At 58.4% G+C, this 108065-nt stretch carries 92 protein-coding genes; 27 read left to right on the top strand and 65 right to left on the bottom strand.

Features of this window, described 5'->3' with window-relative positions:
- The 3 genes from IC235_RS22230 to IC235_RS16765 form a co-directional block, all read left to right on the top strand.
- The coding region (locus IC235_RS22230) for a hypothetical protein (RefSeq protein ID WP_223847373.1) at positions 1–186 on the top strand (186 nt) is incomplete at its 5' end.
- Positions 161–1456 (top strand): rod shape-determining protein RodA, encoded by a 1296-nt coding sequence (rodA, locus tag IC235_RS16760; protein WP_191006351.1) that lies wholly within the window; start codon positions 161–163, stop codon positions 1454–1456. The genes IC235_RS22230 and rodA, both read left to right, overlap by 26 nt.
- A 638-nt stretch (positions 1457–2094) precedes the next feature.
- Entirely contained in the window at positions 2095–2808 is a 714-nt protein-coding gene (locus IC235_RS16765; RefSeq protein ID WP_191006352.1) for a hypothetical protein, read from the top strand.
- Here IC235_RS16765 and IC235_RS16770 read toward each other — a convergent pair.
- A complete protein-coding gene (locus IC235_RS16770) occupies positions 2777–3841 on the bottom strand; it encodes a hypothetical protein (protein ID WP_191006353.1) in 1065 nt (354 codons plus the stop codon). The genes IC235_RS16765 and IC235_RS16770 overlap by 32 nt on opposite strands.
- Entirely contained in the window at positions 3834–5033 is a 1200-nt protein-coding gene (locus IC235_RS16775) for a hypothetical protein (RefSeq protein ID WP_191006354.1), read from the bottom strand. Before IC235_RS16775 ends, IC235_RS16770 begins: the two co-directional genes overlap by 8 nt.
- 38 nt (positions 5034–5071) lie before the next feature.
- Here IC235_RS16775 and IC235_RS16780 point away from each other — a divergent pair, with 38 nt between their 5' ends.
- The 4 genes from IC235_RS16780 to recO all read left to right on the top strand — a co-directional run bounded on the left by IC235_RS16780 (position 5072) and on the right by recO (position 9528).
- Positions 5072–5392 carry a 2Fe-2S iron-sulfur cluster-binding protein gene (locus IC235_RS16780; protein ID WP_191006355.1) on the top strand — a complete coding sequence of 107 codons (321 nt, stop codon included), beginning with the start codon at positions 5072–5074 and terminating at the stop codon, positions 5390–5392.
- 154 nt (positions 5393–5546) lie between these two features.
- Positions 5547–6173 (top strand): thymidine kinase, encoded by a 627-nt coding sequence (locus tag IC235_RS16785; protein WP_191006356.1) that lies wholly within the window; start codon positions 5547–5549, stop codon positions 6171–6173.
- Positions 6174–6239: 66 nt separating this feature from the next.
- On the top strand, positions 6240–8618 hold the full coding sequence (gene porZ, locus IC235_RS16790; RefSeq protein WP_191006357.1) for a type IX secretion system anionic LPS delivery protein PorZ: 2379 nt from the start codon (positions 6240–6242) through the stop codon (positions 8616–8618).
- 187 nt (positions 8619–8805) lie between these two features.
- A complete protein-coding gene (gene recO, locus IC235_RS16795; protein WP_191006358.1) occupies positions 8806–9528 on the top strand; it encodes a DNA repair protein RecO in 723 nt (240 codons plus the stop codon).
- A gap of 38 nt (positions 9529–9566) precedes the next feature.
- On the opposite strand, the gene IC235_RS16800 is transcribed toward recO, so the two are convergent.
- The 4 genes from IC235_RS16800 to IC235_RS16815 form a co-directional block, all read right to left on the bottom strand.
- The gene (locus IC235_RS16800; RefSeq protein ID WP_191006359.1) at positions 9567–10520 is read right to left on the bottom strand and encodes an FKBP-type peptidyl-prolyl cis-trans isomerase; all 954 of its coding nucleotides are present in this window, start codon (positions 10518–10520) and stop codon (positions 9567–9569) included.
- Between the two features lie 239 nt (positions 10521–10759).
- Positions 10760–11356: an FKBP-type peptidyl-prolyl cis-trans isomerase gene (locus IC235_RS16805; RefSeq protein ID WP_191006360.1), complete on the bottom strand. Its 597-nt coding sequence runs from the start codon at positions 11354–11356 to the stop codon at positions 10760–10762.
- Positions 11357–11446: 90 nt separating this feature from the next.
- The gene (locus tag IC235_RS16810; protein WP_191006361.1) at positions 11447–12496 is read right to left on the bottom strand and encodes an FKBP-type peptidyl-prolyl cis-trans isomerase; all 1050 of its coding nucleotides are present in this window, start codon (positions 12494–12496) and stop codon (positions 11447–11449) included.
- A 38-nt stretch (positions 12497–12534) separates the two neighbouring features.
- Positions 12535–13581 (bottom strand): DHH family phosphoesterase, encoded by a 1047-nt coding sequence (locus IC235_RS16815; protein ID WP_191006362.1) that lies wholly within the window; start codon positions 13579–13581, stop codon positions 12535–12537.
- A 536-nt stretch (positions 13582–14117) separates the two neighbouring features.
- Here IC235_RS16815 and IC235_RS16820 point away from each other — a divergent pair.
- The gene (locus IC235_RS16820) at positions 14118–14528 is read left to right on the top strand and encodes a nucleoside-diphosphate kinase (protein ID WP_191006363.1); all 411 of its coding nucleotides are present in this window, start codon (positions 14118–14120) and stop codon (positions 14526–14528) included.
- Between the two features lie 428 nt (positions 14529–14956).
- Here IC235_RS16820 and IC235_RS16825 read toward each other — a convergent pair whose 3' ends face one another.
- From IC235_RS16825 to IC235_RS16845, 5 genes are all read right to left on the bottom strand, one after another.
- Entirely contained in the window at positions 14957–16240 is a 1284-nt protein-coding gene (locus IC235_RS16825) for a nucleoside permease (RefSeq protein ID WP_191006364.1), read from the bottom strand.
- A 254-nt stretch (positions 16241–16494) separates the two neighbouring features.
- Complete coding sequence (locus IC235_RS16830; RefSeq protein ID WP_191006365.1) at positions 16495–17109, bottom strand: superoxide dismutase; 615 nt, start codon at positions 17107–17109, stop codon at positions 16495–16497.
- 105 nt (positions 17110–17214) lie between these two features.
- Complete coding sequence (locus IC235_RS16835) at positions 17215–17646, bottom strand: nucleoside deaminase (RefSeq protein ID WP_223847374.1); 432 nt, start codon at positions 17644–17646, stop codon at positions 17215–17217.
- A gap of 450 nt (positions 17647–18096) precedes the next feature.
- Entirely contained in the window at positions 18097–18645 is a 549-nt protein-coding gene (locus IC235_RS16840) for a hypothetical protein (RefSeq protein ID WP_191006366.1), read from the bottom strand.
- A gap of 72 nt (positions 18646–18717) precedes the next feature.
- Positions 18718–19158: a T9SS type A sorting domain-containing protein gene (locus IC235_RS16845; protein ID WP_191006367.1), complete on the bottom strand. Its 441-nt coding sequence runs from the start codon at positions 19156–19158 to the stop codon at positions 18718–18720.
- 256 nt (positions 19159–19414) lie between these two features.
- Between IC235_RS16845 and aspS the strand changes: the two genes are divergently transcribed.
- On the top strand, positions 19415–21175 hold the full coding sequence (gene aspS, locus IC235_RS16850; RefSeq protein ID WP_191006368.1) for an aspartate--tRNA ligase: 1761 nt from the start codon (positions 19415–19417) through the stop codon (positions 21173–21175).
- Between the two features lie 941 nt (positions 21176–22116).
- On the opposite strand, the gene IC235_RS16855 is transcribed toward aspS, so the two are convergent.
- The 11 genes from IC235_RS16855 to IC235_RS16905 all read right to left on the bottom strand — a co-directional run bounded on the left by IC235_RS16855 (position 22117) and on the right by IC235_RS16905 (position 31018).
- The gene (locus tag IC235_RS16855; RefSeq protein ID WP_191006369.1) at positions 22117–22626 is read right to left on the bottom strand and encodes an NADH-quinone oxidoreductase subunit J family protein; all 510 of its coding nucleotides are present in this window, start codon (positions 22624–22626) and stop codon (positions 22117–22119) included.
- Between the two features lie 82 nt (positions 22627–22708).
- Entirely contained in the window at positions 22709–23290 is a 582-nt protein-coding gene (locus IC235_RS16860) for a NuoI/complex I 23 kDa subunit family protein (protein ID WP_191006370.1), read from the bottom strand.
- Positions 23291–23295: 5 nt separating this feature from the next.
- Positions 23296–24390, bottom strand: coding sequence for an NADH-quinone oxidoreductase subunit NuoH (gene nuoH / locus IC235_RS16865; RefSeq protein WP_191006371.1), 1095 nt, complete (start codon positions 24388–24390; stop codon positions 23296–23298).
- 69 nt (positions 24391–24459) lie between these two features.
- Positions 24460–25476 (bottom strand): 2Fe-2S iron-sulfur cluster-binding protein, encoded by a 1017-nt coding sequence (locus IC235_RS16870; protein WP_191006372.1) that lies wholly within the window; start codon positions 25474–25476, stop codon positions 24460–24462.
- A 159-nt stretch (positions 25477–25635) separates the two neighbouring features.
- Entirely contained in the window at positions 25636–26976 is a 1341-nt protein-coding gene (nuoF, locus tag IC235_RS16875; protein WP_191006373.1) for an NADH-quinone oxidoreductase subunit NuoF, read from the bottom strand.
- 26 nt (positions 26977–27002) lie between these two features.
- Entirely contained in the window at positions 27003–27338 is a 336-nt protein-coding gene (locus IC235_RS16880; RefSeq protein ID WP_191006374.1) for a hypothetical protein, read from the bottom strand.
- Between the two features lie 4 nt (positions 27339–27342).
- Positions 27343–27915 carry an NADH-quinone oxidoreductase subunit NuoE family protein gene (locus IC235_RS16885; protein ID WP_191006375.1) on the bottom strand — a complete coding sequence of 191 codons (573 nt, stop codon included), beginning with the start codon at positions 27913–27915 and terminating at the stop codon, positions 27343–27345.
- Positions 27916–27936: 21 nt separating this feature from the next.
- Positions 27937–29124, bottom strand: a complete 1188-nt coding sequence (gene nuoD / locus IC235_RS16890) for an NADH dehydrogenase (quinone) subunit D (RefSeq protein ID WP_223847378.1) — start codon at positions 29122–29124, stop codon at positions 27937–27939.
- Between the two features lie 194 nt (positions 29125–29318).
- On the bottom strand, positions 29319–29879 hold the full coding sequence (locus IC235_RS16895; RefSeq protein WP_191006377.1) for an NADH-quinone oxidoreductase subunit C: 561 nt from the start codon (positions 29877–29879) through the stop codon (positions 29319–29321).
- Positions 29880–29995: 116 nt separating this feature from the next.
- Positions 29996–30550 (bottom strand): NADH-quinone oxidoreductase subunit B, encoded by a 555-nt coding sequence (locus tag IC235_RS16900; RefSeq protein WP_046244221.1) that lies wholly within the window; start codon positions 30548–30550, stop codon positions 29996–29998.
- 75 nt (positions 30551–30625) lie between these two features.
- Positions 30626–31018 (bottom strand): NADH-quinone oxidoreductase subunit A, encoded by a 393-nt coding sequence (locus IC235_RS16905; protein ID WP_191006378.1) that lies wholly within the window; start codon positions 31016–31018, stop codon positions 30626–30628.
- A gap of 129 nt (positions 31019–31147) precedes the next feature.
- Between IC235_RS16905 and IC235_RS16910 the strand changes: the two genes are divergently transcribed.
- Positions 31148–31759 carry a Uma2 family endonuclease gene (locus tag IC235_RS16910; protein WP_191006379.1) on the top strand — a complete coding sequence of 204 codons (612 nt, stop codon included), beginning with the start codon at positions 31148–31150 and terminating at the stop codon, positions 31757–31759.
- Between the two features lie 234 nt (positions 31760–31993).
- Here IC235_RS16910 and pruA read toward each other — a convergent pair whose 3' ends face one another.
- From pruA to IC235_RS17060, 30 genes are all read right to left on the bottom strand, one after another.
- A complete protein-coding gene (gene pruA, locus IC235_RS16915; protein ID WP_191006380.1) occupies positions 31994–33661 on the bottom strand; it encodes an L-glutamate gamma-semialdehyde dehydrogenase in 1668 nt (555 codons plus the stop codon).
- A 257-nt stretch (positions 33662–33918) separates the two neighbouring features.
- The gene (locus IC235_RS16920; protein ID WP_191006381.1) at positions 33919–34311 is read right to left on the bottom strand and encodes a hypothetical protein; all 393 of its coding nucleotides are present in this window, start codon (positions 34309–34311) and stop codon (positions 33919–33921) included.
- A gap of 47 nt (positions 34312–34358) precedes the next feature.
- Positions 34359–34913 (bottom strand): nucleoside/nucleotide kinase family protein, encoded by a 555-nt coding sequence (locus IC235_RS16925; protein ID WP_191006382.1) that lies wholly within the window; start codon positions 34911–34913, stop codon positions 34359–34361.
- 129 nt (positions 34914–35042) lie between these two features.
- Positions 35043–35738 (bottom strand): YjjG family noncanonical pyrimidine nucleotidase, encoded by a 696-nt coding sequence (locus tag IC235_RS16930; protein ID WP_191006383.1) that lies wholly within the window; start codon positions 35736–35738, stop codon positions 35043–35045.
- Positions 35739–35850: 112 nt separating this feature from the next.
- A complete protein-coding gene (locus IC235_RS16935) occupies positions 35851–36789 on the bottom strand; it encodes a geranylgeranylglycerol-phosphate geranylgeranyltransferase (protein ID WP_191006384.1) in 939 nt (312 codons plus the stop codon).
- A gap of 133 nt (positions 36790–36922) precedes the next feature.
- Positions 36923–37117, bottom strand: a complete 195-nt coding sequence (locus IC235_RS16940; RefSeq protein WP_191006385.1) for a cold-shock protein — start codon at positions 37115–37117, stop codon at positions 36923–36925.
- Between the two features lie 144 nt (positions 37118–37261).
- Positions 37262–37498, bottom strand: a complete 237-nt coding sequence (gene iscX / locus IC235_RS16945; protein ID WP_317173601.1) for a Fe-S cluster assembly protein IscX — start codon at positions 37496–37498, stop codon at positions 37262–37264.
- 146 nt (positions 37499–37644) lie between these two features.
- Positions 37645–37980, bottom strand: a complete 336-nt coding sequence (locus tag IC235_RS16950) for a 2Fe-2S iron-sulfur cluster-binding protein (protein WP_223847375.1) — start codon at positions 37978–37980, stop codon at positions 37645–37647.
- 70 nt (positions 37981–38050) lie between these two features.
- Positions 38051–38851 carry a Rossmann-like and DUF2520 domain-containing protein gene (locus tag IC235_RS16955; protein ID WP_191006387.1) on the bottom strand — a complete coding sequence of 267 codons (801 nt, stop codon included), beginning with the start codon at positions 38849–38851 and terminating at the stop codon, positions 38051–38053.
- Between the two features lie 103 nt (positions 38852–38954).
- Complete coding sequence (ccsA, locus tag IC235_RS16960; protein ID WP_191006388.1) at positions 38955–41561, bottom strand: cytochrome c biogenesis protein CcsA; 2607 nt, start codon at positions 41559–41561, stop codon at positions 38955–38957.
- Between the two features lie 383 nt (positions 41562–41944).
- Entirely contained in the window at positions 41945–42373 is a 429-nt protein-coding gene (locus IC235_RS16965; RefSeq protein WP_191006389.1) for a cytochrome c maturation protein CcmE domain-containing protein, read from the bottom strand.
- A 92-nt stretch (positions 42374–42465) separates the two neighbouring features.
- Positions 42466–42708 (bottom strand): CcmD family protein, encoded by a 243-nt coding sequence (locus IC235_RS16970; RefSeq protein ID WP_191006390.1) that lies wholly within the window; start codon positions 42706–42708, stop codon positions 42466–42468.
- Positions 42698–43363 carry a cytochrome c biogenesis protein CcsA gene (ccsA, locus tag IC235_RS16975; protein WP_191006391.1) on the bottom strand — a complete coding sequence of 222 codons (666 nt, stop codon included), beginning with the start codon at positions 43361–43363 and terminating at the stop codon, positions 42698–42700. The genes IC235_RS16970 and ccsA (IC235_RS16975) overlap by 11 nt, the downstream gene beginning before the upstream one ends.
- A gap of 106 nt (positions 43364–43469) precedes the next feature.
- Entirely contained in the window at positions 43470–44138 is a 669-nt protein-coding gene (locus IC235_RS16980; RefSeq protein ID WP_223847379.1) for a heme exporter protein CcmB, read from the bottom strand.
- Between the two features lie 87 nt (positions 44139–44225).
- Positions 44226–44363 carry a hypothetical protein gene (locus tag IC235_RS16985; RefSeq protein ID WP_191006393.1) on the bottom strand — a complete coding sequence of 46 codons (138 nt, stop codon included), beginning with the start codon at positions 44361–44363 and terminating at the stop codon, positions 44226–44228.
- Positions 44364–44768: 405 nt separating this feature from the next.
- Positions 44769–45512 carry a hypothetical protein gene (locus tag IC235_RS16990; protein WP_191006394.1) on the bottom strand — a complete coding sequence of 248 codons (744 nt, stop codon included), beginning with the start codon at positions 45510–45512 and terminating at the stop codon, positions 44769–44771.
- Between the two features lie 265 nt (positions 45513–45777).
- On the bottom strand, positions 45778–46179 hold the full coding sequence (locus IC235_RS16995) for a hypothetical protein (protein ID WP_191006395.1): 402 nt from the start codon (positions 46177–46179) through the stop codon (positions 45778–45780).
- On the bottom strand, positions 46169–46462 hold the full coding sequence (locus tag IC235_RS17000; protein ID WP_191006396.1) for a hypothetical protein: 294 nt from the start codon (positions 46460–46462) through the stop codon (positions 46169–46171). The genes IC235_RS16995 and IC235_RS17000 overlap by 11 nt, the downstream gene beginning before the upstream one ends.
- Before the next feature lie 199 nt (positions 46463–46661).
- Positions 46662–47588 carry a hypothetical protein gene (locus IC235_RS17005; protein ID WP_191006397.1) on the bottom strand — a complete coding sequence of 309 codons (927 nt, stop codon included), beginning with the start codon at positions 47586–47588 and terminating at the stop codon, positions 46662–46664.
- 168 nt (positions 47589–47756) lie between these two features.
- Entirely contained in the window at positions 47757–48200 is a 444-nt protein-coding gene (locus tag IC235_RS17010; RefSeq protein WP_191006398.1) for a hypothetical protein, read from the bottom strand.
- A gap of 63 nt (positions 48201–48263) precedes the next feature.
- Entirely contained in the window at positions 48264–48833 is a 570-nt protein-coding gene (locus IC235_RS17015; protein WP_191006399.1) for an immunity 53 family protein, read from the bottom strand.
- 203 nt (positions 48834–49036) lie between these two features.
- Entirely contained in the window at positions 49037–49420 is a 384-nt protein-coding gene (locus tag IC235_RS17020; RefSeq protein ID WP_191006400.1) for a hypothetical protein, read from the bottom strand.
- Positions 49420–50829 (bottom strand): hypothetical protein, encoded by a 1410-nt coding sequence (locus IC235_RS17025; RefSeq protein ID WP_191006401.1) that lies wholly within the window; start codon positions 50827–50829, stop codon positions 49420–49422. Before IC235_RS17025 ends, IC235_RS17020 begins: the two co-directional genes overlap by 1 nt.
- Positions 50830–50840: 11 nt before the next feature.
- Entirely contained in the window at positions 50841–51191 is a 351-nt protein-coding gene (locus IC235_RS17030) for an immunity protein Imm33 domain-containing protein (protein WP_191006402.1), read from the bottom strand.
- Positions 51181–52566 carry a hypothetical protein gene (locus IC235_RS17035; RefSeq protein ID WP_191006403.1) on the bottom strand — a complete coding sequence of 462 codons (1386 nt, stop codon included), beginning with the start codon at positions 52564–52566 and terminating at the stop codon, positions 51181–51183. Before IC235_RS17035 ends, IC235_RS17030 begins: the two co-directional genes overlap by 11 nt.
- Positions 52567–52829: 263 nt before the next feature.
- Positions 52830–53324, bottom strand: a complete 495-nt coding sequence (locus tag IC235_RS17040) for a hypothetical protein (protein WP_191006404.1) — start codon at positions 53322–53324, stop codon at positions 52830–52832.
- A 46-nt stretch (positions 53325–53370) separates the two neighbouring features.
- Entirely contained in the window at positions 53371–58224 is a 4854-nt protein-coding gene (locus IC235_RS17045; protein WP_191006405.1) for a DUF6443 domain-containing protein, read from the bottom strand.
- Between the two features lie 60 nt (positions 58225–58284).
- Positions 58285–58971 carry a hypothetical protein gene (locus IC235_RS17050; RefSeq protein ID WP_191006406.1) on the bottom strand — a complete coding sequence of 229 codons (687 nt, stop codon included), beginning with the start codon at positions 58969–58971 and terminating at the stop codon, positions 58285–58287.
- 763 nt (positions 58972–59734) lie between these two features.
- Positions 59735–62977, bottom strand: coding sequence for a PD40 domain-containing protein (locus IC235_RS17055; RefSeq protein WP_191006407.1), 3243 nt, complete (start codon positions 62975–62977; stop codon positions 59735–59737).
- 218 nt (positions 62978–63195) lie between these two features.
- Entirely contained in the window at positions 63196–64272 is a 1077-nt protein-coding gene (locus IC235_RS17060; protein WP_191006408.1) for an NAD(P)/FAD-dependent oxidoreductase, read from the bottom strand.
- Between the two features lie 277 nt (positions 64273–64549).
- Between IC235_RS17060 and IC235_RS17065 the strand changes: the two genes are divergently transcribed.
- The 5 genes from IC235_RS17065 to IC235_RS17085 all read left to right on the top strand — a co-directional run bounded on the left by IC235_RS17065 (position 64550) and on the right by IC235_RS17085 (position 72874).
- Positions 64550–65194: an MBL fold metallo-hydrolase gene (locus IC235_RS17065; protein ID WP_191006409.1), complete on the top strand. Its 645-nt coding sequence runs from the start codon at positions 64550–64552 to the stop codon at positions 65192–65194.
- A 97-nt stretch (positions 65195–65291) separates the two neighbouring features.
- Positions 65292–66008: a CDP-alcohol phosphatidyltransferase family protein gene (locus IC235_RS17070; RefSeq protein ID WP_191006410.1), complete on the top strand. Its 717-nt coding sequence runs from the start codon at positions 65292–65294 to the stop codon at positions 66006–66008.
- 162 nt (positions 66009–66170) lie between these two features.
- The gene (porU, locus tag IC235_RS17075; protein WP_191006411.1) at positions 66171–70178 is read left to right on the top strand and encodes a type IX secretion system sortase PorU; all 4008 of its coding nucleotides are present in this window, start codon (positions 66171–66173) and stop codon (positions 70176–70178) included.
- Between the two features lie 49 nt (positions 70179–70227).
- Positions 70228–71451 carry a type IX secretion system outer membrane channel protein PorV gene (gene porV / locus IC235_RS17080; protein WP_191006412.1) on the top strand — a complete coding sequence of 408 codons (1224 nt, stop codon included), beginning with the start codon at positions 70228–70230 and terminating at the stop codon, positions 71449–71451.
- Between the two features lie 130 nt (positions 71452–71581).
- Positions 71582–72874, top strand: coding sequence for a M16 family metallopeptidase (locus IC235_RS17085; RefSeq protein WP_191006413.1), 1293 nt, complete (start codon positions 71582–71584; stop codon positions 72872–72874).
- A gap of 110 nt (positions 72875–72984) precedes the next feature.
- On the opposite strand, the gene IC235_RS17090 is transcribed toward IC235_RS17085, so the two are convergent.
- Both IC235_RS17090 and IC235_RS17095 read right to left on the bottom strand, forming a co-directional pair.
- On the bottom strand, positions 72985–74364 hold the full coding sequence (locus IC235_RS17090) for an NAD(P)/FAD-dependent oxidoreductase (protein WP_191006414.1): 1380 nt from the start codon (positions 74362–74364) through the stop codon (positions 72985–72987).
- Positions 74365–74783: 419 nt separating this feature from the next.
- Complete coding sequence (locus IC235_RS17095) at positions 74784–75473, bottom strand: carboxypeptidase-like regulatory domain-containing protein (protein ID WP_191006415.1); 690 nt, start codon at positions 75471–75473, stop codon at positions 74784–74786.
- A 96-nt stretch (positions 75474–75569) separates the two neighbouring features.
- On the opposite strand from IC235_RS17095, the gene IC235_RS17100 reads away from it, so the two are divergent.
- From IC235_RS17100 to IC235_RS17150, 11 genes are all read left to right on the top strand, one after another.
- Positions 75570–75959: an ArsR/SmtB family transcription factor gene (locus tag IC235_RS17100; protein WP_191006416.1), complete on the top strand. Its 390-nt coding sequence runs from the start codon at positions 75570–75572 to the stop codon at positions 75957–75959.
- Between the two features lie 73 nt (positions 75960–76032).
- Positions 76033–76353 (top strand): (2Fe-2S) ferredoxin domain-containing protein, encoded by a 321-nt coding sequence (locus IC235_RS17105; RefSeq protein WP_191006417.1) that lies wholly within the window; start codon positions 76033–76035, stop codon positions 76351–76353.
- A gap of 115 nt (positions 76354–76468) precedes the next feature.
- Positions 76469–77707: a BamA/TamA family outer membrane protein gene (locus tag IC235_RS17110; protein WP_191006418.1), complete on the top strand. Its 1239-nt coding sequence runs from the start codon at positions 76469–76471 to the stop codon at positions 77705–77707.
- Positions 77708–77842: 135 nt separating this feature from the next.
- Positions 77843–79024 carry a helix-turn-helix domain-containing protein gene (locus IC235_RS17115; RefSeq protein ID WP_223847376.1) on the top strand — a complete coding sequence of 394 codons (1182 nt, stop codon included), beginning with the start codon at positions 77843–77845 and terminating at the stop codon, positions 79022–79024.
- Positions 79025–79187: 163 nt separating this feature from the next.
- On the top strand, positions 79188–80348 hold the full coding sequence (locus tag IC235_RS17120) for a serine hydrolase domain-containing protein (RefSeq protein ID WP_191006420.1): 1161 nt from the start codon (positions 79188–79190) through the stop codon (positions 80346–80348).
- Between the two features lie 525 nt (positions 80349–80873).
- On the top strand, positions 80874–82409 hold the full coding sequence (gene purH / locus IC235_RS17125) for a bifunctional phosphoribosylaminoimidazolecarboxamide formyltransferase/IMP cyclohydrolase (protein ID WP_191006421.1): 1536 nt from the start codon (positions 80874–80876) through the stop codon (positions 82407–82409).
- A 258-nt stretch (positions 82410–82667) separates the two neighbouring features.
- Positions 82668–83693: a rod shape-determining protein gene (locus IC235_RS17130; protein ID WP_191006422.1), complete on the top strand. Its 1026-nt coding sequence runs from the start codon at positions 82668–82670 to the stop codon at positions 83691–83693.
- A 99-nt stretch (positions 83694–83792) separates the two neighbouring features.
- Positions 83793–84734, top strand: a complete 942-nt coding sequence (gene mreC / locus IC235_RS17135) for a rod shape-determining protein MreC (protein ID WP_191006423.1) — start codon at positions 83793–83795, stop codon at positions 84732–84734.
- 20 nt (positions 84735–84754) lie between these two features.
- On the top strand, positions 84755–85258 hold the full coding sequence (locus IC235_RS17140; protein WP_317173602.1) for a hypothetical protein: 504 nt from the start codon (positions 84755–84757) through the stop codon (positions 85256–85258).
- A 133-nt stretch (positions 85259–85391) separates the two neighbouring features.
- Positions 85392–87227 carry a penicillin-binding protein 2 gene (gene mrdA / locus IC235_RS17145; RefSeq protein WP_191006424.1) on the top strand — a complete coding sequence of 612 codons (1836 nt, stop codon included), beginning with the start codon at positions 85392–85394 and terminating at the stop codon, positions 87225–87227.
- Between the two features lie 117 nt (positions 87228–87344).
- Complete coding sequence (locus IC235_RS17150; RefSeq protein WP_191006425.1) at positions 87345–88061, top strand: 3-ketoacyl-ACP reductase; 717 nt, start codon at positions 87345–87347, stop codon at positions 88059–88061.
- Between the two features lie 206 nt (positions 88062–88267).
- On the opposite strand, the gene IC235_RS17155 is transcribed toward IC235_RS17150, so the two are convergent.
- The 11 genes from IC235_RS17155 to IC235_RS17205 all read right to left on the bottom strand — a co-directional run bounded on the left by IC235_RS17155 (position 88268) and on the right by IC235_RS17205 (position 107614).
- On the bottom strand, positions 88268–88930 hold the full coding sequence (locus tag IC235_RS17155) for a M15 family metallopeptidase (RefSeq protein WP_191006426.1): 663 nt from the start codon (positions 88928–88930) through the stop codon (positions 88268–88270).
- Positions 88931–88988: 58 nt separating this feature from the next.
- Positions 88989–90395 (bottom strand): NADH-quinone oxidoreductase subunit N, encoded by a 1407-nt coding sequence (locus IC235_RS17160; RefSeq protein ID WP_191006427.1) that lies wholly within the window; start codon positions 90393–90395, stop codon positions 88989–88991.
- Positions 90396–90575: 180 nt separating this feature from the next.
- Complete coding sequence (locus IC235_RS17165; RefSeq protein WP_191006428.1) at positions 90576–92042, bottom strand: complex I subunit 4 family protein; 1467 nt, start codon at positions 92040–92042, stop codon at positions 90576–90578.
- A gap of 459 nt (positions 92043–92501) precedes the next feature.
- Complete coding sequence (locus IC235_RS17170) at positions 92502–94088, bottom strand: DUF1501 domain-containing protein (protein WP_191006429.1); 1587 nt, start codon at positions 94086–94088, stop codon at positions 92502–92504.
- A 100-nt stretch (positions 94089–94188) separates the two neighbouring features.
- Positions 94189–95916 (bottom strand): DUF1800 domain-containing protein, encoded by a 1728-nt coding sequence (locus IC235_RS17175; RefSeq protein WP_191006430.1) that lies wholly within the window; start codon positions 95914–95916, stop codon positions 94189–94191.
- A gap of 359 nt (positions 95917–96275) precedes the next feature.
- Entirely contained in the window at positions 96276–97859 is a 1584-nt protein-coding gene (locus tag IC235_RS17180; RefSeq protein WP_191006431.1) for a DUF1501 domain-containing protein, read from the bottom strand.
- Positions 97860–97948: 89 nt separating this feature from the next.
- A complete protein-coding gene (locus IC235_RS17185; RefSeq protein WP_191006432.1) occupies positions 97949–99676 on the bottom strand; it encodes a DUF1800 domain-containing protein in 1728 nt (575 codons plus the stop codon).
- 512 nt (positions 99677–100188) lie between these two features.
- Complete coding sequence (locus IC235_RS17190; RefSeq protein WP_191006433.1) at positions 100189–101775, bottom strand: DUF1501 domain-containing protein; 1587 nt, start codon at positions 101773–101775, stop codon at positions 100189–100191.
- Between the two features lie 160 nt (positions 101776–101935).
- Positions 101936–103663, bottom strand: a complete 1728-nt coding sequence (locus tag IC235_RS17195) for a DUF1800 domain-containing protein (RefSeq protein WP_191006434.1) — start codon at positions 103661–103663, stop codon at positions 101936–101938.
- Positions 103664–104212: 549 nt separating this feature from the next.
- A complete protein-coding gene (locus IC235_RS17200) occupies positions 104213–105799 on the bottom strand; it encodes a DUF1501 domain-containing protein (protein ID WP_191006435.1) in 1587 nt (528 codons plus the stop codon).
- An 87-nt stretch (positions 105800–105886) separates the two neighbouring features.
- Positions 105887–107614 (bottom strand): DUF1800 domain-containing protein, encoded by a 1728-nt coding sequence (locus tag IC235_RS17205; protein WP_191006436.1) that lies wholly within the window; start codon positions 107612–107614, stop codon positions 105887–105889.
- A 291-nt stretch (positions 107615–107905) separates the two neighbouring features.
- Between IC235_RS17205 and IC235_RS17210 the strand changes: the two genes are divergently transcribed.
- Positions 107906–108065: transposase (locus IC235_RS17210; protein WP_223847382.1), on the top strand; the 160-nt coding region annotated here is incomplete at its 3' end.

The following is a 108065-nucleotide window of genomic DNA, read 5'->3' on the forward strand; positions in this document are numbered from 1 at the left end:
GGGAGAGTCGGTCGCCGCCAACCTTTTGTCAATGCCAACCGCCTGCCGCTTTCACCAGCGGCAGGCGGTTGGCGTTTCTACCTATTCCACGTTAGCCTAGGCGCGAAAGCAGAGCGGCTGACCAGTTGTATTTTTGTTGCCTATCTTATTGTAGTTCTTCGTGCAAGTTTCACCAGCGCGTTATAGCCGAAGCATTGACTGGCTGACTGTCTTGCTCTACGTAGTGCTTGTCGGGCTGGGATGGGTCTGTGTATATGCCTCAAGCTATTCACCCGACGCCCCGGCAAATCCTCTAAGTACGCTGAGCTTTGATAAGCTTATGGCTTTCAACTGGTTCAAACAGTTGCTGTGGATTGCTACGGCTATCGTATTGATAGTGATATTATTGGTGGTCGACTATAAGGCCTATGATACTTTTGCCTACGCGATGTACGCCGGGATGATCGTGTTGCTGCTGGTGACAATGGTGGTGGCCAGACCTATCGCGGGTTCCCGCTCTTGGTTGGAGCTTGGGCCCGTGCGTTTGCAGCCGGCGGAGTTCGCGAAGTTCACCACTGCATTAGCCGCTTCCCGATTTATGGCGAGTATCAATCTGAGATATCAGAATTGGCGTGACCAATTAGTACTGGCCGGTATCACGCTGCTGCCCCCGCTGCTAATAATTGCATCGAATGAGTCTGGGCAGGCATTGGTATTCGGGGCCTTGCTGCTGGCTTATTTCCGGGAGGGAATGTCGCCTCTGATACTGTTGCTATTAGCAGTCGCCGGGGTAATATTGATCCTGGCTCTACTCGTGCCAAAGCTATGGCTATTTACCGCATTTACGGTAATGCTGCTCCTGGTTCTGGGATTGAATAAACGCGTACTGCGCCACCATTTGGTATTAGCGGTAAGCGTATGGCTGACGGTGACGTTGATGGTAGTTGGGGTGGACTTCTTTTACAATAAGGTGCTACAGCCGCATCAGCGACAGCGGATTGAAATACTGATTAACCCATCGGCAGATCCTTTGGGTAAAGGATGGAATGTAACCCAAAGCAAGATTGCGATTGGCTCGGGCGGGTTGGTTGGAAAGGGCTTTTTGCAGGGCACTCAAACGAAGTTCGACTTTGTGCCCGAGCAGAGCACCGACTTTATCTTCTGCACCGTAGGCGAGGAGTTCGGGTGGATAGGAAGCTTGGTGGTTATTGCCTTGTACCTAACCCTGCTCTGGCGGATCGTTTACGTAGCTGAGCGCCAGAAATCCGTGTTTGGACGGACGTATGGGTACTGCGTTGCGAGTGTGCTATTCTTTCACATTACCGTAAACATGGGCATGACGATAGGGCTAGCCCCCGTAGTGGGTATTCCCTTGCCATTTTTTAGCTATGGAGGGTCGTCGTTATGGTCATTCACCGTACTGCTGTTTAGTTTGCTGGCCTTAGATGCTTACCGCAAGCAAGATCTGGTGCGCTGATGGCAAGGGGGCAGGTGCCGAATTGGGTGTGGGCAGTATTGGTGAGCGTGCACGCGCTGGCGCTAGGGTGGGCTTTGAGCACGGGCAGGTGGGATTTCCCAGATTCGGGACGGTACTTGCAGGCTGCTAGCAATCTAAAGCTTCACGGCGAGCTTTATGCTCGGCCCTGGCCAGCAGCTCCACCCCGGGGCCAAGCCATTCAGGAGTTTACCATCCGGCCAGTAGGCTATCCTACCGTGGTGCTGGGGTTGGGCGGAACAAGGCTGGGCCCGGCATTACTACTGTTTTTTCAGAATCTGTTGAGTCTGCTCAATATAGGAGTTGTGCTGCAGTGGTGGGCCCGGCGGGGTAAGCCCACCGGGAAAGAATGGGCCTGGGCAACCGTTGCGGTTTTGTCTTTTCCTGCCCAGCTCATCTATGCCAACGCAGTAATGAGTGAAGTCTTCCTGCAAACGGTAGTGCTAATGCTGACGGGCTCGGCGCTGCTTTTTGTAAGGCGCTATCAGGCTCGATATTTTGCGGGGGTAGCGGGAGCTGCAATAATGGCGTTCTTGCTTAAGCCGGTTTTCGCCCCTTTCGTGCTAGTGCCAGCCAGCGTAGGAATGGTACTGGGATGGAAGCGAAGGCAGCCCCAACTATTGCTGCTCGGAATTATTCCGCTGGTGATGGTGGGCTTGTACATGGGCTGGAATTGGCGGCGCACGGGATACCTGCACTTTTCCAGTATTGCCGAGATCAACCTGTTGCATTACAACGCAGCCGGTGTCGTGCGCCAAGTCAGCGGGCCAGCCGCGGAAGAGAAATGGGTGGCCGCGGTGCTGCGGGAAGCTAATGCCCAGGGCAACTTCGCCGCTCGGCAGCAGGTGATTCAAGCTCGGGCCGGAGCCTTGCTGTGGGCGCACCCCTGGCTCTACGTGCGGCAGCATGTGCAGGGCATGATTGCGTTGTTTCTGGACCCCGGCCGATTCGATCTGAGCCAGTTCCTGGGCCTGGCATCGCCTGCTGGTGGGGGCTTCCTGGCCCAAACCCGATCGGGAGGATTACTACGGGCGTTAGGGAGCTTACCGTTAGGACTGATGGCAGTCCTAACGGTGTTGTTGTTAGCTAATGCGCTGCGTTTGGGGTTAGCGGTGCGAGGGTTCTTGCTCCTGGGCCAGGGTTCGTCCGTGCCGCGCTACGGGCGCTGGATAGCGGGCGGCCTGCTGCTTTATGTGGCACTGCTGACGGGCCCGCTCGGAGCAGCCCGGTTTTTGGTACCCGTGTGGCCCTTGCTACTGGGCTTGGCTTTGGCAGGGTTGCCGCGTCGAGACGTGTTAAACGTCAGATGCGAAGAAGACGGCGCCAATGGGTGAAGACTAGCGCCAGAGCAGCACAAAAGGCCGGAGCAGCCAGGTAGCCCATGCGCCCTAAGTCTCCAGAAAGCAGCATGTGGATAGCTACGACGACAACCAGGATAACTTCGGCCCAGCCGAGAGAAGTATAGAATGCGGAAGTACGCGTGTTCCGCCTGCTTTCCAGCCAAAAGCCGATGGGAACCACTAGGGTAAAAAGACCGAAGATGCTCAGTAATTCGCCTAGTCCTTTCGGTGAAGCCGCCCGGCGCAGCGAGTAGCCGATGTTCTCAAAATGCTGCAAAGCATTATAAACTGATTGGCTGGCGGGTGCTCCTAGACGACTATCAACAAGATAGTGCACCGCGAGTAAGATGGCCGTACCACCGGCTAGCGCCAGGAGTTGCTTCGGCCAAGCGAGCGTTTTACGGCCAAACCAGAAGAGCCAAGGCACCAAAATGAAGAACGATTCTTTGGCGAGCGAACCAAGCACTAGCACCACGAGCAAGGCCCAGGCGCCACCGGGGCCACGCCGAACCGCATAGTAGGCTAAGCCAAAAAGTAGCAGATACAAGCTATCGATGAGCGGCAGGCCGGCGGCGTACTCGGCCCAACGGCTTGTGAGCAGCGCCAGCATGGCCAGGACTGCCCCTTCGGGCGAGGCCCCAGTAAGCCGGGCGGCGTTGAACCAGCAGGCCCCCGCGGCAGCTAGCACCAAGCAATTGACCAGATAAAAAGCGAATCGCAGCGGCCACAACCCTGCGGGGCGCTGCGGCCAAACGCGGCCGTACACGGTAGCCACGGGAGCAGCTACCACGGCCGCCGCCGCCGGTACCAGCACCCGATACCGATGCGTTACGCGAATACTATCGAAGTGCCCGGCGGCCATACGCAGGTAGCTGCGTGTATCAGGCGAATGCGAGAAGTCGAAGTGCACGTACATGGGGTAGGCCAAGTTTGCCAACACCGCTAGGGCCAGCAGCCAGGGCAGTAGCCAGCGGCGGAGCCGCGCCTTCAGGAGGGGATGCGCGTAAGGGGAAATCGGCCTAAGCAAACTTGCGCTCAATGAGCTTCAAAAGCTTGTTGACGTGCTCTTCTTTGCGGCTCCAGTCGTAGCGCGGCGATAGGTTATCGGTAACGTAGCTGCGGGCCTGGTCGGCGCTGGGTAGCGAGTCGAGGTGCTGAATAGCAGCGTGATATTCCATGTTCTCGCCGTTGAAAAGCTCGTTAATGAAGCTGAACCGCTGATTAATGGAAATGGCTTCGCGCAGGGTTTCTACTTTGGGGCCGGCGCGTTCGGCTAGCGGGGGCGCGGCTGCCGTAGCGCGTAGGGTTTCGGCCAACGGGGGAGCTGCTGGCTGGCTGGCTTTCAGTTTTTCGTAGAGAGGGACACTGGGCGCTTCCGTATTGGGCAATGGGCGAGCGGGAAAGGGCGGGCCAGGGGTGGGCACCCGGGGCTCCGCTGGCACCGCGAGTTGGGAGGGCAGCGGCGGGGCAGCGGTAGCCGGGGCCGCCACAAAGGAAGGAGCAGAAATCGACGCCGGGGCCTCGGCGGGCGCCCCAACCGGTGACGGCTCCGGAAGAGGGGCGGCGGTAGGAGCCGTTGATACGGGGCCGTCCTCGAGCAAGTCGGCGGCGGTGAGGGGCAGCAGGGGACTAAGTTCGCCCACGAGGCGCTGCATGGGTTGGTGAGCTTTGTAGTTGGCGGCGTGATGCAGCTCGAAACGTTGAGTCAGAGATTCATGGCTCAACTCGCTGCTGGCGGGTAGGTTGTCGATAAAATCCTGGTAGAAGCTCTTGTCCACGTCGATGTAGCGCAGGTTATCGCGCAAGCCAGCCAGGGTGAACGGTCCCGGGCCGCCCAGAAGCAAGCGCTGAAAACTCCCGGCGGGGTCGGCCACCAAGCCAAGCGTGTCGGTGGTAGCCTGGGCCAGCAAGGGCTCGAAGGCTGACCGGCTTAGGCTAATATGGCGCGACAGAATATTCATGAACTGCGTGAGGGCAGTTTGCACGGGCAGGGCTTCGAAATTAAAGTAAGGGCTGCGCAGCCGAGCCATTTCAGCTTGCCACTGCACCAACAATTGCCGGACCACCAATAGGTTGATTTGGCGTATAGGGGTAAACTTGAGCACCGCTGGTCCATCGAGCGTAGCCGTGGGCTGGGGGCCGAAGTACTGGTCGCAGAGCCGATTGGCCAAGCGGTGACCGTATTGTGCGCACTTGGTAAAGCTATATTTGTCGTTCATACGGAAGGCCGGATTTCAGTGGCCGAAGTTAGGCACAAATGGCTCTGTTGACGATTGAAAATTTACCTGGAGCAACCGTAGAGGTGCCGGCCGGGGCTACGCTATTAGCGGCGCTACAAGCTGCCGACCACGATTGGATGCATGCTTGCGGAGCCAAGGGCCGCTGCACCACTTGCCGTTTGCAGGTGCGTAAGGGAATGGAGAACCTGAGCCCGCTATCCGCGGCGGAGCTGCGCTACCGGGCGGCTGGGCGGCTGCTCGACCACGAGCGCCTGACGTGCCAGGCTCGTCTGCTGGCGGGCGAAGTTACCGGTAGCGTGCCCGAAGCCACGCAGCTGCCCCACGTGCAGTACGGCTGAGCCTGAGCGGCAGCCAGCATTGGTGGTGGGGTGGAATCGCAAGGTAGCAAGCGGTTTGCGGGCCCAACGCGGGAAATATGGCCGGAACAAGGGGGCCTGCTCCGCGGTTCGTTCCTAACTTTAGGCTTCCAAACCCTCCCAAGCCCGCTGTATCTTGTTTATTGAACCCCGCGTCGGCAATCGCCACAACGCCCCTCGTCGGGGCTGGATTGAAGTAGTGTGCGGCTCCATGTTTTCGGGTAAGACCGAAGAGTTGATTCGCCGACTCACCCGGGCCCGTATTGCCCGGCAACAGGTCGAGATTTTTAAGCCCGCGCTCGACACCCGCTACGATACCGAAGACGTGGTGAGCCACAACGCCGCCCGAATTCGGTCGACCCCGGTGGCCATTCCTTCGGAAATCTTGCTGCTGGCCGCTGGCTCCGACGTGGTGGGAATTGACGAAGGCCAGTTTTTTGACAACTCACTGGTGGAGGTGTGTCAGCAGCTCGCCGACAATGGTACCCGCGTCATCGTGGCCGGATTGGATATGGACTACCTCGGCCGTCCCTTTGGCCCCATGCCGGCGCTGCTGGCTACGGCGGAATTCGTTACTAAAGTGCACGCCGTGTGCGTGTGCTGCGGCGAAATCGCTTCCTATTCTTACCGCATTGCGGCCAGCGAAAGTCAGGTACTGTTGGGCGAAACCGATTCGTACGAAGCCCGGTGTCGGCCGTGCTTCCTGGAAGGGATGCAAACCAAAGCGCTGCCTTCGGCCACCCAATCGGCCGTCACGCACTAAACCGGCCAACTGCGCGTTGGTAAAGGCTGCTTCGCCGCTGGTGTTCAAATTATGTTTGCTGAGTATATGCCGCACATCTTCCGTTTTTTGCTTGGAGTAATTGGTCTGTTGGTATTCACTGGGGTGGCCCGGGCGCAGAATACCGCCGGCTATGGCGACTGGCAGCTGCACTTACCAACCAACCGCCCGCTGCGTTTGGCAGATGCCGGGGACCGAGTGTACGTGGCCACGGAAAATGCCTTTTATTTCCTGGATAAAAAATTAAACACTACCCAAGTACTATCGCGCCGCGACGGGCTGAACGACGTGGGGGTGGCGGCCTTGGCTTATGATTCCGTGACCCGGCAAACGGTGGTTGCCTATCGGAATGGTAACATCGATATCTTACAACCCAATGGTAGGGTGCGCAACCTGAACGCCATCCTGCGAAAGACGATTTCGGGGAGCAAAAACATCAATCAAGTCTCAATAGCAGGAGACAAAGTTTACGTATCAACGAGCTTCGGCCAGGTGGTGGTTGACTTAATCAAATTTGAAATCAGCGATACGTACAGCAACATCGGTCCGGGCGGTGCCGTGGTAAACGTGTTCGACGCGGCCCAGGCAAACGACGATCTTTTTTTGGCCACTTCGGTGGGGCTATTGCGAGGGCGGCTAGCCAGTAATTTGCTTGATTACCGCAATTGGACCCGCTACCAGCCGGTGCCGCTCAGCGCCGATCCCACCGCGCCACCCATCTATACTGCTGTGGCAGCTTCTGGAGGAGAGGTATACGCCGCGGTTGGGGGCACGGGTTCGGCCGTCTACAAATTCACGCCCAGTAGCCCGAGCGGGTGGCAGGCAGTGCCCGGCACCTCGACCGCGCAGTTCCGGGGCCTGCGGGCCAGTAGCGTTGGCTTATTAATCATCGACGATGCGGCCGGTGTGCGCCGCCTCGACCGGAATGGCGTAGTAACTACCGTAGTTCCACCTACCCCCGCTACCTACCTGTCGGATGCGATGCGCTCGCGCGACGGCAGCTATTACGTGGCCAATTACCAGCTCGGCTTGCAGCGAATACGACCTAACTCTGGTCAGGCCCCGGAGCTGTTTGTCGCCAATGGCCCCGAAACGAGCCTGGCTTTTAGCGTCTTGGCTGATGCCCGTACCAATAAGGTCAACGTGTTCACGGGGGGCTACTCCGAGCGCTATAATCCGTTGGGGCTCCGGGCGGGCTTTTATGAATTTGCTAACGGGCAATGGACGAATTTTACGCCAGCGGCTTTGCCGGGGGGCACCAATTTCCCGGACCTGCAAAGCCCCTCGCGCGGCACCCGCACCCCGGACGGAACCCTGTATGTAGGCGCCAACGGGGGCGGCCTGCTGGAGTGGAAAGGCCCCGGTCAATTTCGAAGGTTTGTCGAAGGCAGCCCGAGCGGTAGTCCACTAATTAATACCTTTAATATTAGCGACCGAGTAGAAATCACCGACCTGGCGGCCGACGCTACGGGCAAAGTCTGGGTGGTAAACCGGCACCTGAAGGCTCCCAATTCGGGGCTGTTTCTGTTCGATCCAGCAGCCAATACCTGGCAGACGATTCCGTGGGTGTCGGGCCTGGAGACGCTCGACCGCATTGCCTTGGACGACAACGGATACGCCTGGGTATCGGTATCGCGTAAAACCGATGGTTCCAGCCTCAATGGCTCAGTCATTGGCCTCTTCGCCGTCGACCCGACGGGGACCAACCCCCCCCGGCTTTTCAGCACGGCGTCAGGGTTGCCGGACAATCAGATTTATGAATTAGCCAAAGACCGGCGCGGCTACATCTGGGCCGCGACTATCAAAGGGGTTGCCGTATTCAACGACCCTAGTGGGCCCTTCCAATCCACCGCGGGGTTTACCCTGCCGAACGTAACCCGAGGCGAGGGCACGGGCTTTCCGGCCCTGTTTAGCGAGGCCGTCCGAACGCTGGCAGTGGACGGGGGCGACCGCAAATGGTTTGGCACCGACAACGGCCTGTGGCTGTTCAGCCCCGATGCCGATGAGGCGCTGCTGCATTTCACCACTGCCAACAGCCCCTTGCCATCGAACCGGATCGTAGACGTGAAGGTGAACGACAAGACCGGCGAAGTATGGGTAGCTACCGATGCGGGAGTCGTTGCCTATCGCGGGGCCGCCAGCGTTACCGAAGGCGCTCCCCAGTGCGCGGCCGTATTCCCCAACCCGGTACGGCCCGATTTTACGGGTCAGGTCGGCATCACGGGGGTTGCTAATAATGCGCTGGTGAAAATTACCGATGTGGCCGGGCACCTCGTGTACGCCACCAAGGCTAACGGCGGCACCATTACCTGGAACCTGACCAACCCTGAAGGCCAGCGTGTTCGCTCGGGTATTTACCTCGTCCTGTCGTCGGATGCGGACGGTAAAAATAGCTGCGTGAGCAAGGTAGCCGTGCTCAGTAAATAATTATTGGAGGGCCGAAGGGGCTGATTTTTGCTGGGCTGACGGCGTCATATGCTACCTGCGCCCATTTAGGGAATGGCCTTAATACTATTCGCGTGGTGTTAGCCTGAACCCGGTAGCCGAAACAGCGTGGCCCGGGGCATCAACACTTTACTGAGCCCGCACTTCCCGCGATTACTCCTTTCCGAACATGTTAATAAAAACCCGGGGCATCGTTCTCAGCTACCTGAAATACCGCGAAACGAGCATTATCGCCCGGGTCTACACCGAGCGGCTGGGCCTGCAGAGCTACGTGGTGAATGGCGTGCGCAAGGCCAAGCCGCCGGGCCGCATTGCCTTGTTCCAGCCATTTACCCTACTGGAGCTAGTCGCCTACGTGGCCCGGGGCAGCGGGGGCCTCACCCGTCTGTCCGAATTTCGCTGTGCCGAGCCCTTTCGGACCCTGCCCTACGAGGTGCAGAAAAGCAGCGTGGTGCTTTTCCTGTCCGAGATAGTGAGCCGGGCCGTGCGCGAGGAAGAGCAAAACGAGCCCCTTTTTCAGTTTTTACACGATTCCATCCTGGCGTTCGACCAGCAAACCGTGGGCACCGAAAACTTTGCGCTGGTCTTTTTGCTGCGGTTGACCAGCTATTTGGGCTTCGGGGTGAGTTCCGGGGGCGAGCTGACCGACCAAGTAATCATGGCCGGCCATGCTCCCGCCGCCAAGGGCACCACGGGCCCGGCCACGTTGCGGTTGCGCGAATTCGAAATCTACTTCGATGAGCTGCTGCGCGACCCGGCCACCAGCACTATCCCCAACGGTCGCGTACGCCACGAACTGTTGAATGTGCTCATCCGCTACTACCAGTTGCACGTTGAGCAGCTAGGGGATATTCGTTCGCTGGATATCCTCTCGCAAGTGCTAGCGGAATAGGGCCAGGGGTGGTAGGAAAGTACCGGGCAGGATGCTTCTCACTTAAAATCTACCAACTCTACCTCAAAGCGAAGCACCGCGTTGGCCGGAATATCGGCCCCGGCGCCCCGCGGGCCGTAGGCCAAGGGCGAGGGAATAAGGAGGACGGCCTTGCTGCCCGCCGGTAGCATCGCGATGCCCTGGTCCCAGCCCGCAATAACCTGGCCCACGCCCAGCGGAAAGGAAATGGGCTCGTTGCCGTGCTTGGCCGAGGAGTCGAACTCTTTCCCGGTGGCCAGTAGCGTGCCCCGGTACAGCACGCGCACCGTTTGACCTTTTTTGGGCGGCAGGCCCTTGCCCGGCCGGGTGACGATGTAGTAGGTGCCGCCAGCTGTTTTTTTGGCTACCAGCTTATTCTTTTTTAGGTAAGCCTGAATCTGCGCATCATCCTTGGCGGTTTGGGCCACGGCCTGCGCCTGGGCTCGCTTGGTGTACTCCGCCCGCAGCTTTTCCTGGCGAGCCGTCATTTCGGCCGTGGTGAGCAACTCGCGGGCGCTGGCCAGCACTACCAGCGCGTTGCCGCTCTTCCGAAGAAAAGGGGGAACCGGCTGGTGGAAGGTCTTAGCAAAAACCGTATCGGCCCGGAAGCGGAAGACGGCGCTGTCGCCGGGCAGGAGCAGCCCCAGGGCTTCTTCCATGCTCCCGGGTAAAGGCTGGGCGGGCAGGGCAACCGGCTGCGGTGTGGGCTGCATCTGCCGCGAGTTCATGATTACCGAATCGCGACTGGTGCGAAACTCCATGAAAACCAGCAGCAGTTGCCCCGCCCGGCTGGCGTAGGGCGCATCCGTGGGGACCAGGGCCCGGGGCTGGTAGCGGGCCGTCGCATCTTTCCGAAACAAGCGATATTCGGTACCGCTGGGCAAACGGGAGAATTCGCTGCCCGACGTTTGCGCGTGGGCCGGTTGCCAAAGGGCCAGGAGCGCGGCAGCCGCGCCAAAAAGAAAGTTTCGCATTGAGGAGTAAGCAATAAGTAAGCCCGGTGCGCCGTGCGGCCGTGGCCTCAAAAACATGGTTATCAAAAATTATCCGGAAAACTACCTGGGTAGCGCCCTGCCAAAGGCCGCTTACCTGGATTTACGGCCCGTTGCCCCTTCAGAAAATACGTAGCGCATCCCACTCCACGTATGCCGTGGCGCGAGATGCGCTAGATTACTTGGGCCCCGTTGCTGCCAGTCGCCGGTTCAGCCCCACCTTAGTTTACGTCGATAATTTCCACGTCGAACAGCAGTGCCGCGTCGGCAGGGATACCGGCCTGTTGAGGAAAGGGCCCGTAGGCCAAGCGCGAGGGGATAAGCAGCAGCTTGTGGTCGCCTTTGCGCATTAGCAAAAGCCCTTCGCTGAAGCCCGCAATTGCTCCGCTACCCGCCGTGAAAACGAGGCAGCCACACTCGGTACGCTTATCGGCTGAATTATCGAAAATGCTGCCCGCTGGGTAATTAGGGTTGCCCGGCGAAGCCGGGAATCCCGACGACTCCGGATGGGCGCCGTTGCTCAGAAACCGCCCGATGTACTTTATCTGCACCTGCTTGCCGGTGGTAACCTGCGGCCCTGAGCCCTCGGTGAGCGTAACCACATACAGGCCCGAGTTGGTGCGCATCGCCCTGCTCTGCAGGTTGTTGCGCCTCAGGTAGCTCTGAATGGTATCCTCATCAATGGCTTTCAGCTGGTCTTCGTGCTCGCGCAGGTTTTTCTGAGTAGTCGTGTCGCCGCAGCTCCACAGGGCCGGAGCCGCCAGCAGCAGGCCCAGCGCCAGCAGCAAATTGCGCGGACCAAGCAAAAGGTTTTTCATGGCGAAGAGGAATAAAGAAATTCCGACCAACGGGCAGAACCAGGCAATTGTGCCGCCCCGCCCGTTGGCCAGAGTTAATAGCAGGTAAGCCTATTGAATGTTAACCAGCTCCACTTCGAAGCGCAGGGGGGAGTCGGCCGGAATGTCGGTTCCCGCGCCCCGCGAGCCATAAGCCAGCGACGAAGGAATGAGCAGAATGGCCTTGCTGCCCTTGTTGAGCAGGGAGATGCCTTCGTCCCAACCCGGAATCACGGCTCCTTGGCCAATTGGGAACTCAATCGGCTTGCCGGTTTTCTCGGAGGAGTCGAACAGCTTGCCGCTGAGCAGCGTGCCGATGTAGTTCACGCTCACCGTCTGGCCGGGCTTAGGGGTTGGCCCGGTGCCGGGCTTCAGCACTTGATAGTAGATGCCCGAAGGGGTCTTCTGCACCGTCAGGTTATTTTTCTTGGCGTATTCCTGCAAAATAGCGTCGTCCTTCTTCAACTGAGCCTGGACGGCGGGCGTGGCCAGCATTTTGGCTTGCTCTGCTTTCTGAGCCTGCATCTGCTTCGCGTATTCGGGCGAGGCCATGCGCTGCTTCATTTGGGCGGCCATGGCGCGTTTTTGCAGCTCGGGCTGCATGGCTTGCGCTTCGGCTTGGGTGATGAGCTTATTGGTAGTGGCCACGTACATCATCACGACGTTGCCCCCTCTTTTCAGGAAGGGCGGCACGGGCTGGCCCGACTTAGGCTTGATAAGCGAGTCGACCTGAAAGCGGAACACGCCGCTGTCGCCGGGCTGAAGCAGGGACAGAGCCTCGTCGGGCATGCCTTTTTGCTTGAGCTCTTGCAGGGGCAAGGGCACCGGCAGACCTACATCGCGGCGGGTATTCTGCAGCACCGAGTCCTTGCCGGTGCGGTACTCCATGTGGCCCAGCAGGAACTTGCCAACCCGGTCCTTATACGTCGGGTCGCCGGTGGCGGCAAGCTCGCGCCGCTCATACTTGTCGCCAACTTTCTTAAAGATCTTGTACTCGATACCGGACTTGGTTTTGGCATAAGCGCCGCCGTCTGTGTCTTTGTTACAGGCCGTGAGCGAAGCGAAGCCCAGCAGGCCGGCCGCCAGGGCCAGCTGCCGCGCGGAGCGGGAGGAAAAACGCATGAAAATAAAAGAAGTGAAGAATCAGAAACGGTTCAAAGTTACGCCAGCGGCGGGGCTACAGCGGCGGGCATGCCCGTTAATTGCTCTTTGTACTCGGGCAGGATGCTCAGGAAGCGCTCCACCGTTGCATCCAGCGGCTCGTAGCTAACGCCACCGGACGCGTTGTGGTGCCCCCCACCGTCGAAATGGCGCCGTGAGAAGTCGCTGACGGAGAAGTTGCCAACCGAGCGAAAGGAAATTTTGACGGCCACGCCACGGTCGATGAAAACGGCCGCGAAAACGATGCCTTCGATGCTCAGCGCGTAGTTAACCAAGCCCTCGGTGTCGCCGGTCTTGCTCTCGTACTGGCGCAGCTCGTCCTGCGTGATGGCAATGTAGGCGGTGTTGAACTCGCGGTTGACCACCAGCTTATCTTTCAGAATAAAGCCCAGGAAGCGAAGGCGGATTTCGGAGTGCGAGTCGTAAATGCGGCGGTGCACCGACGACAGATCGATGTTGACTTTCAGCAGCTCGGCGATGATAAGGTGCACGTTGCGCGAGGTGCTGGGGTGTCGGAACGAGCCCGTATCGGTCATGATGCCCGCGTAGAGGGCTTCGCCGATGCCTTTGGTGATGAGGTCCTGGTCGCCCAGGTCCCGAATAATTTCGAAAATCAGCTCGGCCGTAGCGGCGGCGCTGGGGGTCGAGAAAACGATGTCGGCAAAATTCTCGGGCTGCTGGTGGTGGTCGACGAGGACCTTGGTGCCCGAGGCTTGACGCACGTACTCGCCCAGCTCGTTGATGCGGCCCAGACAGCTAAAGTCCAGGCAGCAGATGACCTCGGCCCGGTTCACGAGGTCGCGTACCTGCCGGTCGTTCTGGCGGCGGTCGTACACGACCACTTCATCGTTGCCTTCCATCCAATTGAGAAAGGCGGGGTAGTCGGAAGGAGTAACCACCGTCACGTGGTGGCCTTTCTGCTTAAGGTAACCAGCCCAGGCCAGCGAGGAGCCCAGCGCATCGGCATCGGGCTTGTGGTGGGTGGTGATGACAACCTGCTTGGGTTGCGCAAGCAGTGCCCGCAGGGCGGAAATGGAAGTGGACATCGACAACGTGAAAGGCCCGGAAAAGAACTAAGGGCCGGTGGGTTACGAATAAGAGCGGGGGGCAAAAGTCGGAAGAAATCTTTTCTTAACAGCCGGTCCCCCCCGGAAGGTTCGGCCAAGCTTGTCGAACAAACCAGCAAACCCAGTGCGTAAAAGCGTCGTTTTTCTGCCTAATTACCCGCTTCTCCACAGTAAAAATAAAGACGCAGTTTTTGGGGTTGGATAGATCAATATGGGGCGCAAATTAGCCCGACAGTACGACGGGAACGCTCATTAGTAGACTTCGCTCAGTTTCGCTTCGGGTTTGCGCAGGCCTGGAGCCATGCTTCCCGGCTCAGCTATAGCTGGGTTGCGGCTCATACGTGGGGCGGAGCGATAAAATTCCAAGACGAGGCTACCTTCTAACATTGCTTCGGAAGGAAGTTTACCTCCCAATGGCAAGCGGGCCGGATGAGCCCCGGCCCGCTTGGTTGGGTACCGGCCGGGGATTTGGTAGTTTTGTCGCTTCATTCTCTCATTTTCATTCGAACTCCCCAATGGCCACCAACCGCACATTTACGATGATTAAGCCCGACGCCGTCCAGGAAAACCACATTGGTGGCATCCTGCACATGATGGAAGAAGGCGGTTTTCGCATCGTAGAGCTCCAGAAACTCCTGCTCACGCCCGAGCGCGCCGGCCAGTTCTACGCCGTGCACGCCGAGCGCCCCTTCTACAACGACCTGGTGAAATATATGTCGAGCGGCCCCATCGTGGCGGCCGTGCTGGAAAAGGACAACGCCGTGGCCGACTTCCGCACGCTTATTGGAGCTACTAACCCCGCCCAAGCAGCGGAGGGCACCATCCGGAAGAAATACGCCAAGAGCATCGAAGCCAACGCGGTGCACGGCTCAGATTCCGACGAGAACGCCCAAATTGAGGCCGATTTCTTCTTTGGCTCGAAGTAATTGAAGTAAGAAGCTGTGGGTTAGCAGTACTGATCAATGGTGTTGGTACCTCTGTCACTTCTGCTATACAGCTGACTAGCAGCTAGTAAAATAAGAAGCCCGGTCTGCGATGTGCGGGCCGGGCTTTTGCGTTGTGCCAAAAGCAGACTTTTTTTGTACCAAATTTGTGCTGTCGAGCTTGTAAATTGCAGGGCAAGCCAACGAAATCGTCTGGTAACCAGGAACTAATAAGCGACGTGAGTAAGTATTTAAATGCTAGTCGTGCCGGCCAGTCTGGGCTAGTGAGTGGCAATTGGTTGGTTCGCTACTGCCTTCCCAGAGTCTCACGAACTCTGGATTGATGACCAGCTTAGTCTCTCTCAAGCCCAAGAGCCCCGCAACCTGCGGGGCTCTTGGGCTTGAGGCGTAGAGAGCTCAGCGCAATGGTTTTAAGCCTGTCCCACCGAAAGAAGCGGATCAGGTTGGGCTTCTTCCGTTGCCTGGGGGGTGTGCTTGTGTTTGAAAATGATAACGAAAAGTACCGCTATTACCAGCGCGTAGGCGGCAAATGTTAGCCAGATGCCGTGCCAGTCCTTGGTGTTATCGGCATAGGTAAAATACTTCTGGATAATGATGCCACTCAGCGAACTACCCAAAACGGCCCCAAAGCCATTGGTCATCATCATAAACAAGCCCTGCGCGCTGGCCCGAATGGCTGGCTCCGTCTGAGTTTCGACAAACAAGGAGCCCGAGATGTTGAAAAAGTCGAACGCCATGCCGTACACAATGCACGACAGGATAATCATCCACAGGCCGCTACCGGGGTCGCCGTAGGCAAACAGGCCAAAGCGCAAAACCCAGGCCAGCATACTGAAAAGCATTACCTGCTTGATACCAAATCGCTTAAGAAAGAAGGGGATAGCCAGAATAAACAGGGTTTCGGAAATCTGAGAAATGGACATGATAATGGCCGGATACTTAACGGCTATCGTGTCCTGGTAAAGGGGGGACGCGGCAAAGTCGTGGAGAAAGGTATCCCCATAAGCATTGGTCAATTGCAGGGCTGCCCCCAACAGCAAAGTGAAAACGAAAAACATCGCCATTTTCGGGCTTTTGAACAGGGTAAACGACTTAAGTCCCAGGGCATCGGTCAGGGTTTTACTGGGCATTGTGCCTAGCTGAGGTGGGCACTTGGGCAGCGTGAAAGAATACAGGCCTAACAGGAAGGCCGCGCCGCCCGCTACATAGAATTGCTTAGCGGAAGTCTCGATGTGCAAGAGGCTAACGGTCCAGAGCGCGACAATAAACCCAATGGTCCCCCACACCCGGATGGGCGGGTATTCTTTCAGCACGTCCCGCCCTTCCTGTTTAAGAACCGAATAGGAAACGGCAATGGACAAGGCCAGCGTGGGCATGTAGAAGATCATGTTGAGCAGCATCACCCAAAACATGACGGAAGGACTATCAACCAAGGGCACCATACACAGTACGAGGCCCCCCAGAATGTGCAGGATGCCGTACAGCTTTTCCGCGTTCACCCACTTGTCAGCCACAATGCCCATCAGAGACGGCATAAAGATGGACGCAATGCCCATAGTCGAAAATATAGCGCCAAACTGCGCGCCCGACCACTGCTTGGTTTGAAACCAGTAAGCCCCAATAGTTATCAACCACGAGCCCCAAATAAAGAATTGTAGGAAACTCATTACAGTGAGGCGCAACTTAGTATTCATGTAGAGTCAGGAAAAGCAAGGTGGAATTTTGCTGAAAGATACGTGCCTTCCTGCCAGGAGTAGAAAAACCATGTTGAGAGGCTTCTTTTCCCATATTTGATTAGTCATGCTTCTTCCAGTGGGGTGGATCGTAATCCGCAGCTAATTGGTAAGGCCCTGCTTGCTATAGTATAACCAAACAGAAAAAGCCCGGTCCACGTCGTGGACCGGGCTTTTTCTGTACCAGTTTAGTGGCTGTGAAGCCGCCAGCATTCTTACATAGGGGTGGCTTCGGTGAAGCGCCGGTTCACTTCGTCCCAGTTGATGAGGTTGAAGAAGGCGGCAATGTAGTCGGGCCGGCGGTTCTGGTATTTCAGGTAGTAAGCATGCTCCCACACATCGAGGCCGAGCACCGGAGTGCCTTTGCAGCCCGCGTCCGGCATCAGGGGGTTATCCTGGTTGGGCGTGGAGCAGATTTGCACGGACCCGTCGGCCTGTTTGCACAGCCAGGCCCAGCCCGAGCCGAAGCGCGTAGTAGCCGCTTTGGTGAATTCCTCTTTGAATTTGTCGTAGCTGCCGAAGGTCGCCGTGATGGCGTCGCCAACCGGTCCCGTGGGCTGTCCGCCGCCGTTCGGCGATAAGATGGTCCACCAAAGCGAGTGGTTCCAGTGGCCGCCGCCGTTGTTACGCACGGCCGCGGGGGCCGAGGCTACGTTGTGGAGGATTTCTTCGAGCGACTGGTGTTCCAGCTCAGTGCCGGCGATGGCCGCGTTCAGATTCGTGACGTAGGCTTGGTGGTGCTTGGTGTGGTGAATTTCCTGGGTCTGCGCGTCAAACGTGGGCTCCAGCGCATCGTACGCGTACGGAAGTTTGGGGAGTTCGAAAGCCATAGCTAAAAAGTATGTGGATGGTGGATGGAATGAGAAAGCAGTACTAGTACGAAACAGCGGGTTGGATGAAGGAAGAGCGACACCCTCTGCGGCCCCAAAAGTATATTAATTCCGTTTCAAATTGAAAAAGGTGCGCATTAGTGCGGCACAGGCGGCGGCTTGCACGCCCCCGCGCAACTGCGTGCGCGGGTGCAGCAACTGCCCGTACCGTCGAAACCCTGCTTTAGGCTCATCCGCACCGAACACAACTGCTTTTACTTGGGCCCAGTAGCTGGCCCCCGCGCACATCACGCACGGCTCGATGGTGACGTATAGGGTGCAGTCGGCCAGGTACTTATTGCCCAGGTGATTGGCTGCCGCGGTCAGGGCCAGCATTTCGGCGTGGGCCGTCACGTCGCGCAGCCGCTCGGTTTGGTTGTAGCCGCGGCCAATGATTTGCTTCTCAAATACAACGACAGCCCCAATGGGAATCTCATCAGCCGCCAAGGCTTTTTCGGCTTCCGCGAGGGCTTGGAGCATAAAATAGTCGTCGGTCATGGATGGTCAGCGGGCTGGTGCCGTCGTTGCAAGCAGGCCCGGCGAAAGCAAGCAAAGTTCCGCATGAGTCACTCGTTTGCTCCAACAAGCCTTTAAAAAGGCGACAAACTTACGAGTAAGTAAAAGCTCCGGCTCGGGCAGAACCAACCCCGGATTGACTTAACGTGCCGAACTGCTTAATGCAAGTCGCAGAACAGCCGCATAGCGGCGACCGGTTGGTAGAATAGGCAGCAGGCAGGGGGTAAAGCCGCGTAGCGGTGACAGAGCCGCCAGACGAGTCTGTCACCGCTACGCGGCTCTCATTCGGCCCGGGTGACCATTCTCTACGAACCTGCCGCCCTACCGGGTATGACCGCGATGCGGCTATTTCACAACTTGAATTGCTTAGACGACGGTTGCCGAGGCCATATGGGTTCCCCCTACTGGTCATTAGCCCGGCTGCCCACAGGCTTACTTCAGCGTAATGGCATTCATCACGGCCAGGGCCGTGGGTTTCCACTGGGCCTGCTCCTCGGCCGGGGCCACGAAGGTAAAAACGTACAGCTGCTGGCCCTTAATGGCATACTGCACGGTCTGGTACCGCTTAATGGGCGCCAATTGGATGTTGCGCCGCTCATCCGTCACCGACGATACAAACTCGAAGTAGATAAAATCGCGCCCGTTCACCGTGCGGATGTCTTCCTTCAGAAAATCAACTTTCGTGTAAAGGCGCTGAATGCTGGACTTGTAAATTTTCAGCAACACGCCATAGTCCATGCTCTCGAAGGTGGTAGGCCGCACGGCCACGCTGAAATCCACGCGCCCGCTGGGGTTGGTGTACACGGCCAGCGGCCTGCGCGGCGAGGGGTATTTTGCCGCGATGCCATCGTCAGGCAGGGCCGTGAAGCCTGCTGGCACCCCCACCGCGAGCCCCGTGCCGAGCTTGACAGTGGTGAGCCTGGGAGTAGGAGCAAAGGCCGTAAGCCCAAGGAACAGCAGCAGAAACGAGGCAATTTTCATAGCAGGCAGAACGATGAGGGGGCTAAAAGTAGTGCCACGACTTTGGGGTCGTGGCACGGCCGGGAAAGCTTGCTAGCGCCGAACAGTGGGGTATTTAATTCGTACCTTCTTCCAGTATACGTAGTTGCCGGTTTTGGCTTCGACCAAGTAGGTGCCCGCCGGAATCTTGCCTAAGTCGACCGGCGCGCCGGTGTTGTTGGCGGGGTCCAGCTCGGTTTGGTAGATGACCCGGTTCTTGTAGTCGGTCATTACCAAGGTGCCGGGCTTGGTGAATTGCTGGGTAAAGCTCAGCAGAATGCTGGTCGAGTTGGGCTTCGGAAAGACGTCGATGCCCGAGAGTGTCTCAATGCGCTTAATGGGTCCGTCGAGCGTCACGGCGCCGGCCGTACCCTTGGATTTGACGACGGTGCCCGACTCGTCGGACTTGCTTTTGATTTTGACCTTGGTTTGGGCCTGGGCAGTGCCGGTTAGCAACAGCATGGCTGCGAGGGCGAAAGAAGATAGGATTTTCATGGATAGCTAAAGGGGTTGAGACAGCAAAGAAAGGCGGTTACGGCTGGCCTTTGCATACTCCGTACCAAAGTTCGCGTTTTCGACCCGCCGTGCCAATGGCTACCTTCGCGGCGTACTCATTATAGTCAGGTATTCGATTAACATTTAGCAAGAGCCTGGTAATCGGCAACTCTTAAGGTAAATAGCCTGCGGGGCCGGTTGGAGAGCCGCTGAATATTCGCCGCTAACTGATTAAATGCTAACTGCTAACCCATCCATGTTAAGAACTCACACCTGCGGCGAGCTCCGCGCCGAGCACATTGGTCAAACCGTTACCCTCTGCGGCTGGGTACAGCGCACCCGCGACAAAGGCGCCATCCTCTGGATTGATTTGCGCGACCGCTATGGCCTCACCCAACTAACCCTGGAAGAAGGCGTGGAAGCCGAAACGGTGCGCGAGACCGCCCGCCACCTTGGCCGCGAGTTCGTGCTGAGCGTGAGCGGCAAAGTGGCCGAGCGTTACGCTAAAAACGACAAAATCCCAACCGGCGCCATCGAGATCCGGCCCGAAACGCTGCAAATTCTCAACGCCGCCAAACTGCCGCCCTTCCTGATCGAAGATGAAACCGACGGCGGCGACGACCTGCGGATGAAGTACCGCTACCTCGACCTGCGCCGCGCTCCGGTGCGGAACAACCTGATGCTGCGCCACAAAATGGCCCAGGCCGTGCGCCGCTACCTCGATGGCCAGGCGTTTATTGAGGTCGAAACGCCGGTCCTCATCAAGTCTACGCCCGAAGGGGCGCGCGACTTCGTAGTGCCTTCCCGCATGAACCCCGGCGAGTTCTACGCCCTGCCGCAGTCGCCCCAAACGTTCAAGCAGCTGCTCATGGTGTCGGGCTTCGACCGCTACTTCCAGATTGTGAAGTGCTTCCGCGATGAGGATCTGCGGGCCGACCGCCAGCCCGAATTTACGCAGATTGACTGCGAGATGGCGTTTGTTACCCAGGAAGACATTCTGAACACCTTCGAAGGGCTTACCCGCTACTTGTTCAAGGAACTCAAAGGGCTCGACTTTCCCACCGTGCCCCGCATGACCTACGCCGACGCCATGCGCGACTACGGCAACGACAAACCCGACACGCGCTTCGAGATGAAGTTTGTGGACCTCACCGCCACTGCTCAGGGCCAGGGCTTCCCCGTTTTCGACGGCGCGGAAATCGTCCTGGGCATCAATGCCGCCACCTGCGCCGCCTACACCCGCAAGCAGCTCGACGAGCTGACCGATTTCGTGAAACGCCCGCAAATTGGCGCTACCGGCCTCGTGTACGCCCGCGTAGAAGCCGACGGCCAGGTGAAGTCGTCGGTCGACAAGTTCTACTCCCAGGATGAGCTGCGCAAGTGGAGCGCCGCTTTCCAGGCCCAGCCCGGCGACTTGCTGCTGCTGCTGGCTGGTCCGGAAAGCAAAACCCGCAAGGCCCTGAGCGAGCTGCGCCTAGAGATGGGCCAGCGGCTGGGCCTGCGCAACAAGGACGCTTTCTCGCCACTTTGGGTGGTTGATTTCCCCTTGCTCGAATTCAGCGAAGAGGAGAACCGCTACTTTGCCATGCACCATCCCTTCACTTCGCCCAAGCCCGAAGACCTGGCCCTGCTCGACTCGCCCGCGACCATTGGCCAGGTCCGCGCCAATGCCTACGACCTCGTGATTAATGGGGTAGAAGTGGGTGGCGGCTCCATCCGCATTCACGACCGAGCCGTGCAGGCCCGGATGTTCTCCTTGCTCGGCTTCACCCCCGAAGAAGCCCAGGCGCAGTTTGGCTTTCTGCTCGATGCCTTCGAGTACGGCGCCCCGCCCCACGGCGGCATCGCCTTTGGCTTCGACCGCCTGTGCTCCTTGTTTGGCGGGGCCGATAGCATTCGCGACTTCATTGCCTTTCCCAAGAACAACTCCGGCCGCGACGTGATGATTGATTCGCCCTCACCGATCTCGGACGCACAATTAAAGGAGCTAAGCATTGCTTCGGTAGCGGGAAAGTAGGGAAGAGATTCACTCCGGTGTTGGCTGAAGCGTTTGCCAGGCCAAGCGTACTAAAGAACTAGGCAGAAAGCGGCAACCGAAGTATCGGTTGCCGCTTTCTGCTTTTTTAAAGCAGCTGTTCAGCCCTGGCTATGTAAACGTTCCGGCACGGAACTGAAGGGGCTTAGCATTCGGAAGCATCTGCTTGTGCTGCTCCCCAACGCAAGGTCGGTCGTAATTACTCGCGAGTGGGGTTTGGGGAGAGCAGCAAGTTGTCTGAAAATAGGATAAAAATAATATTGTGTAGAATCGGAAATATCCGGCAAAACAGGGGTCGCCGCTCCTGCTGCCCCCCACTTGAGAGACTGGTACGGTAAATGACTTAGTTCGGCGTGTTATCACCCTCGTTCGGCTAGAATTTACCCCAGGGGGTGGTCTACTATAGTAAGTTTGAGCAGTTAATCGATTCAGATATCGGCCAGACGGGCCGGATTTTACCTCTCTTCCATATCCATACCAACACCAATAATTACGAGTAATTCAGTAAAACATTATTACCCCTTACCTACTTATAACATTACCTATTATAAAACTATTTACCTACTTATAAAACTATAGGCCTGGTGGACAAACAGGTCAACTATTTTATCATTATCGATTGATTAAGTGTTAGAAATTATGTTATCTGAAAGAGCTGCACTAGCTAGGTGCAGCTCTTTTGCGTATTAGCCAGCGGGCTTGAGCTAGGGCCCTTTACCCGAACCCCGCGATAGCTTCTACCCATCGTAGCGGGCTCATCAGCTTGTGTGCTAAAACCAAAAGAGCGTCCGCTGGACGCTCTTTGAATCAGGTGTTGGGGAGGCTACGCAGGAAGGCGTCATGCCAGGGGAGTAACCCCTTTGTGTGGAGTAAGCGGGGGAACGGTTGAGCGTAGTGCAGTCTGCTTGATAAGCAGGGGGAAGCTAGAAGTTCCGCTCGCCTGTTTCGCGCTTGCCCAACATCACGGCACCCACCATGGCGGCTAGCAGCAGCACCGAGGCCAATTCAAACGGCAGGGCGTATTGTTGAAACAGAACCAGCCCGAGCCGGTCAACCATGCCAATTTGCGAGTCGAACGTGGCCGGGTCGTAGCCGGCGGGGTTGATGTTACGCATGGCTGCAACCAGTATCAGCAGCAGGGAGCCCCCCGCAATGGCCGCCGCAACCTTCGCTAGGGTGGGCTTGTGCGGCTCGGTTTCCTCGTTCAGGTTCAGGAACATAATCACGAATAGAAACAGCACCATGATAGCCCCGGCGTACACGATGATGTTCACGGCGGCCAGAAACTGGGCGTTCAGTAGCAAGTAGTGCCCGGAGAGCGTGAAGAACGTAAGAATGAGGAAGAGCACGCTGTGAACCGGGTTTTTGGCCAGTATCACGCCCAGGGCACTGAGCAAGGCGACGAACGAGAGAAAGAGGAAGAGAGGAGACATACGGTAGCGCGGAGGTTGCAGTCCGCGCGTAGAGTGCTGGGAAAAGGTACTTGCAAATGCGGACTGCAAGGCCCGCGTTACTTTAGGTTAGCTGCTTTTGGCGCAACTTCTCGGCCTGCTCGGGCGTGAGCTGGATGCCGCGCTTCGAGCGCTTATCCGGCGAAACGGGCTCCACCAGCCGGTCTTTGCCGTAGATGAACTCATCGCGCTCGAAGCGGGGCGGCGCCATTTTGTCGGCTTGCAGATACACGGCGGCTTTGGGGCAGGCTTCCTCGCAGAGGCCGCAGAAGATGCAACGGAGCATGTTCACCTCGTAGCTCACGGCGTACTTCTCCTCGCGGTAGAGGTTCTCCTCGCCCTTCTTGCGCTCGCCAGCTACCATGGTAATGGCTTCGGCAGGGCAGGCCACGGCGCAGAGGCCACAAGCGGTGCAGCGCTCCCGCCCCAGCTCGTCGCGCTTAAGCACGTGCAAGCCCCGGAAAACGGGGGAGAAGGGCCGCGTTTCGTCCGGATAGCGCACGGTGACTTGCTTCTTGGTAGCAGCCCGGAAAAAGTGCCGCATCGTAATGGTCAGGCCCTGGAAGATAGCCGGCAGGTAGGCCCGCTCGGCCAAGGTCATAGGCTTCTTTTCGAGAACTTTAGCTCGCTTACTTAAGGATTCCATGGTCGTTATTTAATCACCCCGAACGTAATCAGGCCGCCCGTCAGCATGATGTTGAAGATAGCCAGTGGGATGAGAATCGTCCAGCCCAGACGCATGAGTTGGTCGTAGCGGAAGCGCGGTAAGGTCCAGCGCACCCACATAAAAAAGAAGATGAAGCCGAATATTTTGGCGAACAAGCCCACCAGCCCCAGGATGGTGATGATGTTTTGGGCAGTTACCAGCTCCAGACCCTGCGATGATACCAGCCAACTGCGCAGGTCGTATTGAAAAGGAAAGTTAAAGCCGCCGAAGTAGAGTACGCTCATCACGGCCGACGCCACGAACACGTTGATGTATTCCGCGAACAGGTACAGGCCCATTTTCATGGAGCTGTATTCGGTGTGGTAGCCGCCGATGAGCTCGGTTTCGCACTCCGGCAAGTCGAATGGCGTCCGATTCGTTTCGGCGAAAGCGCACACGATGAAGATGATAAAGCCCAGGGGCTGCTTCATCACGTTCCAGTTAAAAATATCCTGCCACACAAAAGGGGCTGCGGATGCCTGTTGGATCGTGATTTCACGCAACGACAAGGTCTGCGAAATCATCAGGACGGCAATTAGGGCCAGGCCCATGGCGATTTCGTAGCTAATGTTCTGCGAGGCCGCGCGGATAGCGCCCAGCAGCGAAAACTTGTTGTTCGACGCCCAGCCACCAATCATGATGCCGTACACGCCCAGCGACACCATGCCGAACACGTAGAGCATGCCGACGTTAATTTCAATGCCTTGCAGATGAACCACCGTCTCGCCAAACTGCAGCACGTTGCCGAACGGAATAACCGCCGATGACATTAGGGCCGTCGTCATGGCTAAGCAAGGCCCGAACACAAATAGCGCCCGGTTGGCACCCGCCGGGAAGAATTCCTCTTTGGTGAAGAGCTTCACGGCGTCGGCCAGGGGCTGGAGCAGGCCAAAGGGCCCGGCGCGGTCCGGGCCCACCCGGTCCTGCAGGAAGGCGGCGATGACGCGCTCGGCGTAAGTAGAGTAAGTGGCAATCAGCAGCGAAACGCCGAAGACTACCAGAACGACGAGGCCTTGCCAGCCCAGAGCGGGGAGAGTCATAATTTATTTTAATGAATCAAAATGCCATGCTGAGCGCCGCCAGGCATGACCAACGATTATGATTTTCAATTAGCCATTAATGCCGCCCAGGCGTAGCGGCGGGTTGCGTTCCAGTTCGCGGGTGGTGCTTTCGGGTAAGTCCAGAATTACCTGCGGGTTCACCACCGGCAATTCGTAGTGGTTGGCCGAGATAACCGAGGCGCGGCTGATATGCGCCGGCCCTTCGAGCACCCAGTCCGAAGTTTCCTTTTTGTCGAAGCGGCAGGTATTGCAGATCCACTCTTTCACTTCGCCGTACTGGTCTTTGCGGGCCGTTACCCGGAGCACGTCCTTGCCTTTGTACCAGAGGGTGACCCGGCCACAGCACTTCTCGTTTTCGCAGTCGCGGTGGGCGTTCACGGGTTTGGTGAACCATACGCGCTGCTTGAAGCGGAAGGTCTTGTCGGTCAGCGCGCCTACCGGGCATACATCGATAACGTTGCCACTGAACTCGTTGTCGATGACGTTTTCGATGTAGGTGCCGATTTCCGAAGCATCGCCGCGGCCCAGTACGCCGTGCACCCGCTCGGGGGTGAGCTGGTCGGCGGTGTACACGCAGCGGTAGCACAGGATGCAGCGCGTCATGTGCAGCTGGATGAGCGGGCCGATGTCGATTTTCTCGAAGGTGCGGCGCTCTTCCTCGTAGCGGGTGGTGCTTACCCCATGCTCGAAGGCAAAGTCCTGCAAGTCGCATTCGCCGGCCTGGTCGCACACCGGGCAATCGAGCGGGTGGTTGATGAGCAGCATTTCCACGATGCCCTTGCGCACGTCCATCACCTGCTGGGAAGTCGTATTCTCGACCACCATGCCGTCTTGCACCGTCGTGATGCACGAGGCCACCAGCTTGGGCATGGGCCGCGGGTCCTTGGCCGAGCCGGCGGCCACGCGTACCAGACAGGCGCGGCATTTGCCGCCGGTGCCCTTCAGCGGGGTGTAGTAGCACATGGCGGGCGGCACCACGCCCCCACCAATCTGGCGGGCCGCGTTCAGGATAGTGGTTCCATCCGGAACTTCTACCTCAATGCCGTCGAAAGTTATTTTAGCCATTTTTATAGAGAGCTTAGATGTTAGAGCTCAGAACTTAGAATTTAAATGTTAGAGGCCAGAGCTCAGATGTGGGGGCTTGAAGGAGTAATCGATTGACTTCCAGTGGAACTCAAAATTAAAAAATCTAAGTTCTGAACTCTAGCATCTAAGCTCTAAGAGCTAGGCCAGCACGGGGGCGTTGCGGTACGCGGCGCCGGGCATGGTGGCCTCTTGGGGATGGGTTACGTGCCACTCAAACTCGTGGCGGAAGTGACGGACGGCGGCAGCTACCGGCCAAGCGGCGGCTTCGCCGAGGGGGCAGATGGTGTTGCCCTCAATCTGCTTGGCTACACTCACGATCAGGTCGATGTCGTGCATGGAGCCGTGGCCGTGTTCGAGGCGGTGCAGCACCTTTTCGAGCCAGCCGGTTCCCTCCCGACAGGGCGAGCACTGCCCGCACGACTCGTGGTGGTAGAAGCGGCTGAAGTTCCAGGTGTTCTTCACGATGCACGTGGTTTCGTCCATGGCAATAAAGCCACCGGAGCCCAGCATGGTGCCCGTGATGAAGCCCCCGTCGGATAGCGACTCGTAGGTCATTAGGCGGTTTTCGCCGGCGGCGGTTTTCAGGATAAGCTCCTTGGGCAGAATCGGCACCGACGAGCCACCCGCTACCACGGCCTTCAGGTCGCGGCCTTTCCAGATGCCGCCGCAGTACTCATCCGAGTAAATGAATTCCTCCACCGGCACGCCCAGCTCGATTTCGTAGATGCCGGGCTTGTTCAGGTGGCCGCAAGCCGAAATCAGCTTGGTACCCGTGCTTTTGCCAACCCCCAGCTTGGCGTATTCGTCGCCCCCTTCGTTCACAATCGGAACCACGGCGGCAATCGTTTCCACGTTGTTGACTACCGTGGGGCGGGCGTAAAGGCCCTGCACGGCCGGGAAGGGCGGCTTGTTGCGCGGGTTGCCCCGCTTGCCCTCCAGCGACTCGAGCAGCGCCGTTTCCTCGCCGCAGATGTAAGCGCCGGCCCCCGGGTGCACGTGCAAATCGAGCGAGTAGCCCGAGCCGAGGATGTTCTCTCCCAGGAATCCCGCCGCGTAAGCTTCGGCAATGGCCTTTTCCAGAATGCGCAGCACGTACAACAACTCCCCGCGGATGTAGATGTAGCTGGTGCGGGCGCCCAGGGCGTAGCTGCCCGTAATCATGCCCTCAATGAGCAGGTGGGGCAGCTTCGACATGAGCTGGCGGTCCTTGAAGGTGCCCGGCTCCGATTCGTCGGCGTTGCAGACGAGGTAGCGCGGCACACCCTCGGGCTTGGCCAGGAAGCTCCACTTCATGCCCGTGGGGAAGCCCGCACCGCCGCGGCCGCGCAGGCCCGACTTCTTCACTTCTTCCACCACTTCGTCGGGCGTCATGGTTTTGAGTGCCTTTTCCACGGAGCGGTAGCCGCCGTGCTTGCGGTATACATCGAAGGTATCGATACCTTCAACGTTGATATGTTCAGTTAATAGCTTGCGGCCCATAGTAGTAAGCGTTATCCCGATGACTTTTAAACTATTTGATGCCGCTGTTCCAGACGAACCAATTGGGCCTCGAAATCCTGATTAACGGTTTGTTGCTGCCCCAATGCTCGGCTAATGGAATAAGTCATGAATTCCATGTTGTTTTTGCTTTCTTCCTGAAAGACCGTCAGGATGTTGTTGGTATGCTCCTGCTGCTTCAGTACTACTTCGGCGGTGCTATTCAGGGCCTCTTTCATAATTCGGATGTCGCTCTGCATGACCCGGATGTCGCTTCGCATGGCATAGATGCTATCCTTCACCTCATGCATTTCGATAAGAATCTCCGAGATGATAAGCGGCAAATCCCGATTCTGGTCAGCCATGAGATTAGTAGTTTTTGAGTGAGTTCGGCAAGCCGGTTTCCTCCCAAGGTAGTATCGGCCGGTGAACTAAGCTCTTCAACTCGTTCAACATGACGTCCACTGCTTCCGGCGTGTCCAGCTGCTCGTAGTATTTCTCGCGCACCTGCACGATGGGGGCAAAGCCGCAGGCGGCCAGGCACTCCACTTCTTTCAGGGTGAAGGTACCGTCGGGCGAGGTTCCGCCCACCTTAGCCCCCGTGATGCGCTCCAGGTGGGCCGTCAGCTCGTCGGAGCCCCGCAGCATGCAGGGGCCGGTCCGGCAGATTTCCAGCACGTGCTTGCCCACCGGCTTGAGGTTATACTGGGTGTAGAAAGACGCTACTTCGTACACTTCAATCGGCTTGAGCCCCAGGGTTTCAGCCACCAGGTCCTGGACTTCGGGGCTTACCCACCCGCCGAACTCGGCTTGGGCAATGTGCAGAACCGGCAGCAGGGCCGACTTGCTGCGGTCGGCCGGGTAGTGCGTGAGCAGGCGCTTGATTTCCGCCTGGGCAGCGGGAGAAAATTGCGGTTTGGGGGGCGCGGTGGTCGGCTCCATATCAATCAATTTCAACAAATACTAGGCGTCCAGCTCGCCAGCAATGACGTTCATGGACGAAAGAATGACAATGGCGTCGGAGAGCGTAGTGCCCACGGCCATTTCCGGGTAAGCCTGGTAATAGATAAAGCACGGCCGGCGGAAATGCAGGCGGTAGGGCGTGCGGCCCCCGTCCGAAATCAGGTAGAAGCCCAGCTCGCCGTTGCCGCCTTCCACGGAGTGATACACTTCACCCACCGGCGCGTCAATCTCGCCCATGATGATTTTGAAGTGGTAAATCAGGGCCTCCATGTTTTTGTACACTTCCGGCTTGGGGGGCAGGTAGTAGTGTGGCGCATCGGCGTGGTAAGGGCCTTCGGGCAGGTTTTCCAACGCCTGGTTGATGATGCGCAGGCTCTGCCAGATTTCCTCATTGCGAACGATGAACCGGTCGTAGGTGTCGCCGTTGGTGCCCACCGGAATGTCGAACTCGAAGTCTTCGTAGGAAGAGTAGGGGTTCATGGCGCGCACGTCGTAGTCGACGCCCGCCGCCCGCAGGTTAGGGCCCGTGAAGCCGTAGTTCAACGCTTTCTCCGCCGAAATCGGCCCCACGTTCACCACGCGGTCCATGAAAATGCGGTTGCGGTTGAACATCGACTCAAACTCCTTCATCACTGTCGGGAAGGTCTTCAGCCAGTCGCGCAGCTTCTGCAGGGCCACCGGGGAGAAGTCACGTTCCATGCCGCCCACGCGGCCCATATTGGTGGTCAGGCGGGAGCCACACACCTCCTCGTAGATTTCGTAAATCTTCTCGCGCTCCTGAAACACGTACAGGAAGCCGGTGAACGCACCGGTGTCCACGCCGAGGATAGAGTTACAAATCAGGTGGTCGGCAATACGGGCCAACTCCATCATAATCACGCGCATGTACTGGGCCCGCTTGGGCACCGTTACGCCGAGCAGCTTCTCCACCGTCATGTGCCAGCCCATGTTGTTGATGGGTGACGAACAGTAGTTCATCCGGTCGGTGAGGGGCGTGATCTGGTAGAAGGGCCGGCGCTCCGCAATTTTCTCGAACGCCCGATGGATGTAGCCGATGGTGGGCACGCCCGACACAATCCGCTCGCCATCCATCTGCAGGATGTTTTGGAAAATGCCATGCGTAGCCGGGTGCGTGGGGCCCAGGTTCAGCGTCGTCAGCTCCTGGCTGAAATCGTTGAGCAGGGGCATGAGTTGGCCGTGGCGCTGCGCGGCGGCCTCTTCGTGTATTTTATGGGTGCCTTCCAGCGTGTCGTTTACTGCCATGGGTATTGGTGCATGGTTGTTAGTGCTTGGTGCCTAGTGCATGGTGCTTGGTCCTATATCCTATGCTCTCTGTCCGTTTGCGCCAAGCACCAAGCACCAACAACCATGCACCAAAATAATTAGCGGCCGAAGAACAGGTCGGTTTTATCTTCGCGGGTACCATCCTCGAGCGGGTATTCTTTCCGCATGGGGTGGTAGTCCATGTCCTCGACGTTGAGGATGCGAATGAGATTGGGGTGGCCGGTGAAGATGATGCCGAAGAAATCATAGGCCTCGCGCTCCATCCAGTTGGCGGTGGCGTAGAGGTCGGTCAGGGTTGGCACCACCGGGTCGGTGATGGGGAAAAAGATTTTAATCCGCAGGCGGATGTTCTGGGTCAGGCTGTGCAGGTGGTAAATCATGCCCAGCTCCTGGCCTTCCCGTTCCGGGTAGTTGATGCCGCACATGGTCGTCAGGAAGTTCAGCTTGATTTCCTGGTCCTGTTGCAGGCCGGCGATGATTTCGTGGATGCGCTCCCGCGTGGTAGTCACCGTTAGCAGGCCGTAGGGCTCTTCGACATCGGTAAAGGTGCCCTCGCCAAACAAGCGGGTGAGCAAAGCCAGTACCCGCGCATTCTGAACCTTGATGGGGTCTTCGGCAACAGCGGCTTCGGGAGCAACAGCAGATTCCTGAGGATTCATTTATTAGAACTGAGAGCGTAGAACTGAGAGCTTAGAAGGAGCTGAGTTAGAAAGAAAGCCGGCTTGCGGTCTATGATCTAAGCTCTAGGTTCTAAGCTCTCAGTTCTAAAAGAAAGCTACTTGATGTTGTAAGATGCCAGCAGGGCCTGATATTCGGGCGCGTTGCGGCGGCGGAAAGATTCGTTCTTGGCCAGATCCTGCACCCGCATCAGGCCATCGAGCACTTGCTCGGGGCGGGGCGGGCAGCCGGGCACATACACATCGACCGGAATAATGCGGTCGATGCCTTGCAGCACCGAGTACGAGTCGAAGATGCCACCCGAGCAGGCGCAGGCACCCATGGCCAGCACCCAGCGGGGCTCGGCCATCTGCTCATACACTTGCTTCACGATGGGGGCCATTTTCTTGGCGATAGTCCCCATTACCATCAGCAGATCAGCCTGGCGGGGCGAGAAGCTGGGCCGTTCGGAGCCGAAGCGTGAGATGTCGTAGTGCGAGCCCATAGTGGCCATGAACTCGATGCCGCAGCAGGAGGTAGCGAAGGGCAGGGGCCAGAGCGAGTTAGCCCGGGCGATGCCCACCACTTTTTCGAGCGAGGTGGCAAAGAAGCCAGCGCCTTCAATGCCCTCGGGGGCCTCGACAGTTTTGATTTCCGGAACGCGGGTATCCATAGGTAAGATTGGTCAGATTTGAGGGCCCAATGGCCTAATTGCCAACACCAGCGGCGCGGCAAAAGTTTGGCTGGATCAGGCTTCGTTCCAGCGCAGGACGCCCTTTTTGATAATGTAGGCGAAGCCCGCTAGTAGGAAGGCCATGAACAACACCATAGCAATAAAGCCCTCGTTGCCCAAGGCCCGAAAGTTCACCGCCCACGGGTACATGAAGATGACTTCGACGTCGAATAGCACGAATACAATGGCCGTGAGAAAGTATTTGACCGAAATGGGCGTTCGGGCATTGCCGATGGATTCGATGCCGCACTCAAAAGCCTCATTCTTCACTTTGCTGGTCCGCTTGGGGCCGACCAGGTGCGAAACAATCATGGCGAAGGCCACAAAGGCCAGCGCCAGACCAAATTGAATGAGAATAGGAAGGTAATCGGAAGGCTGATAATTGGCAGCCGGCAGAGCTAATAGCATAGCAGTCAGGTTAGAAGGTAGCAGCTCCCCAAGGCGCTGAAGAGCAAAGGTAGCGCTTCGGGGCTTGGGGCGCAACGCCGAAAGCCCCGCGGCTGTTCAAGCGTATCTTTGAGGAGCAAACAAGACGTCATGGAACAGCAAAGGCGCTACACGGTAGAAGAATATTTTGCCCTCGAAGAGCAAAGCGAAACCAGGTACGAGTATGTTGATGGCGAAGTGTTTGCCAAGGCCGGAGCCGACGTTGCGCATAACTTAATCGGCTTAAACTTCGCGACATCATTCCGGCAGTCCTTGCGTGGCCGCGCTTGCCGCACGGTAATGGAAAGTGTACAGCTAGCCGTACGGGAAGGTAGCCACTATACGTACCCCGACGTGATGATTAGCTGTGACCCGGGCGACCAGCAGGCTAAGCGCATCCTCCGCGCGCCAGTATTGCTGATAGAAGTGCTGTCGCCTTCAACTGCCGAGTACGATCGGGGCCGGAAGTTCAATCAGTACAAGCAGTTACCTTCTCTGCAGCACTACCTGCTGGTCTCGCAGACTTCCTGGCTGGTGGAGTGGTTTCGCCGCGAGGCTAATAATATCTGGAGTTTTACACCTCTGGTAGAAGCTGACGAAGCACTGGTCATTCCCGCCTTAAATATCAACCTGACGGTGGCCGAGATTTATGAGGGAACGGGTATCGCCCCGCTTCGGATTGTGGAAGAGCCGATACCAGGTTATCGTGAGGAGCATCCCTAGCGCCGGATTACGGTCTGTGTACCTGTCGCCAAACCTCTGCGTCCTGGAGCTTCACGCATGAGGCGAACCGGGGTCGTACCCGGGAGGGCTCGCCCCGTAGGGGTCACGTGAGGTTCCCCTACGGCCGCGCCGGCTACACTTATCCGGAAACCGCTCTAACAACAAAAGCCGCCCCCGTAATAGAAGCGGCTTTTGTTGTTGCGGCTAGCCCGAAGAATAGCCGGTAAGAGGCTTTTAGAAACCACCAGCCGCCACATCCAGCGTCTCGTTGGTGGCGACCCCCAGGAAGGGGTAGCGGTAATCGACCGGCGGCACGAAGGTTTCCTTAATAGCGCGGGGCGACACCCAGCGCAGCAGGTTCAAGATGGAACCAGCCTTGTCGTTGGTGCCGGAGGCCCGGGCTCCGCCGAAGGGCTGCTGACCAACCACGGCCCCCGTAGGCTTGTCGTTGATGTAGAAGTTGCCCGCAGCATTCTGCAGACGCCTTGAGGCCAGGTCGATGGCATAACGGTCTTGCGAGAACACGGCCCCGGTGAGCGCGTAGGGCGAGGTGCTGTCCACCAGGTCCAGGGTTTCCTCGAACTGGTTGGCGTCGTACACGTGCATGGTCAGCACGGGGCCGAATAGCTCCTCACACATGGTTACATACTTTGGGTCCTTGGCTACGATGATGGTGGGCTCCACGAAGTAGCCTTTGGACTTGTCGTAGTTGCCGCCGGCAATGATTTCAACCGCCGGGTCGGCCTTGGCCCCGTCGATGTACTTGGCCAGCTTATCGAAAGAAGCCTCGTTGATAACGGCATTGATGAAGTTGCTGAAGTCTTCCACGTCGCCCATCTTGAACGACTTAAGGTCTTCCACTAAGTAGCCCTTCACTTCCTCGTAGAGGTTACTGGGGAGGTATACCCGCGAAGCCGCCGAGCATTTCTGGCCCTGGTACTCGAAAGCCCCGCGGGAAATGGCCGTGGCGACGGCTTTGGCGTGAGCCGATGGGTGGGCCAGAATGAAATCCTTGCCGCCGGTTTCGCCCACGATACGGGGGTAGGATTTGTACTTGTGAATGTTTTGGCCGATGGTCTTCCAGATGTTCTGAAACACGCCCGTGGAACCAGTGAAGTGGATGCCCGCGAAGTCGCGGTGGTTGAACAGCACGCTACCGGCCGTAGGACCGTCGACATACACCAGGTTGATAACCCCGTCGGGCACGCCCGCCTCTTTAAACAGCTCCATCAGTACCTGAGCGGAGTAAATCTGCGTGTTGGCGGGCTTCCATACCACCACGTTGCCCATCATGGCCACGGAGGAGGGGAGGTTGCCGGCGATGGAAGTGAAGTTGAAGGGAGTGAGGGCAAACACAAAACCTTCGAGCGGACGGTGCTCGAGCCGGTTCCACATGCCCGGCGACGACTGCGGCTGCAGCTCATAGATTTCCCGCATGAATTGCACATTGTAGCGGAAGAAGTCGATCAGCTCGCAGGCCGAATCAATCTCCGCCTGGAAGGCGTTTTTACTCTGGCCCAGCATGGTGGCCGCGTTCAGGCGGGCGCGGAACGGGCCGGCTAGCAGTTCGGCCGCCTTCAGAAAAATGGCGGCGCGGTGCTCCCAGGGCATTTCCGACCAAGCCGGACGAGCGGCCAGGGCGGCGTCTACGGCCTGCTGCACGTGGCTGGCCTCGCCCAGGTGAAAGTGGCCGAGGGTGTGCTGATGGTCGTGGGGCGGGCTGATGCGCTGTAGCTTGCCGGTGCGTACTTCCTGGCCGCCGATGTGCATGGGAATGTCGAGCTCCAGTTGCTTGAGGCGCTTGAGCTCGCGGTGCAGCTCAGCCCGCTCGGGCGAGTCGGGGGCATACCCTTTTACCGGTTCATTTATTGGGGTCGGGACGTTAAAAAAGCCGTTGGCCATAAGGTTCAGGTTAGGTTGATGTATTTTGGATGGGATGCGGCAAAGGTAGGGTGATATGGCATCTGCTATAAGGCCGGGATGATGCAATGTCAGAGAGCATAACTACGGCTCCAGCCGCGCTCAATGAGTGTTTTTGCGGTCATCCTCTCGCCCGACCCATAGGTCCACGTCAGGGCCACATGGCCGGCTGGTTTCGCCTCGGCGACGCAAGCAGTGCGGGAGAACCAGGCGTACAAATCGGGAAAGATTGATGACGTTTAGCGCGCATAGTACCTGGTGGAGTCAAAGTGCAGCTCGGCCCAATTTAAGTTAGTGGTACGCTTCCACCAGCCCGCTACCCGGTTTAGCTCGTCGATTTGCTTTTTGCTGCGGTTAATCAAATATGCTTGGGGCAAGCCCGCCCCAGACTCATTGTAGTGAAGCTCGATGGTATCCCCGGATAAATGAAAGCGGCCTGACTCGTACGCGGCGGGCAGAGTGATAGTAAATTGACCATCCTTAAATAGCGTCAATCCCCACATGCCCAAAGCATTATCCGAATACGCGTAGAGGATGACCGGCCGCAGCGGGGTTGGCCAGAAACCGTAGGCCAGCAGTAGGATGCCTGCGCCGAACAGGAAAAGCCTTCGCTTACTTTTTACCGTGCTCATACTCCGCCGAATGAGATTTTGGGATTAATGGTGTGGCCAGAAGCTGGCTACTGCGGCAGTTGATTTCGTAGCGTCTGCACTTGCCGCTCCAGGTCCTGGAAGGAGCCCTCGTTATGAATGATGAAGTCGAAGTGCGGGTAGTCATCCAGGGCCGTTTCACTCGGGTGGTTGTCGTCGCGGGTGCCGTCGCCGCGCTGGTGTAGCGGGTCGCCTTCGATGCGCAGCATCAGGCCACCGCGAGCCCGAATGAGGTCGGCTTCGTTGGGAAAGCGCACGTCGGGCACCAGTACATTGGCATTGGGGGGAAGCCGGGCGAAGAACGCATCAACCCACACCAGGGGCTCCCAGGCGCGCAGGGCCTGACCCACTTGCTGGAGCATCTCGCCCCGGGTACGCTGGAAAACGGGCACAATTTGCGCTTTGCCCTTTTGCGAGTAGTAGGGCGCCACGTCTTCGCCCGTAAGAGCGGCGCAGACTGCCTTGATGGAATCGCCAAAGGAGCGGATTTGCCAGTTGCGCTCGGGTTGCTGCCGTTGCAGCAGGCGCGCCACGGTGTCCTTGCCACTGCCCCGGCGACCAGACATGCCAATAAGTCGAATCATGGAATTAGAACTTAGAATTCAGAGCCTAGAGCCTAGAGCTTAGAACGGAGAGCTTAGATTTTTAGAAGAGAAGGTAAAGTCCCTATGCTCTTGCTATAGTCTAAGCTCTGAGTTCTACGTTCTAGGTTCTCAAAGAATGTTTTTCAACTCACTCAGGCAGCTGATTTCGTGCGTGGTCTCGGTGAAGTGGCGCCGTTTGGCGGGGTTGAAGTACACCTGGTCGATGCCCGCATTGTAGGCGCCGAGTACGTCGCACTCCAGGTTGTCGCCAACCATGAGGCTTTCGGCGGCGGTGGCCCCGGTGCGCTCCAGGGCGTGGGCAAACATGCGCGGGTCGGGCTTGAGGTGGCCGCTGTGCTCGGAGGTAATAACTTCCTCAAAATAGGGCGTCAGGTTCGACGAAGCCAGCTTAAGGCTCTGGATGTCGTTGAAGCCATTGGTAATGAGGTGCAGCCGGTACTTGGGCTTGAGGTAGGTGAGGACGTCGTGGGTAAAGGGAAACACCGCCGACTTCAGCGGCAGGATGCTGGTGAACTCGGCCGAGATACCGACGGGAATTTCGGCCTCGGGTACGCCAAGCTTGCTCAGGGCCCGAACGAAGCGCACGTCGCGGAGTTGCTGCTGCGAAATCTTATTGCTTTGGTACAGCCGCCACAGCGCGTGGTTGATATCGCTGTACACCCGGATAAACTGCTCCGCGGTGAAGGTGCCGTAGCGCGCAAAATTATGTCGCTCAAACAGCGTGTGCAGAGTTTCGTTGGCATTCTGCTCGAAATCCCAGAGCGTATGATCGAGGTCAAAGAAAATATGACGGTAGGCCTTCATGACGGGGGTAGTTTTCAGTTGCTAGTCGCTAGCGGTTGGTTATCAGGCCGTGAGTTGGTACGAGATCCGGTTACATGGTCAAGCCTGCCGCCCAGCCGCTAACAGTTAAAAGTCACCCCACGCCCCCGGCCAACGCCATGCTGAGCACGCCGGCCAGCATAATGGCTTTGCACCAGCTACTAAGGTGTTTGAAGTGACGGCGGCGGTCGGCCCGAACGAGCAAACGCGTGAGTTGGGCCAAGGGAAGCAGCACCAGCACCGTCAACCACAGGCCCAGGGGCCAATGCCCGCTGGCGAACATTCGGGCGGTAGCACCGGTGGTAAGCAGTGCCAGGCAGACCAGAAAAGCGCCCGCCACCCATTTGGTTTGGGCCACGCCCACCACCAGGGGCAGCGTCCGGCAACCGTGCTGGGCGTCGCCGTGCATGTCTTCAACATCCTTCACGATTTCGCGCACCATGGTGAGCAGAAAGGCGGCCAGCGCGTAAGGCCACACCACGCTGTGGCTGCTGTGGCGGGCGAGCTGCAGTTGCAGCTCCGGCAGCAAAACCAGCGCGGCCGTGAGCGTAGCGATGCTGGCGTTGCCAGCCAGCGCCACCCGCTTAAAGCGGGCCGAATAGCCCCACAGCAGCAAGGCCGTCCCCAGGGTAACGACGCCCAGCACCGGATGCAGCCAGCTGGCCAGCAGCACGCCCACGCCACTGAGCAGCAAGTGGGCCAGCATCGCCTTCCGCCGGTTCACCACCCGGCCAATCACCAGCCGGTCGGGCCGGTTGATGGCGTCGATTTTGATGTCGTAATAATCGTTGATGATGTAGCCGCCCGCCGCTACCAGCAGGGTCGCCGTCACCAGCAGCCCAAAGCGCGAACTCAGCAAGGCCGTGCCCAGCGGTTGCTCGGGCAGGAGCAGGCCCGCCCGAACCAGGAGGAGGCACAGCAGCATGATGAGCAAATTAGGCCAGCGCACCAGCTTGGGCAAGGCGGCCCCCAGCCCCCCGGCCGGATGCGGCGGCAGCACCGGAGTTGGCGGCTTGAGTGGGGGCGGGGTCATGCGAGGCGTTGGTAGAAGGCAAAGGTCGTTGAAAGAGCCCGGCCTTCGGTAAAAAGGTGCCCATGAGCAATAAAAAAGCTTCTCCGGAATGAAGAAGCTTTTTAGCTCAGTGAAGTGGTCCGCTGGGGGCACCTCAGATTTTGCGCACGTTTACAGCGTTGATTCCTTTGCGGCCTTCCTGCGTTTCAAACTCTACTCGGTCGTTTTGCTGCACCGTGGCTCCGTTCAGTCCGGTTACGTGCACGAAGAAGTCCTCCTTCGTCTGGTCGTCGGTCACGAAGCCGTAACCTTTTTCTACATTGAAAAATTTAATGATGCCGGTTTTCATGCAAGAAACAAAAATTGGGAAGGTGAAAAACTGTCCGGGTAAAGGCTGCGAGGATGCCTGAAATGGGAGTTGGATGCCATTTCAGGCCAGCTTACGGCGGAAGCCAACGCGAGGTTGGGCATTAATCATCCTATATCCCGGCCGTTATTGATTGTCGCGCCACTCGTACACCCACTTCGCCTGAATCTGCTCCAGATGGCCTTCGGTGGCTTGCTCGCGGGTGCCGGCGAAGTTATCCAGGCTCAGCACCCACTCAATCAAATCGGTAAAGCGGATGCGGTAGATTTTGGCTTCAGTGAAGTCGTCGCCAAACTTCTCGTAGAGCGCCATGGCGATGTCTTCGTGGTCGGCCCAGTGCATGGGGGGCTCAAAGTGGTTCACTGGTGAAATGTGAGAATGTGGGTTGATGTGAGAATGTGAAAATGTGGGTTGATGTGAGAATGTGAAGATGCACAAGAATTGAGAAAATGTGCTTTGCCAATGGCATTTCCACATTTTCACATCATTCATATTTCCACATTAAAAAATTAGTGGCCCAGGAAGTGTTGGGGCGGGATGGTAACCACCAACTGAGTGTTGGCGGCTACTATGCACTGGCAGGCCAGGCGGGAGTTGATACGCGGGTTTTCGGCGCGGTCAATAAAGTCTTCTTCCTTGTCGCTGATTTCGGGCAGGTGCTCGCCGCCGGAGTTGACGTAGATGTGGCAGGTGCTGCAGCCACATACGCCCCCGCAGTTGTGCTGAAGCTGGATGCCATTGTTGAGGGCCACATCGAGCACCGACTCGCCGGGGGCCGCCACGTGGGTTTGAGCCGGCTGGCCGTTGCTGAGCTGGAAGGTGATAGTGGTAGCAGGAACAGACAAAACAAGAAGCTGAAAAGCGAGAAAATACACGGCGTTTGCCGCCGCAAAGGTACTTCGCCCAACCCCGGCATCAAAGGTGGGCTTGAATACTGGCGGTGAGCTGCTCGTAAAGCGCCCGCCAAGCCGGGTGTTCGGCCAGCGCCGTACGGTGCGCGGCCAGCGTAAGCGCATCGCGGCGGGCCGCGGGCCCGGTCTGCACGGCGAAAGGCGGATGGGCCAAGGCTTTGTCAACGGTTTCGCGCACCAGCGGCGCCAGCAGGGTGGGCGACAGGCCCGCCTCGGCTAGCAAGGCATCCGCAACGCCCAACAGGTGATTGGTGAAATTGTTGGCGAACACCGCCGCGACGTGCAGCTTGAGCCGCTGGGCCGAGTCGAGCCGCAACACCTGGGAGCTGAGGCTGCGGGCTAATTCCAGCAGCGTGGCCTCGGTCGCCGGGTCGGCGGCTTCGATGCACAGGGGCACCGTCGGCCAGTCGATGGTCCGGCCCGGGCTGAAAGTTTGCAGCGGGTAAAACACCCCACCGCGCACGGCCGCCTGGCCCGCGAATACATCCAGCGGCAGGGCGCCGGCCAAGTGGGCCACCAGTGCTCCCGCGGGCCAGGTGGTGCTCTGCAATAGCGGAGCCACGGCCGCGTCGGGCACGGCCAGCAGGTAGACATCGGCTGGGGGCAGGGGCGCGGGCAACACGCTGAGTAGCTGCGCGCCAGGTAGTTGGTCAGCCAGAGCGGTGGCTCGTTGGCCGTTGCGGCCCCACACGAACGCAATGCGGTGGCCCACCGCGGCCAGCCCCGGTCCTAACTGGCTAGCTACCTTGCCAGTACCGAGCAAGCCAATGCGCAGCGAAGTAGATGGGCGGGGCAGTTGTGGCATGGTGGTCCGGCCGGTTTTGAGTTCGATGACAAATAAAGAGCAGCAAAAGGCCGTTCCAATAGCTGGGAACGGCCTTTTAGCGAACGAGGAGCCTTTTTGGTGCTTAGCCCACGGGCTGGGGCCGCGCCGTGCGGGCCGGCGCGGCTTCGTCCAGCGGATCGGGAACCGGGGTTTCGGTCGGGCCGCCTTTGCCGCCGCGTTGCCGCACGCTCAAGCCAAAGCCCAGGGCCATGAGCAGGGTGCCGCTCCACAGCAGGTTAATGAAGGGCTTTTCCATGGCTTTGAGGATAACGTAATCCTTCTGGGTGGTGCTCACGCCGAAGGTGAACTTGCCCTTAACCGGGTCGATGGCGTTGAGGCTAACCCGGATGCCGAGGTCGTCCACGTCGTCGGGCACGCGGCCCACCATGCGGTTGCGCAACACAAATACCGGGTGGCAGTGGTATTGGCGCTTCTCGCCGTGCACAATCAGGTCGGCTTGCAGGGCTAGGTCGCCCTTCTGCAAGTTGAGGCCGGCGGTTTCGTGGGCCGGCTCAATGGCCCGGAACACGGCGAAATAATCATTTAGGAAAATGGTGTCGCCCACGCCTAAAACGTGCTCCTTGGCCTCGCTCCAGGGTCTTTCCTTACGGGGGTCGAGCACCGAGCTAACGTGCGTGTAGATGTCGTGGCCCCAGAACTTCTTGATGGCGGGCGAAGCCAGTAAGCCCCCGCCGCCCATCTCGTCGTTGACCTGCGCCCGGGGGTAGAGCACGAATTGCTCGCCCGACTTTTGGTTTTTGTAGGCGATACGGTAATACGTGTTTTCGGGCAGGATATCGAGGGTGTCACCGGTTTTGTAGTAGGTCTTGCCCTCACTGGTAATGGGGGCCCGGGCAATGGCCTTGTAGTCATCGTCGGTGCGGAACAGGAACTGCTTGTCGACGTAGCCCGGCACGCCGGGCACATCCAAGTACTGGCCGGTGTAGGTTAGCTCATAGCCGTGCATGGGCGTGGTCTCGTTGCGCCACAGCAGCACGTTGTCGCGGTTTAAGTCCTCGGTAAACTCCCGTGAATACAGCAGGCCCGAAACGTTGCGCGAAATAATGTTGGAGTAGCCCGAAGAAGCCAGAATGCCCAGCAGCATCAGCGCGATGCCCAGGTGGGCCACCGCCCCGCCCGAGAGGCGACCCCCCCGGCGCAGCAAGGTGAAAATAGTGCCGAAGTTGGCTAACACGCCGAACAAGCTCGCCAGCACCAGCACCACGTAGGCGGGCGCGATGGTGAGGCCGTTGTAGCGCACCAGCAGCACCACCAAGGCCGTGCCCAGCAGGGTCAGCAGGGTGGGCGCGGTCAGGGAGTTGACCAGGGTAGTTTTATCGTTGCGCTGCCACCACATAACCTGGGCCAGGCCCGACAGCAGGGCCACGCCCACGCCCATCCACAGCTGTAGCTTGGTATAGTGGGCAATCTGGTCAGCGGGCAGGGCCACGTTGGTTTTGATGCCTACCAGGCCCATCAGCGCATTATAAACGGGAATGCTGGTGGTAAACAGCACCTGGAAAGCCCCCAGGCAAAGCACCGTAGCCCCCACAAATACCCACAGCTCCGGATTGTAGGCGGTCAGCTCCTTATCGGAGATGGGGATCGACTTCCAGCGCCGGACGAGCAGGGCCACGGCCAGCACGGTGAAGGCGCCGAGGTAAATCAGCAGCTGCCCCGATAAGCCTAAGTCCGTGAAGGAGTGCACCGAGGCATTGCCCAGCACCCCGCTGCGGGTGAGGAAGGTGGCGTACAAAATCAATACAAACGTGGCTACGACCAGCGCGAACGAGGTGCGCAGGCCCGTGCGGCGCTTTTGCCAGAGCACCATGCCGTGCAGCGAGGCCACCAGCACGAGCCAGGGGATGTACACGGCGTTCTCGACCGGGTCCCAGTTCCAGTAGCCCCCGAAGTTGAGGGTTTCGTAGGCCCAGTAGGCGCCCATTACCACGCCCACGCCCAACACTCCCCCGCCAACCAGCGTCCAGGGCAGGGCCGGTTTAACCCAGGCGGTGAGCTCTTTTTTCCAGAGGCCCGCGATGGCGAAGGCAAATGGCACCAGGGTGAGCGCGAAGCCGAGGAACAGGGTAGGGGGGTGAATCACCATCCAGTAGTTCTGCAGCAGGGCGTTGAGGCCAGTGCCGTCCTTGGGTACGAAGTCGGGGTTCATTTTGAACACCGGCAGGTCGGTCAGGAAGTCGCGCAGCAGGATAAACGGTGACGAGCCGACCTTGACTCCCCCGAGCACCACGCCCAAAATCATGCTCACCAAAAACAGCTGCACGCCGCTGAACACGGCCATCACGGGTGCTTCCCACCGGCGGCCGAAACGGATGAGGCAGCAGCCCAGCACGACGTGCCAGAAAATCCAGAGCAGGAAGCTGCCTTCCTGGCCCTCCCAGAAGCAGGAAATCATATACTCCACCGGCAGGTGGTTAGAGCTGTGGCTCCAGGCGTAGTAGTACTCGTAGCGGTGCGCGTGAATGATGTTGAACAAGCACCCCACCACCGAGAACACCGCCGCACCATGCACGAAAAACGCCCCGCGGGCCAGGCGCAGCCAGTTGGCATCGTTGTCGCCCAACGCTCGCCCCTGGGTGGCCTGGAAGTAGCTGTAAGCCGCCACCAGCGCCGCCACAAAGGCAACGATGACGCTCAGGTGGCCGATGTTTCCTACTAATAAGTTCATAAGCTAAGAATATCAGGCAAATTTACCGCTGCGCCACTTGAGGCGGCAGTGCCACTAACCCCAGTTAGTGGAAAAGCGATTGCGCCGCGGACCACAGCCCGCGACGACTCTCGGTGTTATCATTGGCTATCGAGGCTCAGGCGGCCCGCGGTAAACCATTGAAAAAGCCCACTGCCACGAAGAAAGGGGAGTTTCGGTAGCCAGCGGTCCTAGCAGTGCTCGGTCATCAAGATCAGCTAAGCCATTGTTTGCCTTCGCTGCTTCGACGGTTGCTGCGTTAGAACTTAGAGTTTAGAACTTAGAGCTCAGAACATCACCTTATTTTTAGGCCAAGCCGGCTCCTCTCTTTGTTCTAAGTTCTCGGTTCTAATGCTAACAGCAGCTTAGTTCGCAGAAGCCGTCGCACCATTTAACTCTTTCTTCACGTACTTGCTGGGGCACTTCAGCAGGATGTTGTCGGCCATAAATACCTGGCCTTTCATGCAGCCGGTAATCACCACCTGCTCGGAAGCGTCGAAGTCCTGGGGCTTGGGGTTGTTATACACTACGCGCTGGGCTACCCGATTCGTGTCAATCAGGGTGAAAGCAAAGTAGTTCGGGTCGGTCGTGGGGTCGTATTCCAGGCCCACGGGCTGCTTCCGGGCATCACGCGGGAGCTTGCCCACGACGTGCACTTTGGTGGTGTTACCCTCGGCGGCTCGCTGCCGGGCCTCGCCAAAGCTCACGTACACGCTGGCATCGGCGGTGGTGCTGAGGATGATGGCGGCGGCTACCGCGATAATGGCCATGATGAAAAGGTGCGACTTCTTCATATCACGAATTGTTCGAATTTGAGCGAATCTGGTGTTATGGAATAGATTGGGGCTCCCGAGGATAACAGCTCATTCTACTGTTGGGTGCCCAGCTATTTTTTTATTTCCTGCTCCAGCTTGCTGACTTTACGGTCGAGTGAGATCAGGTAGAACAGCAGGCCGGCGACGATAATAACTACGGCCGCCACCACCACGTAAATTTTGCCGCTTTGCCGCAGGGCATCCGCCATTTCGGGGGCGTCGGGCGCCTGGGCCAGCGCGGTAGGGGCGGTGAACAGAACGAGGTGTAGCAGGCACCACACGCCGGCCAGGCGCGGCAGGAAGTTATTTTTCATCGATTTTCAATTGCAAAAACGCCAGCCGGCTGCTCACCTGAGTCATCCAGAAGGCAAAAAGAATCCAGCCAATCACGGCCGGGTAAAATACTAGGCGCATGGTGCTGTCGAGGTCGTACTTGTTGAAGCCCGGGTTGCCGGTTTGGCCGGGATGCAGGCTGTTGCCCGAAATTCGGGGCAGGATGAACAGCAGCGGAATGGCCGCCGCAAACGCAAAGATGTTGTAGATGGCCGACACCCGGGCGCGCTGCTGCTCGTCGCGGAAGGAGCCGCGCAGCACCAGGTAGGCGCCATAGATGAGCAGGGCCACTGCTGCGGCGTTCAGGCGGGGGTCGGGGGTCCACCAGGCGCCCCAGGTGTATTTGGCCCACAAACTACCCGTGGCCAGCCCCAGCACGCCCAGCACGATGCCGCTCTTGGCCGCTTCGTGGCTCAGAATGTCGAGCCGGGCCGAGGGCTTGTTCAGGTACTGCACCGAGCGAAACACCGACGTGCACAGAATCACCATCATGGCAAACCACATGGGCACGTGGAAGTACAGGTTGCGAATGCTTTCGTTCACAATCGCCAGCCGCGGCACGGGTAGCAGGAAGCCCGCCACTGCCGAGTACAGCAGGAAAACGACGGTTAAGAGTTTCCACCAGGTAAATTTCATAGCTGCGCAGTTGGTATTGGGTAGTCAGCAGTCCAGTAATAACAGTCGGGCGAGAAGGTAGTTAGGCATGGGGGCTGGAAACCCCGCCCGCTACAACTACTGGAAATCAGCCCCGCCACAGAAAAGGAAACAACACGTACGACACCGCGCCCACCAGCATGTTCAGCGCCAGCAGCGTGAGCAGCGACTGCTGGCTCACGCTCCGGTCCAACCCATCAAGGGCGTTCTTACTTACCTTGATGAGCAGCAGCAGCATGGGTACCATCAGCGGGAAGCCCAGGATGGCCATGAGGGTGGCCCCGTTGCCCCCGGCCTTGGCCGCGATGCCCGATACCAGGGTCAGCGTAGTCGCAAAGCCGATGGCCCCAAGCAGCAGGTTGCCCACAAACAGCGGGGCGTCCTGAATGGGGTTGCCGAGGAACACCGTGTAGAGAAACAGCCCCAGCAAGGCTACGGCCGTCAACAGCAGGGCATTGTACAGCATCTTGGCCAGGATAATGGCCTGGGGCCGCACCAGCGTGTAGTAGTAGAGGCGCTGACCGGGGCTCTCCTGCATAAACCCTTTGGCTACGGCATTAATGGCCGCAAACAGCAGGATAACCCACAGCAGCGCGTTCCAGGCCGGGGCCGGCGGCTGTCCTCCACGCAGGCTAAAGCTCAGGAAGCACACGAATACCGTGCTGCCCACGTACAGCAGCAGCCCACCCAAGGCCGCGCGCTGCCGCCATTCGAGGCGAAAGTCCTTGGCTAACAGGGTGTAAATCTCGCGAAGCAGCGGCACGGGCACGGGGGTGGTTTGGGGCCGCAAAGATACGAACGAACCCACCCCGAACGCATGGCTTATAGTTACTCCAGTGTTCATCTAAGCATACACGTACCAGCCCTGGGGCACCACCATCCTCAAGCGCAACGCCTCGTAGTGGTTCAGCGCCACTGCGCTCAGCTGTTGGGTCTGCTGGCCAATTAGGTTGCTGGCAGCGTCAAAAACGAGCAGGCTCATGTGCCCTGGGGCACCCCACCGCTTGAATGCAAAGAGCGCTGGTGGAGTCGCGTGTACCCAAGCGGATGAGCAGCGGCGCGCCCTGCCCACGTAGAAACCGACCGGGTGCCCACCGACAATTTAAGCGAACCCTAACGGATACCATATACCACGGGTGTGAGGTGAACCCATATTCGGCCGCACATGATTAGCATCGAGGGCGCTTACATCAATATTCTCAGTACAATATTCCACTTCAGGTAACTCTTTATGCGAAAATATTCGTTCCTTAATAAGCTTGAGGGCATCTTCGTAATTGTATGCTGTGACACCAAAATTTCTATTGCTGTATGGTCTTGTGTTAAACCCAAACCAATACCTTGTCAAGAAGGTCTTATGCATTTTGCCGTATTATTAACGTGAGGGCTAGGGCATAAATATAGGTCGTGCATTAAGCGCAAATTTAATTGCGGGCCCGATACGAGGATTGTAAGTGCGCCCAATAATTCCTGTTTGGGTATTAAATTTCGGTAGCTTCCTTCGAGCTTTTGACAAAGCGGGCGTCGTCTGGCGCGTGAGCCCGGCCAGTTCCAGCCCCGTGGGGTGGTACTGCGTTTCCTGCACCAGCAGCCCTTGGCGATGCTCGACGGTGACGTCGTCAAAGAAGACATCGACATTGCTCTCGTTGCCCACATAGGCACTCACGTACCCGTCCTGCGGCACCACCACCTGCAAGCGCAACGCCTCGTAGTTATTGAGCGCCGCCGCGCTCAATTGCTGGGTTTGCTGGCTCACCAGGTTGCTGTCGGCGTCAAAGACGAGCAGCCGCACGTAGCCCCGGGGTACGCCGCCACTCAGCTGTGGTACTGCGGCCAAGCCCGCCGCCACGCCCACTTGCAGCAGCGGCAGCCCCCCACGAGGTACCCCGTCGGGCGGCGTCGGCTGGCTCGGCGCGGGCTGCAAGAGCCCGGTCAGGAACGAAGCCAGCGAGAACCAGAAGTTATGCGGTACCGCCTGCGGATAGAGTCCTGGCGCGGTCACGCGCACCGTATCGCCCCGCTGCACGGCCAGTTGCTTCAGCGGGCCCAGCGGCTGGGGCGTGCTGCCCCCCGCGTTGAGCCGAGCCGCGTACTGGCCCGAGCGAGCCCGGGATCCGACAAGCTGCGCCACGGGCGGGCTGAAGGGAAGTCCCCACCAAGGAGGTAGGGAACCTTCGCAGCCAGTATGGCGGGGCAACTGGTTGGTGCTATCGACACATCAAAGAACGAAGCGGTCCGCATAGGACTACCGGATGCCACTGCTGCTGCAACAATAGCTTTGTGATCAAGGCTTCATAGTTATTTAGAGTAGCACTTATCTATTGTTCGCTAGCCTACCAGTGAGGAGTCCTTAGTGAAAGTCAAAGAGCAACCTACCTAAAATTAGAGTGCCGCCTTTAGTGTTTATAAAATAAGATGCCAGGCCCAGGTGATTCACTTTCATAGTAAGCCAATTTGCCAGGTATAAAGGATAGTATGGAACCAAATGCCCTGCCCAATACTAGCTCTATTGAACCCTGAACAGGAATCTCTTTTCCAGATATAACCTTGTCTTCGGATATAATATAACAACTGTCTTTTTTATAGACTTTATCTACAAATTTGTAGATAAAGTCTATTTGTGCAGTTGGGCTACCTTTAGGTAGTGGTTGAATAAATCTCTCCTCAAATGCATTTAAGTGAGCTAGGCGCGCTGCGAATGACGGCTCTCCCGATTCTAGCAAAGCTAAGCATCTACCTTTTCGTTCCTTGGAAATAAAGGAATTTATAAATTCCTTGGCATGCAGATTATTCGTCATAAGTATAAAAAACGTCAAATTCCGTTGTGAAATTCTTTTGAGATTTTGCTGCAAGTCTATGCAGCTTTTTTGTTTGAAGTGAGTTTTCAGGTTGAAAAATCTCCAAATCATCAATAGATTCTACTCGGAGATAGTATTCACTGAGCTCCTGAGTTATGTTTTTAATTGCAACATCTCTATTTTCAGCATAAGTAACTACATTAACTACAACTCCTTTATAATTTTTAAAAGGGCCAGCGTCAAAATTTGGCATGGCATTAACTGTACTAATCCAAATGGGCATAAGTGATTTCTCTTAGAGTAAGTGCGAGGAAGAGGCTGACTTAATTTGATGAATTTTTAGGATAATGATAGTGGACATTATTGCTCACTTTCCCTGCATTGCTACCATAGTCTTTTGATTCTTTACCTTTTCCTTCTACTCCGTTGCCATTATGAAAGTGATCACCGCCTTTCGTATCCTTAGTATACTTCACCGGCGTTCATCTTCCTCCATTTGCCCTATCATTACGGGCAGCATCTTTGGCTTGTTTAAAAGTTCCTTTGTTAACAGTAACCGGACGGGGTTTTACCCCATCTCCTCCTATTGGTTGCTTGGTCTTTGGGTCCATTGCTCTTCCTCCGTTCGTCTGACTTTTAGGTAAAGGTCTTCCAGTGCGACTAAGGTTATCACCTGACTTGACAGAGTTGAGTACCCACTGCCGCATTAGTGGCACTTCTAAACCTGCTGGCATGCCAGCATCACCACCTTTAAACACTTCTTCTAAAGTTTGTGCAGACGGCATATTGTTGGTTACCCACGTTCCGGCAGCAACGGCCGCTCCGATTAAGCCAATCGCTAAGGATACTTCCTGAAGTGTTTGCACCGTCTCTTCAACAATCCCTGGAGGTGGCATAACTATCTGAGCGACTGGAACTCCTCCTCCTGGGTTGCGGCCATCCGGGTCATTAAAGCGCACGGCGTTATCATAGCTAAAGGCATAGGGCGACAAGGCTTCCTGGCCGTTCTCCACCTCGGGGTCCACCCCGGGCAGGCGGTCAATTTGCGCGTCGAACATGCGCCAGTCGAGCTGGGTCCAGTTCAGGCCCAGATCCGCCTGGAACTCCTTGCCATTCCACCGGTACTGGTTCAGCGGCTTCAGCCCCGGTGTCTCGCGCGTGAGCCCGGCCAGTTCCAGCCCCGTGGGGTCGTACTGCGTCTCCTGCACTTGCAGCCCTTGGCGGTGCTCGACGGTGACATCATCAAAGAAGACATCGACGTTGCTCTCGTTGCCCACATACGCACTCACGTACCCGTCCTGCGGCACCACCACCTGCAAGCGCAGCGACTCGTAGTTGTTCAACGCCGCCGCACTCAACTGCTGGGTCTGCTGGCTGACCAGGTTGCTGTCGGCATCAAAGACGAGCAAGCGTACGTAGCCCGGGGCACCCCGCCGCTCAACTGGAGCACGGAAGTCAGACCTGGCGTACCCGGACCACCACAGGGGCGTGGTTGGGGCCCTCGTGCACGCTCACCGTCTGTACTAGCTGGCTTGTTAATAAAGAAAACGTGTCGCACGTGGCACAAACAATCTGAGCTATTTTGTGTAAATTTCAATATTAACCTGTTGGTGGATTAGAGGATTTATTGGCAATATAGTTTGAGGAATGAGACTAAGCAAAGAATCAGATAGCTCTTTCCTATCTAACGCCTTACTAGGGGCTGCTACTAAATAATATAACGGACTTTCGTAATTATTTAGGATTGATTTATCGTAAGAAAAAAGCCCACGTCTAGCAAAATTTAAAAATGATTCCACGTAAAGATCAAACGATTTTTGATCGGGTAGTGATACAAAGTTACTGAGATCCTCATTTATGATAACCTCAGGCGAAACAATAGGTAATGAAAGCACTTTAGTGGCAAGTTCCGATATATGCTCGTCTACAAAATAAGGGACAAGCCCTCCTGCTGATGCAAAATGTAAAACAGCATTTAAATTATTAAATGCAAACCAGTCGACATCAACTCCTTTAAACATTTGAATTTATTTAGCTGTATAGCCGTAGGAGAAGGGCTTGCGCACGACCACCGAGACGTAAGTTTAACTAGCATGTTTGGCATGTATATAATTCCATCCATAACGATACACTAGCATGATTAATGATTGCATATCAAGATCAGAATTATTAATCAGCTTTTCAAGAATAGGACGAATAGCATTTGCTAGAGAAGCACCCTTTTCATGCATATTAGCTGAAGATATTTGCTCTTCATCTATTATCTTATATAAGTACTCTCTGACTGGCTTAGGTAAACCTTTACTTATAGAATATCCCTCCGCAAAAGGGATCATACGTGCCTGTGGACGATCCGCCAGATACCTTGCCTCTCCTAGTTCAACAAGGGCCTTGAAATCCGAAATCACAAAATCCAGTTTATTAGGACTACACAAGCTACTGAAAACACCATCAACAATAACGATACTATACCAATCGCCTGCGGATTCTTCTATTGTTGGGATGCTGATTCGTACATCTTCTAACTCAGTATACGCTAGGTCTATTTTTATAGACCACCCAGGGTTATCCAAGGTACATATTTTTATTCCATATTCATGCTCCCATTCTTCGTCGCATTGGGAGAGAAACCATTGTTGAAGCCAGGTAAGCATAGCAGTAGGTTGGGTAAGTTCTGGCAGATAAATAAGCCATTGCGATGTTGTGTGTTTAGCTTAACTGACGCGCTTCTGTGTAGAATTAAGCTTAGAACCTTTGGTTTCGAGGTAACTCGTATGTTTTGGGCGGTCTAACGCCTCCTGGAATTGTTTTGCCATTCATGTGAGGTGTGGGTACACCATTATGTGGCGCATGAGGCCTACTCTAATAAATTAACAATCACTTTTTCTGCAAGTATTTCCAGATATACGTCTTCGCAAAAATGCATATAGAAGCAACACCTTCCTTGTGAATCGAAATCTTGCAACGTGTTTTTAAGTTCTATTCTCCCTTTGTAGAAATTGTCCAAAGTTAATGGGCCATTGAAATTAAAGCACATGTTCATTTTAACTATTTCCGCATTCGTCAAAACAATTTCTAGGTTAGAATCATCCCGGCTAAGAAGAGAAATTTTTAGCTCATCTCTTATCATCGAGATACCTACACAATCAAAATCATTGTGTAGATCAATGTTAAAGCCGGGAAAGCTTATGTTCAGAACGCTTTCAAAAAAAGGGGTTGGTGTAAGGTCAATTGATTTCATTATTGTTTCTCAAGATATTTTCTTACCAGTCTCACATCCTGTTTCGTCATAGCTTGCGCTGCATTCACACCTTTAGTCATAGGTGACATACTTTTTTGTACACCATTAACAAAATTCCGCTGATATTTCTGTAGATGAGGTGTGGGGACATTGCCATGGGTTTTTCCAGCTAAATCATATCTAGTTTGGCCCTCTACTGTTTTAATTGTAACGGAGTTTTTTCCACCATTAGCTCTGTCTTTTACATTATTAGCCTGTTCTTTAACCGATGGTGCTTGTCCATTAGAAGCCCTACTCGCGTTATAGCGTCCATTGTGGTCGTTGTTGAGCAAGTTACTCATGCCGTTAGCAGCCGTATTGGCGCCGTGAGCCGCAACGGCTGCGCCCCCGGCCGCTACGGCAAACCCCGCCACGGCCCCCACACCGGTTTCCGCCAGGGCCACCCCACCCACGGCCCCGGTGGTGGCTACCACGGCCCCCTCCCCCATCTGCCAAATCCCTTGCGCGACACTGGCCAAATCGCCGACGGTCTGGCCCGCGTGTGCCGCCGGAGTGTACGCCGCCACACGCGGCACCCCATTGCCAACCGACTGATTGCCCCCAGGTAAGGTCGTCGCATTCGACACCACGGCGTTCACGAAAGCATTGGTAAAGTCGGCTACCGCGATGAGCGCGCCCCCAATGCCTTCGCCCGGATAGCGCCCGTTGGGGTCATTGAAGCGCACAGCGTTATCATAGCTAAAGGCATAGGGCGACAAGGCTTCCTGGCCGTTCTCCACCTCGGGGTCCACCCCGGGCAGGCGGTCAATTTGCGCGTCGAACATGCGCCAGTCGAGCTGGGTCCAGTTCAGGCCCAGATCCGCCTGGAACTCCTTGCCATTCCACCGGTACTGGTTCAGCGGCTTCAGCCCCGGTGTCTCGCGCGTGAGCCCGGCCAGTTCCAGCCCCGTGGGGTCGTACTGCGTCTCCTGCACTTGCAGCCCTTGGCGGTGCTCGACGGTGACATCATCAAAGAAGACATCGACGTTGCTCTCATTGCTCACATAGGCGCTCACGTACCCGTCCTGCGGCACCACCACCTGCAAGCGCAGCGACTCATAGTTATTCAACGCCGCCGCACTCAACTGCTGAGTCTGCTGGCTCACCAGGTTGCTATCCGCGTCAAACACGAGCAAGCGCACGTACCCCCGGGGCACGCCCCCACTCAGCTGCGGCACCGCCGCCAAGCCCGCCGCCACGCCCACTTGCAGCAGCGGCAGACCGCTGCGACGAACGCCGTCGGGCGGCTTCGGCTGGCTGGGTGAGGGCTGCAAGAGCCCGGTCAGAAACGAAGCCAGCGAAAACCAGAAGTTGTGCGCCTGCGCGTAGAGCCCTGGTGCGGTCACGGTCACCGTATCGCCCCGCTGCACGGCCAACTGCGTTAAAGACTTAGCAATTTTTCCTCATACCATACATCCTCATAATCATGAGGAGCTACAAGAAATCGCCATCCAGGCGGTAACGCTAAATACTTTGCGATACGTGGTAAGATTTCTGTGATATGACTAAGGTGAAATGGCAGAAAGAAATCAGGGTCATCTGAGAATTCCTCACCTCCCCAAATATACCATCCAGAAGTATCACCTTCTATTGGATGACGTAAGCCATTCAATGGCATCACTCCAGCCAATGCCCCCTTGCTAATTCCAATTTTTAACTCGGAGTCAACTGCATAGTACTCCGTGTTGTACTTTAGACAAATAAGTTTCTGCTCTTCTGTATTAAAATCCATGTGCTTTCTTCTGTGTTCTAGAATATTGTGACATTTCGGCTCCTTGCTTATCTGAGCAGCTTTTGCATTGTGGTTGCACAGAGTTAACATCACGCATCTTTACTTTATCTATCTTACCAGTTGTGTAATGCTCTTGTACAAGCGGAGTTTTGTGGTCTGCTATCATTCTTTCGCCCTCGATGCCACAACTTACACAAGGTTTTCCTTGAACGGCAGCACGCTGGGCACGTGTAACGGAATAATTAGGCCGCTTATAGGCGGCAGTTGCAACTTGGGGTACCGCTTTTACTTGCTGCACAACTGCAGCCGTTCCCGCTTTACCAGCCGTTTGCTCTAACAGTTTGCCTTCTGAACCACCGCCTGCTAACGATATAGTAACATTGAATACATCCCATGCAGCGGATTTAAGTTCTTGCAGAGGGGCTTCTCGTGGTACTTTCCGTGTTTCCACGTCCACGGCCGTCCCCGCACTGTTCTCCACAAAGTTCTGCTGGTACTTGTAGGGTGTGTTCAATGTTGCAGCCCACGAGAGGGCCACTAAATTGACAACGGACATACCTACGCCAAAGAACCCCCGAGCAACAAAATCATCGGGTAAGCCGCCACCACCGCCTGGGTTCCGTCCGTTCGGATCGTTGAAGCGCACGGCATTATCGAAGTTGAAAACATAGGGGGACATACTTTCCTGCCCATTCTCCACTTCCGGGTCCACGCTCATCCAAACCGGGCCACGAGCCAAGTCAATAAAGCGCCAGTCCTGGTGGTTCCAGTTCAGGCCCAGGTCCGTTTGGAACTCTTTGCCATTGAACTTGTACTGGTTCAGCGGCTTCAACCCTGGCGTCTGGCGCGTGAGCCCGGCCAGTTCCAGCCCCGTGGGGTCGTACTGGGTTTCCTGTACCTGCAGTCCTTGGCGATGCTCAATGGTAACATCATCAAAGAAGACATCGACGTTGCTCTCATTGCCCACATAGGCACTCACGTACCCGTCCTGCGGCACCACCACCTGCAAGCGCAGCGACTCGTAGTTGTTCAACGCCGCCGCGCTCAACTGCTGGGTCTGCTGGCTCACCAGGTTGCTATCCACGTCAAAGACGAGCAGGCGCACGTACCCCCGGGGTACGCCCCCACTCAGCTGCGGCACCGCGGCCAAGCCCGCCGCCACGCCCACTTGCAGCAGCGGCAGTCCCCCGCGACGCACCCCGTCGGGCGGCGTCGGCTGGCTGGGCGAGGGCTGCAAGAGCCCGGTCAGGAACGAAGCCAGCGAGAACCAGAAGTTGTGCTGCACGGCCTGCGGGTAGAGCCCTGGGGCCGTCACGGTTACCGTATCGCCCCGCTGCACGGCTAGCTGCTTCAACGGGCCCAGCGGCTGGGGCACCGTTTACTCAAGTGAAATCAGAAAGTCAAAGAACAAAAAACGGCGTGTTCAGTCAAATGTGATTCGTGCTTCTATAGCAAATGTGCTGTGAGAGCCGTTTGCACTCAGGTCAGGTTTTAATTTGTTACCTACCTTTCCTGATCCACTGGAATTGCTTGCATAAAGCGCATACTGGGTTTGGTAGAAGTAGCCCAACACCTCGGCCCCGGTAGCGGCCAAAAAGGAGAGTGCCCATGTGATATATTTTGCCTGTAAATATCATTCTAGCTATGCTTGTTAAATCTGAAAAACATCTTCTTAGCAAGATGCCTAGTCGACTGAGACAACCACTTAGAGGACATCACATACGATAATAAATCGCTGATTTCCGAATCAAAAGTAAAGCAATTTAGCCAACTTATAGAAAGTTTTACCCAATAATCACTTTGCATTCCAAGTGCAGCTGAAATGATGTATTTTAAGGGAAAGCTATAAGCTATTTCTGCTGACATATTTTTACTCTCTAATTTTTTTTTAACTATAGAAATAAAGTTTTCGCATCCTAACTCTAGAAAAGGAAAAAAAGGGATGACATTAGTATTTTGATGAGCAGAGAATAGCTTTTTATTAGCAATAACACACCACACTCCAGTGTGAGACAAAATGATTTTCCTATCGAACATATCTAATATTTCTACCCCCTTCAACGCATAGAATTCATCAGAGTGATTAAAATCCCATTTGTCACTATAGTCGCTATTGCCCAAGTCAGTTTCCATTTGACACACAATTGGTGAGAGATACAAGGTATATATACTTTTTTAATTACCATGCAGTATGGTCTACTGTTTTGCCAGTTTTTGTTTCCATGTAGCTTTTAAACTGCTGCCTTATGTCAGGAGTCCAATTTGGTCCGTAATGTCCACTGTTCTCAGAAGTGCTAATGCCAGTGGGTGTTCGCGACATTATGCCTCCTACCAAATTATTAGGTTCAGCCCCAATAGCTTTTCCTAACTTTTGATGAGGCGATGCACTTCCTTTCGTATTACCGGCAGCGAATCTATTGTTGCTGTGGTCAAAAACGAATTCTGTTGAGCCTTTAGGCATACCAACTTCAGGCCGTGCTTTGGGGTTGTAACTATTAAATGCTTTAACAGATTTCACCCTATCGCTTACTTCGAATACACCTGCAACAGGGCCACTTCCTTTGAGACTCGGTCGCGTAGTCGCAGTGGTTCCTTCTCCTGCTTCATTTACTCTTGATGATATTCCTGGAACGTTTCCTGAGCGGGAATATAGGTTAGATGCTAGCTCATATCCTTTCCCCATCTGTATAACAGCTGCGATGACCACATCACCAACCGTTTTAGCGTCCCCACCATATGCCGCGTACGCTACTCCATTTGCGGCGCTATTTGAAACGGGCGTGTCCCATACGTTTGTAGCGTAGTTAATAACCGCCGTCGCTACCGTTCTCAGGTTTGCCGCCGGGTTAGTATTAGGGGCAGGAACCCCTTGGCGTCCATCGGCATCGGCATACCGGATAGGATTATCATAATTAAAGACATAAGGCGACATCGTTTCCTGCCCGTTCTCGACTTCGGGGTCCACGCTGAGCCAGACCGGGCCGCGGGCTACGTCAATGAAGCGCCAGTCTTGATGGTTCCAGTTTAGGCCCAGGTCCGCCTGAAATTCCTTGCCATTGAACTTGTACTGGTTCAGCGGCTTCAGCCCTGGGGTGGTGCCCGTCACGCCTGCTAGTTCCAGCCCCGTGGGGTCGTACTGGGTTTCCTGCGCCTGCAGTCCTTGCCGATGCTCGACGGTGACATCATCAAAGAAGACATCGACGTTGCTCTCGTTGCCCACATAGGCACTCACGTACCCGTCCTGCGGCACCACCACCTGTAAGCGCAGCGACTCGTAGTTATTCAACGCCGCCGCGCTTAACTGCTGGGTCTGCTGACTCACCAGGTTGCTGTCGGCGTCAAACACGAGCAGCCGCACGTAACCCCGCGGCACGCCGCCACTCAGCTGCGGCACCGCCGCTAAGCCCGCCGCCACGCCCACCTGCAACAGGGGCAAGCCTCCACGACGTACCCCCTCGGGCGGCGTCGGCTGGCTGGGTGAAGGCTGCAAGAGCCCGGTCAGGAACGAAGCTAAGGAGAACCAGAAGTTGTGTTGCACCGCCTGCGGGTAGAGCCCCGGCGCCGTCACGCTCACCGTATCGCCCCGCTGCACGGCTAGCTGCTTCAATGGGCCCAGCGGCTGGGGCGTGCTGCCCCCCGCGTTGAGCCGAGCTGCGTACTGGCCCGAGCGGGCACGCGCCCCTACTGGCTGGGCCACGGGCGGGCTGACCGAGAGCGAGTCGAACTGCCGCCGCTCTCGCTCCGCCTCGCCTGGCTCCAGACCGGCCACGTACGTGCGCACCTGCCCCAAGCGGTAAGCCAGGCGCAAGTTGCCCAGGTGGTCCTTGAGCGTGAACTCCCGCTCGTAACGCACCTGCCCGCTGCTGGGGCTCACCCAGCGCAGCACGCGCCCTTCAGCGTGGGGGAAGAAACGCAGGCTGTCCTGCTCGTACTGGTACGGTCCTAAGTAGTCCGTCCGCTGCATGGGCTGGCCCGTCTGGTACACCAGCTTGGCCACTTTCTGCCCCGCCGCCGAGTAGCGGAACACCAGCGAGTCCGCCCCCTGCCCGAAGTGAATGCGCTCCGGCAGGCTCAGGTGGTTGTAGGCAATGCCACTGATGCCCTTGTTGCGGTCCTGCGTCAGGCTCCCGTTGGCATCATACACATACTCCTCGCCCAGGCGCGTGCCGCCCTCCTGGAAGTCCCCCGCCAGCGAGCTCGGCGCTCCCTCATAGCCCCGCGGGCGCGGCAACTGGTTGCTCGTGACCTGGTCGTCAACGGCCAACAACCGGTTGCCCGCATAGCGGTACGTGAGTGCATCCACCGGCCCATACTGCGCCGGAGTCGTGCGCGTGGCCCCCGCCAGCAGCCCCCGCCGCCGCAGTGTGGCCAGGTTGCCGTTGTCGTCGTAGCTGACAAAGCTGAGCCGATAGCGGTCTTCCTCCGCCCGCCACGCTCCGTTCAGGCTGCCGCTGCCACCCGTGCGGGCCACGAAGTCGCCCTGCCAGAGGCGGTTGAGCGGGTCGTAGACGTAGCCGTAGGCCCGCTGCACGCCATCGCGCCCCCGCCAGGTCTGCCCCGTCAGGTTCCCGGTGTATTGCTCATAGCCTTGGGTGAAGCCCCGCTCGTAGTGCAGGCTCAGGCTGAACAGGTCCCCTGGGTCCGGCGCATAGGGGTTGTTCACGCTCGTCAGCCAGCCGCGAATGTTGTAGGCGTAGTCCACCGCTTGCCGCAGCCGACCCGTGCCCACGGTCTTCGTCAGCGACTGCCCCAACTCATTGTAGCCCAAGCTCGCCAGCGGGGTGGGGTGGGCCTCGCCGGGCAGTTGCTGACGCGTGTTCACCAGCCGCCCCGTGTGGTCGTAGCTGAAGAACTCAGCTACTTGCACGGGGGCGTGGTTCGGCCCCTGGTGCACGCTCACGCTTTGCAGGGGCTGGCCCGTGAAATTCAGGCGGGTGGTGACCAGGTCGAGCCCACCCCGGGCGTTGGTGCTTTGCACCTGCACGGGGCGAGCGCGCTCGTCGTAGAAGGTCGTCGTCGTCAGCCACGCTCCCGCCTGCGTCCCCTCCACGCCCAGCACCCGGGTCTTGGTGCGGGTCACCAGGCCCGTGGTGCGCAGTACGTCCGCCACCGGGGCCGTGCCCGCCGGGAACTGCCCGTCCAGGCTCGGGTCGTAGGCCACGTCGGCCGTGCCCTGGGCGTCCTGGTCGAAGTTATAGTCGTCGTAATAGGTAACGGAGAGCACCTGCCCGGGCCCGAAGCCCTGCTGGCCCAGGCGCGGGAAGGCCTGGTCGGTGGTGTAGAAGTGGGCATAGGCACTGCCATTGCTCGTGCGCTGCTCGTACTGCTGGGCCGTCTCAGGGGTGGCGTCGGCCTGCGCCTGCAGCGTCTCCCGGTCCACGGCCTGGGCGTGGATCACCAGGCCGGTGAGCACGACTCGGCCCAGCGCGTCGTACTTGCTCCAGCTCCACTCCCGCCGCCCCCGCTGGGCCGCGTCCTGGCTCAGCACCGGCCGGTCCAGCTGGTCATACACCACCCACGTCTCCCCCGCCGTGCCCGGCACCTGCTTGGCGATTTGCCGACCGCGGCCGTCGAAGCGGTAGTGGAACAGGAAGGGCGCGGCGCTGGCCGGCAACGGGGCCGGCCGGTTGCCCAGGGCCAGCACGCGCTTAGTGGCCTCGGGCTGGAGTACGTAGCGCTGATGGCCGAAGTCGTCGTAGCCATACGCCGTGCGCAGCCAGCGCGAGCGCAGGCTGGCCCCGCTGCCGGTGCGGGCCCCTTCCACCTGCCGCAGCACGGGCTGCCCGAGCTGATCTTTCCACTCGATCGTGGCGTAGCCCCCGCCCCCGGGCCCGGTCTGCTCGTCGGTGGTGTGCACGCCCCACAGCTCGCCCGGGGCATAGTAGCCCTGGTAGCCGGGGTCGCGGTCCTGGGCCTCGTAGCCCGGAACAAAGCGCGGCACCGAGTCCTGAGCCGTGTTCGGCCGCTCCAGCCGCTGTTGGGCGTGGCCGCTGGTCAGCTGCCAGCCCTCGCCGGGCGCGGCTTGGGCCAGCACCCGGTTCAGGGGCGAGGGCTCGAACAGGGTCTCGGCATAGGCCACGCCCGTGCGGGCCACCCCCCGCGTCGGGTCGGTGGCCGGCAGCGGGCCCAGCGGGCCGGGCAGGTAGAAGGCCTGCTGCTGAGCCAGGGGCCGGGGGTGATAGCCCTGGGCCGTGGCCTGGGCCGTGGCCTGGGCCGGGTCGGCCGGGTAGGGCAGGTACTGGCGGGGCTCGCGGCCCAGCCCGTCGTAGGCCTGGGGCTGGACCAAATCCCGCCGCTGGGGCGAGGCTTGGTGCTGCACCGTCTGCACGGGCCGCCCCAGCCCGTCGAGGTACACCGTGCGCATGGCCACCGAGTCCACCGGGGCCCGCGGCACCCGACTCGAGTCGGTCAGCGCCTCGCGCGGGGTCCACGTGCGCACGAAGTTCACGTCGGCCAGGGGCCGGGCCGTCGCGTCGGGGGCGGGCGGGGGCGTAACCAGCGCCTCGTGCTGGTTGGCGTCGTCAGGGCGGTTGCGGGCCAGCGGGATGTAGGGCAGCAGGTCGGCATAGACTATTACCGAGTAGAGCTCGGTCGGGGCCAGGGCCCCGTCGGTGAACCAGCGGTTGTGCTCGGCCCGGCGGTAGAAGCCCTGCTCGGCGGCCGTGGCCGCTTCCCAGCGCCTGCTGGCCAGCGTATCGCCGGGCAGGTTCACCCATAGCCCGGCCACCCGCCGCTGCCACTGGTAGCGGTACACCTGCCGCGCGGCCGAGGGGCCCACGTCCAGCACGAGCGGGCCCCCGGCCTGGTAGCGGGCCGTGTCGACCCGCTCCGGCGCCCGCTGCCAGCGCACGTCGGCGTCGCTCAGCCGCGCCTGCCCCGGGCCTTGATAGAGGCGCTCGAGGCTGGCGAAGTCCAGCCGGTTGTCCTGCACGCCCAGGGTAGCGGCCAGGCCCGTGGCCCCGCCCAGCTCCTCGACCCCGGTCAGCTCGTTGGCCGCCAGCGTGAGCAGGCGCAGGGCCGGGCGGGTGAGCACAGCCGCCGGCAGCGTGCCCGAGAGGCGGTTGCCGTGCAGGGTCAGGTGGAACAGGGTGCTCTAGGCCCCAAGCGTGGCGGGCAGCGCCCCGCTGAGGCGGTTATTGCTCAGGTAGAGATAATTGAGCTGGGTCAATTGCCCCAGCTCGGCCGGCAGGGGCCCGCTGAACTGGTTGTCGCTTTCATTGGTGATCGCCAGATTGACCAGGCCCACGAGCGGTCGCAGCGAGCCAGTGAAGCGGTTGTGGGCCAGGTCCAGGTAGTTGAGCCGCGTGCACTGGCTCAGGGCGGCGGGCAGGTCCCCGCTGAGTTCGTTATAGGACAGGTTCAGGTTGGCCAGGGCCGTGAGCCCGCCCCAGGGCTCGGGCAGCGGGCCGGTGAGCTGGTTGTGGCTCAGCTGGAGCAGCTCCAGCTGGGTGAGCCGGCTCAGGTCGGCCGGCAGGGGCCCGCGCAGGCCGTTGTTATTCAGCACGAGCTGGGTCACATCGCCCTCGCTGACCGTCACCCCGTACCAGGTGGCAGCTTGGGCCAGGGTGGTGCCCGTGAGCCAGTTGGTGCGGGTGGTCCATCGCGGGCCAGCGGTGGCGTGGTAGAGCTGGCGCAGCACCCGCAGCTCCGTGGTGTCAGCCACCTGACCCTGCCCCGGCGGCACGGTTTGGGCCCGGGTGCCCAGGGCCGCGACTAGCGCCAATAAAACAACCAGCGCCAAGCGCCGACCGACGCGCAAGAAAGGATAGAAGACAGCCATAACGATCAACGAAGGAAGCCGGGCGAAGGAGCGAAAGAGAGTTGGCCGGCGCTTCGAATGGTCGATCATCGACCCCGGGCTTGTTGGCTCGGGCGAAGTCAGAAAGCAACATTGCCCAAGCGGAACTCCGGCTAAGATGACCGCAAGATAAGATGCCTATTAATCTTTCTTAGAATAATTTACATTGTTAAGAGTTAAAGCTTAAGCTTTACCTTATTTAATGATATGATAATAAGTGATATAGTATAGAGCAAATTCATCATATGCTTTGTATTTGCTTTCAATTAGCAAGCGGTTATTTGCTGCTGTCCTGTTTCGCCCCTTGCCTCGATGGGGTTCTCGACCCTGTCTCCATTCAGCGCGGATTGGGCAAGTCCGTTGGTATAGGTAAAGTATTATGGAATAGTACTGGCGTGCGTCTGCGCCACGCGACTGCTGGCGCCTGGTTTCGCGTTTGTGACGTGAGCAGTGCCTGAGACCCGTTGCCGCGGGCGGGACGTTACAGACGCGCCCAACGCCACTCCCTCCAGAGGATGTAGGAAAGAGCAGATTATCTGCTATTCTTACTTAGTGGGCTTATAGAGCAGTTGTTCGCTTCAATAACGGTTCAGCTAAGACCTATTTCTGAGAATAGGACGACTATAGACCTGCAAGCCGAAGCAGATGGTACTGAAATATTTTTTAAAAAATACGCTGAGAAATATTCTCGAAGAATATTTCTCAAAACAGAAGACCCCACCCCTAACGGCTGTGCGCGTGAAATCTAAAAGTCGTAGCCCAGCGAGAAGTAAAACTTCGGGCCTTTGGTGACGTAATCTTGCTGGCCCCAAGCTACATCGACCTTGCCGTAGAAGCCCAGCAAGGTGGTACGGGCCCCCACGCCGTAGCCAATAAGAAACGGGTTACGGAAGTTGGTCACCGTGGCCGAGAAGTAATTGCCAGGGGGAAAAACCGGCTGAGTGTTGGCCGAATTGTCGGTGCTGAAAGGATTGTTGCCCGAATAAGCAGTGCCCGCATCAGCAAAGCCGGTGAGCTGCAGGTTGCGGAAGAAGCCTGAATAGATGGGCTTACGGGAGAAATACTGGATAATGGGAATGCGTAGCTCGCTATTAAACAGTAAGTAGTGTGGCCCAGTGCGGGCACTGTAGTCAAAGCCCCGGAGGTTGGTGACAAATTCCTGGTTAAATATCTGGTCGGGAGCCGTATAGCCTTTTAGAAAGCGGCCTCCTTCGTACCCAGCGTTAAACCAGTTGTCCATGCCCCCCATTCGGAAGACCTGGGGCCGCGGCCCGAAGAAGTGGCCGTAGCTAGCCCGGTTGGCCCAGATGATCGAGCGGCTGACTTTCTGGTAGTGCCGGAGGTCAACGATAAACTTATTGAAGCTGTACTGATTGTCCTTCAGGCTACGCTGACTCATAAAGCTGGCCTTCAGGCGGGTACCACTTACCATGTTAACTCCACTGGCAATGCTGTTGTCAAATACGAGCTCTCCGGTGTAGCCGAGATAATTGCGGCTCTCATCCTCTTCGGTAGAGGTGTCGCCGAGCCGGGTGCGGGAGATGGTAGTGAAACGGGGCCCGCCACGTACGCTAAGGTTGTGCGTGAGCGGGTACGCGATGGTAGGCGCTACTTCGTGGCGGCCGTAGCGGTAGCCGTTCGAGTTGATGTCGAAGAAGTACGCTTGCTTCTGGTAAGAAATGCTCCAGTCGTAGCGCCGGGTGAGGTTGGTATAGGCTACGCGGATGTTGCTCGTACGTAAGTCAAACAAGCCAAATAAGCTCGCGTCGATGCGCTGGTTTTCCAGTACGTCGGTCAGGGTGGCTTTGAGTTGCAGGCCCAGGCCCAGCAACGGATCCACGTACACCGAGGTCGACACGTTGTCAGCCATGAAGCGCGTATCATACCGGAAAGGGCCGGTGAGTTGGGCCGCGTTGGCTTGTGCCGCCTGAGCGGCCACCGAAGCCGCGGTGGGAGTGAGGCGCTTTCGCTTAGTCGGCGCCGGTTGTACTGGCGCGTCTTCTTCAAACTGATAGTCGCTGGTGTTTACCGTGCTGCTGGCTTTGCCGGGCTCACGCCGCTGGGGCGGGCGCGTAGCCGTCGAATCGGCAGGGGCCAGGGTATCGGCCAGCGCGACAGCCGGCGCGGGCGCCGGCTTGGCCGTAGTGGCCGGAGCCAGGGACCGCTCTTCGAGGGTTTGCTGGCGGGCCGTTTTGGTGGGCGGCAGCGACGCGGGCAGCGGGTACTCGGGGTAGACGTACAGAATGTCGCGGGCCTGGGCTGGCGCGACAAACACCAGCGCGGAGGTCTGCGGACTGTAGTCAAAGTCCTGCGTATTGGGTAGCCAGTTGGTTAGGCGCGTGCGCTCTTTGGTTTTGAGCGAATACCGATACAGGGCCCGCACGCCGCTTTCTTCGCCGAGAAACAGAATTTCGTCGTCGGAAATAGCCCGGGGCCGGGTTTCGTTCGAAATGGTGCTTACCAGCGTCTCGACCGGGATGTCGCTCCCGTCGAGGTGGTACATGAATAAATCGTAGTTATTCACCACATTCTGGAACGTGGCCGGGCGGGCCCGCCCCGTCGAGTCGAGGTAGCGGTTAGAGCTGAAAACCAGGCCTCTTCCGCCGGGCAGAAACACGGGCTGCACATCATCGAACAAGTCGTTGGTCAGCTGCTCGACATTGCGGCTACCAGCCCGGAGTAAGTAGAGGTCATTCTGGCCATTGCGCACCGCGCTGAAGACCAAAGCCTTGCCATCCGGTGAATAGCTCATGCTCAAAATCTGGTCGTAGTTCGCAAACAGCGAAGTGGGCCGCGAAAACCGAATAGCCTCCTTTATCCGGCGCAGCAGGCCGCGGCCATCGGCATCGTGCAGGTGCAGGGCCATCTCGCCGTGGTTCATCTCGGCCACCGCCACCTGGGAGTTACCCCGCCAGGCTAACACCGGCAGTCGGGTTTCTATTTGCTGATCGGGCGTTTTATGGCCGCCGCGGCTTAAGGTGCGGCGGTGCGAGCCGTCGCGGTTTACCACCATTACACGGTAGCGGCCTTGCTCGTTTTGAGCATAAGCGACCAGCTGCCCGTTGGGGCTGATAATAGGTTGCGAAAACACGTCGGCGTGGCGATTACGGCCGCTCTGCCGGAATTTTTTGTCCGGCTCGACCAGCGTAGCCATGGGCTGGCCATTGAGCTCGCGGTAGTAAGTCAGCCAATCCTTAAGAAAAACCTTATAGGGTACGTTCAGCGACGAGCTGATGCCCACTTCTACGTCGCGGGTGATGCGCGTCAGGTTGAGGATGTTCTGAATGGTGGTGTAGCCGTAGCGCTCGGCCACGTAGTTCCAGATGCTCTGGCCGGCCAGGGTGGAGCTGCGGAGGAAGAAGGGGGCCGTCCGGCTGCCGGTGGGGTACTGCTTGCTCATGTCGCGCATGAACCCATCCATATCCACGCTCCAGCCCTCGGCCGCGTAGGCCGCCGCGCCCCCGATAAACCAATCGGGCAGCTGCAGCAGGTAGGTGCTCTGCAGCACTTCCTTCAAGGAGCCGCCGTACATCATGTCGTTGAGCAGTACTTCGGTAATCTGGGTGCTCAACTCCCGCTTGAAATCCGTTTCCTGGCCGCCGAAGGCAATCTGCACCTTGCTCATGCGGGCCAAGGGCGTTTCGCCGCCATTTATTTGCTGCTGCGTAGCCGTCAGGCCGATGTTGCTCTGCCGCAGGTCGCCCACCGAGTTGTAGAAGAGCAGCGTGGTTTTGGAATAAGGGTAGTAGCCAATGAGGGCCGTAATGCGCTGCAGCTCCTTCTCCGCGTATTCGGCGGCCCGGCGGGCACTGGCCTCGCCCCCGTCGTAATACATGACCGTAAAGTTCTGCGTATTGAACTGCTGCCACTGGAACTGCTTGTACTGAATGCGTACCCGTCCAAACGGCTCCTGGGCCGTTTGAGCCTGGGCCGTGGGGGTGAAGAAGCAAGGCAGCAGCAGGGCCAAGGCTCCCAGCGTGCGTTTCATGGATAAAAGAATAGTCATAGGATTAAGCAACGCGCAACAACGAAATTTAGTCCGCCCAAGGGCTAAAAAAATGTAGTTTCCGTAAAGGTTCCGCTTCGCTACGAAGCGACCTGTGGGTACTGAAGAGAAGGTGTTTACGGCGAAATGGTCGTCAAGCTACGTTTTGAGTGTGCAAACAAACTAGTGGCGCCAGCGAGCCGGTCTCAATAGTCCTTACTTCAAATTACGCCCGCCGGCCACAAGGCGTTGTATCGTTGCAGGCTGACTTCGGGCCAGATTTCAGCCCGGCCTTCCAGCCAGTCGGCCAGGAGCACGGCCATCCGGGGGGCCAGCATTACGCCTTTGGAGCCGTAGCCGCCGCAAAAGCTTAAAGCGGGCACCGCGGGATGGGGCCCGAGCAGCGGCCGCCGGTCGAGCACGGCGGGCCGAACCCCCGCCTGCTGCCCCACTACCCCGAAGGGTAGGTCGGTTATCACGGCCAGCCGAGCGGCCAGTTCCTCGCGGCCCTCCGCCGTGGGGCCCTCAGTAAACGGTGGCCTGCGGTACGTGGCACCCACCCGAAACCGCCCTGCCCCCATCGGTACCACGTAGGCACCCCGGTTGAGTACCTGCGCCGCGCTCAGCTCCGCGCAGTCCACATCGAGTACCTCTCCGTGGTTGGAGCTAAGGGGCAGCCAGTTGAAGTACGGGTTGCGCCCGGCCGCGGCCCCCTCACAGCAGATCACGTGGCGGGCCCGCACCTGCCCCGCGTAAACAGCGCCGGCTGGGCCGGTAACGAGGCGGGACCAGTCAAAAGTTTCGCGCCGCAGCCAGCCTTCGCGGGTGCCTTCGGCGGCCAGGGCGGCTAGTAGCGGGCGCACGGCCACGTGCCCCCCGTGTTGCAGCCAGGCCCCGCCAAACGGAGCATTTACCCCCGGCAGACCAGGGTTCGCCGTTGCGAAGCCGGCCACAAAGTTTTCCCAGGGGGTGTCGGCGCTGCGGGCCAGGACGGCATTTTGCTCTTCGATTGAGCTAAACAGCTTTAGAATAAGGGCTTCGCTGAAAAAGGACTGCCCGTAACGCTGTTCCAGCTCCCGATAGAAGGTGCCCGCAAAAGGCAGCAGGTCGGCCACCCGCCACGACAGCGCGAAGCGTTTCCCGGTTACCGGGTTCATCAGGCCGGCCGCTACGTTCGACGCGGAGTTGTCCTGGCCCGGGTCGTACACCAACACCGCGTGACCCCGTTGGCGCAGCACGTAGGCCAACGTGGCGCCCGCAATGCCGTGGCCCACTACCAGAAAATCACAGTTAGTCATGGCCGGCAAGGTAGGAATGCCCTGCTGAATGAGCCATGAGCCAACCAGATTATAGCGTTTCTGCAGTCCGTATCCAAAGCCCCGCCGGGGCAACTTCACGGGGCCCTATTCATCTGGCAGGTGATACTGAGCCACATCCAGAGTAAGCTTTTGGGTCGTTAGGGCGAAGCCGGATAGACGCGTTCTACTCTCAGCATGCCTAAGGAGGTGGCAAGCCTTCAGGTCGCATTAAGTGCGGTGTCGTACCTTTCCGACTGGTTTAGAAGCTTTGTTCTGTATGACTGTCGCTGGATTTACCTTCAACGCTTTTTCCGAAAACACCTACTTGTTGGTTGACGGCGCCACGCGGCAGTGCGCCATTGTAGATCCAGGCTGCTATACGGTGGCTGAGCAGCAGGCCCTGCGGCGGCATATCGAGGCCAATGACTTGCAGGTGGCCCTGCTGCTGAACACCCACGCCCACGTCGACCACGTCCTGGGAAACCAGTTTGTGCTGACTACCTGGCCCGGTACCCCATTTCTGCTGCATCGGCTCGACTTGCCTACCCTGCGGGCGGTGCCGGCTTACGCGCCCAGCTACGGCTTCCCGCAGTACCAGCCCGCCGAACCCACCGGCGAACTCGTGGCCGGCCAGCCCGTGCGCTTCGGCACGACCGAGCTGGAAGTCCGCTTCACGCCGGGCCACGCGCCGGGCCACGTCGTGTTCTACCACGCGCCCACTGCCACGGTTATTGGGGGCGACGTGCTGTTTCAGCGCAGCATCGGCCGAACCGATTTGCCCGGCGGCAACTACGCCACCCTCCTGCATAGCATTGAAACGGAATTGATGACCCTGCCCGACGCTACCACGGTGTACCCTGGCCACGGCCCAGCCACTACTATCGGGGAGGAGCGCCACGGTAACCCTTTTTTAATTGGCTGATGCGCGAGCAAGCGCCAGGGTGACGAAGTTGTTGTTACAGCACGCCGTTATTTTATAATAGTCCCTCGACCAACCCTATTATTTCCTTCCTTCACTCTTGAAAAGACATCTGCCCAACGCCCTCACCTGCCTGAACCTGTTCTGTGGCTGCCTGGCTTTGACCAACATCTTTGCTGGGCGGCTGGAGGTGGGAGCATGGCTGGTGGCGGCGGCAGCCGTGGCCGATTTTGCCGATGGTCTGGTGGCCCGGGCTCTGCGCGTGTCGTCGGCCATTGGCAAAGACCTGGATTCGTTGGCTGACATGGTATCGTTTGGCGTGGTGCCGGGAGCAATCTTATTCAAGCTGCTGCAAATGGGGCTGCCCACCGCCGAAAGCGGGTGGGAGTGGGGGATCATGGTGCAGTACGGGCCCTACCTGGGATTTGTCGTTAGCATCTTCTCGGCTTTGCGACTGGCCAAATTCAACAACGATACCCGGCAGACCACTTCTTTCATCGGGCTGCCCACGCCAGCGTGCACGCTGGTAGTGGCCTCGCTGCCGCTCATCCTGGCCTACGACCAGTTTGGATTGGCAAGCTTCCTCCTCAACCCTTGGCTGCTGCTGGGCCTGGCGGGGCTGCTTTCGGGACTGCTCGTGGCGGAACTGCCACTATTTGCTTTGAAATTTAAGACCTTACGATGGGCTGATAACCGACAGCGGTTTCTATTTTTGCTGTTGACGGCCGGACTGCTGCTTGCGCTGCGGGCCGCCGCCGTGCCGCTCGTGGTGCTGCTCTACGTGCTGCTGTCGGTACCAAAAGCGGCAGCTCGGTAGTTAATTCAACTCCGCAACCACAACTGCCCGACGATAACAATAAATAGAGTGTTTGCTAGTTAAGAGCCTACCACCGGGTGAACCTGACGGGCAGTACCGCTGTTGCGAAGCCACCACGGAGCAGATCGCAGACTAGCACAGGCGTCAATCAAGATAATGCGTATGCGTCTTTTTTTTCTTTTCATTGCTTTTGCGGGGATAATCACGGGCGCTACTACCCCGGCCCGCGCCCAGTCGGGTGAGCCGGGCGTGGCGCATGGCATCATCAAGTGGGGCGGATACGCCCAGGTACCTACGCTGGGCGCCCGTAAGCAAAAAGTGCCGACCTTCGACGAAGCTCATCAGGCGCTGGACGATCAAGTGGGTTGGTTTAGCCTGCGGCTGAACGGCCGGGTGACCGAGGGCGAACTAACTAATCTGGTGTACGAGCCCTTCTCGGAGGCCGATGCCAAGCTGTTCAACGTGGGCCAACTGCCAACCGGGCCCGAGCCTAAACTCAGCTCCGGCAGGGAGATGAAGCAGGTTGTAACGCACCTGAGTTTGCGCCCGGTACGCCGTAGCCCCCAAACCGGCCAGCCCGAACGCCTGGTTTCGTTCGATTACCGCTACGCGCCGACTTCTGAGGTGGTGGCAGCCCGGGGCACGGGCACGGCGGCCCGCAACCACGCGCCCCATTCGGTACTGGCTACCGGCCAATGGTTTAAGATGGGTGTGGCCGAAAGTGGCATCTACAAGCTCGACAAGGAAGCCTTGCGCAATATGGGTCTTAACCCCCAGGAAATCAATCCGAACAACCTGCACGTGTACGGCAATTCCATGGGGATCCTGCCCCAGGCCAATAGCGTGCCGCGCCCCGACGACCTGGCGGAGAACAATATTCTGCTGGTGGGCAATGGCAATAACGTCTTCGAGGACAACGAGTACTTCTTGTTTTACTCCCCCGGTGCTCATACCTGGGTGGCGCAGGATGGCGTGTTCAAGCACCGCAACAATATTTATACCGACACCACTTATTACTTCGTGACGGTAAATAATACGGCGGGACTCCGCGTGCCGACGGCCCCGGCGCTGCTGCCGACCAGCCGCACCCCTACCATCAGCACCTTTACGTACCGCGATTTTTACGAACACGACCTGGCTAACCTTCTGCGTTCGGGGCGCAACTGGGTTGGCGAGTCTTTCAACCCCGGGCAACCGCGGGAGTTCGCTTTTACCAACATTCCCGACCTGGTAGCTAATGCCCCGATTCGAGTAACCTCGTCGCTGGTAGCCAACTCATCCCCCGCCAGCTCTTTCCAACTTAGCCTGAACGGGGCGGCTTTGGCCACGCAACCGTTGGACCCCCGCCCTAGGTACGATTTTGGTCCCATTGCTACCGTGAGTACCGTTACCAGCCAGTTGGCCCTTAGTAATCCGGGAGCCGATTTGCGGGTGGGTTTAACCTATAACAGCAGCGATCCTGGGGCCATTGGTTACCTGGACTATCTGGAAATCAACGCGCAGCGTCAGTTAAAGCTCCGCGGGGCGCAGCTGGAGTTTCGCTCCCTGGTTAATATTAATTCGACGGACCTCAACCGCTTCGTGGTGGATAACGCCACGGGGGCCGTGGTGTGGGACGTTACCAATCCGCGCCGGGCCGTGGCCCGCCCACTGGAGGGCGGGGCATTTATAGGCCTGTCCGACACGCTACGCGAATACGTGGCCTTCCAACCCAGCGGCAACTTCAGCCCCCCCCGCCCTTTTGGCCGGGTAGTCAACCAGGACTTGCACGCGCTCAACGGCGACCCCGGTGCGCTGATTGATTTAGTTATCGTGACGTACCCGCCGTTTAAGGCGGCGGCCTTGCGCCTGGCTGACCACCGCACCCGCCACGACAACCTGCGCGTGGCCGTGGCGACGACGACTGAAGTGTATAACGAGTTTAGCTCGGGCGGGCAGGACGTTACCGCCATTCGCGACCTGATGAAGCTGCTTTACGACCGTGCGCCGGCGGGCAAGCAAATGCAGCTCCTGCTGTTCGGCGATGCCTCGTTCGACTACAAGTCCGACCCCTACAATAACAAAAGTTTCGAGCCCCAGTGGTGGAAGGATGAACGGAAGCCATTCAAGTCCGACTCCGACTTCGATGCCTTCAACCAAAATTACGTGCCGACTTATGAGTCGCGGGAGTCGCTGGCCCCATTTTACGGGGGCGCGTTTGGCCAAGCCAGCTACTCCTCGGATGATTACTATGCCTTACTCGACGACGACGAAGGCGAATGGGAGGAACAAAACCCCGGCACCGAACTGCTCGACATTGGCGTGGGCCGCCTCCCGGTGCGCACGCCCAAGGGCCAGCCGGCGAACGACAATCAGGCCCAGCAAGTAGTTAAAAAGCTGATGGATTACGATGCCACGTCAGCCTATGGGAAATGGCGTAATCGCATCACACTGGTATCGGATGATGGCGACAACGATTTGTTTGTAGGGGGTGGATCGGAAAGGATGGCTCAAATTATCCAAACCAATCACCCAGTATATAATGTGCACAAAGTATACCTGGATCTGTACCCACAAGTGGCAGTATCGGCGGGCCAGCGCTCTCCCGAAACCAACCGCGCCATCGACCAGTCAATAGAACAGGGCTCGCTAATTGTCAACTACCTCGGGCACGGCGGACCAAAGGGCTGGGCCGACGAGCAAATCGTAACCAATGCCTCCGTGTTGGCCCTGCGCAACCCCAATAATTTTACTTTCTTCACCACTGGAACCTGCGATTTTAGCACCTACGACGACCCAAACTTCACCTCGGCGGGCGAGCAGTCCCTCACCGACAACCCAACCGGTGGGGCAATTGGCCTTTTTACCACCACCCGGGTAGTGGAAGCCAACCTTAACGCCGGCCTTAACCAAGCGTACTTCAACCGGGTGTTGAGGCCCGTGAACGGCCAGATGCCGAGCATCGGCACCGTGGTAATGCTGAGCAAGAACGATTATCCCGGGGCCGGCCAGCCTGGCGTAATCAACAACCGCAACTACGAGCTGCTGGCCGACCCCAGCATGACGCTGGCCTACCCGCGGCAAACGGTGCAGCTCGATAGTGTGCGCCAGCGCATCAGCGGCCAGTGGCAGTCTACCAACATCCTACAGGCCTTGGCCCGGATTCGGATTCACGGCCGCTTGCTGAACAATGGCGTCGAAAACACGGCTTTCACCGGCCGGGCTCAGGTTACCATCTTCGACAAGCCTACTACCGTGATGACCCTTGGCAACGAGGCAAGCCGCTACCCTGGCGACGCGCCGCGGCCGGTGGTGGTGCAGGAAAACGTGATTTACGGGGGGCAAGCGGAGGTAGTAAACGGACAGTTTAGTTTGGTATTCGTGGTGCCTAAGGACATCAACTACAACGTTGGGCTGGGCAAAATCAGCTTATACGCTTCCGACCCTACCCGTAAGATTGATGCGCAGGGCTACGAAATAAGAGAGGTGGGTGGTGCCGCAACCGATTTTTTAAGGGATACTACTCCCCCGGTCATCAACCTGTTTATGGACAATGAGTCGTTCGCTTATGGCGGTCTCACCGGGCAGGAAACCACGCTGCTGGCCAAGCTCAGCGACGAAAGTGGCATTAATACCACCGGCACGGGCATCGGCCACGACATTACGGCGGTACTCGACCGCGACCCCAGCAAGCTGATTGTGCTCAACGACAGCTACGAGTCGAACGTAGGCGATTTTACCTCGGGCCGCGTGAAAAACCTGTTCAAAGAGCTGCCTACTGGGCCGCACTCGTTGACCTTAAAAGCCTGGGACACCTATAACAACTCCGCCGAAAAGGAAATCGAGTTCGTCGTGGCCCGCAACGAAAAGCTGGCCCTCGATCACGTATTGAACTACCCCAATCCGTTTGCCAAGTCCACTACGTTTCTCTTCGATCATAACCAGGCGGGTAACGTACCCGACAACCTCGATGTCCAAGTGCAGATTTTCACCATAACCGGCCACTTGGTCCGAACCCTGACGGCCACCGTAGCGAGCACGGAGCCGCATCAGCGGAGCATTACGTGGAACGGCCGCGACGAATACGACGACCAACTGGCCCGCGGGGTATACGTTTATCGGCTGAGTGTTCGTTCACAGAACAACGGCAGTACGGCTTCGAAGTACGAAAAGCTCGTCATCCTCAATTAATCTGCTTTTATTTGCGCCCCGTTCGCGCATGGCTTTATTCCCCTCTTCTATGCAGTTTTCCTTTTCCCGTTCGCGCCTGACTCTGTGTGCTGGCTTATTGGCCATTGCCGGCACCGCTCAGGCGCAGCTTAATCAAGCTACCATCACGACGGCCGTCCCCATTCTTACCCTCAGCCCCGATGCGCGCGCCTCGGCGATGGGCGAGGCGGGAGTAGCCACCTCGCCCGACGCCAACGCAGTGTATTTCAACCCCGGTAAGCTCGGCTTTGTACCGTTCAAGTACTCCGCTTCGCTTTCGTATTCGCCCTGGTTGCGCAACATCACCGACGACATGAGCCTGTCGTACCTATCCGGCTACGCCAAAGTGGGGGAGCGCTCAGCTTTCGGGGCCTCGCTGATGTACTTTGACCTAGGCAAAATCGATTACCGCGACGGCGATAATCTCGAAATTGGTTCCTTCAACCCGAAGGAGTTTGCTATTACGGCTTCCTACGGCTTGCAGCTAACCGATAATTTCGGGGTTGGGGTTTCGGCGCGGTACATCCGCTCCAACTTGGTGGGGGCTTATAATAACAACGACGCGCAGTCTGGTAATGCCGCCGCCGTTGATCTGGGCGCTTACTATTCTAAAGATGCCACCATTGGCACCGGTTTGTACAACCTGGCCTTTGGCGCTTCTATCGCTAACATCGGCAACAAGATTGCGTATAGAGACCCCAAAAATCCGAGCTTCCTGCCGACTACGCTAAAGCTGGGCACGGCCATTACCCGGGAAATTGACCAATACAACAAGATCAGCGTAGTATTTGACGCTACTAAGCTGCTGGTTCCTTCGCCGTACTACAAGGAGGGCGCCTCTGCCAACGATCCGGACGTTAAGGCTAGAAACCTGGAGATTGCGGGTAAATCATTGCCCAGCGCCATCCTGGGCTCATTCAGCGATGCTCCGGGCGGGTTCAAAGAAGAGCTGCGGGAAATCAACCTCTCGGGAGGGCTGGAATACAACTACAACGACCTGTTGTACGTGCGCGGAGGGTATTTTTACGAGGCCCCCGACAAAGGCGACCGCCAGTACGCCAGCCTGGGCCTGGGCGTGCGCTACCAGGTATTTGGGCTCGATGGGACTTACTTGGTACCCACTGGCTCTAACTCGCAGAATAATCCCTTGGCTCAAACCATTCGGATATCGGTGCACTTCAACTTTAATAAACTGTCGGAGGCTTTCGATGAGCGAGGTGCCGGCGGCACCAGCGGCGAAGCGCCCACTAATTAACTGCTGACTAATTCGTTGCTACGCTGACTCGCGGAACGTCATGCCGAGACTTTTCGGCATGACGTTCTTGTTATGCATTTAGGCAATTCTGCCGGCAACCCACAGGCTTACGTAACCAGGAACTACCCCTATGCTCGACCGCACCGTCGCTCCCCCCGTTCAGCCGCTTGCCCGTGTTACCTTGCCAGCGGTGGCTGTACAGTCGCTTGCCAGCGGCGCCCGCCTGCACGTGCTGGCCAACGACGCCCAGCCCGTCGTGCGCCTGCAAGTGGTGATCCGAGCCGGCAAAATAGCCGAAAGCCGCCCCGGCCTCGCTTCGCTCACCGCCCGGATGCTGCTGGAGGGAACGACCACCCGCACCGCCCGTCAAATTGCCGATGAGGTTGCCTTCTACGGCGCCTCGCTGGAGTGCGACGCGGGCTTCGACCGCGCTACCCTCACCCTCTACTGCCTTACCCGGCACCTGCCCGCGCTGCTGCCCTTGGTGATCGACGTGCTCACTAACCCGGCTTTTCCAGTCGCTGAGCTGGAGCAGCTGAAAACCCGCACCATTCAAAACGTGCGGGTCGAGCGCCAGAAGACCAGCTTTCTGGCCTCGGAGCGGTTCAACGAGCGGCTGTTCGGGGCTCGCACGCCGTACGGCCGACCCTTCGACAGCGAGGCGTACCAGGCCCTGACGGCCGACGAAGCCCGGGCGTTTCACCAAGAGTTTTACGCCTTTAGCAACGCCGAAGTATTTCTGTGCGGCGATGTAGCGGCCGAGCAGGCCGCCGTGGCCGCCGCGTTCAGCAAGGGGGGCTCCGCCGCGCAACCGATTTTTCACGCTGCGCTGGTTACCAATGCAGCTGAGGAAGCCGTTGGCGCGGTTACCCACCGGGTGCCGGTGCCGGGCAGCCTGCAGGCTTCGGTGCGCATGGGCCGTGACTGGCCAAGTCCCACCCACGCCGAGGCCCACCGCCTCAAGCTGCTGGTGAACGTGCTGGGCGGCTATTTCGGCTCGCGCCTGATGCGCAACATCCGCGAAGAAAAAGGCCTGACTTACGGCATCTACGCCAGCGTGGCCCCGCGCGAATATGGTACCTCGCTCATAATCGGAACCGACGTAAAAGGCGAAAGCGCCGATTTAGCGGTGAGTGAAATTAAAAAAGAGTTGCGCCGCTTGCGGGAAGAGCTAATTCCCGCCGAGGAACTAGCCACGGTTAAAAATTACCTGCTGGGAAAGTTTGCCAATGAGCTGTCGACTGTTTTTGAGCAGTGCGATAAATACAAAAACACGGTTTTCTTCGGCTTACCGGCCGACCACTACACAACGTTCGTGCAGCAAACGGAAGCCGCCGACGCCAAGGCCTTGCGCGACCTGGCCGGAGAATACCTCGCGCCCGAATCCATGCAAATAGTGATTGCCGGCCCCGTTGGGGAATAGCGGCTGACGCGGTCTCGTCCGCTCCCACCGCGGCCCGCAACTGCTTGCCGCCGCCCCGATTTGCTGGGGTAGGGGAAGCAGCGGCGGGCCTAGTAGTAGTGGCAGCGAGCTTAGCCGGCCGCCGGCGCCTGAATAGCGGGGGGCGGAGCGTTGTACTGGGGCGTGGCAACGCGGTGCTCCGCGCTTTTCTTGCCCTTGTCGTCCTTCAGATCTTTACGGCTGAAGGGGCGGATGATAAGGCGCAGGGCCTGGTCGGAGCTGAAGTAGCTGAAAGCCCAGTCGACGAAAGCCACTACTTTGTTGCGGAAGCCCACCAAGGTCATCAGGTGGACGAACAGCCAGGTAAACCACCCGAAAATGCCGTTGAAGTGAATATTTTTCGGCAAGTCCACGACGGCCTTGTTGCGGCTCACGATGGCCATTACTCCTTTGTTGGTGTACACGAAGTCCTTGGGCGTTTCGCCGCGTAGCAGGCGCTGGAGGTTCGCGGCCAAGTGGTCGGCTTGCTGCTGAGCCACAGGCGCGAGCATGGGCAGGCCGCGGGGCATCTCGTCGGTCACCATATTGGCCACGTCGCCGATGGCGAAGACGTTGGGTAAGCTGGGCACTTGGTTCCAAGCATTTACCGTGATGCGCTTGTTGCGGGCCACTACCTCGGCCGGCAGGCCGGGTACTTCGGCTCCGTTCACGCCGGCGGCCCACACCAGGTTTTCGGTTGGAATGAATTCCGTATCCGAAAAATAGGCCCGGCAGTTTTCGAACCGCTTGATGGACGTGTTAACCATCACCCGTACGCCCAATTCGTCGAGGTAGCGCTTGGCGTCGGCCTGCGAGGCGGGCGACATGGGCCCGAGCAGGGCCGGGCCGGCTTCGACCAGGAAAATCTGCATGGCTCCCAGGTTCAGTTCGGGGTAATCTTTGGGCAGCACGTGCTTGCGCATTTCAGCCAGCGAGCCGCTGATTTCGACTCCGGTCGGGCCGCCGCCCACTACCACGATGTTCATCAGGGCCTGCTTTTCCTCGGGGTTGTCGGTGAGCAGGGCTTTCTCGAAGTTCTGGAAAATGAAGCTTCGCAGGTTCAGCGCGTTGGGGATGCTTTTGATTTGCATGGCATTGCGCTCGATGCTTTCCAGGCCGAAGAAGTTGGTGAGCGAGCCCGTCGCCAACACCAGGTAGTCGTAGCGGATGTCGCCCACGCTGGTGACCACCGTGTTGCTCGTCGGGTCGACCCGCTGCACGTCGGCCATGCGGTAGTAGAAGTTTTTCTGGCCCGCGAAGATTTTGCGAATGGGGTAGGCTATGCTGTCGGCTTCGAGCGCCCCGGTGGCTACCTGATAGAGCAGCGGCTGAAAGTTATGGTAGTTATTCCGGTCGACCACCACCACCTGAACGGGGGCGTGGCGCAGTGATTTAGCTAAGCGAAGGCCCCCAAACCCGCAGCCGATGATGACCACGCGGGGGTTGCCTGAAACAGGAAGATTCGTATCCATAGGACCACAGATTAAACAGACGTTGAGCCATTAAACGGATTTTTGGGGTTGCCGTCTAGGTTCAACCAGCCTGAAGCCCTATTTCCTTGGATCAAAATGACAGCCGGGGCCCGGCAAGCCTCCTCACCTGCCTGACGTAAAGAAATAGCGCTTATTTCCTTACCGTTACGTAAGTTCAGTTAATCACAAAAGCCTCGTTTGGTTAGTCACTCCCTGTTTAACCCAATTTTTTAACCCAGGCTGGGGACTAGCCGCGTAGTGGCGGCCGGTTGGTAGAATGTACCATTGGCGCGGACAAAACCGCATAGCGGTGACAGATTCGCCAGATGAATCTGTCACCGCTATGCGGCTCTCAACCCTTTCCTTAATTTATACTACCAACCGGCCGCCGCTACGCGGCTAGTCCGTAACCCGACTTTTTAATCATCGTAGTTGTCTTTCTTCTTGAGTTCGCCATTCTTCACTTGCTTAATCAATTTCAGCCAGCTGAACGGGTTGAGGAGGGGGTTGCTGGTATATTGGTTTGGTGCCATGCCTTGGCGCCGGTCGTAGTCGTACTGTTGCGTTTGCATGGTTTGGCGGAAGTTAGCCACGGCGCCCATGGGCTGCGTATTGAAGATGCGGCGCATCAGCTGTTCATTCAGGTTGTCGGCGGCGGCGCTGCCGCGCTCAGTGGGCAGGCGCAGGGCCAGAAACGCTTTCTTGAAATCGCGCTCGGTGGTGTAGGGAAACACGCGGACTTCCCCCAGCATGGTGGCGTCTTCCCGCAATTGGATGATGACGGAGTAGCTTTGTCGCTGGAAGTCAGCGGGAATGATAATGGTTTGATTGGCGTACCCCAGGGAGCGAATCACCACGCTGTCGCCGGCCAGCACGGCCATCGAAAAGTAGCCGTAGGCGTTCGACGACGTGCCGCGGCCGGCTTTGGGCACGTAAATGGTGGCGCCGGGAACGCCGAGCAGGCTGTCGCCACTGGCTACGATACCGGTGAACTGAATCACGCGGCGTTTGCCCTGGGCCCGGGCTTCGGGAGCGGCCAGCAGCAGCAGCCCCAGCAGGGCCCCGGCAATGAATAGAGAGAAGGCCCGCAGGCGCAAGAAGTTAGGCATGTTCAGGTCAGGAGAGCAAATATACGGCGGCGGGTGCGGGGCCGATGGTAACTTAGGCGAATGGAAGGAAGGGCGCTCGCCCTCCACAGACAGCAGATGCGTTTGAAACATTTCACGGTTGCTTTTGGGCAACAACTTTTTAAATCCTTGGGCGATGAAAGCCGGGTGCGCATTCTGCATTTGCTGTGGCGCAACCGGGAGATGGTGGTGGCCGATTTAGAGCAGGTGCTCGACTTCACCCAAACCAAAACCAGCCGGCAATTATCATACTTAAAAAATGCCGGTTTGGTGAGTGTGCGCCGGCTCGATAACTGGATGTACTATTTCCTGAAGGAAGAGGCTGCGGAATTGCTGCAAACGTTGCTTGCCTTCATGGAAAAAGACCCGCAGCTGCTGCGCGACCAGCAGGTGTACCAAACTTTGTGGTCGAACCGCGAGCTCGCCGCGTATAAACTACAAAACCGACACTGGTACGGGGGGAAATGAGGGCCTGGGCGGCTGCTCCGACACCAGTATTTCGTACTCGGATTCGGTGCTACGCGCTAACTACCAATTCATCATGAGTCAGATCCGCCGCTTGTTCGTGTGCACCCATCAAAAGTCCGGGGTGGGGGACGACGTCGCCAAGGCGCTCAAGAAAGAGCTGAAGAGCCAGGGCCTGAAAAAGCGGGTGGCAAACGGCCAGAAGCAGCACGCTCAGGTGCAAACCTGCAACTGCCTGGACTTATGCCGCAATTGTAAAAAGGGACCAGGTGCTGCCCTCATCGTGTACCCTGAAGGCACGGTATACGGCAACGTCCGGCCCGCCGACGCGGCCGAACTGGTAGCCGAACACGTGGGTCGGGGCCACGTGGTGAAGCGCTTACGTATTGACGAATAGCTGGTTCGAGCAGCTAGGGTTCAGTGCGTACAGCCTAAAGATCAAGGCTGATTCCAACCGTAGCTAGGTTTAATCCGTTGTTAGGCCATTTGCTTGCTTTTTCATCTCTCCGCCCATGTATTCTTCTCTCACAGCTCTGTTGCTGACCGGGCTGACTTTCGTTGCGGCCGCCCAGCCCGTCGCGCCGCCTGATTCTGCTTACACCGCTCCCTCATCTTATACCGCTCCTTCCGCCGGCCTCGCGCCACTGTCCAGCCGGGTAGCCGGTCCCAAGTCGTTTGGGCAGATTGGTAAGGACAAACAACTGACTCTACTGCCCATCCCCGTCTTGTTTTACCAGGCCGAAACGGGGCTGGGCTATGGTTTGGGCGGGCTGCTCAGTGGCCGGTTCTCGAGCGACACGCTCACCCGACCTTCCAATGCCCGGGTGCAGTATTGGACCACCACGCAGGGCCAGTCGCTCATTCAGCTGGTGCACACGGTGTACACGCCGGGCGAAAAATTTTATCTAAATGGCGAAATCAGCGCCTACGATATCCTGCTCTACTACTATGGCATCGGCCCTAAGTCGGCCAGTGCTGATGAGTCGGAAACGGCATACAAGCTGTTCATCATCAACCAGCGCATACAGAAGCAGATTGCGCCCAAAATGTTCTTTGGCGCGCTTTACCGCCTCACCGACATCAGCCAGTTCGACATCAAGCCGAGAAACCGCAAGGACGACGCACCCAACGTGTTCCTCACCGACGTCACTGAGCGGGAGCGCCGCGGAACGCGCATCTCGGGCCTGGGCCCGGTGTTCACCTACGATACCCGCGACCTGCCGCTAGCGGCCTTCAGCGGCAACCTGGTCGACGTTAGCGCCACCTTTAATGGTACCGGGCTGGGTTCCGACTACCGCTTCGTGCGCTACCAGCTCGACGCTCGTCACTTCCGGCCCATTGTTTCGAACCGCACCATTCTGGCCCTGCAGTTTCTGGGACAGTTTCATACCGGCGACGTGCCGTTTCGGGAGCTGGCCGGCCTGGGCGCCAACCTCGGCGGCACGCTCTACAACAACGCCAACCTGCTCCGCGGCATCTATGAGCAGCGCTTCCGCGACCGCCAGATGGTTATGTTTCAGGCCGAAGTGCGGCAGAAGCTGTTTTGGCGCATCGACGGTGCCGTTTTCGGTGGGGTCGGCAACGTGGCTAATACCATCAGCAACCTCAGCCTCGGCAACACCAAGTACGCGGGCGGGGCGGGCATCCGCTTCAACTTCATCCAGCGCGACCGGGTAAACCTGCGCCTCGACTACGCGGGTGGTACGGGCAGCTCGCCGGGCTTCCTGTTCGCCATCGGCGAGGCGTTTTAATTTTCGGATTGGCTGGCGGCAAGTGATTGGCTGATTGGCAGGGAGCGATTCGCTGGAAAACCGTTGCTTCTGCCAGTATTCGCTACTTTTATCTTCTGATCTCAGGTGTATGGGTGAGTAAAGCAATCATAGATTATGCAACCGGTCATTAGCGTAACTTCCCTGCTTTACTTGTTGGGCTCCATTCAGGCCCTGTTCTTCGCCAGCATCCTTTTGGCTGATGCCCGCCGGAATGCCGCTAAGCTCATGCTGGCCGCCTTCCTATTGGCGTTTGCCCTCGTCACATTTAACGATTTTCTCGTTGAAACCCGGTACATATTCCTGCTGCCGCACCTAGCCGGACTCTTTCTCCCATTCCTCTTCTTACTCGGCCCTTGCCTCTGGTTCTACATTCGGCTGCTTACCCAACCACGCTTTCAACTCCGGGCCCGCCACGCCTGGCACGCGGTGCCCTCGTTGGCCTGCCTAGCTGCTTTCTTCCCCTTTTACGTACTGGATGCGCCCGCCAAGCTCGGCGCGTTAAAGCAATCTTACGCGATATCGCCTAGTCAGCACCTGAGCCCATTCGAGCTGCTGGCTTTCCTGCACACCTTTGGCTATCTGTTGGTTGGGGTAATTCTATTGAGGCAACACCAACGAAAAGTGCGAGCGGTGTACTCAAACGTGGAAAAGCGTGAATTACGTTGGCTAAGCAATTTACTGATAATGAGTGGTCTATTGTGGGCTTCTTGGGTTTTCAATGTCTTCGATGGGCAGGAATGGGCAGAACAGATCGATGCATTACTTTGTTCACTGACCATTTTCCTGCTGAGTTTCTTTGGCGTCCGTCAAGCCCGCGTTGAAGTTGAATTGGAAGGGCTGGTACTCGCTAATCAGGGGGCCTCTCCCATAGCGCCCAGAGCAGGGCGTAAATACGAACGATCAGGCCTCAGTGAGGAGCAGGCTAGGGCTTACCTAGTAAAGTTAACGACCCTGATGGAGGAAGAGAAACTGTACCGGAACGGCGAGCTCACTTTAGCTGGATTAGCAGAACAGCTGACTATATCTCCGCACTACCTGTCCCAACTCCTCAATGATAAAAAGGGCCAGTCCTTTTACGACTACGTGAATGCCTACCGCGTGGAAGAAGTTAAGGCCGGACTGGCTGATCCCAGTAAAGGGCATTTGTCTCTATTAGGCCTAGCCTTGGAGGCGGGGTTTAACTCCAAGACGGCTTTTAATACAGTGTTCAAGAAAATTACTGGACTCTCACCTTCCGCCTACCGCGCCCAACATCACCCTGCTCGCCCTACAAAGACGGCCGCTCCGATCGGATAGGACGGCAAACCCCTACAAAGATGGCCGCTCCGGTCGGATAGGGCGACACCCCCTTAGCTAGCAGTCTACTTTTGGTCCAAAAACCAATCGTTCAAGACTCATGCTCAATACTTGCCAACTCAAGCCCTTCTCAACCCAATGGAGGGCCTGGTATCTGTTCCTTATGCTGGCGGTCCTGTGTGGCTGCAGCAAAGACAAAGACCCGACCCCTCCCAAAGACTATGGTCCCTTTCTACAGCAGACCGTCGACCGGGCGGTGTTAGGCGACCCACGGGTGCAAAATGCCACATTAATGGTAGAGTCGCCCAAGCTGTCGCTGCGCTGGAAAGGCGCCAGTGGTTTGGCCGACCCCTCTACGGGAACGGCGATGAAACCCGACCAGCCATTCCGCTCGGCCAGCATCGGTAAGACGACCTTGTCGGCGCTGGTGCTCAAACTCAGCGAAGAAGGCAAGTTATCGCTGGACGATAAGCTGGAGCGCCACTTGCCCGGCGCCATTATCGACGATATTCACGTGCTGAACGGGGTATCCTATGGAAGGAACATCACCCTTCGGCAACTGCTGAACCATACCTCCGGAATTGGCGATTATCTCTTCGAATTTGTGGACGAAGCCGACAAAGCTGACGGTCTGCCCCGGATGTTTAATTTGATACTTGCTGACCCGGACAAATTCTGGACGCCCATAGAAACCATTAACTTCTACAAGGAAAACCTGAAGCCTCACTTCGCCCCCGGTACGGGGTGGAATTATACTGACACAGAATATCAGTTACTGGGCCTGGTGGTGGAGAAAGTGACGGGTATGCCCTTGTACCAGGCTTACCGCCGGTGGCTCTTCGACCCGTTGCAAATGCGCGACACGTATATGGAGTTTTACGAGCAGCCACAGGGGAGGGCAGCCGTATCACATTCCTTCTATCAGGACATTGACATTACCAACTTCAGAGCCATATCAGCTGATTGGGCGGGGGGGGGCCTGATTACGACCACTGAAGACCTGAACAAGTTCATGCGGGCCATAGTAAATAATTCATATTTCAGCCGGCCCGTCACCAAGCAGGCCATGTTCGACTGGGTGCCAATAGACCCCAACCTTCCCGGGTGGGTCGCTGGAACCCAGTATGGCTTGGGCATCTACAAGATGACTTTGGCGGGCGAGGAGCTCATCGGCCACGACGGCTTTTATGGCTCAGTTGTTTTTTACTGGCCTGCGCAGGATGCCGTCATCACCGCAACCATCAATCAAGGCGAGCCAAGCTCAGTATATAGGTATGTTAACCAAGCCATTCTCGCGCCGATACTTAATGAGTTGAAAAAGTGATAATGAGATTGTCCTTTGACAACGCCTCAATAGGCTGTCTACTCATTCTAGTAGCCGTTGGTCTGTCGTTTCGAGCAACGAAGGCCGATGGCTGGTAAATGGATGTGAACAAGTTACAGGTTATTTATACCCGGAACTGCCGGTGCAATCTCCTACGGCCGGCCCTGCGAGGCTCTACCAGTGAGGCAGCATCTCTCCTTGAGGGAGGGGAGCCGGGCAACGGCGTGCTGTCTGACCCTATTATAGTATGCTAATTCTGCGTTCCTCGATGGAATCCTCTCAAACGGATCTTCTGCTAGCAGAAGATCCGTTTGAGCATTCGGAGAATTAAACTTCGGGAGGGAAGGGAGGCTGAAAGGAATAAGCTATGCCATGGCCATCACCGTGCGGATAGGGGCCCTGGCAGTCGTTCGGTTGGGGCCGTAACGATTCGGTAGTGACCGGACTAGGAGCTCGCGGAGTCGGAGCCGTACCTTCGCGGCGGCAATTGTGCCCTGCTTATTCACTCGCTTGCTTTCAACTATTATGTCGTCTCGCCCCATTCGCGCCGCGCTGCTTTCCGTGTACCACAAAGACCGGCTCGCGCCCCTGGTGCAGGTGCTGCGGCAGCACGGCGTAAGGCTATACTCGACCGGCGGCACCCAGAAATTCCTGGAGGAAGAAGGGGCCGCCGTAACCGCCGTGGAGGATCTGACTGGTTTTCCGGAGGTGTTTGGCGGACGGGTTAAAACCCTGCATCCGAAGGTATTCGGGGGAATTCTGCACCGCCGGCACGACGAGGGCGACCTGGTTCAGGCCGAGCAGCACGGCATTCCGCCCATCGACCTGGTAGTGGTGGATCTTTATCCCTTCGAGGAAACCGTGGCCAGCGGGGCCGACGAAACCGACGTGATCGAGAAAATTGATATTGGTGGCATCTCCCTGCTGCGGGCCGCCGCCAAAAATTACCGCGACGTACTCGTCGTCAGCGGCCGCGACCAGTACGCGGCGGTTACCGAATTGCTAACGACTAAAAGTGGGGCTACTGACCTCGACGACCGCCGGCACTACGCCGCTGCTGCTTTTGCCACCACCTCGCACTACGACACCGAGATTTTCGGCTACCTCAGCCAAGATACCGCCGTGGCCGGCACCGCCCTGCGCCTGAGCGCCCAGCCCGCCACGCCCCTGCGCTACGGCGAAAACCCCCATCAGGCCGGTACCTTCTACGGCAACCTGGCGGCGCTCTTCGACCAACTGCACGGCAAGCAGCTGAGCTACAACAACCTAGTGGACGTGGACGCCGCCGTGGCGCTAATGACCGAGTTTGCCGACGGGGACCCCGCTTGCGCCATCCTTAAGCACACCAATGCCTGCGGGGTGGCCCAGGCCACTACTCTGCGCGACGCCTACCGGCAGGCCCTGAGCTGCGACCCTGTTTCGGCCTTCGGCGGGGTCATCATCGTGAATAAAGAAGTGGACGCGGCCACTGCGGCCGAGCTGAATCAGCTCTTCTTCGAGGTGCTGATTGCGCCGGGCTTCGCGGCTGATGCCCTGCCGCCGCTGCAAAGCAGGAAAAACCGCATCCTGCTGCGCCAGAAGCCCGTGCAGTTCCCAGCCAAGCAGGTCAAAACCCTGCTCAACGGCCTGATCGAGCAGGATGCCGACCGCCAAACGGAAACGGCGGCCGACTTCCGCACCGTAACCCAGTCGGCTCCGACCGCGGAGGAGCTGGCGGCCCTGGAGTTCGCCGGTAAAATCTGCAAGCACACGAAGAGCAACACCATCGTTCTGGCTCGCGCCGGGCAGCTGTTAGCTTCCGGCGTCGGCCAAACCTCCCGGGTGGATGCCCTGCGCCAGGCTATTGAGAAGGCCCGCAGCTTCGGCTTCGACCTCCACGGCGCCGTAATGGCCTCCGATGCCTTCTTCCCCTTTCCCGACTGCGTCGAAATTGCCGGCGCGGCCGGCATCCGGGCCGTGGTACAGCCGGGGGGCTCCATCAAAGATGCGGACAGCATTAAGGCCTGCGATGAGCTGGGCATGGCCATGGTGCTGACGGGCGTGCGGCACTTTAAACACTAAGGGCCCGCCGTCGGTCGGGGCGTGGTGGGTCGGTCGGGGCGAGCAGGCGCCGTCGCTCGTCCCGGCTCGCCCTGACCGACCTATTTGGCAAGAACGGCGCACTTACTCCGAACAACGGATGAGCTTGGGATGAACACCGATGAATTTCCTGGCCACCCGCCCGGAAGTTATGCTCTGCCGCCGCCCAAACCTTCCGTACCTTTGCCCAATATTTTGCCCGGGCCCTAGCTCGGGAGTCTTCTTATCGCACTTAACTCAATGGGTTTCTTTAATTTCCTGACCAGCGACATCGCCATTGACTTGGGTACCGCTAACACGCTCATCATCCACAACGACAAAATTGTGGTCGACGAACCGAGCATTATTGCCAAGGACCGCACCACGAATAAGGTCATCGCCGTGGGCCGCCAGGCGCAGCAGATGCACGAGAAAACCCATGATAACATCCGCACTATCCGCCCGCTGAAGGATGGGGTAATTGCCGACTTCCACGCCGCCGAGGAGATGATCAAGGGCATGATCAAGATGATTGACACGCGGACCCGGCTGTTTCAGCCCTCGCACCGCATGGTGATCTGCATTCCCTCGGGCATTACCGAGGTAGAGAAGCGGGCCGTACGAGACTCCGCCGAGCACGCCGGGGCCAAGGAAGTCTGGATGATTCAGGAGCCCATGGCCGCCGCCATCGGCATTGGCATCGACGTCGAGCAGCCCGTGGGCTCGATGATTATTGACATTGGCGGCGGCACGACGGAGATTGCGGTTATCGCCTTGTCGGGCATCGTGTGCGACCAGTCCATCAAAACCGCCGGCGACGTCTTCAACCAGGACATTCTCGATTACATGCGCCGCCAGCACAACCTGCTCATCGGCGAGCGCAGCGCCGAGCGCATCAAGATAGAAGTAGGGGCGGCCCTCACCGAGCTCGACATGCCGCCGCCCGACCACGAAGTGCGCGGCCGCGACCTGATGACCGGCATCCCCAAAGTCATCAAGGTAACTTTCTCAGAAATCGCCATTGCCCTCGATAAGTCAGTAGCCAAGATCGAGGAAGCCGTATTGAAAGCGCTCGAAATTTCGCCGCCCGAATTGTCGGCTGATATTTACCAGAACGGCATTCACCTCACCGGCGGCGGGGCCCTGCTGCGCGGGCTCGACAAACGCCTGGCGTCCAAAACCAAGCTGCCCATTCACATTGCCGAAGACCCCCTGCGGGCGGTGGTGCGCGGTACGGGCAAGGCGATTAAGGATATTCAGGCCTTCAAAGGCGTGCTTTTAACTTAATTAAAAATGAAAAATTAAAAATTAAAGATGAGGGCCGGAGTCAACGAAGAGGCGCGGTGTGCCCCCATTTTAATTTTTAATTCTTAATTTTTAATTCAAATGAGAAACCTGTTTCTCTTTCTATTTCGCTTTCGCGGGGCGTTGGTATTTGCGTTGTTGGAAATAATCAGCCTGTATTTGTTCGTTACCAATAGCTCGTATCAGCGACCGGCTTTTTTTAATTCGGCCAATGCCTATGCCGGACTGGTGCTGGCCCGTCGCGCGCAAGTAACCGATTATTTCCACCTGGCCGAGATGAACCAACGATTGGCCGCCGAAAATGCCAGCTTGCGCCAGCAGCTGTATCTGCCCGATACCGTTGGTCGCGAAGCCGATTCGGTGGCGCTGCCCCCGGCCCGGACCGATTCGCTGAAGCGCATCCGCTACCGACGACCCGCGGCCCGGCCCGATACACTGCTCCTGGGCCTGAAGCGCCTGCCGGCCCGCGACCCGAGTTATCCCCTGATTCCGGCCCGGGTTATCAACAATATGCTTCATAATGTGGATAACTACCTCACCCTGAACGTGGGCAGCGCCGATGGCGTACGGCCGGGCCTGGGCGTAGTGGCGGCCGACGGAGTGGTGGGCCGGGTAAAAGTGGTGAGCGAGCATTTCGCCACGGTCACCAGCCTGCTGCACTCGAGGACCAGTATCGCCTCCAAAATCAAGCGCGACGGCACGTTCGGCACCATTCGGTGGCTGGGCGACGACCCGACCCACGCCCTGCTCGATAATGTGCTGCGCGAAACCCGCCTGGTGAAGGGCGACACCGTCGTCACGTCGGGCTACAACGCGGTGTTTCCCGAAGGAATTTTCATTGGCACGATCGATTCTTTCGTGAAAGAGTCGGACAAGAACTTCTGGACGGTGCGGGTGCGCCTAAGCGTTAATTTTACCAACCTCACCCACGTGTACGTGGTAACCAGCCGGTTCAAAGCCGAGCGCGACACCGTAGAAGCCCGCACGGGCTTGAAGCCGGAAGGAGGAGGGCCCGCCCGATGAGCAGCCTGCGTTCCATTCTTGTGCAGGTGCTTCGCTACGTGATTTACGTGGGCGTGTACGTGCTGCTCGTTCACCGGTTGGTGCTGTTCGATTTGGGCTGGTGCTTTTTATACCTGGGCTTTTTGCTGTTTCTGCCAATCAACACGCCTATTGTGATGCAGCTGCTGCTGTCCTTCGCCATGGGCCTGACGATTGATATTTTCTACGACACCGGGGGGCTGCACGCGGCGGCGGCCGTGGGGCTGGGCTTCGTGCGGCCCTGGGTATTACGGCTGCTCACCCCGCGCGACGGCTACGATAGTGTCGATACGGTAAACGTGCACCAAATGGGCTGGCAGTGGTTTAGCGTATACCTCACGTTGCTGGTGCTGCTGCACCACGCGACGTTTTTCCTGCTGGAGCTGGGCAGCTTCCGCCATTTGGGCCTTACCGGGGCCAAAATGCTGGTGAGCGCGCTCTTTACCAGCCTCACGCTCTTGATTGTGCAGCTGCTGTTTTCCCCGGTGCGGCGCGGCCGGCAGTAAGCCCGCAGCCCTTGGCGGGTCAGCCATGATGACTTAAGAAATGTCCTCGAAGCGTATGCCGCCTTTACCCTGCGCGCTTGTTGTTCTAAATAAACCCGGATACTTGACGTAGCGAAGCCTGCGTTAGTACGTTATGCAATACCTGGAAGGCCGCAAATACGTGGTGCAAGGCATTTTTTTGGTGGTGGCGCTGATTTTCCTCACGCGCCTGTTTTTCATGCAGGTACTGGATGGAACGTATAAGCTGGCCGCCGACCGAAACACCCTCCAACGCCTGGTCCAGATTCCGTACCGGGGCCTGATTTACGATCGGAAGGACCAGCTGCTGGTGCAGAATACCCCCGTATACGACCTGATGGTGGTGCCCCGCGAGGTGAAGCAGCTGGATTCGGCCCGCTTCTGCGCCTTGCTGCAAATCCCGATTGAGGACCTGCGCGCCGGGCTGCTGGCCGCCAAAAAGTATTCCCGGGTGAAAGCCTCGCCGCTGGTCCAGAATCTGACTACGCCCGAGATGGGGTCGATTCTGGATAAGCTGATGGATTTTCCGGGGTTTCGGCTGCAGGCGCGCATGGCCCGGGTCTACCGCACGCCCAACTTGGCTCACGCCCTGGGCTACGTGGGCGCCATCACCCCGGCGTTTCTGGAAAAGCCGAAGTACGCCAAGTACCAACCCGGCGAAAACGTGGGCATTTCGGGCCTGGAAGCCTATTACGAGCAAACCCTGATGGGCCGGCGCGGGGTGCAGTACAAGATGGTGAACGTACGCGGCATCGAAAAGGGCAAGTTCCGGGACGGCGAGTTCGACACGCTCTCGGTGGCCGGGCAAGATTTGCACCTGAGCATCGACACCGAGCTCCAGGCCTACGGCGAGAAGCTGCTAGCGGGCCGGCGCGGCTCCATCGTGGCCCTCGACCCCAAGACCGGCGAAATCCTGGCCTTCGTGTCGGTGCCGAGCTACGACCCGAAGCTGCTGACGGGCAAGGGCTCGGGCAACCGCTACATGGCCCTGCTCCGGAACCCGGACCGCCCACTGTTCAACCGCCCGCTGATGGCCACCTACCCGCCGGGCTCGGTATTTAAGCTGGTGAACGAGCTGGTCGCCCTGCAATTAGGGGTGGTCCGCCCCGGAACCGGGTTCGAGTGCAACCAGACGCTGGTGAAGTGCACCCACCGCCACGAGTATCCGGCCAACGTGAGCCTGGCCATCAAGAATAGCTGCAACCCTTATTTCTACCAGGTAATGCGGGCTGCCGTGATGCGCGGGCTGTCGCGCAACAAGTTCGAGGACGCCCGCCTGGGCCTGGGCCAGTGGCAGAAGATGGTGAAATCGTTTGGCTTAGGCGAGAAGCTGGGGGTGGACGTGGCTCAGGAAAAGCGGGGCCTCATTCCCTCGCCGGAGTATTACGACAAGCGGCGCGGCTACCACCACTGGAACTTCAAATCGGTGTATTCGCTCAGCATTGGCCAGGGCGAGATTGGGATTACCGGCTTGCAGATGGCCAACCTGATGGCCATCATTGCCAACCGCGGCTATTATTACACCCCGCATTTCGTGCGCGGCATTGGCAGCGGCGGGCCGCTGCCGCAGTTCCAGGAGCGGCACTACACCGCCGTCGACACAACCCTGTTTAAGTACGTCATCCCCGGCATGCAGCTGGTGGTGGACAGCCGGGGCGGTACGGGCTACCTGGCTTCGCTAGCGGAGTTTGGGATTACCATGGCCGGCAAAACCGGCACCGTCCAGAATGCCCACGGCTTCGACCACGCGACCTTCGCCGCCTTCGCCCCGGTGAACGACCCCAAGATTGCCATTGCCGTATTCATCGAAAACAGTGGCTTTGGGGGCACCAGCGCCGCCCCGGCCGCCGGCCTGCTGATCGAAAAATACCTGCGCGGCAAAGTGGCCCCTTACCGCCGGAGGTGGGAAGACTGGATTATGCACGGCAACTTCACGATGAACCTGCATTAGCAGCAATAAGCGGTTGGCGCCCGGCCCCGTCGCTTCCGGAAATAAGCTTGCACCTCATAACCCAACGCGCTTTTGGGGGTTGTACGCCGGTATAATCTCCACTAATTCGATTTCCACATGGAATCTCTGCAAGGAAAAACGGCCCTCATCACGGGCGCGGGCAAAGGCATCGGCCGCGCGGTAGCGCTCGCGCTCGCCCAGGAAGGAGTGAAAGTGGGCTTGGTGGCCCGTACCGATAACGACCTGCAAGTGGTGGCCGCCGAAATCATCGCTGCCGGGGGCACCGCCGCCACGGCCGTAGCCGATGTGGCCGACCGCACGGCCGTAAACGTGGCCGTGGCCAGCATTCAGCGGGAATTGGGGCCCGTCGACATTCTCATCAACAACGCCGGCATTGCCACCTTTGGCAAGTTCCTGGACCTGGAGCCCGCCGAGTGGGAGCACATCATCCAGGTAAACCTGATGGGCACGTACTACGCCACCCGGGCAGTATTGCCGGGCATGATCGCACGTCAGGCGGGCGACATCATCAACATTTCGTCCACGGCCGGGCAGCGTGGGGCCGCTCTCACCAGTGCCTACAGCGCCTCCAAATTTGCCGTGCTCGGCCTCACCGAATCGTTGATGCAGGAGGTCCGTAAGCACAACATCCGCGTGTCGGCCCTCACGCCCAGCACCGTGGCCACCCCGCTGGCGATGGAAAACAAGCTCACCGACGGCAACCCCGACAAGGTGATGCAGCCCGAAGATCTGGCCGAGTTCATCGTGGCCCAACTGAAGCTGAACCGCCGCATCTTCATCAAAGAAGCCGGGATGTGGTCGACCAATCCGTAACCTGAGAGGCCCAAACGAGCCTCGCTGCTTTGTGGCCTCTTGCTGGCGCGCGTCGGTGACGCGCTGCCCACTGGCTCGACTTTTTCAAACGCGCCGTGAGCGGTTCGGACCCGAGTCTTTCGTGCTACGTGTCCCAGACGCGCCAGCAGGGGCACTGGCGCAGGGGCGATGCTGAGCTGCCGGGCAATAACCTAGAGTTGAGCGCGCTATAGTTGGCTAAAAGGGATATTCTGAATGCGGTAGGATTTCCAGTCTTTATAGTCGAAATGCCACCACTCGGCGTCAAGACCGGTAAACCCGTTTTCTTCCATTTTGCTTCTGAGCAGGTCCCGCAGGGCGCGTTGCTGAGGCGTGCCACCCGCGTAGCTGGCGTAGGAGCGCTCACTCATCTCATCGTACTCGCCGGGCATCGCGACTTCTTTCCCGGAAGCAATTTCGTAAAGGCTCACGTCGACTGCGCAGCCGCGGTTGTGGCGTGAGCCCTTCTTCGGATTGGCAACAAACTGCTTGCCGGTCGCCGGAGTTATATCCCAGAATATTTTGGTTACGCTCCAGGGGCGATACCCATCGAATACCAGGAGCCGATAGCCAAGGAGCTCCAATGCCTTGTTGGCCCGGCTCAGCGCTTCGGCGGCCGGGCGCTGCAGAAACGCGCGGGCTTCGGTGTAAACTGGTCGGCCCGCCAGGTTTTTGCTGGTAGCGTACCGGATATCCAGCTTAATGGTTGGATCGAGCTTAATCAGTTCGACTAAATCCGAGTTCTTAAAAGTGCCCTTTTCCCGGGGTGGCTTCGCGACGCAACTGCTGAACAGGGCCGAGAAAAGAACGACCCAGCGTATCCGGTCGCGCTGCTTCGGGAGAATAAACATCGCAGGGAAGGGTTACATTAACGGGCTAACGTTCGGGGCGCTTTACCAAAGCCCGCGGCTACAGCAGTCCACTCAGGAAACCCGGGGCAATGCCCAACACCAGCGTGAGCAGGGCCAGCAGGGCCAGGGTCGCCGTTTGAATGCCATCAACCGGCACCAGAGTAGCATCTTCTTCGGCTGGGCGCAGGTACATGGCAATCAGGGGGCGCAGGTAGTAGTACAGGCCCACCATGCTCATAACCACGGCGAAAACGACGAGGCCGATGTTGTGTTGCTCGGCCGCGGCGGCTAGCAAAAAGAACTTGCCAAAGAAGCCGCCCGTGAGCGGAATGCCGGCCAGCGAGAGCATGGCTACCGTCATGGTAAAGGCCAGCAGGGGGTTGGTTTTGCCGAGCCCGTTAAGGCCGGCGTAGTCGTCGCGCTGGCGATGTTCGGCGACCAGCTTCAGTACCCCGAAGGCGGCGATGGTTGCGATGGAGTAAGCCAGGGAGTAGAAGAAAATACCATTAGCTGCGGGGCCGGTGAGGCGGCCCTGGCTGGCCACGAGGCCAATGAGCAGGTAGCCGGCGTGGCTCACGCTGGAGTAGGCCAGCATGCGCTTGGCACTGGTTTGCGCGGCGGCCCCCACGTTGCCGAGCAGCAGGGTGAGGGCGCACATGGCCTGAATGGTGGGCAGCCAGAAACCCTGGGCCGTGGGCAGGGCCACGGCCAGCAGCTTGAGGAAGGCGGCAAAACCAGCCGTTTTCACCACGGTGCTCATGAACGCGGTGAAGAAGGTGGGCGTGCCCTCATACACGTCGGGCGTCCAGAAGTGGAACGGCGCGGCCGATACCTTGAAGCCGATGCCAATAATCATCAGCAGAATGCCGATGTAAAGCATGGGCGCGAGGCTGACGTTAGCCGGGGCCGCAATGGCCGCGGCCAGCTGCGAGAGCACGAAGGTGCCCGTAGCGCCATAGAGTAGCGCAATCCCGAAGAGCAGAATACCCGTGGCGAAGGCCCCCATCAGAAAGTACTTGAGGGCCGCCTCGTTCGAGCGGGAGTCGCGCTTGCGCGAGCCGGCCAGCACGTACATGCAAACGCTCAGGATCTCGATGCCTACGAAGAGCATCAGCAGGTGGTCGTAGCCGACCATCATGATGGCGCCCACCAGCGAAAACAGCAGCAGGGCATAATACTCGGCCAGGTTGGCTTCGCCGGCCAGCACGTAGCTGCGCGAGAAAGGCAACAGCACGATGGTAGTGAGCAGCACAATACCGGTGAAGGCCACCGTGTAGTTGTCGACCACCAGCATGTTGTTGAAGTAGGACTGGGGGGCGGGGAGCACGCTCCAGTCGGCCAGGTTGGCCCCCAACACGGCCAGCAGCAGTAGCATGGCGCCGGGCAGCAGCACCTTATTCGAGCGCAAAAAGCCCAGGAACAAGTTAAGGATGCCGAAGACCGAGAGAAGAATGATAGAGATCATAGTGTTTTTTAGTGCTTGGTGCCTGGTTGTTAGTGCTTGGTGCTTGGGTGTTGGTGCTTGGGTGTTGGTGCTTGGTAGATAAGAGGCCTTCGCTGCCCCACTATTTCAATATCAAAGCCAATCGTCAACAACCAAGCACCAGGCTCTAAGCACCAAGCACCAATAACCAAGCACCACCTATTAACGCCCAACCAGCGCCAGGATAGAAGTTACGGCCGGCTCGGAGAGCTGCAGGAAGGTATTCGGAAACAGGCCCAGCCAGAATACCAGCGCGATGAGTGGCCCCAGCACTAGCAGCTCCCCGCCGGTCAGGTCGGTGATGGTGGTGGAGAAAGTCGAGTCAGGCCCCAGCATCACGCGCTGGAACATGCGCAGCAAGTACACGGCCGAGAAAATGATGGTGAGGCCGGCAATGGCGCCCGCCCAGGCGTTGTATTGGTACACGCCCCCCAGCAGCAGAAACTCCCCCACGAAGCCGCCCGTCAGGGGCAGGGCCACGGTGCTCAGCAACATCACTAAAAAGCACACCGAGAGTACGGGCGTGCGGCGGGTGAGGCCGCCCAAATCGGGAATGTAGCGGGTGCCGGTGCGGCGCTCCAGGGCGTCGGCCACGAAGAACATGCCCACCACGTTCACGCCGTGGGCCAGCATCTGGATGACCGCCCCTTGCAAGCCAATCTGAGTGAGCGAAAACACCCCGGCGCCCATCAGCCCCACGTGGGAAAGCGACGAGTATGCAATGAGCCGTTTCAGGTCGCGCTGCCGAATGGCAATGACGGCACCATAGATAATGCCGATAATGGCCAGGATGATAACCAGCTTGCCCCACTGACTCGTACCCAGCGGGACGATTGGCAGCAGCCAGCGCATGGTACCGTAGACGCCCATTTTCAGCATGATGCCCGAGAGCAGCATGGTAGCCGGGGCGGGCGACTCCGTGTACGTATCGGGCTGCCAGGTGTGAAACGGGAAGATGGGCATCTTCACGGCGAAGGCCGCAAAAATCAGCCAGAATAGCCACGACTGCTCCGACGCGCTGAGCTTCAGGCCATAGAAAGCGGCTAAGTCCGCAGAATGAGCCGCCAGGGAGTTCGCGGCCGGGCCGGTTTGCAGGTACAGATACACGAAGCCCGCCAGCATGAACAGTGAGCCAACCACGGTGTACAAAAAGAACTTCAGCGTAATGGCAATTCGCCGCTCCCCGCCCCAGGCCCCCGCCAGGAAATAAATCGGAATCAGGGCCACTTCCCAGAAGAAATAAAACAGGAAGGCATCGAGCGAGACAAACACCCCCAGCAAGCCCGTTTGCATGAACAGCACCAGGGCGTAAAAGGCCGCGGGGTTGTCGTAGTCGCGCTTGAAAGCCGCCAGCAGAATGAGTGGTACCAGAAAGGTGGTGAGCAGCACCAGGAGCAAGCTCAGCCCATCGAGGCCAATGTGAAAATTGAGGCCGGCCGAGGGAATCCAGGCGTAGTTGAGGTTGAAAAATTCAGAGCCGTGGGCCTGGTAGGCAAACGCCGCGTAGGCGGCCAAACCAAATTCGAGGAGGGCCGCGCCCAGGGCCAGGGCGCGGGTGGCAGCTCCCTTAGTGAAGTACAGCAGTACAGCGGCAGCAAGCGGGAGGAAAAGCAGAACGGCAGTCAGCATGAACGAGCGGGTTGGGCGCGTTGCGGCACGGGAGCACCCGCATCGCAAATTGACCGCAAACTTACGCATTGAGGCGTAAGGCCCCGCCGTATTTTTTGAACTTCTCCGGTCGCGCCATCTTCCACCTCAGTAACTCCGTCGGATCATCAGCCCGTCGTTGATAGCACCCAGCTCCTCCGGGCGGCGTGGAGGCCCACCAGCTTGGGCAACGACAGCCGTCGTTTCTATTCTGCTTGTTCTGCTCATGGGCCGGCCCACCAACCAACTGCCCGCGCTGCTGCGGTTTTATTGCGGCGGCCCAAGTCTGCGGCCGCTAGCATCTTGTGTAACAAGCCCTTGAAGGCCATAAGGCGATCCTCAAGGGCTTGGATCATATTTCTGAGCCGTCCGGCCCGCTTGGGCACCAGAGGCGTTCACCTCTGGTGCCTCGCGGTCGTGGCCGGTGCGGTTATCCGGTTATTAAAGCACGGAGAGGCTGCGGGCGCTCACGCGCTGTCCCTCGCGCACGTGGCAGTAGTAAAGCCCGGCCTTGAGGCCGCTCACGTCCACCGGCACCTGACACTGGCCCTGGGGCATCGCCCGGTCGAGCACGCGGCGCACCTCACGGCCCACCACGTCGCGCAACACCATCTGCACGTGGCCCCCCTGGCACTCAAACGTGGCCGTGGCCCGCTCGCGGGCCGGGTTGGGGAACACGCTGAAGCCAGTTACTTCCAGTTCAGCCGCCGGCGTCGAGCCCGTAACCGTGCCCTGGCGAATGACGGGCACGTACGGGAACTGGCCCACACTCGAGGGCAGCAGCGCGTTGATGGTGGCCTGCGGCACCTGGAACCAGTCTTTGAGGATGCTGGCGTAGACAGAGCGGAAGTCGATCTGCATGGGCAGGTTGTCGACGAAGGTCGTGTCCGCTGGGATGGTGGGGTTGGGGCCGTGGATGATGGGGTTGACGCTGGTGCCAAACACGATCATCGGGCCGGCCTCGCCGTGGTCGGTGCCGTTGGCTGAGTTGGAGACGATGCGGCGGCCGAACTCGGAGAAGGTCATGCCCACCACCCGGTCCTGCACCCGCAGCCGGCGCAGGTCGTCCTGGAACGCGTCGAGGGCTACTGAGAGCTTGCCCAACAGCGTAGCGTGCTCGCCCGTGGTGTTGCCATTGGCTCCATCCACCTGGTCGCTGTGGTTATCGAAGTCGCCGAGGCTGCAGATGTAGACGCGGGTCTGCAGGCCGCCGGCCACCAGCTGGGCCACGATCTTGAGCTGATCGGCCAGCGCGTTCTGGCGGGCTGCGGGGTAAAGGGGGGAGAGGTTCTGAGCCCGGGCGGCGGCCTGCTGGATGGCCGTCACGTACACCTGCGTTTGCTGCACCACCTGCCGGATGAAAGTCAGCTCATGGCCGAACGGCGTGTTGGGGGCCATGTCGACGGCGCCAGTAAGCAGTTGCAGAAAGGAGGTAGTACTTCTAATGGCCATGCCCATGTTCACGGCCGGTCCCTGCACGACGTTGCTCACGACCGAGCCGATGGTGATGGCCAGCGGGTGGGGAGCCTGGGCGTTGGGATAGCCGATGGGGAAGCCGGGATACTCACCATCCAGGTAACGCCCGGCCCAGCCCGAATTAAGCGTCACGTCGGAGTCGGCCGCCGTAGCCCAGATATCAAAAGAACGGAAGTGGGAGCCATTAGCCTCGGGGTAGCCCACGTCCTGAACAATGCCAATCTGGCCATTGTCGAAGAGGTTCTTGACCTTGACCATGGCCGGGTGAATGCCCGTGGCGCCTCGTAGCGTCAGCACGCGGTTCTGGGCGATGGCCACGTTGGGGCGGGCGCGCATCAGATTGGTGTACTGGTCGAGGGGAATGATGGTGTTGAGCCCGTCGTTGCCGCCGCTGAGCTCGATAAGCACCAGCACCCGATCAGTATTGGTGGCGCCGCCCGTGAGTTCGAACAACTGGGGCGAAAATCCATAAGCCCCGATGGGCATGCCACCCAGCAGCGTGGGCAGCACCGTGGCGGCGGCGGTGGTTTGAAGGAAATGTCTGCGTTTCATGGTTATTTTAATGATTAAGTGGCTGGTTGTTGAATTGCTATGCGGTGCCTGGCTGGTTTCTCAGAGAAATCAGCCAAGCGACCATTTAGCCATCTAACCATTAAGACAAATGATATTCAGCCATATTGATGATCTGACGCACCAAGGCCCGAAGCTTAGTTTCCAAGGCGTTGCGTATGGTCATATCGTTTGGCGCGGCCAGAAAAGCCTGCCACTCCACGGTCCATTCAAAATCGGGCAGGGTCCCTATCAGCTCAGTTTTGAGAGCGGCTAGCTGACTGGCCGTGAGCGGGAGGGGCAGCAGCAGCTGGTTCAGCTCCGCAATCATCAGATTGCAATCTGAGGCGGTGGCGGCAGGCAGGCTCCGCACGAAGGCAATGACGTCAATCCTGAGGGTGTGCCGGCCCGTAGGATAGCTGAAGGTATAGCCATCCTGCCTGATTAGCGCTTGAGTGTATCGGCTACGTTCCAGTAGCGTCGTGGCATTGATCCACATCTCGTAGTATTGCGGGGTCTGCCAGTAAGCGGCCCACCCCGCCACGTTGGGCGGGTCACCGAGTAGCTGCTGCATTCTATCGGTACTTTCCGACATCCAATCCCAGGAGTAGTATAGCCCCTCGATATTGGATTCGGGCGGGAGGGCGACGGCTAGCTGCCGGACGGTGCCGACTACGAAATCAACCGGGCTTTTGATCATGCAGCCCATGTTGACCATATCGAAGAAGTGCTCGCTGCCGAGTAGGGTGCGCAAGATCGGGGCCACGTCGTAGCCATTGTTCTTGAACTGGGTGGCCAGCGGCTGGATCACGTTGGCTTCGGTGGTGGCGTCGATGACGTAGTAGACGAACCAGCGGTAGAGCTTGCGCACGAGGAAGGCCGCCGTTTCAGGCCGGTCGAAGATCAGGTCGATCAGGGCCTTGTATTCCTGGTCGCCCTGGTTGGCGATGGTGCGGTTGCCAAAGGCGCTGCTGAAGTGCTTGGTACTCGGGTCGTGGCGCGAGTCGGTGAAGAAGCTGCTGAAGTCCTCTTCCGAGTACTGCCAGCCGGTGAGCACGCGGGCGGCGGCCTGCACGTCGGCCTCGGTGTAGGTAGTATAGTTGCCGGGTCCGATGATGGGGCCTTTGCCGATGGTGAAGAGCTCGAGCAACTCCCGGCCGTAGTTCTCGTTGGGGGCGTCAGCCGTGTTGTAGTTGCCGCTGAGGTAACTCAACATGGCCGGCTCGATGGTTACGTCCTTGGCCAGTTGCTTGAAGTTGCCCAGCGCATGTTGGCGCAACAAGGACCAATGGCGATAGCAGGGGCGGGTAATGAATACTTCTTCGAACTCCGTTACGAAGTGGTTGTGCCAGAAGAGCGTCATTTTTTCCACTGTCGTAGTGCTTTGCACCATTTGCCCGATCCACCACGACCGCAGGCTCTCTCTTAAATAGTACTCGACGCCCGTCGAGTCAAAGGACATCGACACCCACTCGCTGCCCAGCGGTATTTCTGCGTCGGAGAAGCCATTGACAGGTGGCGGCGGTGCGCTTGGTACGGTCAGGATACGATCTAGCACCTGGGTGAGCGACTGGCCGGCAGCGGTATTAATCTCAGCACGGGTGGGCCCGAAGGTTGCGCGCCGCAGCAGGTGGGCCGCCTGCTGGGAACCCCAGGGGCCGGTGTAGGGGGCCAGCCCGGCCAGCGAGCGCGGGGTGGCAGGCAGGTCCTTGTTGGCGAACTTGCTCACGGTTTCGCCCTTGCCTGGGGGCTGGTCGCTGCCTGTGGCGGGCTGCTCCAAGAGGGCCGCCACGGGGGCCGCTGGTTTGCGAAGGAAAGTTCTGCGATTCATAGGCGTTGAGGTATAAGATTAAGAAAAAATACAATTGGAAGAAAATCGATAATGAGCTTTTGGTGAAATAGATGTAAATAATATATGCATTATTCCCTGCAAGATTTAATGAAATAATGCTAAATGATTTACTCTTTTCCTAGGCAGCCCTCAGCCCGGGTTAGGACGAAAAAGCAACCCTCTCCCGACAGGTGGGCTGCAGAGTACATAGCTGGCGAAGCGGGCAGCTATTCGCCTCAATTCACTAAGGATGAGCTGACATCCACACCAGGCGCAATAAGCTCTTGAAAGCTGCAAGACAATTCTTAAGACTTTGTATCAAAGAGCACTGCCTTGCCTCTGCTCCGGGGGCTGGGTAGTTAGAGGACGGAGAGGCTGCGGGCACTGACGCGCTGTCCCTCGCGCACGTGGCAGTAGTAAAGCCCGGCTTTGAGCCCACTCACGTCCACTGGTACCTGGCACTGGCCCCGGGGCAGCACCCGATCCACCACTTGGCGCACCTGGCGGCCCACCACGTCGCGGAGCACCACCTGCACGTGGCCCCCCTGGCATTCAAATGTGCAGGTGGCCCGGTCCTGGGCGGGGTTGGGGAACACGCTGAACTCGGCTACTTCCAGCTCCGCCGCCGGCGTCGAGCCCGTAACCGTGCCCTGGCGAATGACGGGCACGTACGGGAACTGGCCCACGCTCGAGGGCAGCAGCGCGTTGATGGTGGCCTGCGGCACCTGGAACCAGTCTTTGAGGATGCTGGCGTAGACAGAGCGGAAGTCGATCTGCATGGGCAGGTTGTCGAAGAAGGTCGTGTCGGCTGGGATGGTGGGGTTGGGGCCGTGGATGATGGGGTTGACGCTGGTGCCGAACACGATCATCGGGCCGGCCTCGCCGTGGTCGGTGCCGTTGGCTGAGTTGGAGACGATGCGGCGGCCAAACTCGGAGAAGGTCATGCCCACCACCCGGTCCTGCACCCGCAGCCGGCGCAGGTCGTCCTGGAACGCGTCGAGAGCTACCGAGAGTTGGCTCAGCAGCTCGGCGTGGGCACCGGTGGTGGTGCTGCCCGCGGCTACCTGGGCCCCGTGGGTGTCGAAGTCTCCAAGGCTGCAGACGTAGACGCGGGTCTGCAGGCCGCCGGCCACCAGCTGGGCCACGATCTTGAGCTGGTCGGCCAGCGGGTTTTCGCCGGCTGTCGGGTAGAGGGGCGAGAGGTTCTGGGCCCGGGCGGCGGCCTGCTGGATGGCCGTCACGTAGACCTGCGTTTGCTGCACCACCTGCCGGATGAAAGTCAGCTCGTGGCCGGCCAGCGTGTCAGGGGCCGCGTCGATGGCTCCATTGAGCAGGTTGTAAAACGAGGACGTGCCGCCAATGGCCATGCCCATATTCATACTCGGTCCCTGGGCCACGCTACTCACGACCGAGCCGATGGTGATGGCCAGCGGGTGGGGGGCCTGGGCGTTGGGATAGCCGATGGGGAAGCCGGGGTATTCGTTGTTGAGGTAGCGCCCGCCCCAGCCGGTGTTGAGCGTCACATTCGAGTCGGCGGCGGTGGTCCAGATTTCGCCGGAGCGGAAGTGGGAGCCGTTGGCCTCGGGGTAGCCCGCGTTTTGGACGATGCCGATTTGGCCATTGTCGAACAGGTTCTTGACCTTAACCATGGCCGGGTGGATGCCGGTGGCCCCGCGCAGGCGCAAGGCCTGATTTTCAGGGATGGCCACGTTGGCGCGGGCGCGCAGCAGGTTGGTGTACTGGTCGAGGGGGATGATGGTATTGAGGCCATCGTTGCCGCCGCTGAGCTCGATGAGCACCAGCACCCGGTCGGTTTCGGCGGCCCCGCCGGTGAGTTCGAAGAGTTCAGGGGAGAAGCCGTAGGCTCCAATGGGCATGCCGCCGAGTAAGGTAGGCAGCACCGTGGCCGCCGCGGTCGTCTGAAGAAAATGTCTACGTTGCATAATTAATGTAATAGTTAAGTGGCGAGTGGTTGACGTGCTAGCAGGCCGCTGGCGGGAAACCTGCCAAACCGGCCCTTATCCGTTGCTCCTTAGGCCAAGTGATATTCGGCCATGCCCATGACTTGGCGTACCAAGGCTCGCAGCTTATTATCGACAGCCATGCGCGTCTCCTCGTTGGTCGGATCGGCCAAAAAGGCCTGCCACTCGACGGTCCACTCGAAATCGGGTAGGGTGCCGAGCAGCGTTCTCTTGAGGGCCGCCACCTGGTTGGCCGTCAGCGGGAAGGCCAGCAGCAGCTTGATGACTTCGTTAATCAGCAGGTTACAGTCGGCTGCCGTGGCCGCAGGCAGGCTTCGCACCCACTCGATAACCTCCATCCGGAGGGTGTAGCTGCCATTCGGGAAGTCGATACCCAGGCCATCTACATAGATTAGCGCGTCGGTGTAGATGTTACGCTCGGGCAAGGTCATGGCATTAATCCAGATCTCGTAGTACTGCGGTGCTCGCCAGTAGGGCGACCAGCCCGCCACGTTCGGCGGGTCGCCAATGTACTGTTGCATTCTCTCCGTGCTGTCGACTAGCCAATACCAGGAATTATATAATGCCTCTAACTCCGAGTCTGGGGGAAAGGGGACGGGAATTTGCCGAGCCGCGCCGATGGCGAAATCGATGGGGCTTTTGATCATGCAGCCGATGTTGACGGCATCAAAGAAGTGCTCGCTGGCCAGCAGGGTGCGCAGCACCGGGGCCACGTTGTAGCCGTTCTGCCGGAGCTGGGCGGCCAGGGGCTGGATCACGTTGGCCTCGGTGGTGGCGTCGATGACGTAGTAGATGAACCAGCGGTAGAGCTTGCGCACGAGGAAGGCGGCCGTTTCGGGCCGGTCGAAGATCAGGTCGATCAGGGTCTTGTATTCCTGGTCGCCCTGGTTGGTGATGACCCGGTTGCCGAAGGCGCTGCTGAACTGCTTCGGGCCGGGTTCGTGGCGACTGTTGGTGAAGAAGCTGTTGATGTTTTCCTCCGAGTACTGCCAGCCAGTGAGTACACGGGCGGCGGCTTGCACGTCCGACTCGGTGTAAGTGGTGTAGTTGCCGGGGCCGCTGATGGGGCCTTTGCCGATGGTAAAGAGCTCGAGCAGCTCGCGGCCATAGTTTTCGTTGGGGGCGTCGGCCGAGTTGTCGGTGCCGTTAAGGTAGCTCAACATGGCCGGCTCGATGGTCATGTCTTTGGCCAGTTGCTTGAAGTTGCCCAGGGCCTGCTCGCGCAACAAGGCTACGTAGCGGTAGCTGAAGCGGCTGTCGGCGATGCCCTCGAACTCGGTCACGAAGTGGTTGTGCCAGAACAGGGTCATCTTCTCCACAATCGTCGTGTTTTGTAGCATGTGCCCCACCCACCACGACCGAATGGAGTTTCGGGTTAGAAAACCATTTTCATCGTCATCGGGACCCGTCACGAACTCGGAACCTACGGGCAGGTTGGGTACGCCCGAGAAGCCCATGACCGGGGGGGGCGGTACGCCGGGGGCGGTGAACAGGCCGTCGAGGACTCGCGTGAGTGATTGACCGGCGGCGGTATTAATTTCGTTGCGGGTGGGGCCAAAAATAGCGCGTCGAAGCAAGTGGCCCGCTTGCACTGGGCCCCAGGGGCCGGCGTAGGGGGCTATTCCAGCTAGAGAGCGCGGTGCGGTCGGCAGTTCCTTGTTGGCGAACTTGCTAATGGTTTCACCCTTGCCCAGTGGCTGGTCTCCGCCCATCGCAGGCTGTTCGAGAAGGGCTGCCACGGGTGCCACCGGTTTGCGGAGGAAAGCTCTGCGGTCCATAGGCGTTAAAATATTGGATTAATTGAGAAAACGTGCAATTAAAGGCGGATTTATAAATAGCTTGTAAGGAAGGGATTATAGTTTACATTCGCAATAGCAGCTTGTGCCATTTCTAATAATAATTCTAAGTGGGTTTGTTTCCTTAGCAATTCTATGCATCAAGAATTATCTGTGCACTTATGAGAAAATGACAAGTGTGTTATTTGAATAATATAAAAAATTATATTCATGATAAAAAACAAGTCACATTGCTACCGGAATAATTCTAAAATAATAGAATTTTTCTAATATACTCTCGGATTAAAACGAAGAAGCGCCCACGCTCTTGATCCGTAAGTAGCGGCGTGTGTAGCCAGCGAAGAGGGTAGGGTTGATGTACCACCAATAAACGACTGGCGTTTAATCATGCACCATAAGCAACAAGCCCTTGAAGGCCAGGTGGCGACCCTCAAGGGCTTGTATCGAGGAGCAGTTCCGCTGCCGCTGCCGCGTGGGCCGGGCAGATCCGGTAGTTAGAGGACGGAGAGGCTGCGGGCACTCACGCGCTGTCCCTCGCGCACGTGGCAGTAGTAGAGCCCGGCTTTGAGCCCACTCACGTCCACCGGTACCTGACACTGGCCCCGCGGCATCGCCCGGTCCACCACCCGGCGCACCTCACGGCCCACCACGTCGCGGAGCACCACCTGCACGTGGCCCCCCTGGCATTCAAATGTGCAGGTGGCCCGGTCCTGGGCCGGGTTGGGGAACACGCTGAACTCGGCTACTTCCAGCTCCGCCGCCGGCGTCGAGCCCGTGACCGTGCCCTGGCGAATGACGGGCACATAGGGGAACTGGCCCACGCGCGAGGGCAGCAGCGTGTTGATGAGCGTCTGCGGCACCTGGAACCAGTCCTTGAGAATGCTGGCGTAGATGGCGCGGAAGTCGATCTGCATGGGCAGGTTCTCGAAGAAGGTCGGCTCGTCGGGGATGGTGGGGTTGGGGCCGTGGATGATGGGGTTGACGCTGGTGCCAAACACGATCATCGGGCCGGCCTCGCCGTGGTCGGTGCCGTTGGCCGAGTTAGACAGGATACGGCGGCCGAACTCGGAGAAAGTCATGCCCACCACCCGGTCCTGCACCCGCAGCCGGCGCAGGTCGTCCTGGAAGGCGTCGAGGGCCCCCGAGAGGTAGCCCAGCAGCTTGGCGTGCTCGCCCGTGGTGTTGCCATCGCCCCCATCCACCTGGGCCCCGTGGGTGTCGAAGCCGCCGAGGCTGCAGACGTAGACGCGGGTCTGCAGGCCGCCGGCCACCAGTTGGGCCACGATCTTGAGCTGGTCGGCCAGCGGGTTTTCGCCGGCCGTCGGGTAGAGGGGCGACAGGTTCTGAGCCCGGGCGGCGGCCTGCTGGATGGCCGTCACGTACACCTCGGTTTGGCGCACCACCTGCCGGATAAAGGTCAGCTCGTGGCCGGCCGGGGTGTTGGGGGCCGTGTCGACGCCGCCGGTGAGCAGTTGCAGGAAGGAGGAGGTGCTGTTGATGGCCATGCCCATGTTCACGGCTGGGCCCTGCACGACGTTGCTCACGACCGAGCCGATGGTGATGGCCAGCGGGTGGGGGGCCTGGGCGTTGGGATAGCCGATGGGGAAGCCGGGGTATTCGTTGTTGAGGTAGCGCCCGCCCCAGCCCGAGGAGTTGAGCACGTTCGAGTCGGTGGCCGAGGTCCAGATGTCGGTCGAGTCGAAGTGGGAGCCGGTGGCGTCGGGGTAGCCCACGTTCTGCACGATGCCGATCTGGCCGTTGTCGAACAGGTTCTTGACCTTGGCCATGGCCGGGTGGATGCCGGTGGCTGCGCGCAGGGGCAGCACGCGGTTCTGAGCGATGGCCACGTTGGGGCGGGCGCGCAGCAGGTTGGTGTACTGGTCGAGGGGGATGATGGTGTTGAGGCCATCGTTGCCGCCGATGAGCTGGATGAGCACGAGCACGCGGTCGGTTTGGGTGGCGCTGCCGGTGAGCTCGAGGAACTCGGGGGAGAAGCCGTAGGTGCTGATGGGCAGGCCGCCGAGTAAGGTGGGCAGCACGGTGGCGGCGGCCGTCGTCTGAAGGAAATGTCTACGTTGCATATGCTAATAAGAATTGAATAACGGAGGAGTAAGGGCTAGCCGGCCACCAACGGGGTCGCCGAAACTGTCGGCCACGGAGCCTATAGTCAGTTAAAAGCTAGCGAAATAGAGGCCCTGTTCGACGCAACAGTCGGCCACGGATCCGATAGCCAGTTGGTCGTTAAGACAAATGAAATTCGGCGAGCCCCATGATCTGGCGTACCACGGCGCGGAGCTTGCTATCCACGGCACTACGTTTAGTCATGTTGTCGGGGTCGGCCAGGAAGGCTTGCCACTCCACGGTCCACTCGAAATCCGGCAGGCCGGGCAGCAGCGTGTCGTTGAGGAAAGTCATCTGGTTGGCCGTCAGGGGGAAGGGTAGCAAGTGTCGGACAAATTCCGCAATCAGCAGGTTACAGTCCGCCGCCGTGGCCGGCGGCAGGCTCTGTACCCAGTCAATGGTCTCGATCCTGAGCTTGACAGTGGCGGGAAAGTTGGTGTCGTAACCATACTCGTTGATGATCCGGTCGGTGAACTGGTTACGCAGGGGCAACGTCATGGCGTTAATCCACATCTCATAATACTGCGGGGTCTGCCAATAAGCTGGCCAACCCGCCACGTTGGGCGCATTGCCAATGAACTGCTGCATCTTCTCAGCACCATCCACGAGCATGCTCCAGGCTGTGTATAATTCCACTGTGTTGGATTCGGGCGGGAAGGTCACGGACATCTGCCGGACCGCACCCACGACAAAATCGATGGGGCTCTTGATCATGCAGCCGATGTTGATGGCATCGAAGAAGTGCTCGCTGGCCAGCAAGGTGCGCACCACCGGGCCCACGTTGTAGCCGTTCTGCCGGAGCTGGGCGGCCAGGGGCTGGATCACGTTGGCCTCGGTGGTGGCGTCGATGACGTAGTAGACGAACCAGCGATAAAGCTTGCGCACGATGAAAGCGGCCGTTTCGGTCCGATCAAAAATCAGATCGATCAGGGCCTTGTACTCCTGGTCGCCTTGGTTGGCAATGGTGCGGTTGCCGAAGGCGCTGCTAAAGCGCTTGACGCCGGGCTCGTGCAGGCTGTCGGTGAAGAAGCCGTTGATGTTTTCTTCCGAATGCTGCCAGCCGGTGAGTACGCGGGCGGCAGCTTGCACGTCGGCCTCGGTGTAAGTGGTGTAGTTGCCGGGGCCGATGGTGCGGCCCTTGCCGATGGTGAAGAGCTCGAGCAGCTCGCGGCCGTAGTTTTCGTTGGGGGCGTCGACGGTGTTGGCGCTGCCATTGAGGTACTTGAGCATGCCGGGCTCGACGGTCATGTCTTTGGCCAGCTGCTTGAAGTTGCCCAGGGCCTGCTCGCGCAGCAGGGCGCAGTAGCGGTAGGCGAAGCGGCTGTCGAAGGTGCCGCCATCCAGGTCGAAGGTGATGACGAAGTGGTTGTGCCAGAACAGGGTCATCTTCTCGACGATGGTTGTGTCTTTGAGCATGAGCCCCAGCCACCAAGCCCGCACGCTGGATCGGGCACTCCAACCCCCTTCATAGTCCCCCGTTACGAACGGCGCCCCGACGGGCAAGAGCGGATCGCCTGGGAAGCCCTGGACGGGTGGGTCGGGCGTGGCGGGCACGGTGAAGAGGCGGTCGAGGACCTGGGTGAGGGACTGGCTGGCGGCCGTGTTGATCTCGGCGCGGGTGGGCCCGAAGGTTGCGCGCCGCAGCAGGTGGGCCGCTTGCACCGGGCCCCAAGGGCCGGTGTAGGGGGCCAGCCCGGCCAGCGAGCGCGGGGTGGCGGGCAGGTCCTTGTTGGCGAACTTGCTCACGGTTTCGCCCTTGCCCGGGGGCTGGTCACCGCTGGCGGCGGGGCGCTCGAAGAGGGTGGCCACTGGAGCCGCTGGTTTGCGAAGGAAAGTTCTACGATTCATAGACGATTAGCATATTGGATTAAGTGAGAAAAGCATACAACTAGAATGAAATCAGTAAGGAGCTTGTAAGGAAAAGTTTATCGTGCAGATTTACAATAGGGACTTATGGAAGTTCACCTAATAGTGTCCGTAAAATGTTGATTTTTCTGGAATTTTATAATTTATTAAAGAGAAGATTATATAGTAAATTATGGCATTCACACTAGAAGAAATCGTCAGCTAAGGAGTTTAGCGCTCATGCTATATGATAAAATTGCAATAGTGTTATGAAAAAAATTTATATGATAGAATTAATATTTTATATTAATTCCTTTGGCTTAATGTCAGGTCCAGATTGAAATCAACAAGCAAATTTGTCCCTGATACTTGGACAGCGGAATGATTATGACCAACCAAGTCGTGTACTATTCTATGTTGCTTTAGGAACACTGAACGAGTGGCCTGCTGCGATGCAGCACAAGCCCTTGAAGGCCGCGTGGCGACCCTCAAGGGCTTGAATTAGCTGGGGCAATCTCTCTGCCTCGTCGGGCCGGGTAGGTCCGATGATTGTTAAAGCACGGAGAGGCTGCGGGCGCTCACGCGCTGTCCCTCGCGCACGTGGCAGTAGTAAAGCCCGGCCTTGAGGCCACTCACGTCCACCGGCACCTGACACTGGCCCTGGGGCATCGCCCGGTCGAGCACGCGGCGCACCTCACGGCCCACCACGTCGCGCAGCACCATCTGCACGTGGCCCCCCTGGCATTCAAACGTGGCCGTGGCCCGCTCGCGGGCCGGGTTGGGGAACACGCTGAAGCCAGTTACTTCTAGTTCAGCCGCCGGCGTCGAGCCCGTGACCGTGCCCTGGCGAATGACGGGCACGTACGGGAACTGGCCCACGCTCGAGGGCAGCAGCGCGTTGATGGTGGCCTGCGGCACCTGGAACCAGTCTTTGAGGATGCTGGCGTAGACAGAGCGAAAGTCGATCTGCATGGGCAGGTTGTCGACGAAGGTCGCGTCGGCTGGGATGGTGGGGTTGGGGCCGTGGATGATGGGGTTGACGCTGGTGCCAAACACGATCATGGGCCCGGCCTCGCCGTGATCGGTGCCCTTGGCTGAGTTAGAGACCATGCGGCGGCCAAACTCGGAGAAGGTCATGCCCACCACCCGGTCCTGCACCCGCAGCCGGCGCAAGTCGTCCTGGAACGCGTCGAGGGCCACCGAAATTAGGCTCAGGAGCTTGGCGTGCTCGCCCGTGGTGTTGCCATCGCCGGTGTCCACTTGGCTGCTGTGGGTGTCGAAGCCGCCGAGGCTGCAGACGTAGACGCGGGTCTGCAGCCCACCGGCCACCAGCTGAGCCACGATCTTGAGCTGGTCGGCCAGCTCATTGACGCCGGCTGTCGGGTAGAGGGGGGAGAGGTTCTGGGCCCGGGCGGCGGCCTGCTGAAGGGTCGTCGAGTACACATCGGTTTGGCGCACCATCTGTCGGATGAAGGTCAACTCGTGGCCGGCCAGTGTGTTGGGGGCTGTGTCGACGCTGCCGGTCAGCAATTGCTGAAACGAGGAGGTGCTATTGATGGCCATGCCCATGTTGATGACCGGGCCCTGCACCACGTTACTGGCCACCGAGCCGATGGTGATGGCCAGCGGGTGGGGAGCCTGGGCGTTGGGGTAGTCGACGGGGAAGCCCGGATATTCGTTGTTGAGGTAGCGGCCCCCCCAGCCCGAAGGGAGGAGCACGTTCGAGTCGGCCGCCGACGTCCAAGTGTCGGTGGATTGGAAGTGCGAGCCGTTGGCTTCGGGGTAGCCCACGTTCTGCACGATGCCGATCTGGCCATTGTCGAACAGGTTCTTGACCTTGACCATGGCCGGGTGGATGCCGGTGGCCCCGCGCAGGGGCAGCACGCGGTTCTGAGCGATGGCCACGTTGGCGCGGGCGCGCATCAGGTTGGTGTACTGGTCGAGGGGGATGATAGTATTGAGCCCATCGTTGCCGCCCGTGAGTTGGATGATGACCAGCACGCGGTCGGTTTGGGTGGCGCCGCCGGTGAGCTCGAAGAGGTTAGGCGCGAAACCATGGGCGCTGATGGGCAGGCCGCCGAGTAAGGTGGGCAGCACGGTGGCGGCGGCCGTCGTCTGAAGGAAATGTCTACGTTGCATATGCTAATAAGAATTGAATAACGGGGGATGAACGGGCTGGTGAGTTCGCTGAAACCATCGCCTGAGGTGCCGATAGCCAAGTGGTCGTTACGCCAAGTGATATTCGGCCAGGCCCATGATCTGACGTAACACGGCGCGAAGCTTGCTATCCACGGCGTTGCGCTTGGCCATATCGTTAGGGTCGGAGAGAAAGTCCTGCCACTCCACAGTCCACTCGAAATCTGGCAGGCCGGGCAGCAGTGTGTCGTTGAGGAAGGTGAGCTGGTTGGCTGTCAGGGGAAAGGGTAGCAGTTGCTTAACTAATTCTAAAATCAGCAGGTTGCAGTCCGCGGCCGTAGCGGCCGGCAGGCTTTGCACCCACTCGATGATCTCGATCTTGAGCGGGTAAGAAACGCCATTGACGATGACCACGTAGCCATAGTTACTGCTGAGCTCGTTGGTGTACTCGTTGCGCCAGCGGAGGGTCATAGCGTTGATCCACATCTCGTAATATTGGGGCGTCTGCCAATAGGCTGGCCAGCCCGCCACGTTGGGCGGATTACCAATGAATTGCTGCATCCTTTCAGCGCTGTCAACAAGCGCATACCAACAGTTGTAGGACGGCTCCAACTCAGATTCGGGCGGGAGAGCGACGGACATTTGCCGGAGCGTACCGAGAACGAAATCCATCGGGCTTTTGATCATGCAGCCGATGTTGACGGCATCAAAGAAGTGCTCGCTGGCCAGCAAGGTGCGCAGCACCGGGGCCACATTGTAGCCATTCTGCCGGAGCTGGGCGGCCAGGGGCTGGATCACGTTGGCCTCGGTGGTGGCGTCGATGACGTAGTAGATGAACCAGCGGTAGAGCTTGCGCACGAGGAAGGCGGCCGTTTCGGGCCGGTCGAAGATCAGGTCGATCAGGGTCTTGTATTCCTGGTCGCCCTGGTTGGTGATGACCCGGTTGCCGAAGGCGCTGCTGAACTGCTTCGGGCCGGGTTCGTGGCGGCTCTCGGTGAAAAAGCTGTTGATGTTTTCTTCTGAGTACTGCCAGCCAGTGAGCACGCGGGCGGCGGCCTGTACATCCGACTCGGTGTAGGTGGTGTAGTTGCCGGGTCCGATGATCCGCCCTTTGCCGATAGTGAAGAGCTCGAGCAGCTCGCGGCCATAGTTTTCGTTGGGGGCGTCGGCCGAGTTGTCGGTGCCGTTGAGGAAGCTCAACATGGCCGGCTCGATGGTTACGTCCTTGGCCAGTTGCTTGAAGTTGCCCAGGGCCTGCTCGCGCAACAAGGCTACGTAGCGGTAGCCGAAGCGGCTATTGAGGATTCCGGCATCGGTATCGATGAGAACGACGAAGTGGTTGTGCCAGAACAGGGTCATCTTCTCTACGAGAGATGTGTCTTTGAGCATGAGCCCCATCCACCAAGCCCGCAAGCTGCATCGGGCAGTCCAGCCTTCGATGTTGCCAGTCACAAACTGAGAGCCGAAGGGAAAGTCCGGATCGCCTGAAAAGCCGATAACCGGCGGCTCCGGCGTGGCCGGCGCGGTGAACAGGCGGTCAAGGACCTGGGTGAGGGATTGGCTGGCGGCGGTGTTGATTTCGTCGCGGGAGGACCCAAAGGTCGCGCGTCGTAGCAGGTGAGCTGCTTGCACCGGACCCCAGGGGCCAGTGTAGGGGGCTATTCCAGCTAGAGAGCGCGGTGCGGTCGGCAGTTCCTTGTTGGCGATAGTATTCACGGTTTCACCCTTGCCTGGGGACTGGTCACTGCCTGCCGCAGGGCGCTCGAAGAGAGCGGCCACGGGAGCCGCTGGTTTGCGAAGGAAAGTTCTACGATTCATAGACAATTAGCATATTGGATTAAATGAGAAAGACATACAATTAGAATGAAGTCATTAAGGAGCTAGTAAGAAAGGATTTATAGTTCAGATTCGCAATAGCGAGCCGGTATTTTCATACAAAAAGTACAAAATAAGACAACTTAAATAGATTAAATACAATTATCAAAGGCGACGTTATAGAATAAACACAAAGATGTCATTCGTTAGAATAGAAGCATCATGCAAAAATGATGTGAAAAAATTTAATTAATTAACTAGGGTGTGTGGACAGTGTAGGGTTAATTTTGGGCTATGCGTCGCCATGAATTAAGTGACCTGGCATGGAAGTTAGTCGAACCGCATACCTTGGGGCGCCCCGGCACAGGCGGGGGTACGGGCCGGGACAATCGACTGTTTGTCAATGCCGTTCTGTACCGCGTGCGTACGGGTATTTCGTGGCGCGACCTGCCCG

The organism is Hymenobacter montanus (genome assembly GCF_014699115.1).
Lineage (GTDB): Bacteria > Bacteroidota > Bacteroidia > Cytophagales > Hymenobacteraceae > Hymenobacter > Hymenobacter montanus.

Bases quoted from the DNA above. Each gene is read 5' to 3' on its own strand.
- IC235_RS17040 (WP_191006404.1), bottom strand. From the start codon at position 53,324: ATGGAAACTGACTTGGGCAATAGCGACTATAGTGACAAATGGGATTTT.
- IC235_RS16985 (WP_191006393.1), bottom strand. From the start codon at position 44,363: ATGAGCCTGCTCGTTTTTGACGCTGCCAGCAACCTAATTGGCCAGCAG.
- IC235_RS17205 (WP_191006436.1), bottom strand. From the start codon at position 107,614: ATGAATCGTAGAACTTTCCTTCGCAAACCAGCGGCTCCCGTGGCCGCT.
- IC235_RS16930 (WP_191006383.1), bottom strand. From the start codon at position 35,738: ATGAAGGCCTACCGTCATATTTTCTTTGACCTCGATCATACGCTCTGG.
- IC235_RS17110 (WP_191006418.1), top strand. From the start codon at position 76,469: ATGTATTCTTCTCTCACAGCTCTGTTGCTGACCGGGCTGACTTTCGTT.
- IC235_RS17165 (WP_191006428.1), bottom strand. From the start codon at position 92,042: ATGCTGACTGCCGTTCTGCTTTTCCTCCCGCTTGCTGCCGCTGTACTG.
- IC235_RS16830 (WP_191006365.1), bottom strand. From the start codon at position 17,109: ATGGCTTTCGAACTCCCCAAACTTCCGTACGCGTACGATGCGCTGGAG.
- porU (WP_191006411.1), top strand. From the start codon at position 66,171: ATGCGTCTTTTTTTTCTTTTCATTGCTTTTGCGGGGATAATCACGGGC.
- IC235_RS16920 (WP_191006381.1), bottom strand. From the start codon at position 34,311: ATGAGCACGGTAAAAAGTAAGCGAAGGCTTTTCCTGTTCGGCGCAGGC.
- IC235_RS17105 (WP_191006417.1), top strand. From the start codon at position 76,033: ATGAGTCAGATCCGCCGCTTGTTCGTGTGCACCCATCAAAAGTCCGGG.
- IC235_RS17190 (WP_191006433.1), bottom strand. From the start codon at position 101,775: ATGCAACGTAGACATTTCCTTCAGACGACGGCCGCCGCCACCGTGCTG.
- IC235_RS16805 (WP_191006360.1), bottom strand. From the start codon at position 11,356: ATGAAAAACCTTTTGCTTGGTCCGCGCAATTTGCTGCTGGCGCTGGGC.
- porV (WP_191006412.1), top strand. From the start codon at position 70,228: ATGCAGTTTTCCTTTTCCCGTTCGCGCCTGACTCTGTGTGCTGGCTTA.
- IC235_RS16880 (WP_191006374.1), bottom strand. From the start codon at position 27,338: ATGGCTGACCAGAATCGGGATTTGCCGCTTATCATCTCGGAGATTCTT.
- aspS (WP_191006368.1), top strand. From the start codon at position 19,415: ATGTTAAGAACTCACACCTGCGGCGAGCTCCGCGCCGAGCACATTGGT.
- IC235_RS16940 (WP_191006385.1), bottom strand. From the start codon at position 37,117: ATGAAAACCGGCATCATTAAATTTTTCAATGTAGAAAAAGGTTACGGC.
- IC235_RS17055 (WP_191006407.1), bottom strand. From the start codon at position 62,977: ATGAAACGCACGCTGGGAGCCTTGGCCCTGCTGCTGCCTTGCTTCTTC.
- nuoH (WP_191006371.1), bottom strand. From the start codon at position 24,390: ATGACTCTCCCCGCTCTGGGCTGGCAAGGCCTCGTCGTTCTGGTAGTC.
- IC235_RS16935 (WP_191006384.1), bottom strand. From the start codon at position 36,789: ATGACCCCGCCCCCACTCAAGCCGCCAACTCCGGTGCTGCCGCCGCAT.
- IC235_RS17120 (WP_191006420.1), top strand. From the start codon at position 79,188: ATGCTGGCGGTCCTGTGTGGCTGCAGCAAAGACAAAGACCCGACCCCT.
- IC235_RS17195 (WP_191006434.1), bottom strand. From the start codon at position 103,663: ATGAATCGTAGAACTTTCCTTCGCAAACCAGCGGCTCCAGTGGCCACC.
- mreC (WP_191006423.1), top strand. From the start codon at position 83,793: ATGAGAAACCTGTTTCTCTTTCTATTTCGCTTTCGCGGGGCGTTGGTA.
- IC235_RS16910 (WP_191006379.1), top strand. From the start codon at position 31,148: ATGGAACAGCAAAGGCGCTACACGGTAGAAGAATATTTTGCCCTCGAA.
- IC235_RS17175 (WP_191006430.1), bottom strand. From the start codon at position 95,916: ATGAATCGCAGAACTTTCCTTCGCAAACCAGCGGCCCCCGTGGCGGCC.
- IC235_RS16810 (WP_191006361.1), bottom strand. From the start codon at position 12,496: ATGCGTTTTTCCTCCCGCTCCGCGCGGCAGCTGGCCCTGGCGGCCGGC.
- IC235_RS16840 (WP_191006366.1), bottom strand. From the start codon at position 18,645: ATGAAAATTGCCTCGTTTCTGCTGCTGTTCCTTGGGCTTACGGCCTTT.
- ccsA (WP_191006388.1), bottom strand. From the start codon at position 41,561: ATGAACTTATTAGTAGGAAACATCGGCCACCTGAGCGTCATCGTTGCC.
- IC235_RS16825 (WP_191006364.1), bottom strand. From the start codon at position 16,240: ATGAATACTAAGTTGCGCCTCACTGTAATGAGTTTCCTACAATTCTTT.
- IC235_RS16780 (WP_191006355.1), top strand. From the start codon at position 5,072: ATGGCTCTGTTGACGATTGAAAATTTACCTGGAGCAACCGTAGAGGTG.
- IC235_RS16970 (WP_191006390.1), bottom strand. From the start codon at position 42,708: ATGAAAAATAACTTCCTGCCGCGCCTGGCCGGCGTGTGGTGCCTGCTA.
- IC235_RS17155 (WP_191006426.1), bottom strand. From the start codon at position 88,930: ATGTTTATTCTCCCGAAGCAGCGCGACCGGATACGCTGGGTCGTTCTT.
- IC235_RS17150 (WP_191006425.1), top strand. From the start codon at position 87,345: ATGGAATCTCTGCAAGGAAAAACGGCCCTCATCACGGGCGCGGGCAAA.
- IC235_RS17180 (WP_191006431.1), bottom strand. From the start codon at position 97,859: ATGCAACGTAGACATTTTCTTCAGACGACCGCGGCGGCCACGGTGCTG.
- ccsA (WP_191006391.1), bottom strand. From the start codon at position 43,363: ATGAAATTTACCTGGTGGAAACTCTTAACCGTCGTTTTCCTGCTGTAC.
- mrdA (WP_191006424.1), top strand. From the start codon at position 85,392: ATGCAATACCTGGAAGGCCGCAAATACGTGGTGCAAGGCATTTTTTTG.
- IC235_RS17090 (WP_191006414.1), bottom strand. From the start codon at position 74,364: ATGGATACGAATCTTCCTGTTTCAGGCAACCCCCGCGTGGTCATCATC.
- pruA (WP_191006380.1), bottom strand. From the start codon at position 33,661: ATGGCCAACGGCTTTTTTAACGTCCCGACCCCAATAAATGAACCGGTA.
- IC235_RS16955 (WP_191006387.1), bottom strand. From the start codon at position 38,851: ATGCCACAACTGCCCCGCCCATCTACTTCGCTGCGCATTGGCTTGCTC.
- IC235_RS16870 (WP_191006372.1), bottom strand. From the start codon at position 25,476: ATGGCTAAAATAACTTTCGACGGCATTGAGGTAGAAGTTCCGGATGGA.
- IC235_RS17010 (WP_191006398.1), bottom strand. From the start codon at position 48,200: ATGTTTAAAGGAGTTGATGTCGACTGGTTTGCATTTAATAATTTAAAT.
- IC235_RS17160 (WP_191006427.1), bottom strand. From the start codon at position 90,395: ATGATCTCTATCATTCTTCTCTCGGTCTTCGGCATCCTTAACTTGTTC.
- recO (WP_191006358.1), top strand. From the start codon at position 8,806: ATGTTAATAAAAACCCGGGGCATCGTTCTCAGCTACCTGAAATACCGC.
- IC235_RS17100 (WP_191006416.1), top strand. From the start codon at position 75,570: ATGCGTTTGAAACATTTCACGGTTGCTTTTGGGCAACAACTTTTTAAA.
- IC235_RS17020 (WP_191006400.1), bottom strand. From the start codon at position 49,420: ATGAAATCAATTGACCTTACACCAACCCCTTTTTTTGAAAGCGTTCTG.
- IC235_RS17030 (WP_191006402.1), bottom strand. From the start codon at position 51,191: ATGGATTTTAATACAGAAGAGCAGAAACTTATTTGTCTAAAGTACAAC.
- IC235_RS17060 (WP_191006408.1), bottom strand. From the start codon at position 64,272: ATGACTAACTGTGATTTTCTGGTAGTGGGCCACGGCATTGCGGGCGCC.
- purH (WP_191006421.1), top strand. From the start codon at position 80,874: ATGTCGTCTCGCCCCATTCGCGCCGCGCTGCTTTCCGTGTACCACAAA.
- IC235_RS17000 (WP_191006396.1), bottom strand. From the start codon at position 46,462: ATGCCCATTTGGATTAGTACAGTTAATGCCATGCCAAATTTTGACGCT.
- IC235_RS16815 (WP_191006362.1), bottom strand. From the start codon at position 13,581: ATGTCCACTTCCATTTCCGCCCTGCGGGCACTGCTTGCGCAACCCAAG.
- IC235_RS16900 (WP_046244221.1), bottom strand. From the start codon at position 30,550: ATGGATACCCGCGTTCCGGAAATCAAAACTGTCGAGGCCCCCGAGGGC.
- IC235_RS16885 (WP_191006375.1), bottom strand. From the start codon at position 27,915: ATGGAGCCGACCACCGCGCCCCCCAAACCGCAATTTTCTCCCGCTGCC.
- IC235_RS16905 (WP_191006378.1), bottom strand. From the start codon at position 31,018: ATGCTATTAGCTCTGCCGGCTGCCAATTATCAGCCTTCCGATTACCTT.
- IC235_RS17095 (WP_191006415.1), bottom strand. From the start codon at position 75,473: ATGCCTAACTTCTTGCGCCTGCGGGCCTTCTCTCTATTCATTGCCGGG.
- IC235_RS17050 (WP_191006406.1), bottom strand. From the start codon at position 58,971: ATGGCTGTCTTCTATCCTTTCTTGCGCGTCGGTCGGCGCTTGGCGCTG.
- IC235_RS17115 (WP_223847376.1), top strand. From the start codon at position 77,843: ATGCAACCGGTCATTAGCGTAACTTCCCTGCTTTACTTGTTGGGCTCC.
- IC235_RS16775 (WP_191006354.1), bottom strand. From the start codon at position 5,033: ATGAACGACAAATATAGCTTTACCAAGTGCGCACAATACGGTCACCGC.
- IC235_RS16855 (WP_191006369.1), bottom strand. From the start codon at position 22,626: ATGTCTCCTCTCTTCCTCTTTCTCTCGTTCGTCGCCTTGCTCAGTGCC.
- IC235_RS16965 (WP_191006389.1), bottom strand. From the start codon at position 42,373: ATGAAGAAGTCGCACCTTTTCATCATGGCCATTATCGCGGTAGCCGCC.
- IC235_RS16820 (WP_191006363.1), top strand. From the start codon at position 14,118: ATGGCCACCAACCGCACATTTACGATGATTAAGCCCGACGCCGTCCAG.
- IC235_RS17130 (WP_191006422.1), top strand. From the start codon at position 82,668: ATGGGTTTCTTTAATTTCCTGACCAGCGACATCGCCATTGACTTGGGT.
- IC235_RS17185 (WP_191006432.1), bottom strand. From the start codon at position 99,676: ATGGACCGCAGAGCTTTCCTCCGCAAACCGGTGGCACCCGTGGCAGCC.
- nuoD (WP_223847378.1), bottom strand. From the start codon at position 29,124: ATGCCCCTGCTCAACGATTTCAGCCAGGAGCTGACGACGCTGAACCTG.
- IC235_RS17065 (WP_191006409.1), top strand. From the start codon at position 64,550: ATGACTGTCGCTGGATTTACCTTCAACGCTTTTTCCGAAAACACCTAC.
- IC235_RS17085 (WP_191006413.1), top strand. From the start codon at position 71,582: ATGCTCGACCGCACCGTCGCTCCCCCCGTTCAGCCGCTTGCCCGTGTT.
- porZ (WP_191006357.1), top strand. From the start codon at position 6,240: ATGCCGCACATCTTCCGTTTTTTGCTTGGAGTAATTGGTCTGTTGGTA.
- IC235_RS17015 (WP_191006399.1), bottom strand. From the start codon at position 48,833: ATGCTTACCTGGCTTCAACAATGGTTTCTCTCCCAATGCGACGAAGAA.
- IC235_RS16800 (WP_191006359.1), bottom strand. From the start codon at position 10,520: ATGCGAAACTTTCTTTTTGGCGCGGCTGCCGCGCTCCTGGCCCTTTGG.
- IC235_RS16860 (WP_191006370.1), bottom strand. From the start codon at position 23,290: ATGGAATCCTTAAGTAAGCGAGCTAAAGTTCTCGAAAAGAAGCCTATG.
- IC235_RS16995 (WP_191006395.1), bottom strand. From the start codon at position 46,179: ATGACGAATAATCTGCATGCCAAGGAATTTATAAATTCCTTTATTTCC.
- IC235_RS16845 (WP_191006367.1), bottom strand. From the start codon at position 19,158: ATGAAAATCCTATCTTCTTTCGCCCTCGCAGCCATGCTGTTGCTAACC.
- IC235_RS17170 (WP_191006429.1), bottom strand. From the start codon at position 94,088: ATGAAACGCAGACATTTCCTTCAAACCACCGCCGCCGCCACGGTGCTG.
- IC235_RS16925 (WP_191006382.1), bottom strand. From the start codon at position 34,913: ATGATTCGACTTATTGGCATGTCTGGTCGCCGGGGCAGTGGCAAGGAC.
- IC235_RS16895 (WP_191006377.1), bottom strand. From the start codon at position 29,879: ATGAATCCTCAGGAATCTGCTGTTGCTCCCGAAGCCGCTGTTGCCGAA.
- IC235_RS16835 (WP_223847374.1), bottom strand. From the start codon at position 17,646: ATGACCGACGACTATTTTATGCTCCAAGCCCTCGCGGAAGCCGAAAAA.
- IC235_RS17200 (WP_191006435.1), bottom strand. From the start codon at position 105,799: ATGCAACGTAGACATTTCCTTCAGACGACGGCCGCCGCCACCGTGCTG.
- nuoF (WP_191006373.1), bottom strand. From the start codon at position 26,976: ATGGGCCGCAAGCTATTAACTGAACATATCAACGTTGAAGGTATCGAT.